93 protein-coding genes, 2 pseudogenes and 1 riboswitch are annotated in these 110,562 nt (G+C 67.8%); of the genes and pseudogenes, 24 read left to right on the top strand and 71 right to left on the bottom strand.

Annotated features, from left to right (window positions below; translation table 11 throughout):
* Positions 1-138: 138 nt before the first annotated feature.
* The gene (gene mgtE, locus G4G00_RS16005; RefSeq protein ID WP_108754562.1) at positions 139-1,509 is read right to left on the bottom strand and encodes a magnesium transporter; all 1,371 of its coding nucleotides are present in this window, start codon (positions 1,507-1,509) and stop codon (positions 139-141) included.
* 346 nt (positions 1,510-1,855) lie between these two features.
* Between mgtE and G4G00_RS16000 the strand changes: the two genes are divergently transcribed.
* Positions 1,856-3,631, top strand: coding sequence for a monovalent cation:proton antiporter-2 (CPA2) family protein (locus tag G4G00_RS16000; protein ID WP_164274968.1), 1,776 nt, complete (start codon positions 1,856-1,858; stop codon positions 3,629-3,631).
* 84 nt (positions 3,632-3,715) lie between these two features.
* Here the strand turns inward: G4G00_RS16000 and G4G00_RS15995 are convergent, their stop codons facing one another.
* The 26 genes from G4G00_RS15995 to G4G00_RS15870 all read right to left on the bottom strand — a co-directional run bounded on the left by G4G00_RS15995 (position 3,716) and on the right by G4G00_RS15870 (position 28,440).
* Positions 3,716-7,054: an ankyrin repeat domain-containing protein gene (locus G4G00_RS15995; RefSeq protein WP_164274965.1), complete on the bottom strand. Its 3,339-nt coding sequence runs from the start codon at positions 7,052-7,054 to the stop codon at positions 3,716-3,718.
* Positions 7,047-7,307, bottom strand: a complete 261-nt coding sequence (locus G4G00_RS15990; RefSeq protein WP_108754565.1) for a YcgL domain-containing protein — start codon at positions 7,305-7,307, stop codon at positions 7,047-7,049. The genes G4G00_RS15995 and G4G00_RS15990 overlap by 8 nt, the downstream gene beginning before the upstream one ends.
* A gap of 160 nt (positions 7,308-7,467) precedes the next feature.
* Positions 7,468-7,908, bottom strand: a complete 441-nt coding sequence (locus G4G00_RS15985; protein WP_108754566.1) for an excinuclease ATPase subunit — start codon at positions 7,906-7,908, stop codon at positions 7,468-7,470.
* Positions 7,909-7,944: 36 nt separating this feature from the next.
* Positions 7,945-9,183 carry a beta-ketoacyl-ACP synthase gene (locus tag G4G00_RS15980; RefSeq protein ID WP_164274962.1) on the bottom strand — a complete coding sequence of 413 codons (1,239 nt, stop codon included), beginning with the start codon at positions 9,181-9,183 and terminating at the stop codon, positions 7,945-7,947.
* Positions 9,183-9,914 carry a 3-ketoacyl-ACP reductase FabG2 gene (locus G4G00_RS15975; RefSeq protein WP_108754568.1) on the bottom strand — a complete coding sequence of 244 codons (732 nt, stop codon included), beginning with the start codon at positions 9,912-9,914 and terminating at the stop codon, positions 9,183-9,185. The genes G4G00_RS15980 and G4G00_RS15975 overlap by 1 nt, the downstream gene beginning before the upstream one ends.
* On the bottom strand, positions 9,911-10,318 hold the full coding sequence (locus G4G00_RS15970; RefSeq protein WP_108754897.1) for a hypothetical protein: 408 nt from the start codon (positions 10,316-10,318) through the stop codon (positions 9,911-9,913). The genes G4G00_RS15975 and G4G00_RS15970 overlap by 4 nt, the downstream gene beginning before the upstream one ends.
* A 47-nt stretch (positions 10,319-10,365) precedes the next feature.
* Positions 10,366-11,550, bottom strand: coding sequence for a beta-ketoacyl-[acyl-carrier-protein] synthase family protein (locus tag G4G00_RS15965; protein ID WP_108754569.1), 1,185 nt, complete (start codon positions 11,548-11,550; stop codon positions 10,366-10,368).
* Entirely contained in the window at positions 11,547-12,104 is a 558-nt protein-coding gene (locus tag G4G00_RS15960) for a DUF3261 domain-containing protein (protein WP_164274960.1), read from the bottom strand. Before G4G00_RS15960 ends, G4G00_RS15965 begins: the two co-directional genes overlap by 4 nt.
* Complete coding sequence (locus G4G00_RS15955) at positions 12,092-13,342, bottom strand: NAD(P)/FAD-dependent oxidoreductase (protein ID WP_108754571.1); 1,251 nt, start codon at positions 13,340-13,342, stop codon at positions 12,092-12,094. The genes G4G00_RS15960 and G4G00_RS15955 overlap by 13 nt, the downstream gene beginning before the upstream one ends.
* A 56-nt stretch (positions 13,343-13,398) precedes the next feature.
* Entirely contained in the window at positions 13,399-15,753 is a 2,355-nt protein-coding gene (locus G4G00_RS15950) for an MMPL family transporter (protein WP_205515565.1), read from the bottom strand.
* Positions 15,746-16,375, bottom strand: a complete 630-nt coding sequence (locus G4G00_RS15945) for an outer membrane lipoprotein carrier protein LolA (RefSeq protein ID WP_108751319.1) — start codon at positions 16,373-16,375, stop codon at positions 15,746-15,748. Before G4G00_RS15945 ends, G4G00_RS15950 begins: the two co-directional genes overlap by 8 nt.
* On the bottom strand, positions 16,372-16,803 hold the full coding sequence (locus G4G00_RS15940; protein ID WP_108751320.1) for an acyl-CoA thioesterase: 432 nt from the start codon (positions 16,801-16,803) through the stop codon (positions 16,372-16,374). Before G4G00_RS15940 ends, G4G00_RS15945 begins: the two co-directional genes overlap by 4 nt.
* Positions 16,790-18,340 (bottom strand): aromatic amino acid ammonia-lyase, encoded by a 1,551-nt coding sequence (locus tag G4G00_RS15935; RefSeq protein ID WP_108763216.1) that lies wholly within the window; start codon positions 18,338-18,340, stop codon positions 16,790-16,792. Before G4G00_RS15935 ends, G4G00_RS15940 begins: the two co-directional genes overlap by 14 nt.
* Entirely contained in the window at positions 18,330-19,271 is a 942-nt protein-coding gene (locus G4G00_RS15930) for an acyltransferase (protein WP_108754575.1), read from the bottom strand. The genes G4G00_RS15935 and G4G00_RS15930 overlap by 11 nt, the downstream gene beginning before the upstream one ends.
* A 1-nt stretch (position 19,272) precedes the next feature.
* A complete protein-coding gene (locus G4G00_RS15925; protein WP_108754576.1) occupies positions 19,273-20,043 on the bottom strand; it encodes a glycosyltransferase family 2 protein in 771 nt (256 codons plus the stop codon).
* Complete coding sequence (locus tag G4G00_RS15920) at positions 20,033-21,715, bottom strand: AMP-binding protein (protein ID WP_164274954.1); 1,683 nt, start codon at positions 21,713-21,715, stop codon at positions 20,033-20,035. The genes G4G00_RS15925 and G4G00_RS15920 overlap by 11 nt, the downstream gene beginning before the upstream one ends.
* Positions 21,708-22,259: a hypothetical protein gene (locus G4G00_RS15915; RefSeq protein WP_108754899.1), complete on the bottom strand. Its 552-nt coding sequence runs from the start codon at positions 22,257-22,259 to the stop codon at positions 21,708-21,710. Before G4G00_RS15915 ends, G4G00_RS15920 begins: the two co-directional genes overlap by 8 nt.
* Positions 22,260-22,281: 22 nt before the next feature.
* Entirely contained in the window at positions 22,282-22,539 is a 258-nt protein-coding gene (locus tag G4G00_RS15910) for an acyl carrier protein (RefSeq protein WP_108751324.1), read from the bottom strand.
* Positions 22,540-22,554: 15 nt separating this feature from the next.
* Positions 22,555-22,812 carry a phosphopantetheine-binding protein gene (locus tag G4G00_RS15905; RefSeq protein WP_005411610.1) on the bottom strand — a complete coding sequence of 86 codons (258 nt, stop codon included), beginning with the start codon at positions 22,810-22,812 and terminating at the stop codon, positions 22,555-22,557.
* Positions 22,799-23,596 (bottom strand): lysophospholipid acyltransferase family protein, encoded by a 798-nt coding sequence (locus G4G00_RS15900; RefSeq protein WP_108754577.1) that lies wholly within the window; start codon positions 23,594-23,596, stop codon positions 22,799-22,801. The genes G4G00_RS15905 and G4G00_RS15900 overlap by 14 nt, the downstream gene beginning before the upstream one ends.
* Positions 23,589-24,332 carry a beta-ketoacyl synthase chain length factor gene (locus tag G4G00_RS15895; protein WP_108754578.1) on the bottom strand — a complete coding sequence of 248 codons (744 nt, stop codon included), beginning with the start codon at positions 24,330-24,332 and terminating at the stop codon, positions 23,589-23,591. Before G4G00_RS15895 ends, G4G00_RS15900 begins: the two co-directional genes overlap by 8 nt.
* Positions 24,333-24,548: 216 nt before the next feature.
* Entirely contained in the window at positions 24,549-25,562 is a 1,014-nt protein-coding gene (cydB, locus tag G4G00_RS15890; protein ID WP_164274951.1) for a cytochrome d ubiquinol oxidase subunit II, read from the bottom strand.
* Between the two features lies 1 nt (position 25,563).
* Entirely contained in the window at positions 25,564-26,961 is a 1,398-nt protein-coding gene (locus tag G4G00_RS15885) for a cytochrome ubiquinol oxidase subunit I (RefSeq protein ID WP_164274949.1), read from the bottom strand.
* 262 nt (positions 26,962-27,223) lie between these two features.
* Positions 27,224-27,433, bottom strand: a complete 210-nt coding sequence (locus G4G00_RS15880; protein ID WP_164274945.1) for a hypothetical protein — start codon at positions 27,431-27,433, stop codon at positions 27,224-27,226.
* On the bottom strand, positions 27,430-28,074 hold the full coding sequence (locus tag G4G00_RS15875) for a sigma-70 family RNA polymerase sigma factor (protein ID WP_108754582.1): 645 nt from the start codon (positions 28,072-28,074) through the stop codon (positions 27,430-27,432). The genes G4G00_RS15880 and G4G00_RS15875 overlap by 4 nt, the downstream gene beginning before the upstream one ends.
* 36 nt (positions 28,075-28,110) lie before the next feature.
* Complete coding sequence (locus tag G4G00_RS15870; protein ID WP_108754583.1) at positions 28,111-28,440, bottom strand: hypothetical protein; 330 nt, start codon at positions 28,438-28,440, stop codon at positions 28,111-28,113.
* A gap of 167 nt (positions 28,441-28,607) precedes the next feature.
* Between G4G00_RS15870 and G4G00_RS15865 the strand changes: the two genes are divergently transcribed.
* Genes G4G00_RS15865 through hemF form a run of 4 tightly spaced genes read left to right on the top strand, consistent with a single transcriptional unit; the run spans position 28,608 to position 32,916 of the window.
* Positions 28,608-30,974 (top strand): S9 family peptidase, encoded by a 2,367-nt coding sequence (locus G4G00_RS15865; RefSeq protein ID WP_108754585.1) that lies wholly within the window; start codon positions 28,608-28,610, stop codon positions 30,972-30,974.
* On the top strand, positions 30,971-31,390 hold the full coding sequence (locus G4G00_RS15860) for an NUDIX domain-containing protein (protein ID WP_164274942.1): 420 nt from the start codon (positions 30,971-30,973) through the stop codon (positions 31,388-31,390). The genes G4G00_RS15865 and G4G00_RS15860 overlap by 4 nt, the downstream gene beginning before the upstream one ends.
* 34 nt (positions 31,391-31,424) lie before the next feature.
* Positions 31,425-31,988: a hypothetical protein gene (locus G4G00_RS15855; RefSeq protein WP_164274939.1), complete on the top strand. Its 564-nt coding sequence runs from the start codon at positions 31,425-31,427 to the stop codon at positions 31,986-31,988.
* 31 nt (positions 31,989-32,019) lie between these two features.
* Positions 32,020-32,916, top strand: coding sequence for an oxygen-dependent coproporphyrinogen oxidase (gene hemF / locus G4G00_RS15850; RefSeq protein ID WP_164274936.1), 897 nt, complete (start codon positions 32,020-32,022; stop codon positions 32,914-32,916).
* Between the two features lie 580 nt (positions 32,917-33,496).
* Here hemF and G4G00_RS15845 read toward each other — a convergent pair.
* On the bottom strand, positions 33,497-33,982 hold the full coding sequence (locus G4G00_RS15845) for a YetF domain-containing protein (protein ID WP_164274933.1): 486 nt from the start codon (positions 33,980-33,982) through the stop codon (positions 33,497-33,499).
* Between the two features lie 316 nt (positions 33,983-34,298).
* A complete protein-coding gene (polA, locus tag G4G00_RS15840; RefSeq protein WP_164274930.1) occupies positions 34,299-37,073 on the bottom strand; it encodes a DNA polymerase I in 2,775 nt (924 codons plus the stop codon).
* Between the two features lie 86 nt (positions 37,074-37,159).
* Here polA and G4G00_RS15835 point away from each other — a divergent pair, with 86 nt between their 5' ends.
* Complete coding sequence (locus tag G4G00_RS15835; protein ID WP_108751337.1) at positions 37,160-37,444, top strand: DUF2782 domain-containing protein; 285 nt, start codon at positions 37,160-37,162, stop codon at positions 37,442-37,444.
* Positions 37,445-37,573: 129 nt separating this feature from the next.
* Here G4G00_RS15835 and G4G00_RS15830 read toward each other — a convergent pair whose 3' ends face one another.
* The 4 genes from G4G00_RS15830 to G4G00_RS15815 all read right to left on the bottom strand — a co-directional run bounded on the left by G4G00_RS15830 (position 37,574) and on the right by G4G00_RS15815 (position 42,502).
* Entirely contained in the window at positions 37,574-38,020 is a 447-nt protein-coding gene (locus G4G00_RS15830; protein ID WP_108754591.1) for a universal stress protein, read from the bottom strand.
* Between the two features lie 131 nt (positions 38,021-38,151).
* On the bottom strand, positions 38,152-39,168 hold the full coding sequence (gene rtcA, locus G4G00_RS15825) for an RNA 3'-terminal phosphate cyclase (protein WP_164274927.1): 1,017 nt from the start codon (positions 39,166-39,168) through the stop codon (positions 38,152-38,154).
* A 57-nt stretch (positions 39,169-39,225) separates the two neighbouring features.
* Positions 39,226-40,452 carry an RtcB family protein gene (locus tag G4G00_RS15820; protein ID WP_108754593.1) on the bottom strand — a complete coding sequence of 409 codons (1,227 nt, stop codon included), beginning with the start codon at positions 40,450-40,452 and terminating at the stop codon, positions 39,226-39,228.
* A 502-nt stretch (positions 40,453-40,954) separates the two neighbouring features.
* Complete coding sequence (locus G4G00_RS15815) at positions 40,955-42,502, bottom strand: VWA domain-containing protein (protein WP_164274924.1); 1,548 nt, start codon at positions 42,500-42,502, stop codon at positions 40,955-40,957.
* A 187-nt stretch (positions 42,503-42,689) separates the two neighbouring features.
* Here G4G00_RS15815 and rtcR point away from each other — a divergent pair, with 187 nt between their 5' ends.
* Positions 42,690-44,285 (top strand): RNA repair transcriptional activator RtcR, encoded by a 1,596-nt coding sequence (rtcR, locus tag G4G00_RS15810; protein ID WP_164274921.1) that lies wholly within the window; start codon positions 42,690-42,692, stop codon positions 44,283-44,285.
* Between the two features lie 73 nt (positions 44,286-44,358).
* Positions 44,359-44,505, top strand: coding sequence for a hypothetical protein (locus G4G00_RS15805; RefSeq protein WP_159094026.1), 147 nt, complete (start codon positions 44,359-44,361; stop codon positions 44,503-44,505).
* Between the two features lie 80 nt (positions 44,506-44,585).
* Here the strand turns inward: G4G00_RS15805 and G4G00_RS15800 are convergent, their stop codons facing one another.
* Entirely contained in the window at positions 44,586-45,140 is a 555-nt protein-coding gene (locus G4G00_RS15800) for a hypothetical protein (protein WP_164274919.1), read from the bottom strand.
* Between the two features lie 99 nt (positions 45,141-45,239).
* Between G4G00_RS15800 and G4G00_RS15795 the strand changes: the two genes are divergently transcribed.
* Complete coding sequence (locus G4G00_RS15795; protein WP_240336171.1) at positions 45,240-45,905, top strand: hypothetical protein; 666 nt, start codon at positions 45,240-45,242, stop codon at positions 45,903-45,905.
* 86 nt (positions 45,906-45,991) lie between these two features.
* Here G4G00_RS15795 and G4G00_RS15790 read toward each other — a convergent pair whose 3' ends face one another.
* From G4G00_RS15790 to rpmB, 6 genes are all read right to left on the bottom strand, one after another.
* On the bottom strand, positions 45,992-46,318 hold the full coding sequence (locus G4G00_RS15790) for a low molecular weight protein tyrosine phosphatase family protein (RefSeq protein ID WP_108754598.1): 327 nt from the start codon (positions 46,316-46,318) through the stop codon (positions 45,992-45,994).
* 158 nt (positions 46,319-46,476) lie between these two features.
* The gene (uvrD, locus tag G4G00_RS15785) at positions 46,477-48,669 is read right to left on the bottom strand and encodes a DNA helicase II (RefSeq protein WP_108754599.1); all 2,193 of its coding nucleotides are present in this window, start codon (positions 48,667-48,669) and stop codon (positions 46,477-46,479) included.
* 9 nt (positions 48,670-48,678) lie between these two features.
* Positions 48,679-50,100 (bottom strand): FAD/NAD(P)-binding protein, encoded by a 1,422-nt coding sequence (locus tag G4G00_RS15780; protein ID WP_164274914.1) that lies wholly within the window; start codon positions 50,098-50,100, stop codon positions 48,679-48,681.
* Between the two features lie 30 nt (positions 50,101-50,130).
* Positions 50,131-51,549 carry a cardiolipin synthase gene (gene cls, locus G4G00_RS15775; protein ID WP_108757539.1) on the bottom strand — a complete coding sequence of 473 codons (1,419 nt, stop codon included), beginning with the start codon at positions 51,547-51,549 and terminating at the stop codon, positions 50,131-50,133.
* A gap of 272 nt (positions 51,550-51,821) precedes the next feature.
* Entirely contained in the window at positions 51,822-51,989 is a 168-nt protein-coding gene (gene rpmG, locus G4G00_RS15770; protein ID WP_170272460.1) for a 50S ribosomal protein L33, read from the bottom strand.
* A 10-nt stretch (positions 51,990-51,999) separates the two neighbouring features.
* Positions 52,000-52,236, bottom strand: a complete 237-nt coding sequence (gene rpmB / locus G4G00_RS15765) for a 50S ribosomal protein L28 (protein ID WP_005411638.1) — start codon at positions 52,234-52,236, stop codon at positions 52,000-52,002.
* Positions 52,237-52,518: 282 nt separating this feature from the next.
* On the opposite strand from rpmB, the gene G4G00_RS15760 reads away from it, so the two are divergent.
* Together G4G00_RS15760 and G4G00_RS15755 are read left to right on the top strand one after the other, a co-directional pair.
* A complete protein-coding gene (locus G4G00_RS15760; RefSeq protein WP_108754602.1) occupies positions 52,519-53,757 on the top strand; it encodes a glycosyltransferase in 1,239 nt (412 codons plus the stop codon).
* 165 nt (positions 53,758-53,922) lie between these two features.
* Positions 53,923-54,771 (top strand): hypothetical protein, encoded by an 849-nt coding sequence (locus G4G00_RS15755; protein ID WP_164274911.1) that lies wholly within the window; start codon positions 53,923-53,925, stop codon positions 54,769-54,771.
* Positions 54,772-54,860: 89 nt separating this feature from the next.
* On the opposite strand, the gene dnaQ is transcribed toward G4G00_RS15755, so the two are convergent.
* Positions 54,861-55,370, bottom strand: coding sequence for a DNA polymerase III subunit epsilon (gene dnaQ, locus G4G00_RS15750; RefSeq protein WP_108754603.1), 510 nt, complete (start codon positions 55,368-55,370; stop codon positions 54,861-54,863).
* Between the two features lie 146 nt (positions 55,371-55,516).
* Complete coding sequence (locus tag G4G00_RS15745) at positions 55,517-56,410, bottom strand: LysR family transcriptional regulator (protein ID WP_164274909.1); 894 nt, start codon at positions 56,408-56,410, stop codon at positions 55,517-55,519.
* 109 nt (positions 56,411-56,519) lie between these two features.
* On the opposite strand from G4G00_RS15745, the gene G4G00_RS15740 reads away from it, so the two are divergent.
* Positions 56,520-56,918, top strand: a complete 399-nt coding sequence (locus tag G4G00_RS15740; RefSeq protein WP_164274906.1) for a RidA family protein — start codon at positions 56,520-56,522, stop codon at positions 56,916-56,918.
* Between the two features lie 6 nt (positions 56,919-56,924).
* On the opposite strand, the gene G4G00_RS15735 is transcribed toward G4G00_RS15740, so the two are convergent.
* From G4G00_RS15735 to G4G00_RS15670, 14 genes and pseudogenes are all read right to left on the bottom strand, one after another.
* Entirely contained in the window at positions 56,925-57,611 is a 687-nt protein-coding gene (locus G4G00_RS15735; RefSeq protein WP_108754606.1) for a hypothetical protein, read from the bottom strand.
* Between the two features lie 166 nt (positions 57,612-57,777).
* Positions 57,778-60,945: a CusA/CzcA family heavy metal efflux RND transporter gene (locus G4G00_RS15730; RefSeq protein ID WP_164274970.1), complete on the bottom strand. Its 3,168-nt coding sequence runs from the start codon at positions 60,943-60,945 to the stop codon at positions 57,778-57,780.
* A gap of 19 nt (positions 60,946-60,964) precedes the next feature.
* Positions 60,965-61,777: pseudogene (locus tag G4G00_RS15725) on the bottom strand (efflux RND transporter periplasmic adaptor subunit); the annotation flags it as partial.
* 155 nt (positions 61,778-61,932) lie between these two features.
* Complete coding sequence (locus tag G4G00_RS15720) at positions 61,933-63,204, bottom strand: TolC family protein (RefSeq protein ID WP_108754609.1); 1,272 nt, start codon at positions 63,202-63,204, stop codon at positions 61,933-61,935.
* A 58-nt stretch (positions 63,205-63,262) separates the two neighbouring features.
* Positions 63,263-63,640 (bottom strand): hypothetical protein, encoded by a 378-nt coding sequence (locus G4G00_RS15715; RefSeq protein ID WP_164274900.1) that lies wholly within the window; start codon positions 63,638-63,640, stop codon positions 63,263-63,265.
* 76 nt (positions 63,641-63,716) lie between these two features.
* Entirely contained in the window at positions 63,717-65,489 is a 1,773-nt protein-coding gene (locus G4G00_RS15710; RefSeq protein WP_164274896.1) for a DUF885 family protein, read from the bottom strand.
* Between the two features lie 266 nt (positions 65,490-65,755).
* A complete protein-coding gene (locus tag G4G00_RS15705; RefSeq protein ID WP_108754612.1) occupies positions 65,756-66,097 on the bottom strand; it encodes a lipid-A-disaccharide synthase N-terminal domain-containing protein in 342 nt (113 codons plus the stop codon).
* Positions 66,097-66,819, bottom strand: a complete 723-nt coding sequence (locus G4G00_RS15700; RefSeq protein ID WP_108754613.1) for a glycosyltransferase family 2 protein — start codon at positions 66,817-66,819, stop codon at positions 66,097-66,099. The genes G4G00_RS15705 and G4G00_RS15700 overlap by 1 nt, the downstream gene beginning before the upstream one ends.
* A gap of 90 nt (positions 66,820-66,909) precedes the next feature.
* Positions 66,910-67,875 carry an NAD-dependent epimerase/dehydratase family protein gene (locus G4G00_RS15695; RefSeq protein ID WP_108754614.1) on the bottom strand — a complete coding sequence of 322 codons (966 nt, stop codon included), beginning with the start codon at positions 67,873-67,875 and terminating at the stop codon, positions 66,910-66,912.
* Positions 67,876-67,924: 49 nt separating this feature from the next.
* Positions 67,925-68,650 carry a suppressor of fused domain protein gene (locus G4G00_RS15690; protein WP_108772473.1) on the bottom strand — a complete coding sequence of 242 codons (726 nt, stop codon included), beginning with the start codon at positions 68,648-68,650 and terminating at the stop codon, positions 67,925-67,927.
* 70 nt (positions 68,651-68,720) lie between these two features.
* Complete coding sequence (locus tag G4G00_RS15685; protein WP_108751359.1) at positions 68,721-69,641, bottom strand: ParB/RepB/Spo0J family partition protein; 921 nt, start codon at positions 69,639-69,641, stop codon at positions 68,721-68,723.
* Positions 69,641-70,438 carry a ParA family protein gene (locus G4G00_RS15680; protein WP_108754616.1) on the bottom strand — a complete coding sequence of 266 codons (798 nt, stop codon included), beginning with the start codon at positions 70,436-70,438 and terminating at the stop codon, positions 69,641-69,643. The genes G4G00_RS15685 and G4G00_RS15680 overlap by 1 nt, the downstream gene beginning before the upstream one ends.
* Before the next feature lie 113 nt (positions 70,439-70,551).
* Entirely contained in the window at positions 70,552-71,190 is a 639-nt protein-coding gene (rsmG, locus tag G4G00_RS15675; RefSeq protein ID WP_108754900.1) for a 16S rRNA (guanine(527)-N(7))-methyltransferase RsmG, read from the bottom strand.
* A gap of 52 nt (positions 71,191-71,242) precedes the next feature.
* Positions 71,243-71,842 (bottom strand): 4'-phosphopantetheinyl transferase superfamily protein, encoded by a 600-nt coding sequence (locus G4G00_RS15670; RefSeq protein WP_108754617.1) that lies wholly within the window; start codon positions 71,840-71,842, stop codon positions 71,243-71,245.
* 84 nt (positions 71,843-71,926) lie between these two features.
* Here G4G00_RS15670 and G4G00_RS15665 point away from each other — a divergent pair, with 84 nt between their 5' ends.
* Positions 71,927-72,178, top strand: a complete 252-nt coding sequence (locus tag G4G00_RS15665; RefSeq protein ID WP_108754901.1) for a GlsB/YeaQ/YmgE family stress response membrane protein — start codon at positions 71,927-71,929, stop codon at positions 72,176-72,178.
* A gap of 79 nt (positions 72,179-72,257) precedes the next feature.
* Here G4G00_RS15665 and xth read toward each other — a convergent pair whose 3' ends face one another.
* The 3 genes from xth to G4G00_RS15650 all read right to left on the bottom strand — a co-directional run bounded on the left by xth (position 72,258) and on the right by G4G00_RS15650 (position 75,358).
* Entirely contained in the window at positions 72,258-73,025 is a 768-nt protein-coding gene (gene xth, locus G4G00_RS15660; protein WP_164274893.1) for an exodeoxyribonuclease III, read from the bottom strand.
* Between the two features lie 109 nt (positions 73,026-73,134).
* On the bottom strand, positions 73,135-74,544 hold the full coding sequence (locus tag G4G00_RS15655; protein WP_108754619.1) for a coniferyl aldehyde dehydrogenase: 1,410 nt from the start codon (positions 74,542-74,544) through the stop codon (positions 73,135-73,137).
* Positions 74,545-74,764: 220 nt separating this feature from the next.
* Entirely contained in the window at positions 74,765-75,358 is a 594-nt protein-coding gene (locus tag G4G00_RS15650; RefSeq protein ID WP_159094028.1) for a hypothetical protein, read from the bottom strand.
* Positions 75,359-75,928: 570 nt separating this feature from the next.
* On the opposite strand from G4G00_RS15650, the gene G4G00_RS15645 reads away from it, so the two are divergent.
* Positions 75,929-76,774, top strand: coding sequence for a hypothetical protein (locus G4G00_RS15645; RefSeq protein WP_159094029.1), 846 nt, complete (start codon positions 75,929-75,931; stop codon positions 76,772-76,774).
* Between the two features lie 50 nt (positions 76,775-76,824).
* On the top strand, positions 76,825-77,463 hold the full coding sequence (locus G4G00_RS15640) for a hypothetical protein (RefSeq protein ID WP_159094030.1): 639 nt from the start codon (positions 76,825-76,827) through the stop codon (positions 77,461-77,463).
* A 157-nt stretch (positions 77,464-77,620) separates the two neighbouring features.
* On the opposite strand, the gene G4G00_RS15635 is transcribed toward G4G00_RS15640, so the two are convergent.
* Together G4G00_RS15635 and G4G00_RS15630 are read right to left on the bottom strand one after the other, a co-directional pair.
* Positions 77,621-79,285 (bottom strand): MFS transporter, encoded by a 1,665-nt coding sequence (locus G4G00_RS15635; RefSeq protein WP_108754622.1) that lies wholly within the window; start codon positions 79,283-79,285, stop codon positions 77,621-77,623.
* A gap of 145 nt (positions 79,286-79,430) precedes the next feature.
* Positions 79,431-80,852: a DcaP family trimeric outer membrane transporter gene (locus G4G00_RS15630; protein WP_108754623.1), complete on the bottom strand. Its 1,422-nt coding sequence runs from the start codon at positions 80,850-80,852 to the stop codon at positions 79,431-79,433.
* A gap of 244 nt (positions 80,853-81,096) precedes the next feature.
* Here G4G00_RS15630 and acs point away from each other — a divergent pair, with 244 nt between their 5' ends.
* The 3 genes from acs (at position 81,097) to G4G00_RS15615 (ending at position 84,767) form a co-directional block, all read left to right on the top strand.
* Positions 81,097-83,040 (top strand): acetate--CoA ligase, encoded by a 1,944-nt coding sequence (gene acs, locus G4G00_RS15625; RefSeq protein ID WP_108754624.1) that lies wholly within the window; start codon positions 81,097-81,099, stop codon positions 83,038-83,040.
* Between the two features lie 139 nt (positions 83,041-83,179).
* Positions 83,180-83,845, top strand: a complete 666-nt coding sequence (locus tag G4G00_RS15620; RefSeq protein WP_006477308.1) for a response regulator transcription factor — start codon at positions 83,180-83,182, stop codon at positions 83,843-83,845.
* Positions 83,846-84,012: 167 nt separating this feature from the next.
* A riboswitch (yybP-ykoY riboswitch) is annotated at positions 84,013-84,102 on the top strand.
* Positions 84,103-84,191: 89 nt separating this feature from the next.
* Positions 84,192-84,767 carry a manganese efflux pump MntP family protein gene (locus G4G00_RS15615; protein ID WP_108754625.1) on the top strand — a complete coding sequence of 192 codons (576 nt, stop codon included), beginning with the start codon at positions 84,192-84,194 and terminating at the stop codon, positions 84,765-84,767.
* A gap of 87 nt (positions 84,768-84,854) precedes the next feature.
* Here the strand turns inward: G4G00_RS15615 and G4G00_RS15610 are convergent, their stop codons facing one another.
* From G4G00_RS15610 to glyQ, 6 genes are all read right to left on the bottom strand, one after another.
* A complete protein-coding gene (locus tag G4G00_RS15610; protein ID WP_108754626.1) occupies positions 84,855-88,310 on the bottom strand; it encodes a PAS domain-containing hybrid sensor histidine kinase/response regulator in 3,456 nt (1,151 codons plus the stop codon).
* A 135-nt stretch (positions 88,311-88,445) separates the two neighbouring features.
* Complete coding sequence (locus tag G4G00_RS15605; protein ID WP_164274890.1) at positions 88,446-90,593, bottom strand: S46 family peptidase; 2,148 nt, start codon at positions 90,591-90,593, stop codon at positions 88,446-88,448.
* Positions 90,594-90,734: 141 nt separating this feature from the next.
* Entirely contained in the window at positions 90,735-94,604 is a 3,870-nt protein-coding gene (locus tag G4G00_RS15600; protein ID WP_164274887.1) for a translocation/assembly module TamB domain-containing protein, read from the bottom strand.
* The gene (locus G4G00_RS15595) at positions 94,601-96,397 is read right to left on the bottom strand and encodes an autotransporter assembly complex family protein (protein WP_108754629.1); all 1,797 of its coding nucleotides are present in this window, start codon (positions 96,395-96,397) and stop codon (positions 94,601-94,603) included. The genes G4G00_RS15600 and G4G00_RS15595 overlap by 4 nt, the downstream gene beginning before the upstream one ends.
* Positions 96,398-96,573: 176 nt before the next feature.
* Entirely contained in the window at positions 96,574-98,649 is a 2,076-nt protein-coding gene (glyS, locus tag G4G00_RS15590; protein ID WP_164274884.1) for a glycine--tRNA ligase subunit beta, read from the bottom strand.
* A gap of 71 nt (positions 98,650-98,720) precedes the next feature.
* Positions 98,721-99,632 (bottom strand): glycine--tRNA ligase subunit alpha, encoded by a 912-nt coding sequence (gene glyQ / locus G4G00_RS15585; protein ID WP_049430272.1) that lies wholly within the window; start codon positions 99,630-99,632, stop codon positions 98,721-98,723.
* An 83-nt stretch (positions 99,633-99,715) separates the two neighbouring features.
* Between glyQ and G4G00_RS15580 the strand changes: the two are divergent.
* From G4G00_RS15580 to G4G00_RS15570, 3 genes and pseudogenes are all read left to right on the top strand, one after another.
* A pseudogene (locus G4G00_RS15580) lies at positions 99,716-101,565 on the top strand (GspE/PulE family protein).
* Positions 101,537-102,283, top strand: a complete 747-nt coding sequence (locus G4G00_RS15575; protein WP_108763257.1) for a glutamine amidotransferase — start codon at positions 101,537-101,539, stop codon at positions 102,281-102,283. The pseudogene G4G00_RS15580 and the gene G4G00_RS15575 overlap by 29 nt, the downstream one beginning before the upstream one ends.
* Before the next feature lie 51 nt (positions 102,284-102,334).
* Complete coding sequence (locus G4G00_RS15570; protein WP_108754902.1) at positions 102,335-103,246, top strand: BPSS1780 family membrane protein; 912 nt, start codon at positions 102,335-102,337, stop codon at positions 103,244-103,246.
* Positions 103,247-103,326: 80 nt separating this feature from the next.
* On the opposite strand, the gene tatC is transcribed toward G4G00_RS15570, so the two are convergent.
* The 4 genes from tatC to G4G00_RS15550 form a co-directional block, all read right to left on the bottom strand.
* Positions 103,327-104,076 (bottom strand): twin-arginine translocase subunit TatC, encoded by a 750-nt coding sequence (gene tatC / locus G4G00_RS15565; RefSeq protein WP_108754634.1) that lies wholly within the window; start codon positions 104,074-104,076, stop codon positions 103,327-103,329.
* Complete coding sequence (tatB, locus tag G4G00_RS15560) at positions 104,073-104,507, bottom strand: Sec-independent protein translocase protein TatB (RefSeq protein WP_108754635.1); 435 nt, start codon at positions 104,505-104,507, stop codon at positions 104,073-104,075. Before tatB ends, tatC begins: the two co-directional genes overlap by 4 nt.
* A 15-nt stretch (positions 104,508-104,522) precedes the next feature.
* The gene (gene tatA, locus G4G00_RS15555; RefSeq protein ID WP_108751385.1) at positions 104,523-104,750 is read right to left on the bottom strand and encodes a Sec-independent protein translocase subunit TatA; all 228 of its coding nucleotides are present in this window, start codon (positions 104,748-104,750) and stop codon (positions 104,523-104,525) included.
* A gap of 74 nt (positions 104,751-104,824) precedes the next feature.
* Positions 104,825-105,709 (bottom strand): YSC84-related protein, encoded by an 885-nt coding sequence (locus G4G00_RS15550; protein WP_108754636.1) that lies wholly within the window; start codon positions 105,707-105,709, stop codon positions 104,825-104,827.
* A 162-nt stretch (positions 105,710-105,871) separates the two neighbouring features.
* Between G4G00_RS15550 and hemH the strand changes: the two genes are divergently transcribed.
* The 3 genes from hemH to G4G00_RS15535 all read left to right on the top strand — a co-directional run bounded on the left by hemH (position 105,872) and on the right by G4G00_RS15535 (position 110,075).
* The gene (gene hemH / locus G4G00_RS15545) at positions 105,872-106,834 is read left to right on the top strand and encodes a ferrochelatase (RefSeq protein ID WP_108754903.1); all 963 of its coding nucleotides are present in this window, start codon (positions 105,872-105,874) and stop codon (positions 106,832-106,834) included.
* Positions 106,831-107,685 carry an alpha/beta hydrolase gene (locus G4G00_RS15540; RefSeq protein ID WP_164274881.1) on the top strand — a complete coding sequence of 285 codons (855 nt, stop codon included), beginning with the start codon at positions 106,831-106,833 and terminating at the stop codon, positions 107,683-107,685. Before hemH ends, G4G00_RS15540 begins: the two co-directional genes overlap by 4 nt.
* Before the next feature lie 287 nt (positions 107,686-107,972).
* Entirely contained in the window at positions 107,973-110,075 is a 2,103-nt protein-coding gene (locus G4G00_RS15535; RefSeq protein ID WP_164274878.1) for a methyl-accepting chemotaxis protein, read from the top strand.
* Positions 110,076-110,562 lie beyond the last annotated feature (487 nt).

Here is a 110,562-nt window from a genome sequence, read left to right as displayed (position 1 = left end):
GCGTGCCCACCAAGGTGGGCACCTACCAGAGCACGCGGCGCGCGTTGGTGAAGGGGTCGGATCCCTTTCCGCAGGAAAGGGCTCTGACCCCGGGCGTGACCGTGGCTTGCCCACCAAGGTGGGCACCTACCAGAGCACCTACAGCAGGGTGCCGTGCAGGATCATCGCGGCGATGCTGAAGTAGATGACCAGGCCGGTTACATCCACCAGGGTGGCCACGAACGGGGCCGAGGCGCTGGCCGGGTCGAAACCCAGGCGCTTGAGGATGAAGGGCAGCATGGAACCGGACAGCGAACCGAAGGTGACGATGCCCACCAGCGCCGCACCGATGGTGATGGCCAGCAGCACCCAGTGCTCGCCGTAGTCGTGCAGGCCACCCAGCTGCCAGATGACGATGCGCACGATGGCCAGGCAGCCCAGGATCGCGCCCAGCACCATGCCGGTGGGCACTTCGCGCAGGGCCACCTTCCACCAGTCACTCAGACGCAGTTCGCGCAGGGCCAGGCTGCGGATCAGCAGCGAGGTGGCCTGGGAACCGGAATTGCCACCGGAACTCATGATGAGTGGAATGAACAGGGTCAGCACCACCGCGCGCGCCAGTTCATCCTCGTAATGCTGCATGGCGCTGGCGGTCAGCATTTCGCCCAGGAACAGCACGCTGAGCCAGCCGGCGCGCTTGCGCAGCATCTCGAAGAAGCCGATCTGCATGTACGGCTTGTCCAGCGCTTCCATGCCGCCGAACTTGTGCGCGTCCTCGGTCGACTCTTCAATCAGGGCGTCCAGCACGTCATCGACGGTGACGATGCCCAGCAGGTGCTGCTGCGCATCGACCACTGGAATGGCCAGCAGGTCGTGGCGGCGGATCAGCCGCGCTACTTCTTCCTGGTCCAGCAGGGCATCGACGGTGACCGGCGGGTTGACCTGGGCTACGTCCAGGATCGATTCCTCCGGCAGGCCGGTGATCAGCCGGCGCATGGTCACCACCTGCTGCAGCTGCTGGCTGGCCGGGTCCAGCACGTAGATGGCGTACACGGTTTCGCGGGTGCGCTCGACCTGGCGGATGTGCTGCAGGGTCTGGGCCACGGTCCAGCTGGCCGGCACCGCCACGAATTCGGTGGTCATCAGCGCGCCAGCCGTGTTCGGCGGGTAGCTGAGCAGGGTCTGGATGGCCTGGCGGGCTTCGCTGCCGAGCAGCGGAATCAGCCGGGCACGCTCGTCCTCGTCCAGCTCGTGCACGATGTCGGTGGCACGGTCGTCGGCCATCAGGCCCAGCAGCGCGGCGGCACGCGCCGGCGGCAGCGCCGCCACCAGTTCACCGCTGCGGTGCAGTTCCGGTGCTTCCAGCATCTTCACCGCGCGCGGCAGCGGCAGTGCCGCCAGCGTGTCAGCGGCGCGCTCAAGTTCCAGGGTGTTGAGGAATTCCACCGCGTCGGCGGTGTTGTAGTCGGCCAGGGGGGCGGCCAGTGCGGCGGCATCGGCCACCGGACGCAGCAATTGCTTCTGGTTCATGGATCTGCCTTTCGTGGGTGCGACCTCGCGCAACGCCAACGCAGGCAGACCGTCCCGATGTCAGGCGGTTGCCATGGCTGGCGTCGAACGAGGTCGACTTCTACTGTCGCTGGACATGGGTTGGGGACTCCGGATGGGTGTACTGCCGCAAGACACCGGCAGCGGCGGGCAGTCTGGACCTGCCCACTGCCGCGGTCAACCCCGGTTCCGGCGCTGGCCGGTTGCCGGTTGCGGTGCCGTTGTCGTTCGTGCACGGGCAGGCGCGCATAATGCGCGCAGGGCACTCCTCCGCCCTTCCCCCAACCGAACGGACGCGCCCCGGCCACTGCGATGACCAGGTATTCCCATGCATAGCGGTGGTCTGGAACTGGCACTGGTGCTGCTGCTGGCCGCGGTGATCGCCGTGCCGGTGTTCAAGAAGTTCGGCTTCGGCGCGGTGCTGGGCTACCTGGCTGCCGGCGTGGTGCTGGGCCCGGACGGGCTGGGCTTCGTGCAGGATGCCGACCGGATCCTGGGCGCGGCCGAGATCGGCGTGGTGATGCTGCTGTTCGTGATCGGGCTGGAACTGTCACCCTCGCGCCTGAAGGTGATGCGGCGCTCGGTGTTCGGTGCCGGTGCGGCCCAGGTGGCCGTGTCCGGCCTGCTGCTGGGCGGGCTGTTGCTGCTGGACCATTTCCAGTGGAAGAGCGCGCTGGTGGTGGGCATCGCGCTGGCCCTGTCGTCCACGGCGGTGGGCCTGCAGCTGCTGTCCGAACACAAGGCGCTGAACAGCGATCACGGGCGGCTGGGGTTTGCGATCCTGCTGTTCCAGGACCTGATCGCCATTCCGCTGCTGGCCGCCATTCCGCTGCTGGGCGGGGCGCGCAACCAGACCCTGCGCTGGGAAGATGTGGCAGTGGCGCTGGGTGCGCTGGCGGTGGTGATCCTGTGCGGGCGCCCGGTGCTGCGGCGGGTGTTTGGCGTCATCGCGCGCACGCGCAGCCCCGAAGTGTTCACCGCCACCGCCCTGCTGGTGGTGCTGGGCACCGCCTGGTTCATGCAGGAAGCCGGGCTGAGCCCCAGCCTGGGCGCGTTCCTGGCCGGCGTACTGCTGTCCGATTCGGAATTCCGCCATGAACTGGAAGCGCAGATCGAGCCGTTCAAGGGCCTGCTGCTGGGGTTGTTCTTCATTGCCGTGGGCATGGGCATCGACCTGGACCGCATTGCCGCCGAGCCCTGGCTGATCGCCACCGGCGTGGGCGTGCTGCTGCTGGTGAAGTTCAGCGTGCTGTATGCGATCGGCCGGGTTGCCCGACTGACAGCGCGGCAGTCGCTGCTGCTGGGCAGTGTGCTGTGGCTGGGCGGCGAGTTCGCCTTCGTGGTGTTCAACGAGGCGCAGCGCGCGCACCTGCTGGGCAATGCCAACCACGACCGGCTGGTGGCGGTGGTCGGCCTGTCGATGGCCATCACCCCGCTGTTGATGATCGCGCTGTTGAAGCTGTTGGGACGCGAGCGCGTGGCGCCGCGTGATGCCGCGCCGGCCGACAAGGTGGCGCCGGACAACCAGCCCAAGGTGCTGATTGCCGGCATGGGCCGCTTCGGCCAGGTGATCGCGCGCCTGCTGACCGCGCAGAAGGTGCCGTTCGTGGCGCTGGAGGCGAACCCGGACACCGTGGCCGACCTGCGCCGCTTCGGCAACCAGCTGTACTACGGCGACCCGACCCGGCCGGAAATGCTGCGCGCGGCCGGTGGCGAGCGCATCGATGTGTTCGTGATCACCGTGGACGACCCGGAAACCAACCTGCGCGCGGTGCGCATGGTGCGCCGCCTGTATCCGGAAGCGAAGGTGCTGGCGCGTGCGCGCAACCGCCAGCATGCGTGGCGCTTGATGGACATGTCGGCCGAGCCGTTCCGCGAAGTGTTCGGCACCAGCCTGGAGATGAGCGGCCGCGTGCTGACCGCGCTGGGTGTGGCGCCCGATGTGGCCGAGCGCCATGTGCAGCGCTTCCGCGAGCACGACGAACAGCTGCTGCGTGACCAGTACCTGGTGTACGACGACGAAGCTGCGGTGATCCAGACCTCGCGCGATGCCCGCAACGACCTGATGCACCTGTTCGAAGCCGACGCCGAGCGCGACAAGTAGATCCACGCCATGCGTGGATGAGCGTGCATGACGCCATGCTGGGGTCAGAGCCCTTTCCTGCGGAAAGGGATCCGACCCCGCGCTTCAGCCGTTGTCGCGCAGGAAGCGGGCCATGGAGGACACGCCGGGGACGCGCGGCTCGAATTCGCCGGCCACGTCGATGAAGCCGCGCATGACCGCGATCTCGCGCGGGCTGCGGTTCAAGCTGTCGCGTGCTTCCGGGTCGGCGCCGGCGCGCAGCAGGCGCTGCACCAGCAGCGGCAGGCCGTGCAGGGCGGCCAGATGCAGCGGGCCGAAGCCACGCGGATCGCGCACGTCCAGGCTCACCTCTTCATCCAGCAGGCGCTCCACCGCGGCCATCACCACCTGTTCGTCGCAGGCCGTACCCGGCTCGGCGCGCGCGCCCAGCAGCAGCAGCAACGGCGTGACCGAACCGGCAGCGGCCTGGTCCGGCTCGGCACCGGCCAGCAGCAGGGTGTCCAGCAGCGCCAGCAGGCGCGAACGGTCGCGCGCACTGAAACCGTACAGCGCTGCGCAGTGCAGCGGACCCAACTGCTGGGCGTCGCCGGCATGCACGTCGGCGCCGGCGGTCAGCAGGCGCGCCACGATGTCCGGCAGACCCAGCGCCGAGGCCAGCATCAGTACGGTTACGCCGCCGGGCAGGCGGTGTTCCAGCTGCGCACCGGCATCGAGCAGGGCCGACACGATATCCACCTGGCGCATGCTGACGGCCGCCGACAACGGCGTGGCACCACTGGCTGCGCCGTGCTGCGGATCGGCGCCACGGGCCAGCAGCAGATCGACCACCGCCAGGTGGCCGCCACCGGCCGCGCGCAGCAGGGCCGTGCAGCCCTGCGCATCCACCGCATCGATGGCAAAACCGAGATCGTTCAGGCGACGCACGGCATCGACGTCGCCGGCCATGGCGGCGGCCGGCAGATCGCTCTCGCGCAGCGTGCGGCGCGGCAGCGGCCACACCCGCCAGTCCAGCCAATCGGCCAGGTCGCGACGGCCGATCGACAGCGCCACGCCCAAGGGGGTCTGGCCGTCGGCGGCGCGCGCTTCGGGCGATGCACCGTGCTGCACCAGCAGCTTCAATGCGCCTTCGCGGGCCAGGGCGGTAGCCAGGTGCAGGGCGGTCATGCCGTGGCTGTCGCGCGCTTCGCGGTCCACGCCGGTGTTCAGCAGGGCCTGCTGCAGGCGCAGCCAGCCCAGGCGCACGGCCAACGACAACGGCGGATCACCTGCAGGCGAAGGCGCGAACGGATCGGCGCCGCGTTCCAGCAGTTCCAGCGACAGTTGTTCCAGGCCACGGGCGGCCTGGTCGTGCTGTGCGCAGGCGGCCAGGAAGCGCGCCAGGCCACCCCGGCCGGCCGGTGACAGGCCACGCTGCAGCATCACCTGCAGCGCCGGCACGGCATCGATGCCACGCGCCAGCAGGGCGAACATCGGGGTGTCGGCGCAGGCATCGCGCACGTACGGGTCGGCGCCATGGCCCAGCAGCCAGTCCACTGCGCGCGGTTCCAGGGCCAGTTCCGGGTCCAGCAGCAGGCTGCCCAGTTCTTCGGGCTGGCACAGCCTGGCCAGGGCGGCCATGCCATCGGTATTGCCGAAGCCCAGCGCTTCGCGCAGCAGGGTCAGCGGCGGGCGGTCCGGCAGCAGGCCGCTGGCGGTGGCGGCATCGCCACGTTCGGCCAGGCCATCGCTGACGGCCGCTGGCAGCGGATAGCTGGGATCGAGCAGGGCCACGATCGCCCAGCGCCCGGCTTCGGCGGCGTAATCGACGGCGCGCCGGCCCAAGGGATCGCTGGCATCGGCGGCGATGCCCAGGTCCACCAGGCGCTTGACCAGCAGCGGCGACACATCGTCGGCCATGGCGGCCAGCAGCACCGCGTTGCGGCCTTCGCCATCGACGGCGGTCAGGTCGGGCTTGTGCGGCAGCAGGTGTTCGATCACCGCTGCGCGGCCGGCACGGGCTGCTTCCAGCCACGGGGTGCGGCCCAGCGCGTCGCGGGCTTCCAGGTTGGCACCGGCGCCCAGCAGCACGCCGATGATGTCCACGTGGCCGGCCAGCGCGGCGTCGTGCAGCGCACTGCGGCGCTGGCGATCACGCGCATCGGCACGGGCCTTGTGCTTCAGCAGCAGCTGCACGCCGGCCGGGTCATCATCTTCGGTTGCCGCTGCGGCCAGCAGCACCGGGGTGCCCTCGGCCGGTTCGGTACGCGCGCCGCGCTCCAGCAGGAAGCGTGCAAGGCGCCAGTTGCCGACCTGGCAGGCCACCGCCAGCGGCGACCAGCCTTCATGGTTCAGCGCGTCCACTTCGGCAGCGGCATCGCGCAGCAGCGCGGCCACGCCGGGGTCGGAACTGCGTGCGGCATGGTGCAGCGGGGTGTTGCCATCGCTGTCGGTGGCGCGCGAATCGGCACCGTTGGCCAGCAGGGTCATCACCGCTTCGGGGCGGCCATGCCAACTGTCGCGGGTGGCGGCCAGCAACGGGGTCATGCCGCGGTGCGGAGCGTTCACGTCGACGCCGCGGCCGATCAGTTCACGCAGCAGGCGCAGGTCCGGCAGCACCGCCGCCAGCACGGCCAGGCTGCGCTGGTCGCGCCAGCTCGAATCGGGCAGCGCGTGCGCGTCGGCACCGGCCTGCAGCAACTGCAGCGCGCGGTCGACACGGCCGTGGCGGGCCGCTTCGAACAGCGACGGGGTGAGTTCCTGCGGCGCCATGGCTTCCAGCGGGGTGCTGTCGGCCACGGCAGTGAACAGGGGTGCCGCGTCGTCGCTGGCGGTGTCCAGCACACGGCTGCGCAGTGCCACCAGCGGTGCCGGCTGCACCTTCTGCAGCAGCAGGTGCAGCGGCGGCGACAGCAGCAGCACGGCCAGCGCGGCCGGCCAGCGTGCGCCTTCGGGCAGCAGCTCGGGCCAGGCCGGCAACACCACCAGCGCGGCCAGCGCCACCACGATCGCGGCCACGCCCAGGCCACGCCAGGCGCTCAGATCGCGCCCGGCCAGTGCCTGCCAATGCGGGCCCAGGCCACCATCCAGACGTTCGACATCGTTCCACAGCGGCCAGGTACGCCAGGCCGCCAGCAACGCGGCGCTGACCAGCACGCTCAGGCCAAGCACGGCGGCCAGGCTGCCGCTGTCGCGCAGCGCCGCCAGCGGCCAGGCCAACAGCAGAGCCAGCAGCAGCGGCGCGGCGAACCACAGCGCCAGCAGCGCCGGCACGTCCTGGCGCAGGGTCTGCTGCAGCGGCAGCAGCGCACGGCTGCGCCGCCACCACGACACACCCAGCGCGAACGCCGGCTGCGCCAAGGCGGCCAGCAGCGCGCCCGGCAGGCCACCCAGGGCCGAACCCAGCGCCAGCACGGCGCCCAGCCCGAAGGCTGCAGTCAGGGCGCGCGAACGGGACAGCTCAGTCATAGTGGCGCGGCATCAGGCTGGCCACCGACGGCGGCACCTGCAGGTAGAAACCACGTTCGGTCAGTTCGCTGCGGACCTTGGCCGGATCGGCCTGGGCCAGGCGGCGCGAGGCATCCAGCGCGATATCCAGCACGAAGGTGAGCGCGCCCAGCGACGCTGCCAGCGGCGCAGGCAGCGCACTGAAGTCATCACGACGGGCGAGATAGACGTAGGTGTCCGGCTTTTTTTGGCTTTTATAGACGTAGGCGTGCATGTCCGCGGGACGATAACCCGGGAAGAGCCATGATTGTGTCGGAAAGCCGGGGGCGGGGAAAGCCGTCACGCGACGATGGCGGCGCGATCGACGGCGTTTCCCCACCGGGGTTCAGCAATGTGGCGGCGGCGTTCAGCCAGCACCGGGCGCTGCGCGGGCCTTACTTGACCTTCGCGTAGGTGCCCTTCAGCGCCACGCCTGCCAGGATCGTGCCGGCATAGCATTCGTAGTTGGTGGCGCTCTTGAACTCGTTCTTCTTGTAGTAGCTGACGATGTCGACCACGGCGTTGGCGCCGCGCGACTTGGCGCCATCCTGCAGCGCGCGCAGCGCCGACAGGGCCACCCAGCGGCAGGCTTCTTCGTCGCTCTTGTTGGCGGCGTTGGTCTTCTTGTTGGTCACGTCCTCGCCCAGGCGCTGCTGCACGCTGACCGGCTGGCCGGCCAGGTAGAAGCGGACGCTGCCATCGATGCCGGCATCTTTGGCGGCCTGCGAATTGACCAGGTCACGCAGGGACTGCTCGACGCGGGTGTCGCGGGCCGAGGCGGTGGAGGACAGGGCCAGCAGCGCAGTGGCGGCGGCGATCAGCAGGGTGCGGCGCATCGGAACATCTCCTTGTTGGGGTGCGGGTACAGCGGGTCACTCGCTCCAGCGGCGGAACACCAGCGAGGTGTTGATGCCGCCGAAGGCGAAATTGTTGCTCATTACGTACTCGGCCTGCAGTTCACGGCCCTGGCCGGTGATGAAATCGAGCTGGCCACAGCGCGGATCGACCTCGCCCAGGTTCAGGGTGGGCGCGAACCAGCCGACGCGCATCATCTCGATGCTCATCCAGGCCTCGAACGCGCCGCAGGCGCCCAGCATGTGGCCGACGTAGCTTTTCAGCGAACTGATCGGCACGGCGTTGCCGAATACCTGCGCGGTGGCCTGGGTTTCGGCGATGTCACCGTGGTCGGTGGCGGTGCCATGGGCATTCACGTAATCGATCTGCGACGGCTCCAGGCCGGCGTCTTCCAGAGCCAGGCGCATGGCCTGGGCCATGGTGTCGGCGCTGGGCTGGGTGACGTGCTGGCCATCGCTGTTGGTGCCGTAACCCACGATCTCGGCCAGGATGGTGGCACCGCGCGCCTGCGCGTGCTCCAGGTCTTCCAGGATGAGCGTGCAGGCGCCCTCGCCCAGCACCAGGCCATCGCGGCCGGCATCGAACGGGCGCGGGGTGGTCTGCGGCGCATCGTTGCGGGTGCTGGTGGCGAACAGGGTGTCGAACACCGCCGCGGCGGTGGCGTCCAGCTGTTCGGCACCGCCGGCCACCATCACCGTCTGCTTGCCACTGCGGATCGCCTCGTAGCCGGCGCCCACGCCCTGGCTGCCCGACGTGCAGGCGCTGGAGGTGGTGTAGACGCGGCCGGACAGGCCGAAGAACACGCCGATGTTCACCGGCGCGGTGTGGCTCATCATCTTCAGGTAGGTGGTGGCACTGATGCCATCGGTGGTGAATTCATGCAGCATGCGGCCGAATTCACCGGTGGCTTCATGGCTGCCCGACGACGACCCGTATGCCACGCCGGCACGGCCGCTGCGCAGCACCGGGTGCTCGTACAGACCCGCTTCGCGCAGCGCCACTTCGGTGGCGCGCACCGACATGATGGCGACCTTGCCCATCGAACGGGTGGTCTTGCGGTTGTAGTTCGGCGGCAGGTCGTAATCCTGCGCGGGCGCGGCCAGCTTGGTGTTCAGGCCGGCATAGACATCCCATTCGGGCATGCTGCGCACCGCATTGCGGCAGCTGCGCAGATGCGCCTGGATGGTCGGCCAGTCGTGGCCAAGCGGGCTGATGGCGGCGGCACCGGTCACCACGACGCGACGATCGGCGGCCATCAGATCATGCCCCCGTTCACCGAAATGACCTGGCGGGTGATGTACCCGGCCGGCTCGGACAGCAGGAAGGCCACGGTGGCGGCCACTTCGTCCGGGCGGCCGACGCGGCCGGCGGGAATCAGCTTCAATGCGTGTTCGACCACTTCTTCATTCAGCATGTCGGTCTCGATCAGGCCCGGGGCCACGCAGTTCACGGTGATCTGGCGGCTGGCCAGTTCCAGCGCCAGTGCCTTGGTGGCGCCGATGATGCCGGCCTTGGCCGCGCTGTAGTTGACCTGGCCGCGGTTGCCGGCCACGCCGGATACCGACGACAGGGTGACGATGCGGCCCGGCTTGCGACGGCGCACCATCGGCATGATCAGCGGGTGCAGCACGTTGTAGAAGCCGTCCAGGTTGGTGTGGATGACCTGGTCCCAATCGTCTTCGGACAGCGCCGGGAAGGCGCCGTCACGGGCGATGCCGGCATTGCAGACCACCCCGTAGTAGGCGCCGTGCGCTTCCACGTCGGCTTCCAGCGCCGCACGCGCGGCAGCCCGGTCGGCCACATCGAAGGCCAGCACGCGGGCCTGTTGGCCAAGCGCCTGGATTTCCGCAGCCACGGCCTGCGCTTCTTCAACGCGGCTGCGGCAATGCACCACCACGTCGAAGCCATCGCGCGCGATACGCAGCGCGATGGCCCGGCCGATACCCCGGCTGGCGCCGGTCACCAGCACACTCCGATTCCCTGTCATGCCTGTCCACTCTCCAGATAGGCCATCGAGTCGGCCGGTTCGAACACCGACACGTTGGCAACTGCCCATTCTTCGTCGCCCGCCAGGATGCAGCAGGCGAACATTCCCAGCCCATTGTCGCCCAACAGCTCGCAGCGCGCCTGTACGCGCAGACAGGTGCCGCTGGGGAAGCTGCTGCGGTGGCTGCTGTAGCGGCGGCTGCCGAGCAGGAAGCCCAGCTGCGGCGGGCGCCCGGCGGTGCGTGCGCGGCACCCCGCCCACGCGGCAATGGCCTGGGCCATGTATTCGATGCCCACCCAGGCCGGAATGCCGCCGTCTTCGACGAACAAGCCCGTCTCGGGCACGACCAGCTCGGCCTCGATGCCGTCATCGTCCCAGTGCACGATGCGCTCCAGCAGGCACATGTCCTGGCGGTGCGGCACCACCTCTTCAATGGCGTACAACGGCCGGCTCACAGGCGCTCCAGCGCCAGCACGGCGTTGCTGCCACCGAAGGCGAATGAGTTGCTGAGGGCGCGCCGCGGCGCCTGCGCCGTGCGCGTACCGGGTGCCACCAGCGGCAGCGCCGGCAGCGCCGGGTCGGCCACGCCGTCCCACCAGTGCGGCGGCAGCTGCTGCTGCGGGTTGTCGGCCAGCACGATCCAGCACAGCGCGGCTTCGATCGCGCCGGACGCGCCCAGCGTGTGCCCGGTCAGCGGCTTGGTGGAACTGGCCGGCACGGTGGTGCCCAGCACCTGCGCAACCGCCTGGCTTTCCATGGCGTCGTTGTGGCCGGTGGCGGTGCCGTGCAGGTTCACGTAGTCCACCTCCTGCGCGGCCCAGCCGGCACGCTGCAAGGCCTGCTGCAGCGCGTCGATGGCACCCAGGCCCTGCGGATCGGGTGCGGACATGTGGTGCGCATCGGCCGATTCACCCCAGCCGGCCAACCGCACGCCGCCCGGCTCGCGGGTCAGCAGGAACAGTGCGGCGCCTTCGCCGATGTTGATGCCACTGCGGTGCTGCGAGAACGGATTGCAGCGCTGCGGCGATACCGATTCCAGTGCGCTGAAACCCGCGACGGTGAAACGGCACAGCGAATCGGCGCCACCGGCGATGACGGCGTCGACAACACCGGTGCGCAGCATGCGTGCGGCCGACATCAGTGCCTTGGCGCTGGACGAACAGGCGGTGGACAGCGTCCATGCCGGGCCCTGCGCGCCACTGCGCTGGCGCACGAACTGGGCGGCGGTGCCCATTTCCTGCTGTGCGTAATCGAAACCTTCGGGCCAGTGGCCCTGCTCGGCGCGGGTGCGCAGCGCCTGTTCGGATTCACCGATGCCCGAGGTGCTGGTGCCCAGCACCACCGCCACGCGCGATGCGCCATAGCGGGCAATGGCCGCGGCAACCGACGGCGCGATCTGTGCCAGCGCCACGTCCAGCAGCGTATTGTTGCGGCCGCGCAGGGCGACCGGCAGATCGTCCAGCGCCGGCAGCGGCGTGCGCACTTCACCCAGCGCCAGGGTCTGCCCCGGCAGCAGCGTGTGGTTGTCGCTGAGCCCACCGGGGGCGTCGGCGAACAGCGCGGCGGCCACCTCGGCGCGGCCCGCGCCCAGCGCGCAGACCACGCCCAGGTCGTTCAGGAAAATCGGTGCGGTCATTCGTGCTGCCCGGCCATGTCGATCGATTCAATGCGCAGGGCGTAGCCCTCGGCGCGGTTGTCCAGTTCCACGCTGCCATCAGCGCGGCGCTGCAGCTGCAGCCACACCGTGCCGTCGCGTAAGAGCGTGCGCTGCTGGCCGTCGTCGGCCACCTGCCAACCCGGCGGCAATGCCGCGGCAATCGCGGCGGTCGGCCACAGCGCGAACTGCAGATCGTCCAGCACGCGCTCGGCACGCACCTGCGGCGGCAGCCACGGCGCGCGCTGCTGGGTCAGGTTCTGGCCATCCCATTGCAGGCGCACGCCGGTCTGGCCCATGGCCTGCACCGCCAACTGCACCTGATGGGCATCGGCTTCCAGCAGCGCGTCCAGGTCGCGCTCGTGGCTGCCGAAACGGAAATGCAACTGCTGCTGCAGCGCCAGCGGGGCCGGCAGACTGGCCGGCGGCAGGCGCAGCGGCGGCAGTTCGACCAGGGGCCGCGGCATGCGGCTGGCACAGGCGGCCAGCAGCACGCACAGCAGCACGGCCGTGAAACGGACGATCAGGCGCTGCACAGTTCCTCCAGCACACGCATGCGGCGGCCGCTGTCATCGGCCACGTACGGGTTCTTGGTATCCCACGCATAGCCGGCCAGGATGGAGCTGATCATGTCGCGCACGGCAGGCTGCTGCTCGGGGTGGTAGATGATTTTCTGGAAACCGCCCTGGTACCAGGCTTCGACGAAGCGGCGGAAGGTCTTCACGCCCGCGCGCAGCGGAATGGAGAACTCCGCTTCCCAATCGACGGTTTCACCGGCGTAGCGGCGCTTCAGGCATTCGCTGGCCAGCTGCGCCGACTTGAAGGCGATGGTGACGCCGGAGGAGAACACCGGATCGAGGAACTCGCCGGCATTGCCCAGCAACGCGTAACCCGGGCCCCACAGCGAACTGACATTGGCCGAATAGCCGGTGATGCGGCGCACCGGCAGCACCGCCCATTCGGCGTTGGCCAGCAGGCGGGTCAGGTTCGGGTCTTCGCCCACGATGGCCTGCAGCTTCTGCAGATCGTCGCCTTCATAGCGTTCGAAGAACGACGGTTCGGCCACCACACCCAGCGAGCAGCAGCCGTTGGAGAACGGAATGGTCCAGTACCAGACGTCGATGTGCTCGGGGTGGGTGGTGATCAGGATCTTGTTGCGGTCGAAATCGGCCTCGGCCGGAATGTTGTCGCGCACGTGGCAGAAGATCGCCCCGCGCACCGGGAAGTTCGACGGCGATTCCAGGTCCAGCAGGCGCGGCAGCAGGCGTGCGAAGCCGGAGGCATCGAGGATGAAGTCTGCCTGGATGCGGTACTCGCTGCCGTCGGGACGGCGCACGCTGACCACCGGCTGTTCGCCCGGCTCGACCGCCAGCACTTCATCGCCGAAGCGCAGCGTGGTGCCCATGCGCTCGGCGCCGCGCGCCAGCACGTTGTCGAAGTCGGCGCGCTGCACCTGGTAGGTGGTGCCCCAGCCCGGCGAGAATTTCTGGCGGAAATCGAAGGCGGTACGCGCTTCGCCGTGCACGAAGGCCGCACCGTTCTTGTACTGGAAGCCCGCTTCCACCACGTCCTGCAGCAGGCCAGCCGCTTCGATGTATTCCATGCTCTGCGGCAGCAGGCTTTCGCCGATGGAGAAGCGCGGGAACTGCTGACGCTCCAGCATCAGCACCTGGCGCCCCTGCTGGCGCAGCATCGCGGCGGCCACCGAACCGGCAGGACCGGCACCGATGATCAGGATTTCAGTACGTTCGACAGCATCCACAGCAGTGTTCATCGGTGCGTCCTTGTTGCTCGATCAGGTGGGAAGAAGGGAATACGGCGGTGCCGGCGTCATGCCGGCGGCAGGTCGTGCGGCGGTGGCCGGAACAGCGGCGAAATCAGCCAGACCAGGCCGATGCCGAACAGCAGGGTGAGCCCGAACGCGCGCAGCGCCGGGGTCTGCGACAGGCCGAGCAGGCCGAACGACAGCCAGGTGCTGGCCGCGCCCACGCACACCGCCAGCCAGGCACTGGCATCGCCGCGGTGCTCGATCAGGAAGATGCCGTAGTCGATGCCCATGCCCAGCAGCAGCATCAGCGCCAGCACGTTGAACAGCTGCAGCGGCTGCCCGAACAGGCCCAGCAGGCCCAGGGTGAGCGCACCGGCTATCAGGGTGGGTGCGAATACCCGCCACGCCTGGCGGCGGTAGCGCAGCCACAGCGCACCGAACACCAGCGCGATGCCGACCAGCAGCAGGCCGCCCATCAGCTTGCGGTAGTGGCCCAGCAGCTTGGAGAAATCGGCGGTGCGATCGACCCAGCGCACGCCGGGCAGGCCTTCGGCCGCGCCCTGCAGGGTGGCCAGCGCATCGGCACGCGACAGGTCGTCCACCATCACCACGCTGACCTTCTGCCCGCCCACGCTGCCCACCCACAGGTGGCGGAACGGCTTGGATGCTGGCGATGCCAGGAATGCCTGCGCGGTCAGCGGACCGGCAGCGAAATCCGGGCGCGGCAGCGGTTCGCCCACCGCTTCGCCCACCGCCGACAACACGCCCGGTTCGACCTTCGCCGTCAGCGCGGCATCGGCCTGCTGGCGCGCCGGCGACGGCAGCCAATCGCTGATCGCACGGTAGCCACCGATGCGCTTGTCGTGGGCCAGCACGCGCAGGCGCTCGGTCAGCGCTTCTTCGCGCTGCAGCAGCTGTGCGTCATCTTCGCCCTGCACCAGGTAGAACTGCGCCGGGCTGGGCATGCCCAGCAACTGGCTCAGGCGGATCTGTTCGGCCATCAGCGCCGGCGGCGACGACTGCAGGCTGCGCAGATCGTCGTTGCTCTGCAGACGCGCGATGCCGATGGCCGACAGCGCCAGTGCGGCCACGATGAACAGCGTGACCGGGCGCGTGCCATGCAGGCGCGGGAAGCGCTCCAGGGTGTTGCCCAGCCACTGCGAGAAACGCGTCTGGCGGATGTCACCGCCGTCCAGCCACGGGAACCAGAAGATCACCGTCAGGAACGCGGCGGCCAGTCCCACCACCGAGAACAGCGCCATCTGCCGCAGGCCGGGGAACGGGGCCAGGCCCAGTGCCAGGTAGGCCAGCGCGCTGGTCAGCAGGGCCAGCCACAGGCCGGGCAGCAGGTGCCGCAACAGCTTCCAGCGGCGGTCCGCCGGTTCGGCCTGGCGCGAGGCGAACCAGTGGATGCCGTAGTCCTCGGCCACGCCCACCAGCGATGCACCGAACACCAGGGTCAGCACGTGTACCTTGCCGAACACCAGCACGGTGACCGCCAGCGCCACGCCACAGCCGATCAGCAACGAGGCGGCCACCAGCAGGATCGGGCGCAGCGAACGGAACGCCAGCCAGACCAGCAGCAGCACGGCGGCCAGCGACCCCCAGCCGATGGTGTTGATTTCCTGGTTGGCCTGCACGGCCGCGGCTTCGGCATGCAACGGCACGCCGGCATGCAGGATCTCCAGATCCGGTGCAGCCGCCTTGGCGGCTTGGCCGGCACGTTCCAGCAGGCCATCGATATGACGTTCGCCATCGAGCTGGAACGCCGAGCCCGGCGTATCGAACTGCAGCGCTGCCCAATGCTTGCCTTCGGCTTCCAGCAGGCCGTCATCGCCCAGGCGCAGGCCCGAGCCCTGTGCCTGCTGCTGCCACCACTGCGGCCACAGCGACAACGGGTCCTGCCGCCACTCGGTCAGCCGCGGTGCGCCCATCGGCCCATACAGCGCGCCCAAGGCCTGTTCGGCCAGCGCGCCCGGTTCGGCCTGCTGCAACTGTTCGCGCTGGCTTGGGGTCAGCAGTCGGTCGCGGTACGGCGCGTAGAACGCGCGCGCTTCATCGAACCAACCTTCGATCGAGCCACTGGGGACCAGCAGCTCGCTGTCGGCATCGCCGGCCATCGCCTTGGCGAAGGCGGCCTGCGCGCGCTTGGCGGCGGCGCCATCGGTACTGCCCAGCAGCACCACCACCTGGCGCGAGCTGCCATCGGCAATGCGCCGGGTGACATCACTCAACAGGCGATCGTGTGCATCCTGCGGCAACAGCGCCAGGATGTCGGTGTCGATCCGCGACTGTTCGCTCCACAGCCGCCACTGCTGCACGCCCAGCACCAGCAGCACCAGCAGCCAGGCAATGCCCAGCCAGTGCCACCAGCGGCGCAGGCGGTCCGCTCCGTTCGCGCTTCCCAGATCAGTCAAAGCGGCGCGCCTCGTCGGCATTCAGCGTGGCCGGTGCTTCGCTCAACGCGCTGAACTGGATCTGCGTGCGGTCCTTGTTGGCCTCCACGATCTGCACCTGGCGCACGTAGCGGTCGCCCTGCAGGGTCAGCGATTCGAAGGCCTTGGCCAGCATCGCCGACTTCGGGGTCAGCTTCAGCGTCCAGCCCTGCCCTTCGCGGCTGGCCTGCACGTTGAACTGGCTGGACAGCGCCTGCACGTCACCGCTCATCAGCGCGAACATGATCGCGTTCACCGAGCGCATGGCCGGCTGCTGCCGCGCATCCAGTTCGACCCGGGTGCTGCCGTCGCGCTGGCGGCTGAGGATGCGGTCGGCGGTGACCACCACTTCCGAGGGGAAGGGCTTGAGCGTGGTCCAGATGACGCCGTGCTGGCGCGCGACCACGAACTGGCCCTGCGAACGCAGCGGGTTCTTGAAGCCGCTGACCTGCTTTTCCTGGGTGAACTGGCCACGCAGTACGTCCGGCCGCGCCACCGCCTGGGTGATCGCATCCACCGCCGGGTCGGCGGCCTGGGCCAGCGGCGCAGCGGCCAGCAGCAGCGCGCACAGCAGCGCGCGCGGAACGGTGAACAGGGTCTTCATGGTGCAGGCACTCCCAGGCGCTGCCACAGCACCGGCGGGCACTGGTACAGCATTTCCTTGCTGGCCGCGTCCACCGCGACCTGGATGGTCATTGCACGGGTCAAGCGCTGGCCGCTGCCCGCATCGAAGATTTCGTACTCGATCTTCAGCCGGTTCTCCCATTCCACGATGCGCGCCACGATGCGCAACGGCTGGTTGAACAACAGCGGGCGCACGTACTTCACCCGCGCATCGACCACCGGCCACAGGTAGCCCGATTCGAGCATCTGCGGGTAGTCGTAGTCGTAGCGGCCGAGCAGCGCGCAGCGCGCGATCTCGAAATATTTGAAGTAGTTGCCGTGCCAGACCACGTTCATCGGATCGCAGTCATGGAAGGCAGGGGTCAGGGTGATTTCCCCGACCAGTTCCGTGTGTTCATTCACCGGCATACAGTTCCCAGCGTTGCGCGCGGATCTCCACCAGCAGTTCCCGCAGTTCGCGATCCAGCGCGCGGTCTTCTTCGACCAGGGCGATGCGCTGCCCCAGGTCGGCATACATGTCGGCCAGACTGCCATGCAGCTGCGCGTTCAGGCCAACCCGTTCGCGCAGGGCCAGGCCCTGGCGGGCGGCGATCAGCATGGCCGCCACCACCTGCTCGGTCAGTTCGATCACGCGCAGGCAGTCGCGCGCGGCGATGGTGCCCATGCTGACCTTGTCCTGGTTGTGGCATTCGGTGGAACGCGAGAACACGCTGGCCGGCATGGTCTGCTTCAGGGCTTCGGCGGTCCACGCCGACACGCTGATCTGCAGCGCCTTCAGGCCATGGTTGATGGCCGCGCGCGGGCCGGTGGCCGCCGACAGGTTGGCCGGCAGGCCGTGGTTGTAGCGGGCGTCGACCACCAGCGCCAGCTGCCGGTCCAGCAGGTCGGCCACGTTGGCCACGGTGTTCTTCAGCGTATCCATCGCCAGCGCGATGTGGCCGCCGTAGAAATGACCGCCATGCAGGATGCGCTCGCCGTCGGCATCGATCAGCGGGTTGTCGTTGGCGCTGTTCAGTTCGGTTTCGATCAGCTGGCGCAGGAACGGCAGGCTGTCTTCCAGCACACCGATCACGTGCGGCGCGCAGCGCAGCGAATAGCGGTCCTGCAGGCGCTGTTCGTTGCGCGGCGGGCGCTCGCTGTGCAGGTCGCTGCGCAGGCGCGCGGCAATGCGGCCCTGGCCGGGGTGCGGCTTGGCGGCGAACAGGGTTTCATCGAAGTGGTGCGCGTTGCCGTCGCTGGACAACACGTTGAAGGCGGTCAGTCGCGTGGCCATGCGGGCCAGGTAGTCGGCGCGCTGCCAGGCCAGGCAGGCCAGGCCGGTCATCACCGCGGTGCCGTTCATGATCGCCAGGCCTTCCTTCGGGCGCAGCTTCAGCGGGGTCATGCCGATCTTCGCCAGCACCGGACCGGCCGCCTGTACCTGGCCTTCGAACAGCACCTCGCGCTCGCCACACAGCACGGCGGCCACGTACGAAAGCGGGGTCAGGTCACCACTGGCGCCGACCGAGCCTTCGGCCGGGATCAGCGGCAGTACGTCGTGCTGCAGCAGGGTGGCCAGGCCTTCCAGCAGCGGCACGCTGACGCCGGACATGCCGCGCACCAGCGAGGCCAAGCGCGCAGCCAGCACGGCACGCGTTTCCGCCGGGTCCAGGTAACGGCCCAGGCCACAGCCGTGGTAGGTGTACAGGTGGTGCGGCAGCTCGGCCACCAGCGCCGGCGGAATGTTCACCGTGCACGAATCACCGTAGCCGGTGGTCACGCCGTAGATCACCCCGTCCTCGCGCAGCAGGCGGTCGAGGAAATCGGCGCCGCGCTGGATATGTGCGCGGAACGCGGGCGCTTCGCTCAGCGCGGCCTCGCACTGGCGCTGGGCCAGCGCCACCACGTCTTCAATGGTCAGCGGTGCATCACCGAAACGGCATACGGGTACGGCGTCAGTCGTCATGGGGGGCCTGATCCCAGAAGGGGAAGAAATTGAACCAGTCCAACGGGGACTGGATGACCTGGAGTTCCAGCCAGCGCGCGAAGCGCTGCGCCTGTTCGGCCAGGGCGGCATCACGCGAACCGCGCGGCAGCACCACGCGTTCGGCGAACTGTTCAAACGCCACGCGATAGCCATCGCCATCGTGCAGGCAGGACATGGTGTAGACCGGGCAGGCCAGCGCAGAGGCCAGCACATAGGCACCGATCGGGAACGGCGCGCGGTGGCCCAGGAAATCGGCCATCACGCTGCGCCCGCCCTGCACCGGCACACGATCACCGACGATGGCCACGAAGCCACCGGAAGCGACCTTGTCGGCCAGCAGCATCGCCGTGGCTGGGCCCATTTCGGTCACCTGCACCAGTTCCACCGCGGCCAGCGGGTCCAGCCGCTGCAGCAGGCGGTTGAAGCGCTGCGCATGGGCGGTGTGGACCAGCACGGTAATGCGGAAGCCGGGCACCTGTTCGGCCAGCACCTGGCACAGTTCCAGGCAGCCGATATGCGCGGTCAGGATCAGGCCGCCTTCGCGGCGCGCGATCTTGCCCAGCACCAGGTCGCGCTGCAGGTGGATGCGTTCGGGCGGGTAGCGCCCGCCCAGGCCCAGCAGCTTGTCCAGCAGGGTATCGGCGAAGCTGAAGAAGTGGCGCAGGCTGTCGCGCCAGGTGGGCGCATGGCCCAGCGCGCCGCTGTGCGCCTGCAGCCGCTGCAGGTACTGCATCGACGCCTGGCGGCCGACACGGTTGCCCAGCCAGTGGCAGGCCACCACCGGCCACACGCACAGGTGGAACGGCCAGCGCCCGAACCAGCGGTGCACCCAGCACAGGAACAGCACACCGGCCACCGAGGTGGATTCGCCGATGTCGGCCCAATGCGGTGCGTCCTGCGTGCGCGCCATGTCAGCCCTGGCCCCGCAGGCGGCGCCACAGCAGGCGCGGCGCGCGCGGCAGCATGCCGAAGAACAGGCGCGTGTGCATGCGGCTGATGCGCACGTTGTCGCGCCACACATCGAAGTGCGACACGCCATCGGCCGGATAGGTCACGCGCGTGGCCAGGTGCTCTACCGGCACCTGCCGCCAGTACAGGCGGACCATGATTTCCGTATCGAAATCCATGCGCCGGCCGATGGTTTCCTGGCCGACCAGGGCCAGCACCGGTGGCAGCGGATAGACCCGGAAGCCACACATGGTGTCGCGCAGGTGCAGCGACAGCGTGTTGATCCAGACCCAGATATGGGTGGCGTAGCGACCGTACAGGCGCGCCTTGGGCACGCTGGCATCGTAGGCGGGAATGCCGCAGATCACCGCCTGCGGGCGGGCCCGGGCAGCGGCGATGAAGCGCGGCAGATCGCCGGTGTCATGCTGGCCGTCGGCATCGATCTGCAGCACATGGCTGTAGCCGCGCCGGGCCGCTTCGGCAAAACCGGCCAGCATGGCGCCGCCCTTGCCCTGGTTCTGGTCCAGCCGCAGCAGATCGACGCCAGGCTGCGTGGACAACGCGCGCAGCACGGCCGCGCACGCAGGCGATGATCCATCGTCCACCAGCAGGCACGGCAGGCCCGCGGCCTGCACGCCCTGCACCACGGCGCCGATGGCGTGTTCGTGGTCGTACACGGGAATGACCACCAGCGGCGCGAAGGCGCCCCCGGTCGGCGCCGGCTCAGTGCGCATCGGTCAGGATCACCTTGCCGCTGGCATGCACGCCGTGCAGGGAGGTGTAGCGGAAAGTCAGCACGCCGCGCGGCGCATCCCAGTCCAGCTGCAGGGTCAGCTCATCGCCGGGCCGCGCCACCTTCTGGAACTTCACCACATCCATGCGCACGAAGCCGCCTGGCAGATCGAAGGCCTGGCGGCCGAAGCGCACCGCCCAATCCAGCTGGGCCACGCCGGGCAGGATCGCCGCCTGCGGGAAGTGGCCCTGGAACGCGCGCAGCGCCGGGGCCAGGGTCATGCGCAGGGTCGCGCTGGCGTCGCCGCGCTGGTCCCACTGCGGCACCGGCAGCAACGGCTGGAACAATGCCGCCAGCGCGGCCTGGGTCACCTTGCCCTGGGCATTGATCGGCAGTGCCTGCACCAGCCGCCAGCGGCGCGGGCGGGTCACCGCATCATGGCCCTGCGCCAGGCGGGCGCCCAGCCGCTGGCCCAGCGCGCGACGTGCGGCATCACCGGCCTCGGCCAGCGCCGGATCGGCGGGCACCACCACGGCGGCCAGTTGTTCACGGTGCCCTTGCAGCACCAGCACGCGCGCGTCCTCCACTTCGGGGTCTTCGCGCAGGGCGCGTTCCAGCGCGTCCAGGGAAACCCGGCGCTCTTCGATCTTGACGATGCGGTCGGCGCGCCCCAGCAGACGGAAGCGGCCATCGGCCAGGGCTTCCACCCGATCCTGGGTCCGCCACCAGTCGGCGCTTTCCAGGTGCGCCGAGGCCACGGCCAGGCAACCCTCTTCAATGCGCCACTGCACGCCCGGCAGCGGCTGCCACGGCGGCATGTCGGTATCCCAGCGGCGCCAGGCGATGCCGCCGGTCTCGCTGCTGCCATACACCTCGGTGGGTGCCACGCCCAGCCAGCCGCGCACCTGTCGTGCGGCGTCTTCGGGCAGCGGGCCGCCGGAAGAAAACACTGCGCGCAGGCGCCCATGCAGGCTGGCCCAGTCCAGTTGTTCGGGCAGGCGCTTGAGGTGCGCCGGGGTCGCCACCAGCACGCTGTCGGCCGCGGCCAGGGTCGCCACCAGATCTTCATGGAAGAACCGCCGCGGCTGCACCGGCCGCCCCGCCGCCAGCGGCCATAGCACGCGGAACAGCAGGCCGTAGATATGCTGGTGGGACACGGTGCCGTGCACCTGTGCGCCCTCCACCTGCGCACCGAAGGCCGCCTGCAGCGCATCGACCTCGCGCGCCAGCTGGTCCATGCGCTTGCTGATCGCACTGGGCTGGCCGGTGCTGCCGGAGGTGAACACGCACAGCTCGCAGGCGCGCTCATCCAGCGCGTGCAGCGCGCCATCGGTGGGAGCAGCGGGAACCAGCGGCCGGTAATTGGCCGAGACGTCGCCGGCAAAGCCTGCGACCTGCGGCTGCAGCGCCTGCAGGGTGGCCGGCAGGTTGTCGGCGGCCAGGAACACGCGCTTGCCGGCATGCCATGCGCCGAACAGGGCCGCGGCGAAGGCGATGGCATCGTCGAAATACAGCGCCCAGTCGCGGCCATCGGCTGCGGCGAAGGCATCACGCCAGGCCACCACGCGCTGGCGCAGCGCGCTGTGGTCCAGCGCCACTTCGCCACACAGACCGACCGGGCGACCCGGCTGCGCGGTGACCATCAGGCGGTCCAGGGCGATCCAGTCAGCCATGCGCATGTGCCGCCTTCACCCGCCGCCGCACCAGCCATTCACCTGCAAACAACACGCCCATCATCACGTACGCCAACAGTCCGTTGTAGAGCATCCAGACCCGATCCGACGCGTACAGCGCGGTGAGCAGGGCCAGGCCTCCGTTGAAAACAAAAAAGCCGCACCACACCTGGGTGACGCGACGGGTATAGACCACCGCGAACGGTGGCAGGTCCGGTTCCTGCAGGCGCGCCAGGCGCTCCACCAGCGGCGGGCCGAAGCGCAGGCTGGTGGCGAACACGCACAGCATCACCACGTTCACCAGCGCCGGGTACAGCTTCAGCGGCAGCGCCTGGTTGAGGAGGGTGGCCAGCGCGGCCAGCAGGCCGGCACCGGCGGCGGCGGCCCACCACAGCGGTTGCCGGGTGGTCAGCGCGCGCAGCAGGGCCAGGCCGAACAGCAGCAGCGACAGCCAGCGTGGCTCGAAGCGGCCCATCGCGGCGTACACCAGCACGGGGTAGGCCAGCGAAAGCGCTGCCACCACGACCACGCGTGCCCGAGCCATGGCCGTGCCGTCTGCGCTGCGGTCAGGCGGCAGCCTGACCAGGCAGCAGGCCATGCACGACATCAACGATGTCCTGCACGGTGCGCACGGCCTTGAAGGCTTCCGGCTGAAGATTGCGACCCAGCAGCGGCTTCAGCTGCACGATCAGGTCGACCGCATCGATGCTGTCGATGTCCAGGTCGTCATACAGGCGCGCCTCCGGGGTGATCCGGGCCGGCTCGATCTCGAAGCTGTCGGTCAAGATGCGGACGATGCGCTCGAAAAGTTCATTCTTGGTCATGGCTGTTCCTGCGCCTTACGACTGGCGGGCGGCGACGAACTCGCCGAGCGCGCGCACGCTGGAGAAATGGCGACGGGTTTCTTCAGAGTCGGCCGAGAGGCTGACACCGTACTTCTTCTGCAGCGCCAGGCCCAGTTCCAGCGCATCGATCGAATCGAGGCCCAGGCCTTCAACGAACAGCGGCGCGGTCGGATCGATGTCCTCCGGCGTGATGTCCTCCAGTGACAGCGAGGAAATGATCAATTCCTTGATCTCGTGCTCAAGTGCTTGCACGGGTCGGATCTCCAGACAGGTCGAAATAACGAGTGAGGTGGTCGGTGACGCGACGGGCCGCCAAGGCATCCCCCCTCGGCGAGTCATCTTCGGCCAGGAACGGCGCGATCGCGATATCTTCGCCGATCTGCAGCTGAACGTGAAAACGACGTGAGGGCACACGATACCACTTCTGGCCCTTGGTCAGCGTGGGTGGGGTGCAGGTAATGCGCACCGGGGTGATGTCCAGCCGGCCGCGCACGGCGATGTTGGCCGCGCCGCGCTGCAGGCGCAGCGGCTGGCCCTGCACGGTGCGGGTGCCTTCGGGGAAGATGACCAGGGTGCCGCCGGCATGCACGGCTGCCACGCAGTCATCCACCAGCCCGGCGCCATCGTCGTTGGCGATGTAGCCGGCGGCGCGTACCGGGCCGCGCATGAACGGGTTGCAGGCCACGGCCCGCTTCACCACGCAGTCGGCATTGGGCAGCAGCGCGATCAGGCAGACCACGTCGATCAGCGTGGGGTGGTTGGCCAGCACCAGCAGGCCGTCGCGCTGCAGGCGCTCGCGCCCTTCCACCTGCAGGGTCATCACCCCCAGCCGGCACATCAGCCAGACATGGCTGGCAAACGCGCCCTGCACCACCCGCCGCGCACGCCGCCGCCGCGCCACCGGGTCGCGCATCAGCAGCAGCAGGGGCATCACTAACACGCCCAGCAGCAGCCCGCCCACGCCGAAGGCAGCAAAGCTCAGGCCGGTGCCGAACACCCGCCAGGCGTGATCGAGGCGGCGCAGCGCCTCAGACACGGCGGCTCCAGCACCAGCGCTGGCCCTGGCTGACGTGCTCCAGGCCGGCGTCCTGGCCGAGCAGGAAGCGGTGCAGGTCCAGCGCATGCGGCAGCAGGCCCGGGGCGGTCTGCGGCTCATCTTCGGCCGCCTGCCAGGCCAGGCGCAGGCCGGTATCGGCCGCGTCGACCGGTGCCAGACGCCAGCACCAGGCGAAGAACGGGTCGGGTTCGTCGGCGAATTCCGCGTAAACGTCGGGCAACGGCGATTCGTAGACCACGATGCGCACTTCCGGCGCACCATCAGCCAGCAGCCCCACCGCTTCCAGGCAGGCCGCTTCCACGGTGGCCTGGCCGGCGGCCAGCGCCAGGTAGTTGCCGCGGTGGCCGCGGGCGATGGAATACAGCGCGGCGATGGCGTTGTGCACCGACAACCCGAAGCCGGTGGGCGACAGCGGCTCGTTGGCCGCCAGCGAGCCCAGCAGTTCCATGGAACGGGCCACATCGCCATGGCGGCTGGCGAACACCAGCGGCACCTGGCTGTCGGCGCCCTGCCCGTCTTCGCACCAGCAGGCGGTCTGGATGGCCATGCGGCCCAGGCGCTCGATGCGGCGCCGCTGCATGGCGGGAATTTCGGCCAGCGCAGGCGTGCCCTCGCCCTGCGGCAGGAACGGCGTGCGGGCCCAGTCCATCCATTGGCTGCGTTCGGTCAGCCCGGGTGCCCAGGCAGCCCAGTCGACTACGGAAAATTCAATCATTACCGGTGATGTGTGGATGGGCAAACAATAGGCACGAGCCATTTACGGCGACGCGCGGCGGCCCCCCATTCCTGCAGCCGTGCGTCCGTCCAGGACGTCGCCGGCAGCCCCCCTGGCGGCCGGAAAGGAGCGCACGCTAGCACGTCCGGCGCAGGGAATACATGTTTCACAAACCCCAACGGGCAGCGGTCACCGTCCGCTGCCGTGGGTCACGCCTCAGTGGTAACCGGCGCCGGCGTGCACCTTGCCGCGGAACACCCGGTACGACCATGCGGTATAGCCCAGGATGACCGGCAGCAGCATGACCAGCCCGACCAGGCTGAAGCCCAGCGACGAGGCCGGGGCCGCGGCCTGCCACAGGGTCATCGACGGCGGCAGCAGGTAGGGCCACATGCCCAGCACCAGACCGGCGAAGCCGAGCACGAACAGGCCCAGGCTGAGCAGGAACGGCGGCAGGTCGCGGCGCGGGTGGGTGGCACTGCGCCACAGCGCGGCCGCCACCGCCAGGGTCAGCAGCGGTACCGGCGACAGCCACCAGAAGTTGCCGTCGCTGAACCAGCGGTCCATCAGCCGCGAGTGCAGGAACGGCAGCCAGCTGCTGACCAGGCCCATCGCCACGATCACCGCCGCCACCAGCGGCCGGGTCAGCTGCCGCGCCAATGCCTGCACGCGCCCTTCGGTCTTCAGGATCAGCCAGGTGCTGCCCAGCAGCGCGTAGCCGGCCACCAGCGCGGCACCGGTCAGCATCGCGAACGGGCTGAACCAGACGAACGCCCCACCGCTGAAGCGACCATCCAGCAGCGGAATGCCCTGCACCAGGGTGCCCAGGATCACGCCTTGGGCGAAGGTCGCCAGCAGCGAGCCCAGGCCGAAGGCCACGCTCCACAGCCGCCGCGAACGGTGCGCCTTGAAGCGGAATTCGAAGGCCACGCCACGGAACACCAGCGCCACCACCAGCAGCAGCACCGGCAGATACAGCGCCGACAGCAGCACCGCATAGGCCTTGGGGAACGCGGCCAGCAGGCCGGCACCGCCCAGCACCAGCCAGGTCTCGTTGCCGTCCCAGATGGGCGCAGCGGTGTTCATCATCAGGTCCAGTTGCTCTTCATCCTCGGCGAACGGGGCCAGGATGCCGATGCCGAGCACGAAGCCATCCAGCACCACATACATCAGCACGCCGAAGCCGATCACCGCGAACCATGCCACCGGCAGCCAGGTCATCAGGTCCATCTCAGCGCTCCTCCAGCGGTTCATCGGCGGCCGACAGCGGACGCGCCGGGGTGTGGCTGCCATGGTCCAGCGACGGCCCGTGGTCATGGGGCTGGGGGCCATGGCGCAGGATCTTCACCAGGTACCAGATGCCCCAGCCGAACACGAAGGCATAGCCGACCACGTAGACCGCCAGCGAAAACGCAGTCATCCACGCACTCTGCGGTCCCACTGCATCGGCGGTGCGCAGCACGCCGTAGACCACCCAGGGCTGGCGGCCCATCTCGGTCACGAACCAACCGGACACCAGCGCGATGAAGCCGCTGGGCAGCATCCAGTTCCAGCCGCGCAGCAGCCACGGCGAATCCAGCAGCTTCTTCCGCCACAGCTGGAAGGCCGACACCCAGGCCAGCAGCAGCATCAGCGTGCCCAGCCCAACCATGATGCGGAAGGCGAAGAACACCGGCGTCACCGGCGGCCGCTCGCTGGCCGGCACCGAGGTCAGCGGATCGAAGGTGCCATCCAGCGAATGGGTCAGGATCACGCTGCCCAGCTTGGGAATGGCCACCTCGAAATCGTTGCGCTGCTCTTTCTCGTTGGGCAGGGCGAACACCACCAGCGGCACGCCCTCGCCTTCCTTGCTTTCGTGCCAGTGCGCTTCCACCGCGGCGATCTTCATCGGCTGGTGCTTCAGCGTGTTCAGGCCATGCATGTCGCCAACGAAGGTCTGCACCGGCACGGTCAGCGCGGCGAAGGCCACGGCAGCAATCACCATGCGCCGGCCCGCTTCGACGTGCGTACCCTTGCGCAGGTACCAGGCGCCCACCCCACCAATCACGAAACAGGTGGTGATGAACGAGCCCAGCGCCATGTGCGCCAAGCGGTAGGGGAAGGACGGGTTGAACACCACCTGCCACCAGTCCACCGGGTGCACGATGCCGTTGATCATTTCGTAGCCGGCCGGCGTGTGCAGCCAGCTGTTGGACGACAGGATCCAGAAGGTGGAGAACAGCGTGCCCAGCGCCACCATGCAGGTGGACAGGAAGTGCAGGCGCGGCGAGACCCGGCCCCAGCCGAACATCATCACGCCCAGGAAGCTGGCTTCCAGGAAGAAGGCGGTCAGCACTTCATAGGTCAGCAGCGGGCCGATCACGGTGCCGGCCACTTCGCTCAATCGCGGCCAGTTGGTGCCGAACTGGAAGGCCATGACGATGCCGCTGACCACGCCCATGCCGAAGGACACGGCGAAGATCTTCTGCCAGAAGAAGTAGAGATCGCGCCAGATGGGCAACTTCGTGCGCAGCCAGCGCCACTCAACGAAGGCCAGCCAGCTGGCGGTACCGATGGTGAAGGCGGGGAACAGCACATGGAAACTGATGACGAATCCGAACTGGATCCGCGACAACAACAACGCGTCCAAGGGACGCCTCCTGCCGGGTACGGGTGGGATACCGGACCACTTTAGGAAGATATCGCCGCGCTGGGATGCGACGCGGTGTCGCGCTGCTTCACTGTGTCGCAGGGGGCAGACGCCGCCGGCGCCCTGCTCTGGTGGGTGCCAACCGACCCGCCCTGGTAGGTGCCAACTCCCCCGCTCTGGTAGGTGCCAACCTTGGTTGGCACATCGCAAATCGCCGACCAAGGTCGGCCGCTACCAGAAGCGATTGCAGCCGGCGGGGGCTTCACCGCCAGAAATACCAAACGCCGGCGGCCAGCAGCGCACACACCAGCAGCACCTGCACCACCACGTAGCCCACGCCGCTGTCGCGGGTTTCCGCCTGCAGCCGCCGCTGCAGCGCCTCGCTCACGTCGGGCGTCGCTGCTTCCTGCTCGCGCAGCGCCTGCGATAGCGCGCGCGCATCGGCATCGCGAGGATCGTTGGCATGGCTCACAGCAGCTCTCCGGCGGTGGCGCGTCGGGTCAGCTCCTGCTTCAGGGTCTGCCGTGCGCGGAACAGATGGCTCTTGATGGTACCGCGTGGCAACCCGGTTACCTGCTCGATCTCGGCCAGGTCGAAATCCTCCAGGTAGTGCAGGCCCATGATCAGGCGCTGCGGCGGGGTGAGACGATCCAGCGCGGCTCCCAGCTGGCGGCCGGCCTGAAGCGCCTCGCTCAGCTCGGCCGGGCCCGGCCCTTCGTCGCCGATGCCCAGTTCCTCGGGCACCTCCACCGCCACCATCCACTGCATTTCCAGCCGGCGGCGGCGCAGGTGCTGCAGCGCCGTCGTATAGGCCACCCGCGAAACCCAGGTGCGCAGCGAGGATTCGAAGCGGAACCGGTGCAGCTGGCGGAACACCGCCAGGAAAGTTTCCTGCAGCAGGTCGGCCACCTGGTCACGGTCGCCGACCATGCGTCCGATCACGTGCGCGCAGGTGCGCTGGTGGGCCTGCACCAACTGCGCGAACGCCGGCTGCGAACCATCGATGATCGCCCGCACCAGCGCGCGGTCGTCGTCAGCTTCCGGTAGAGGCGCTGCGGGGACGTCGCGGCGACGCCCCCGCAATGCAGCCAGTGCTCCGCCCAGCAGGCTCATGCGCGGGGCGCCCCCTGTGCCCGTGGCATGCCGGCCTCAGCCCTTGCGCAGGGCAGGACGGGTGAAGTGCCAGGCCAGCAGCTGGCCCAGCCCGGCACTGCCGGCCAGCGCCGCAGCCGCGCCAAAGGTCAGCTCGCGCGCCCCCATCGCCTCCAGCAGGCCCATGGCCACGGCAAGGCTGACCAGGCTGATGCCCCAGCGCAGCGCGCCCTGGCGGCGGCGCTCTTCTTCCAGCACCGCCAGCGAACGGATCACCTCCTCCGGCACGTGGGGGGCAACCAGCTTGCTGCGGGCGCGGGCATCGGCCAGGGCATGGATCGCATAGGCGATGCAGATGAAGAGGGTGATCGGAATGAGTTCCTGCATGGTCGGGCTCCTGTTCGGTGGATGATGCGGGTTCAGGAGATTGGATGCGCAGGACCGGCGACCGGTTGCACGGCTTTGCCGATCCCGCTGCCATGACCTGTGGCCCCCTCCCCCGGCGCGGACGGCTGCTACCCTTGCCCGGTTTCCTCTTCTGGTGCCGTCCGCCCATGTCCCGAGTGCTGCCCCTGTCCCTTCTGCTGTCGGCCATCCTGGCCGCACCGGCCGCGCATGCCGCGCCCACGCCGATCACCATCGAACAGGCCATGGCCGACCCGGACTGGATCGGTCCGCCGGTGGAAAAGGCCTGGTGGTCGTGGAACAGCCAGCAGGTGGAATACCAGCTCAAGCGCAATGGCAGCCCGGTGCGCGACACCTTCCGCCAGCCGCTGGCCGGTGGCGCCGCCGCGCAGGTGGCCGATGACCAGCGCGGCAGCCTGGACGTGGCCGATCCGGTCTACGACCGTACCCGCAGCCGCAGCGCCTTCGTGCGCAATGGCGATGTGTTCGTGCGCGACCTGCGCAGCGGCGCGCTGACCCAGCTGACCCGCAGCAACGAGCGTGCCACCGGGGTGAACTTCGCCGCCGACAACGGCGTGATCTGGCGCGTGGGCCAGAACTGGTTCCACTGGACCGCCGCCAGCGGCGTGCAGCAGGTGGCCAGCCTGAAGGCCGACAAGGACCCGGCCAGCAAGCCCAAGGATGACCTGCTGCGCGACCAGCAGCTGCGCACCCTGGAAACCCTGCGCCGCGACCGTGACCAGCGCGAAGCGCTGAAGGACCAGGACCAGCGCTGGCGCCAGGCCGACCCGACCCGCGCGGCCGCACCGATCTACCTGGGCGCCGACGTGGAGATCGTCGACAGCCTGCTGTCGCCGGACCTGGGCCACCTGATCGTGGCCACCAAGGCCAAGGATTTCGACGACGGCCGCACCAGCAAGATGCCGCTGTACGTGACCGAATCGGGCTATGAGGAAACCGAAGACACCCGCACCCGCGTCGGCCGCAACGGCTTTGAACCGCACACCCTGTGGTTCGTGGACGTGCGCACCGGCAAGGCGCAGAAGCTGTCGCTGTCGGGCCTGCCGGGCATCGGCACCGACCCGCTGGCCGAGCTGCGCCGCAAGGCCGGCAAGGACGCGCTGAAGGGCGACCGCAGCGTGCAGGTAATGAGCGACTTCATGGGCGGCGGCATGCGCTGGAGCGCCGACGGCCAGCAGGCGGCGGTGATGCTGCGCGCCAACGACAACAAGGACCGCTGGATCGTCAGCGTGGGCAACGATGGCCGCGTGCAGAACCGCCACCGGCTGACCGACAACGCCTGGATCAACTGGGGCTTCAACGATTTCGGCTGGATGGCCGACGGCCGCACGCTGTGGCTGCTTTCGGAAGAATCGGGCTACTCGCACCTGTATACCCAGGCCGGCACGGCCAAGCCGCAGGCGCTGACCGGCGGCAAGTGGGAAACCTCCGCGCCGGTGCTGTCGGCCGACGGCAAGGGCTTCTACTTCCTGTGCAACCAGCAGGCCCCGCACGACTACGAAGTCTGCGCGGTCGACACCGGCAGCCGCCAGGTGCGCGAACTGACCAGCCTGAACGGCGTGGAAGACTTCTCGCTGTCGCCGGACGGCCAGCAGCTGCTGGTGCGCTATTCCGGCGCCTACCTGCCGCCGCAGCTGGCGGTGCTGCCGTCCTCGGGTGGCCAGGCCCGCGTGCTGACCGACACCCGCACCGCCGAATACAAGGCGCGTGAGTGGGTGCAGCCGAAGCTGGTGGCGGTGCCGTCCAAGCACGGCGCCGGCGTGGTCTGGGCCAAGTACTACGAACCCGAGCACAAGGAACCGGGCAAGAAATACCCGATCGTGATGTTCGTGCACGGCGCCGGCTACCTGCAGAACGTGCACCAGCGCTACCCGGCCTATTTCCGCGAGCAGATGTTCCACAACCTGCTGGTGGAAAAGGGCTACATCGTGCTGGATATGGACTACCGCGGCAGCGAGGGCTACGGCCGCGACTGGCGCACGGCCATCTACCGCAACATGGGCCACCCGGAACTGGAAGACTACAAGGACGGCCTGGACTGGCTGGTGGACACCCAGCAGGGTGACCGCGACCATGCCGGCATCTACGGCGGTTCCTACGGCGGCTTCATGACCTTCATGGCGCTGTTCCGTTCGCCGGGCACGTTCAAGGCCGGCGCCGCGCTGCGCCCGGTGGTGGACTGGAACAACTACAACCACGCCTACACCAGCAACATCCTGAACACCCCGGACATCGACCCGGAGGCGTACCGCACGTCCTCGCCCATCGAGTACGCGCAGAACCTGCAGGACAACCTGCTGATCGCCCACGGCATGATGGATGACAACGTGTTCTTCCAGGATTCGGTGCACCTGACCCAGCGCCTGATCGAGCTGCACAAGGACAACTGGTCCATCGCGCCGTACCCGCTGGAGCGCCACGGCTATACCCGTGCCGATTCCTGGCTGGACCAGTACAAGCGCATCCTCAAGCTGTTCGAGCAGAACCTGAAGTGAGCGACGCCGCGGCCACGATCCAGATCGTGGCCGCGGTCATCCTGGATGACCGCGGCCGGGCGCTGGTGGTGCGCAAGCACGGCGCCCAGCGCTTCATCCAGCCCGGTGGCAAGCCCGAGCCCGGCGAAGCGGCGCTGACCGCGCTGGCGCGCGAGCTGCACGAGGAACTGGGCGTGCAGCTGCAGCGTGATTCGGCCATCGCGCTGGGCCGCTTCCAGGACTGGGCGGTGAACGAACCCGGCCACCGGGTGCAGGCAGATGCCTGGTGGGTACAGGTGGCGGGAACGCCCCGCGCGCAGGCCGAAATTGCCGAACTGGCCTGGGTGCCGCTGCAGCCGCCGCACGGCCTGCCCTTGGCACCCTTGAGTGAACACCATATCCTGCCGGCGGTCGCCGCCCTGGCGACGGCCCGCTGACCTGGCGGGCGCCATCGCAGCGCAAGGACACCGGATGTCTTCCTCCATTCCCGATCTTCCCTCGCCGGCCGCGGCCCCCCTCAACACGTGGGTGAAACCGCTGGCGCAGGGCTCGTTCTGGCTGTGTCTGCTGATGGTGGTCTACTTCCTGGGCCAGGCCGTGGTGGCGGCCGTGTTGGCGCCGACCGCGCTCTGGCAGGCGCTGGTGAAGCTGGCCTGGGAAAACCAGCTGGATGGCAGCCTGCTGTGGATGCTCGCGCACCCGGTGGCGACGTCCCTGATCGCTGCGCTGCTGTGCCTGGGCTCCACCGTGGCCAGCTGGGGCCTGTGGCGCGAGCGCCGCTGGGGCCTGTGGGCCTTCGTGTGGGCGCTGGGCCTGAGCGCACTGGCCAACTTCGTCATCACCTGGTGGCTGGATGCGGTGATGCTGCAGTTCATCGGGCTGGCCACCCACGATGCCGAGCTGCAGCAGCAGCTGCAGGTGCAGCGCCTGCTGATGACGCTCACGCTGCTGGGCACCTCGGTGCTGTTCGCCGGCCTGCAGGGCTGGCTGGGCTGGCGCCTGCTGCGGCCGGACATCCGCGCGCGCTTCCGCTGAACAGAGCGGTCGCTGCGGTAAAGTACGCGGCATGAACGAATTCGAGCGCGTACGCGCCTACCTGACCGACCTGCAGGACCGCATCTGTGCGGCCATTGAAGCCGCCGATGGCAGCGCGCGCTTCCAGGAAGACCTGTGGCAGCGCGCCGAGGGCGGTGGCGGGCGTACCCGCGTGCTGCGCGACGGCGCGGTGTTCGAACAGGCCGGCATCGGCTTTTCCGATGTCTGCGGCAGCCGCCTGCCGCCGTCGGCGTCGGCCAACCGGCCGGAGCTGGCGGGCGCATCGTGGCGCGCCACGGGCGTGTCGCTGGTGTTCCATCCGCTGAACCCGCACGTGCCCACCACCCACGCCAACGTGCGCTTCTTCCAGGCACAGCGCGACGGCGAAGTGGTGGCCAGCTGGTTCGGCGGCGGCTTCGACCTGACCCCGTTCTATCCGCAGGACGAGGACGTGCAGCACTGGCATGGGGTGGCCCGCGACCTGTGCGCCCCGTTCGGTGAAGAACGCTACGCCGCCCACAAGCGCTGGTGCGACGAGTACTTCTTCCTGCGCCACCGCAACGAAACGCGCGGCGTGGGCGGGCTGTTCTTCGACGACCTGCACGGCGATTTCGAACGCGATTTCGACTACCTGCGCGCGGTGGGCGATGGCTTCCTGCAGGCTTACCTGCCGATCGTGCAGCGGCGCAAGGATGCCGCCTACGGTGAACGCGAGCGCGAGTTCCAGCTGTACCGTCGCGGCCGCTATGTGGAATTCAACCTCGTCTACGACCGCGGCACCCTGTTCGGGCTGCAGAGCGGCGGCCGCAGCGAAAGCATCCTGATGAGCCTGCCGCCGCGCGTGCGCTGGGAATACGGGTTCAGCCCCGAAGCCGGCAGCGCCGAGGCGCGCCTGACCGATTACCTGGTGCCGCGCGACTGGGTGTAACGCAACGCCGCGATGCCCGTAGCGTCGAGCTTGCTCGACTGCTTTTCGCATGGCGCCAACCGCAGTCGAGCAAGCTCGACTCTACCGGAGCGGGGCTTGCGGTCGGGACCGCGCGACTGGGTGTAACGCCACGCCGCAATGCCCGTAGAGTCGAGCTTGCTCGACTGCTTTTCGCATGGCGCCAAACGCAGTCGAGCAAGCTCGACTCTACCGGAGCGGAGCTTGCGGTCGGGACCGCGCGACTGGGTGTAACGCAACGCCGCGATGCCCGTAGAGTCGAGCTTGCTCGACTGCTTTTCGCATGGCGCCAACCGCAGTCGAGCAAGCTCGACTCTACCGGAGCGGGGCTTGCGGTCGGGACCGCGCGACTGGGTGTACGCCATGCCGCGATGCCCGTAGCGTCGAGCTTGCTCGACTGCTTTTCGCATGGCGCCAACCGCAGTCGAGCAAGCTCGACTCTACCGGAGCGGGACGCACGGTCGAGTGCGTTCGACATTGCGGGCGCGGGCCCCATGGTCGAGCACGCGCGATGTTGCGAGGGCGGGGCGCAGGGTCGAGCGCGTTCAACATCGCGCGGCTATCACGCGGCCGTCTTCTGCCGTGGAATGATGGTCATGTGGCCGTTGTTCTCCAGCAGCGCCAGGGCCACTTCTTCCACGCCCAGGCAGCCCTGCTGGCGCAGCGCGGCTTCCACGTCGGCGCGGGTCACCTGTTCACGGCGCAGCACGCCGTCGAACCAGCGCCCATCGCGCCCGATCACCACCGGCTCGCCTTCGATCACCCGCTCCATGCGCCGGCTGCGCGTGGTCAGCCAGCCCACGGCGTAGTTCAGCAGGATCAGCGTGGCCGCCAGCAGCAGGCCACCGCCCAGTGACGTATCACTGCCCAGCAAGGCATTCTGTACAGCGTTGCCCAGCAGCACGATCAGCAGCACGTCGAACGGGGTGATCTGCCCCAGCGCGCGCTTGCCTCCCAGCCGCACCATGCCCAGCACCACGGTGTAGACCACCACCGCGCGCAGGATGAATTCCCACCACGGCATGGCCAGTGCGAACAGGTCGTGCATTGCCGGTTCCCCTACGGAGCGATGGCCCAGCGTGGCGCAGCAGGGCACAAATAAAAAGCCCCGCTGACCAGGGGGAGGTCAACGGGGCCGGGGAACGGGCGCTTGGGGAGGAGCCCCCGTTCCGAGATCTGCTCCAGGGGATGGGAGAGATCCACAACAGGCGTTGCGCCTGTCGAGGGTTATAGAAGCACTCCGAACACTAACGGTTCGTGAAGGGCGCCCATTTAATCGTGCGCCCCTCCAGAAACATTCATCTTCGAGTCAGAAAATCCCCTGAAATGAATGAATTCACGTCGTTAATGGCCCGAAATGCGACTCAGTGCGCTTCGTCCCAGTTGCTGCCAATGCCGGTATCGACCACCAGTGGCACCCGCAACTGTGCCGCTTGCGACATGTGTTCGACCACGTGCTTACGCAATTCCTCTGTGAAACCGGCCGCGCTTTCGAACACAAGTTCATCGTGCACCTGCAGGATCATCCGCGCCGGTGCCCCGCTGTCGCGCAGCCACTGGTCCACGGACACCATCGCCCGCTTGATGATGTCTGCCGCCGTGCCCTGCATGGGGGCGTTGATGGCCGCTCGTTCGGCGCCGGCGCGCAGGCCCTGGTTGCGGGCGTTGATGTCGTTCAGGTACAGGCGGCGGCCGAACAGGGTTTCCACATAGCCCTGCTCGCGCGCCTGCTGGCGCATGCGTTCCATGAAGTCACGCACGCCCGGGTAGCGGCTGAAGTACAGCGCCACGTAGTCCTGCGCCTGGCCGCGGTCGATGCCCAGGTTGCGGGCCAGGCCGAACGCGCTCATGCCGTACATCAGGCCGAAGTTGATGGCCTTGGCGGCGCGGCGCTCGTTGGGCGTCACCTCGTCCAGCGCGCGGCCGAACACTTCGGCGGCGGTGGCACGGTGCACGTCGGCGCCCTGCTCGAAGGCGCGCACCAGGCCCGGGTCTTCGGACAGGTGGGCCATGATCCGCAGCTCGATCTGCGAATAGTCGGCCGCCAGCAGCTGGCAGCCGTCCGGGGCGACGAAGGCGCGGCGGATGCGGCGGCCATCGTCGGTGCGGATCGGAATGTTCTGCAGGTTCGGGTCCGACGAGGACAGGCGGCCGGTGGCGGCACCGGACTGGTGGTAGCTGGTGTGTACGCGGCCGGTGTCCGGGTTCACCATCTCCGGCAGCTTGTCGGTGTAGGTGCTGCGCAGCTTGGCCAGGCCACGGTATTCCAGGATCACCCGCGGCAGCTCGTGCTGGTCGGCAATGGCCTCCAGTGCTTCCTCGTTCGTGCTGGGCTGGCCCTTGGGGGTCTTCACCACCGCCGGCAGCTTCAGCTCGTCGAACAGCACGGCCTGCAGCTGCTTGGGCGAATCCAGGTTGAAGCTGCGGCCGGCCAGTTCGGTGGCCTTCTGCTGCGCGGCCAGCATGCGCGAGGACAGGTCCTGGCTCTGCCGGCGCAGTTCGGCGGTGTCGATGTGCACGCCGTTGGCTTCGATGGTGGTCAGCACCGGCACCAGCGGCATCTCGATGCTGCGGTACACGCTGTCCAGGCTCGGCTCGGCCAGCAGCTGCGGGCGCAGCGCGTGGTGCAGGCGCAAGGTGATGTCGGCGTCCTCGGCCGCGTAGCGGCTGGCTTCGTCGATACCCACCTGCGAGAACGGAATCTGCTTGGCGCCCTTGCCGGCCACATCCTCGAACTTGATGGTGTTGTAGCCCAGGTAGCGCAGGGCCAGCGAATCCATGTCGTGGCGGGTGGCCGTGGAATTGAGCACGAAGCTCTCAAGCATGGTGTCGTCGTGGTAACCCTGCACCTCCACGCCGTGGCGGCGCAGCACGTGCAGGTCGTACTTGCCATGCTGGCCCAGCTTCTTCTTCGCCGGGTCCTGCAGCAGCGGGCGCAGCGCGTCCAGCACCTGCTGCAGCGGCAGCTGTGCCGGCGCCCCGGGGTAGTCGTGGCCGACCGGAATGTAGGCGGCCTTGCCCGGCTCCACCGCCAGGCTGATGCCGACCAGGCGCGCACGCATCGCGTCCAGCGCATCGGTTTCGGTGTCGAAGCTGATCAGCTCGGCCTGCTGCAGGCGCTGCACCCAGGCCTGCAACTGTTCGTCGGTCAGCACGGTTTCGTACTCGCCCGGTGCGGCCAGCGCCGGGTCCAGTTCACCCGCCGCTGGCGCTTCGGCGCTGCCGCGGGCGAAACCGGCGGCGGTGCCGCGCAGGCTGGGGGTGGCTTCGCTGGCGGCGGTCGGGGCCGGCAGCGGCGCACCCAGCTCCTTCAGCGCCTGGGTGAAGCCGTAGCGCGCGTAGAGCTCGGTCAGCACCGGCACGTCCTGCTCGCGCAGCGCCAGCGTGGACGGGCTCGCCTCCAGCTCCACGTCGGTGCGGATGGTCACCAGATCGCGGTTCAGCGGCAGGCGGTCCAGCGCCGCGCGCAGGTTTTCGCCGATCTTGCCCTTCATGGTCGGGGCGGCGGCCATTACCCCGTCCAGCGTCTGGTATTCGGCCAGCCACTTGGCCGCGGTCTTCGGGCCGCACTTCTCCACACCCGGCACGTTGTCCACGGTGTCGCCCATCAGCGCCAGCAGGTCGATGATCTGGTCGGCACGCACGCCGAACTTGTCCATGACGGCCGCATCCGAATCCATGCGGCTGCCGGTCATGGTGTTCACCAGTTCGATGCCCGGGCGCACCAGCTGGGCGAAATCCTTGTCGCCGGTGGAAATGGTCACCTTCAGGTCCTGCGCCACGCCCTGCAGGGCCAGCGTGCCGATCACATCGTCGGCCTCCACGCCGGGAATGCGCAGGATGCTGATGCCCAGCGCTTCGACGATGCGACACATCGGTTCCACCTGGCTGCGCAGGTCGTCGGGCATGGGCGGGCGATTGGCCTTGTACTGGTCGTACAGGTCATCGCGGAAGGTCTTGCCTGGCGCATCCACCACGAAGGCGACGTAGGCCGGGCGCTCCTTCAGTGTGGACCGCAGCATGTTGACCACGCCGAACAGCGCGCCGGTGGGTTCACCCTGTGCATTGGACAGGGGCGGCAGCGCGTGGAACGCGCGGTACAGGTAACTGGACCCGTCGATCAGGACTAATCTGCTCATGCGGCGATTCTACGCGCCCACGCCTGCACGGCGGCGACACGGTGATGGGGCATAATCAAGACCCGTTCCAGGCAAAGGCCCTGCCGATGAAGACCCTGATGCTGGCGTCCGTGCTCCTGCTTGCTGGCTGCGCCAGCATGGGCGGTGCCGGCGCTCCCCCGGTGGACGTGAAGGGGGCCGAAGTGTCCAGCCGCACCATGGACAACGGCGATACCATCGAGGAGTACCGCGTGTCCGGCCAGCTGCGCATGGTCAAGGTCACCCCGTCGCGGGGCGCACCGTTCTACATGTATGACCGGAACGGCGACGGCCGCATGGACAACGACAAGGATGGCGTGTCGCCGGTGTATTGGAAGCTGTACAGCTGGTGATGCAGTGCGGGGTCGGATCCCTTTCCGCAGGAAAGGGCTCTGACCCCATCAAGGCCGAACGCCACAAAAGATGACGCCGGTACGCATCCTGCGCACCGGCGTCGGTCCCCTCCCCGGGAACGCGTGAATTCAGCGGATGACCAGCACCGGCAGCGAGCTGCGCGCCAGCACTTCGGCGGTCTGGCTGCCCAGCAGCACGCGGGTCACCCCACGGCGGCCGTGCGAGGTCATCACGATCAGATCGCTGTTGCGATCAGCGGCGGTTTCGATGATGCCGTCGGCCGCGTAACGGTCCAGCACATGCACCGGGTTGGCCTTGATGCCCTGTTCGGCGGCCTTGGCCAGCGCCGGCTGCAGCACCTTCTGTGCCCCTTCCTCGCGGTCGGCCTTGTACTCGGGGCTGTTCATGTAGCCCACGCTCCAGCCCATGGCGTCGTACATGCCGACCGCCCACGGCTCGGACACCGTCACGATATCGACCTCGGCGTTGAGGTCCTTGGCCAGCTCCAGGCCCTTGGCCAGGCCCTTGTCGGCCAGCTCGGAACCGTCGGTGGCGATCAGGATGCGTGTGTACATGGTGGGGCTCCGTGGCGATCTGCCGAATGGGAACACCACCATTACACAGCCGATGTGCACGCCGTGCCTTGAGCAGGATCAATGCGCGGGGTTGACGCCCGCCGGGCATGGCCCGGCGAGCCCCAGGATGCCTACGCCTCGACGGTCACCCGCCAGGCCCCCTCGTGCGGCTGCCAGTCGAATTCCACCGGCAGGAACTTCTCGATCAGCCGGGCGTTGCTGGCCAGGTGATCGCTGATGACGTGGGTGGTGAAGGCGCCGCCGCCGGCCAGGGCCATCGGCAGCAGCAGCTGGTCGGACAGGTATTCACCCACGTAGGCGTTGCCCTGCAGGTACTGCTGCACGCGTGCGGACAGGCGAGCGCCCACCTGTTCGGCACTCACCCCGCGCTCGCCGTGGCCATCGAACACTTCCACGTGGCTGCCATGCTGCACGCGCACCAGGGCGACATTGCCCGGGCCCAAGGCCGGGCGGATCGACTGCACGTGACGCGGGTGCGGATCGACGCCCAGGGTGTCGGCCAGCACCTGCAGCTCGCGCAGGCCGATGCTGCTGGACAAGCCGGACATCAGCACCTGCGCCTGCATCGATTCCAGGGCCGGCCGCTGCTCCAGCAGCGGTGCCTGCAACGCGGCGCACGGCTGCACCTGCACTTCAATCACGCCGCCGCCGGCCGGGTGGAAGCCATGCTGCAGCAACTGCATTTGGGCCTGCACGCCCATGCGACCCAGTGACGGCAGGTAGCTGTCAGCGATGAAATCGGCGCTGGGCGCCAGCGGGTTGTGGGTGCCACCTTCCAGCCGCAGGCGCGACGGCTGCTGCGCACGCCACAACGCCGGCAGCACGGTCTGCAGCACCAGCGTGGCCGAACCGGCACTGCCGGTTGCGAAGTGGTAGTCGCCAGCGCTCACCACGCCGGGCTCGAAGCGCAGCGAGGTGGCACCCAGCGCAGCACCATGCGTGCAGGCGTTGCTCACCCGTGCAGCGGCATTCACCGCGGTCAGGTGCTGGCGCATCAGCCCCGGCTTGCGCCGGATCGCGCGGATGTTCTGCAGGGTGAAGCCAATGCCGGTGCACAGGCTCAGGGTCAGGGCCGAGCGCAGCAGCTGCCCGCCGCCCTGCCCGCCATCAAGTTCAATCATATCCATGTGTAGGTTCCTCCATCCTGCCGCGCGCGGCGCAGTGTACGCCGCGCGCGGCCCGCTTCATCCCTTCACGCACACCACCTGGCGCAGCGTGTGCACGATCTCGACCAGATCGCGCTGGGCTTCCATCACCGCCTCGATCGGCTTGTAGGCCGCCGGCGATTCATCCACCACCTCCGCATCCTTGCGGCATTCCACGTGCGCGGTGGCCTTGGCGTGCTCGTCCACGGTAATCAGCTTGCGCGCCTGGGTGCGGCTCATCACGCGGCCGGCGCCGTGGCTGCAGCTGTGGAAGCTGTCCTCGTTGCCCAGCCCGCGCACGATGAAACTCTTGGCGCCCATGCTGCCCGGAATGATGCCCAGCTCGCCCTTGCGTGCACTGACCGCACCCTTGCGGGTCAGCATCACCTCCTTGCCGAAGTGGGTCTCGCGGTTCACGTAGTTGTGGTGGCAGTTCACCGCTTCGGCCTGGGCCTCGAACGGCTTGCTGATGACCATGCGCACGGCGGCCACCACGTTGCGCATCATCACCTCGCGGTTCATGCGTGCGAAACGCTGTGCCCACTCCACGGCGAACACGTAGTCGCCGTAGTGCTGGCTGCCCTCGGGCAGGTACGCCAGGTCCTGGTCGGGCAGGTTGATCATCCAGCGGCGCATTTCCTGCTTGGCCAGTTCGATGAAGTAGGTGCCGATGGCATTGCCGACGCCACGCGAGCCGGAGTGCAGCATGAACCACACGCGCTGGTCCTGGTCCAGGCACACTTCCACGAAGTGGTTGCCGGTACCCAGGGTGCCCAGGTGCTTGAGGTTGTTGGTGTTCTTCAGGCGCGGGTGGCGCTCGCAGATCAGCGCGAAGTCATCCACCAGCTGCTTCCAGCCTTCGATGGCCAGCTCCGGCGGCGTATCCCAGCTGCCCTTGTCACGGCCACCACGGGTCACGCTGCGGCCATGCGGCACCGCTCGTTCGATCGCGCTGCGCACGGCCGACAGATTGTCCGGCAGGTCGCTGGCATCGAGCGTGGTGCGCACGGCCATCATGCCGCAGCCGATATCCACGCCCACCGCGGCGGGAATGATAGCCCCCACGGTCGGTACCACCGAACCCACGGTTGCCCCCTTGCCAAGGTGCACGTCGGGCATCACCGCAATCCACTTGTGGATGAACGGCAGGCGCGCGATGTTCTGCAGCTGTTCGCGTGCCTGGTCTTCCAGCGGCACCCCGCGCGTCCACAGCTTGATGGGTGCAGCGCCGGGCTGCTGGATCACGTCATGGTTCATCGTGGTCATGGTGATGTTTCCTTTCATCCAATACAAAAACAAAGAAGGTGCGGTGACAAAGGTGGCCGAACGCACCACCTGCCGCGTTGCCGTGGCAGGTGGCCGGGACTTGAACCCGACCCCGAAGGGTTTCCGATGTAGTTCGGCCGGCATTCCCCGCGCAACGAAAGCAAAGGTGCCGGCAGCACGACGAGGGGTGGAGGAACATCCTGCTCTACCACTGAGCTACCGCTGCGTTGCCACAGCGGGCGGGGCTCGAACCCGCGACCCGGAGCTTAGAAGGCTGTAGTTCCTCCGGCATTCGCAGTGCCGGCGTTGAAACAGGTGCGGTGACAAAAGGAGTGGAACATCTCTTTCCCCACACCCGGCAGGAAAGGCGGGATTTGAACCCGACCCCGAAGGGACAACCAATGTAGTTCCACCAGCATTCACCGCGAAAACTCGAATTCCGGGTCCCTGCCCGGCTGGCCCTATTGCCAGCCGGGCGGTCCCTGGCGACATCCTTGCCGCCTTACAACGTCATGTCCTGGATGCACTGCACCCAGCCACTGCCATCGGCCGGTGCCTGCGCGTACTGGCCCAGCAGATCGAACACGGCATCGCTGAAGCCGCCGATGTGCAGCACGTCTTCGCGCTGCACGGTCTGGCTGCTGGCCACCGGCTGCAGGTCGATGCAGACCAGGCGCGCCTGCGGGCAACGCTGCTTCAGCACCTCCCACGCCCGCATCGTGGCCGTCGCACCGCCCTGGCGGGTGTCGCGCCAGCTCTCGTTGTCCGACACCAGCACCACCAGGTCGACCTGCGCGCAGCGACGGTTGAGGTCTTCCAGCGGTGCGCTGACCGAGGTGCCGCCGCCGTTGATCGCCAACTGCGCGGCCAGGGTCATCACGCTGTCGCGCGGGTTCAACCGCACCGGCCGCACCTGGGTGTCGAACGGCAGCACCGTGGCCTGCGGCTGACCGCGCAGCACACAAGCCGCGATCAAGGCCGCCACGTCCACACAGCGCACCGACGTACTGGCGCCCTTGCGGTAGCCGGTCAGCGGCCACTGCATGGACCCGGACACGTCCACCGCGACCACCACCCGCCCCGGCAGCACCGGTACCGATGCCGTGGCGATCTCCATGGCATCCTGCAGTGCATCCAGGATCGGCAACGGCAGGCCCTTGCCGGCGTGGAACGCCATCAGCAACTGGTACGGCAGCACCCGCGAACGACGTACCTGCTGCGGGTCACGCAGCCGCGCGGCAATCAGGTCCACCATCGCCGCATCGTCGAACACGCCGTTGCGGGCGAACGTGTTGAGGTTCATCCGCATCGACTGCCACGACGCGCTGCGCGCCAGCGCCGACCACTGCGCCGCATCCAGCGGCAGCGTGCTGAAGTACTGGAACGGCAGCGCCGGCGGCAGTCCCTGCGGGTCACGCTTGAACGCTTCGTAGGCCTGCACCAGCGCCGGCAGCTGCGCCGCGTCATACGGACGACCGACAACCCAGGCATACAGCGCCTTGCGCTCGGCATCGACCGGCTTCGGGTGCACCATGCGGATCAGATCCGCCAGCGACGGCTGCTGGCCGATGGCTGCACGCACCAGCGTTTCCACCGGGGCCTGCTGGATCCACTCACGCACCAGACGCTTGGGCAGCGAGCCCAGCGAACGGCGCCCGACCTGGCCGCTGCGCATGATCTGCACGAAGGTGCGCAGCTGGCGACCGTTGTCGATCACCCGCGGGAACACCTGGGCGAACACCGCGGCATCGCGCAGGCTGAGCACCGCCAGCAGCAGCGCCGGCATGTCCTTCATATGCGCCACCTGGCGGGCATACACCGCGGTGCGCGCCACGAAGTTCGGCTCGACCTGCGCGGTCAGCGCCAGCACCTGCCGCAGCTGCGCGTCGGCGTTGCTGTAGAAGGTGTTGTTGAGGCAGCCGGTGGCCGCATACAGGGCCAGCGCAGCACGCGGGTCGCGGCGGTAGGCCAGGCCACCGGCTTCATTGACGGTGGTGGCCGGCGGCAGCGCCGGGGCACGCATGTTGGAGAAGAGCGTCAGGTTGGCCATCGTGGTGTCCTCGGCGGGAACTGCCCGCGTCGTGTCTTGCCTGGAATAGAGCAATGGCCGTGCCAACTTTTGATCGACTTGATCAAGACGTTGTTTTTACTGCGTTTTTACTGGTTTCAAACAAGAATCGCCGACGCGGCACTCGAAGAATGTATATAGTTGCAGCGCGTCTTTTATAGGAATGGATATGTCACGGCGACAGGTCGTCTTCGGCATGCTCGGCACCCAGCTCGACGCGGGCGAAGGACCGGGCCGGTGGCAGAAATGGCGGCCGACGGTATCGCTGGGCATGCACGAGGATTTCCTGCCCGACCGGGTTGAACTGCTGCTGGACGAACGCCGCTACGCCAAGCTGGCGCGGGTGGTGTGCGACGACCTGGCACAGGCCGCGCCGGGCCTGCAGGTGCGCCGGCACGACACCTACCTGGCCGATCCCTGGGAGTTCGAAGGGGTCTACGCCACCCTGCACGACTTCCTGGCCGGCTACCCGTTCCAGCCGGAGGAGGAGGACTACTACGTCCACATCACCACCGGCACGCACGTGGCGCAGATCTGCTGGTTCCTGCTCACCGAGAGCCGGCACTTCCCCGGTCGCCTGCTGCAGACCTCGCCGCCGCGCAAGCAGGATGGCGCGGCCGGCAGCTACGCCGTCATCGACCTGGACCTGTCGCGCTACGACCATATCGCCCAGCGCTTCGCCCAGCAGCAACTGCAGGATCGCGACCTGTTGAAGAGCGGCATCGCCACCCGCAACGCCGCCTTCAACGCGATGATCGAGCAGATTGAAACGGTGGCCACGCGTTCGCGCGCACCGATGCTGCTGATGGGCCCCACCGGTGCCGGCAAGAGCCAGCTGGCCAAGCGCGTGTTCGAACTGAAGAAGCTCAAGCACCAGTTGCCCGGCCGCTTCGTTGAAGTGAACTGCGCCACGCTGCGCGGCGACGGTGCGATGAGCACACTGTTCGGCCATACCAAGGGCGCCTACACCGGTGCATCGTCGGACCGCGCCGGCCTGCTGCGTTCGGCGCACCAGGGCCTGCTGTTCCTGGATGAAATCGGCGAACTGGGCCTGGACGAACAGGCTATGCTGCTGCGTGCGCTGGAGGAGAAACGCTTCCTGCCGGTAGGCAGCGATCGCGAAGTGGAAAGCGAATTCCAGCTGATTGCCGGCACCAACCGCGACCTGCAGCAATCGGTGCTGGAAGGCCGCTTCCGCGAAGACCTGCTGGCACGCCTGAACCTGTGGACCTACCACCTGCCGGGCCTGGCCCAGCGCAGCGAGGACATCGAGCCGAACATCGAGTTCGAGCTGGAGCGCTGGTCACAGCAGCAGCACGCGCGGGTGCGCTTCAACGTGGAAGCACGTGCGCGCTATCTGGCCTTCGCTACCAGCGCCGAGGCGGCCTGGCGCGGCAACTTCCGCGACCTGGGCGCATCGATCATGCGCCTGGCCACCCTGGCCACGGCCGGGCGTATCCAGACCGAGGGCGTGGACGAGGAGATTGCCCGCCTGCGGCGGCAGTGGCGCGGCGGCGAAGCACCCTCACCGCTGCAGGCGCTGCTGGGCGAGGCAGCCGACCAGCTGGACCGCTTCGACCGCGTGCAGCTGGAAGAAGTGGTACGGGTCTGCGCACGCTCAAAGTCGCTATCCGCCGCCGGCCGCGAGCTGTTCGCGGTATCACGCACCCAGCGCGCCAGTACCAACGACGCCGACCGCCTGCGCAAGTACCTGGCGAAGTTCGGCCTGGACTGGGAGCAGGTGCGCAGCCCCGGTTCTGCGTAGCGTCGAGCTTGCTCGACGAAGGGCCCCGGTACATGCTGGCCGCGCAGCATCCATCGCTTTCAAGGAGATCGCCATGCACGAACGCAAACCAGAACCCGCCGCCGTCCCACGCACACTTGTATGGGTTGTCATCGGCGTTTTCGCCGTGCTTTACGGCGGCTATCAGGTCGGCAAGGAACTGGCCCTGCGCGACAATGCCAAGCAGGCGGCGGGCCAGTAGCGTCGAGCTTGCTCGACTGCTTTCTGTGATCGGAAGCATCGTGCCAACCAAGGTTGGCACCTACCGGTAAACGTCTACGCTCAGGCGATCTGCACGATGCGCGCGTTCTGGCACAGCGGGTAGCTGGCGACGAACTCGGCAATGGCTGCCTGCATCGCGGCAAACGACTGGCCATACATGTACAGCGCGGTTTCGGTCGGGCCCTGCCACCAGCTGCAGATTTCGCCCAGGCCATCGATGCGCTCGGACAGCTGCTCGAACACATGGTTCGAATCGCACTGCTCGTACACCTCGTCCGGCAGGTTCAGACCGTCCAGGTAGATGCCCAGCCCCTCGGTGACGCCAAAGCTGCGATCGGCCTCGCCTGCGCCCTGCACCTTGGAACCCTTCGGTGCGCCCAGCTGTTCCAGCAGGTCAACCAGTTTGGGCACGCCGGCTGCGTCGTTCAGCGCGATTTCGATATCGCCGTACTCCACTTCCCCCACGTCGGAGATCGCGGTGCCGCCGCCGGTGATCTCACCGATGCCGGCCGCCTGCAGCAGCGCATCCAGCGGGTCCTCGAACAGCTCGTGGCGGTGCTCGGGCTGCAACTTGGCGTTCAAGGTCACGGTAACGTGCAGCGTGGATTCGGTCATGGCGGCGTTCCTGGAAGATGTCACCGCCCATTGTAGAGTCGAGCTCGCTCGACTGCTGCTTCGGCGAGGCCTCCCCCGGGACCCGTCGGCCACGCGATAATGCGCGGTACAGAAACATCATTCCAACAGGGGGAATTCATGAAGTCGATCATTGCAGCCACACTGCTGCTGGTGCTCACGGGCTGCGGCATCCGCACCGAAGTCGTGCGCGTGAACGTGCCTGACATCCGGGTCAATCCCGAGCAGGGCCCGGTGGTCGTCGTCGCGCCGGTGCGCGATGGGCGCACGACGTACTTCCCGCAGGTGGCGGCTGCGGAGCGCCCGCAGAGCATCGGTGGCGTCATCCGCGGCAACAATGGCGTGCTGGTGTCCCTTGAGTCGTCCACCGCCCCGGACAAGGCGCGCGAGATCATGATCCAGGCCCTGCGCAACATGGGCTACCGCACGACAGACCAGTGCACTGGTACCTGCACGGAACTGGAAGCAACCTTGACCGATTTCTCGGTGAAGATGCCGATGAACTTCTGGCGTGCCGCATCTTCAACCCAGCAGATGCTGGCCGACATAGCGGTCGATGTGACCGCCCGCAAGGACGGTCAGGCCCGGACCTTCACGGCCACCGGCCACGGCGCCAACATTTTCCAGATCGTCTCGCGCGAGAACTGGGAGATCGCGTTGGAGCGCGCGGTGAGGAACTTCACCAGCAGCCTGCAGCAGTCGATGTCCGAGCAGGATGCCGCGACGGGCTCGAAGGCGCAGGACTGAGGCGCCCGATCCGTAGAGTCGAGCTTGCTTGACTGCTCTTCGTAGGGGCAGTCGAGCAAGCTCGACTCTACGGGACGTTCCCACGCTCAGCGCAGGAACTGTGGCACCTTGCGCTTCAGCAGTTCCACCAGCACCGGGTCCATGTAGTCGTAGTCGTCGGGGATATCCAGGCAGATCACCCGCTTGCCGTTCAGCCATGCCTTGTAGCGGCTGGACAGCCGGTTGCGGTGCGCCTTTTCCATCACGAACACCAGGTCGGCCCACTGCAGCAGCTCGGGGCTGAGCACTTCCTCGGCGTCGGCCAGCAAGCCCGCCGAGGCGGTTTCGATGCCGGGCCAATCGGCGAACACCTGCTCGGCCGTGGGGCTGCGCAGGCGGTTCTGGCTGCAGAGGAAGAGCACGTTGCGGGTCATGGGATTCTGCCGTTGTAGAGTCGAGCTTGCTCGACTGCTTTTTGTAGAGTCGAGCTTGCTCGACTGAACGCGCAGAGCAGTCGAGCAAGCTCGACTCTACAGGAGCTCGAAGACCGGGTCAGAGCCCTCCCGCGGGAGGGATCTGACCCCGACGGTAATCAGATCACCGTCAGGTTGGCGTAGGCCATCACCAGCCACTTGCTGCCGGCATCGGCGAATTCGACCTGCACGCGGGCGTGCGCGCCGCTGCCTTCGTAGTCGGTCACCATGCCTTCGCCGAACTTGGGATGGGTGACCAGGGCCCCCAGCTTCAGCGGCGGCGCCTCGATCGAGGCGTGGCCCATCACCCGGCTGCTGCCCAGCGAGGCCGGGCGTGAGACCTGCACCTTCGGGCGCACCTCGTGCAGCAGCTCGCGCGGAATCTCGCGCAGGAAGCGCGAGGGCAGGCTGTAGTTGTCCTGGCCGTGGATGCGCCGCGATTCGGCGTAGCACAGCACCAGCTTCTGCCGTGCACGGGTAATGCCCACGTAAGCCAGGCGGCGCTCTTCTTCCAGCCGCCCGCTTTCTTCCAGTGAGCGCGCACTCGGGAACAGGCCGTCTTCCATCCCGGCCAGGAACACCAGCGGGAATTCCAGGCCCTTGGCCGAGTGCAGGGTCATCAGCTGCACGCCCTCCTCGCCCGCCTGCGCCTGGCCCTCACCGGCCTCCAGCGCGGCGTAGGCCAGGAAGGCGACCAGCTCATCCATCTCCTCGCCCACTTCCTCGATGTCATCGGCACGGCGCACGAAGCGCGAGGCCACCGACACCAGTTCGTCCAGGTTGTCGGTGCGCGATTCCGAATCCAGCGAGTTGCGGCTTTCCTTGCTCCAGTGCTCGCGCAGCTGCGAGCGCGACAGGATGTGGTCCACGCGCTCGGCCAGGGTCATGTGCAGGGTCTGTGCCTGCAGCTCGTTCACCAGCACCAGGAAGCCGGCCAGCGCGTTGCGTGCGCGTGCGGCCAGCGCACTGCCCTGGGTGACCAGCATGGTGGCTTCCCACAGCGACAGGCCCTGCGCACGCGCTTCGCGGCGCACTTCGTCCAGCGTGCGTTCGCCAATGCCACGGGTGGGCGTGTTCACCGCGCGCTCGAAGGCGGCATCGTCGTTGCGGTTGGACAGCAGGCGCAGGTAGGCCAGCGCGTCCTTGATTTCGGCGCGCTCGAAGAAGCGCATGCCGCCGTACACGCGGTACGGCACCTGTTCGCTCAACAGTGCTTCTTCCAGCGCGCGCGACTGCGCGTTGCTGCGGTAGAGCACGGCCACTTCGGTGTAGCTGCCACCATCGCGCACCCACTGGCGGGCACGTTCGACGATGTAACGCGCCTCGTCCATTTCGTTGTACGCGGCGTACAGATCGATCGGCTCGCCATCGCCACTGTCGGTCCACAGTTCCTTGCCGATGCGATCCGGGTTGTGTGCGATCACCGCGTTGGCGGCGCCCAGGATATTGGCGGTGGAACGGTAGTTCTGTTCCAGGCGGATGGTCTGCGCGCCGGGGAAATCGCGCAGGAAGCCCTGCACGTTCTCGACCTTGGCGCCGCGCCAGCCGTAGATGGCCTGGTCATCGTCACCGACCACGAACACGTGGCCTTCGTGGCCGGCCAGCACGCGCACGAAGGCGTACTGGATGGCATTGGTATCCTGGAACTCATCCACCAGGATTTCGCGGAAGCGGGCGCGATAGTGGGCCAGCAGGGCCGGGTTGTCGCGCAGCAGTTCGTGCGCGCGCAGCAGCAGTTCGGCGAAGTCGACCAGGCCGGCGCGGTCGCAGCGCGCCTGGTATTCGATGTAGGCCTGGCGCATGGTTTCCAGCCACGCATCGTGCGGCTCGGGCTGGATGTGCTGCGGGCGGCGCCCCTCGTCCTTCTGCTCGTTGATCCACCACGCAATCTGCTTGGGCGGATGCTTGCTGTCGTCGATTTCCAGCGCCTGCACCACGCGCTTGACCAGCCGCAGCTGGTCGTCCGAATCCATCACCTGGAAGCCTTCGGGCAGCTTGGCGTCCTGCCAGTGCAGGCGCAGCAGGCGGTTGGCCAGGCCGTGGAAGGTGCCGATCCACATGCCGCGGCTGCCGTTGGGCAGCTGCGCGTCGATGCGGTGGCGCATTTCACCGGCCGCCTTGTTTGTGAAGGTGACCGCGAAAATGCCGTGGGTGGGCACGCCGAAGACTTCATGCAGCCAGGCGATGCGGTGGGTAAGCACGCGGGTCTTGCCCGAGCCGGCGCCGGCCAGCACCAGGTGGTGGCCAGGGGGAGCAGAGACGGCGTCGCGCTGGGCCGGGTTCAGGCCATCAAGCAGGTGGGAGACATCCATGCCCCCATTTTACGGCATCGCGGTCGCGTGCCCTGCGACCACCTGCGCGGCCAATGCCTGTGCCTGCTGACGGAGTTCAGGCACGGCCAGGCTTTCCCACAGGCTGCCGATGCGCAGGCTGCCGAGCACGCCCAGCCGCGGCTGCGGCCGGCCCTGCGCGTCGTGCAGGCGATCGCCGGGCACGCCGCTGTCCAGGCCCAGCCCATGCGGTCCCGGCCGTGCCACGCCATCGGCCAGCAGCTGCTGCAGCAACGGGTTGCGCAGGGCGCTGGCACGGGTTTCCACGCCGGTGGCATTGATGATGCCGGCCACCGCCCAGGCCTGGTCAGCACCGTCAGCGCTGCGCCCGCTCAGCAGCAGGGCGTCGTCCTGCTGGCGCACCTGCTGCAACCGTGCGCGGTGGATCTGCAGCTGGCCACTGGCCTGCAGCGCCTGCAGCTGCGCATCGATGCCTTCGGCAATGCGATGACGATGCACGTCCCAGTAGCGCACCACATGGCGCAGGAAGCGACGCTGGTCGGCTGCATCCAGGCTGCACCACAGGGCCTGCCCGTGGGCGCGGATGCGGTCCATCACGCCCTGCCACGGCTGCCCGGCGGCCTGCAGTTCACCGGCGTGCTGGCGCAGTGCGCGCAGCCGCTGGCGCAGGGTAAGCGGCAGCAGGCTGGCGGGATCGAAGCTCGGCAGCGCGCCATGGTCGTGCGGCAGCGGCAGCAGGCCATGACGGGAAATGACATGCAGCGGACCGCTATGGCCGGCAGCCACCAGGGCCAGCACGGTATCGGCCATGCTCAGGCCCGAGCCGACGATGGCCAATGCCTGCGTACCGGCCAGGGTCCGCACGCCGTCGTAATCCCAGGCTTCGACCACCGCATCGGCCGTCAATGCGTCGGCGCCGGGCACGGGCAGCGGGCGCATGCTGTTGCCGGTGGCCAGCACCGCCTGCGCGGCGCGCAGCACCTGCCCATCGCCCAGCTGCAACTGGCAGCCGTGTGCATCCACCTGCAGGGCCAGCACCGGCTGGGCGATGACCTGCACCTGCGCCGGGCTGGCCGCAGCGGCCTGCTGCAGGCGCTGCTGCAGGTAGCTGGCGAAATAATGGCGGCAGACATAGCGCTCGCCCAGCACATCGCGTGCTTCACCCGGGTAGGCGTTGGCCGCTTCCAGGTAATCGAGGAAATCGCCGGGCTGTTCCGGGAATGCGCTCATCTTTGCCGCCGGCACGTTCAGCAGGTGCTCCGGCCACGGTGTGGAGTAGGCAATGCCCTGTGCCGGCTGCGAGGCCGGCTCGAACAGCGTGATGCACAGCGGCTGCCGGGCCTGCTGCAGCACGTGGAGGGCCACCAGTACGCCGGCGGCGCCGCCACCGATGATCGCCAGGTCCGCTTCAGCGGTTCGCGCGGAATCAGTCATGCGGGGATTGTAGGCCATGGCTGGCGTGACCCGCGCCAACGCGCCCGTCTACATCAGCGCATCGGCCAGCCGTGCGATGCCTTCACGGCTGCGCCGCCACGCCGGCCGCTGCCGCCACTGCTCCAGGTCCAGCAGCGTCGACTGCCGCAGGTAGTCGTCTTCGATCGCGCACAGTTGCTTCACCAGCGGGCGGTCGTAGCAGATCAGGCCGATCTCGGCATTCAGCGCGAACGAACGGATATCCATGTTGATCGAGCCCAGCACCGCGATGTCTTCGTCCACGCTCATGTGCTTGGCGTGCAGGAATTGTGGCTCGTACAGCGCGATCTGCACGCCACAGCGCAGCAGTTCGTCGTAGTACGCCTCCTGCGCCCAGGACGTCAGCCGCTGGTTGTTGCTGGCCGACAGGATCAACTGCACCTGCACGCCCGACAGCGCGGCGATGCGCAGCGCGCTCAGGGTCGCCTCGTCGGGCACGAAGTACGGGGTCACCATCACCAGTCGCCGCCGTGCCAGGTGGATGAGCGCGGCCACGGCATCGCGCGCATTGCTGTACGGGTAGGCCGGGCCGCTGGGCAGCAGCTGGGTGGCGATGTCGTCGCTGCACACCGGTACGTTGGCGATCACCTCCAGGCGCTGCCCGGTTTCCATGTACCAGTCACTGGCGAACACCGCTTCCAGATGCGCCACCGCCGGGCCGCGCACGCGCGCCACCAGTTCACGGTTGGGATGGCCGGGCACGAACTGCGGGCCGGCCAGGTTCTGCGAACCCACGTAGGCCACTTCGTTGTCGATCACCGCGATCTTGCGGTGGTTGCGCAGGTCCATGCGGCCGCTGCGGCGCCAGCGCAGGCCGCCCGGCAGCATCGCGCGCACTTCCACATCGCGTGCCTGCAGTCGCTTGCGGTAGGCGCGCAGGCCGCGCTTGGCACCGACGGCATCAAGCAGCACGCGGCACTGCACGCCACGCGCGGCGGCACGCTGCAGGGCTTCGACGATGGCCTCGCCCACGGCGTCATCGAACATCAGGTAGTACAGCAGGTGCACGCGGTCTTCGGCCTGGTCGATATCGGCAATCAGGCTGTGCAGCGACTCGTCGTAGTCGGTCAGCAGATCGACGGCGTTGCCGTGCACCGGCATGAAGTCGCCCTGGCGCTGCACCAGCGGCACGATCTCGGCAGTGGCGGTGTCGGGCTGCGGCACCCAGCGCAGGCGCCGCTGCAGCGCCTGCTCTTCGCGGATGACCAACGAAGCCTCGGCCTGGCGGCGGATGCGTTCGCGCGACAGCCAGGGGTGGCCGAACAGCAGGTACAACGGCAGGCCCAGCAGGGGCACGAAGCCGACCAGCAGCAGCCAGCTGCGTGCGGCCCCCGGCGTGGTGCGGGTAGGAATCCAGCACAGCGCGACCAGGCGGATGAGCCAGTCGATCAACAGCAGGTAGGAGCCCAGCAGCCACTCGAACAGCATCGCGTCGCCCGTCGGGAGGTGTGCAGCCATTCTGCCCAGCAGGGTGTGTAGAGTCGAGCCATGCTCGACTGCATGGAAGCATGTGCCAACCAAGGTTGGCACCTACCGGGCGGGGTGAGCGTGCCAACCAAGGTTGGCACCTACCAGGCGGGGTAAGCGTGCCAACCAAGGTTGGCACCTACCAGGCGGGGTACGCACCTGCCGGGCGCCGGGCATGAAAAAACCCGCCACAAGGGCGGGTTTTTCCGGAGGCGATCAGCAACCCTTGCGGATTACTTGATCTTGCCTTCCTTGTACGGGACGTGCTTGCGCACGACCGGATCGTACTTGGAGAATTCCATCTTCCCCGGGGTGTTCTTCTTGTTCTTGTCGGTCGTGTAGAAGTGACCGGTACCGGCGGTCGAAATCATACGGACCTTATCGCGCTTGCCTGCCATGATCGTCTACTCCTCAGACCTTTTCGCCGCGCGCACGCAGCTCAGCCAGAACGGAATCGATGCCGTTCTTGTCGATGGTGCGCAGTGCATGCGCGGAAACACGAAGCTTCACCCAGCGGTTTTCGCTGGCAACCCAGAAGCGGCGCTCGTGCAGGTTGGGCAGGAAACGACGACGGGTCTTGTTGTTGGCGTGCGAGACGTTGTTACCCGTCTGCACTCGCTTGCCGGAAACCTGGCATACGCGGGACATTGCGCACCTCGATAGTTAATTGTGTCAGCCCGTAGCCCGGGAGACGGCGGCCTCGGTGGTTGCCCACCACACGTCAAGAGAATCAAAGGGTTACGCTGGCGTTGGGCGGCCGGGGACGTGCTCCCGGGGGTGCCGCCCGGCACGAAACCGGACACAGCGAGCCGCGCATTATGCAGGCTTTCAATCACTTGCGCAAGTTGTCCACAGGGCAAAGGCTGAACGTGGCACGCCGTGTTCATGCCGGGTCTGACCATACTGGCGGCCCCTCCCGCGAGCCCTTCCATGCGACTGCTGGCCCTGACCTATGGCACCGAAGGCGACACCCGGCCGCTGGTGATGCTGTGCCACGGGCTGCGCCAGGCGGGCCATGAGGTGATGCTGCTGGCCGAACAGGGCACGCTGGGCAGCGCACGCGACCTGGGCGTGCCGCACGCGGCGCTGGAGGGCGACATTCACGACGAGGTGGTGGCCCTGGTGGCACGCGGCAACAACCTGGCTGCCGCCTCGCGCGGTCTGGGGCGGATGTCCGGCCGCCACGTGCCGGCCTGGATGGCGCAGGCCGATGCGGCCGCCGCAGGCTGCGACGCCATACTGACGGGGGGTCTGGCCGCCCTGGTGGGCTTGAGCGTGGCCGAACGGCACGACCTGCCAGCCATCGGCACCGGCATGATTCCGCTCACCCCGACGCGGGTCTTTGCATCCCCCTTCCTGCCGCCGCTGCCGCTGCCCGGGTTCCTGCGCCGGGCCAGCTACGGGCTGGTCAACCAGGCGGTGTGGCGCACGTTCCGCAAGCCGATCAACGTGGCGCGCGCCGCACTGGGGCAAGCCCCGCGCCGCACGCTGTGGACCGGCCTGCCAATGCTGTACGGCATTTCCCCGCAACTGCTGCCGCCGCCGCCGGACTGGCCGGCCGACCACGTGGTGTGCGGGCAATGGCGGATGCCGGAGCAACCGTGGTTGCCGCCGCCAGACCTGCAGGCCTTCCTCGATGCCGGTCCGCCACCGGTGTACCTGGGCTTCGGCAGCATGACCGGCTTCGACCGCGAGCGTGTGTTGCCGGCGCTGCTGCACGCGTTGGCACCGCGACGCGTGCTGCTGTTTCCGGGCTGGGCGGGCCTGCCTGCAGGCGACCTGCCGGCGAACGTGTTCGTCGTTGGCCCGACACCGCATGAAGCGTTGTTCCCGCGCTGCGCGCTGGCCATCCATCACGGTGGCAGTGGCACCACGCATTCGGCCTGCCGCGCGGGTATTCCCTCACTGGTGATGCCCTTCGCTGCCGATCAGTTCTTCTGGGCGCGGCGCCTGCAGGCGCTCGGTGTTGCGCCAGCACCGCTGTCGCCGAAGCGCTTGCATGCGGCCACGCTGGCGACGGCCATCGCGTTCGCCGAAGACCCGGAAACGCGCGCACGTGCCGCTGCACTGGGTGCAGCGATGGCCAGCGAAGATGGCGTGGCCACCGCCGTCGCCGCGATTGACGGAAATCGACCTTACCCCCCGCCTGACGTTGCTGTAGAACGTTGAAAGGGCTCTGCCAGCCCCCTTGCCCAGCCTATGAAATGCCGGGGTGAACACAGCACACGGAAAGCTGGCGGACAAAAAAAACCCCGGACCCATCACTCACGTGAAGCATGTGAGGAGAGGAGCTTGCCGGGGTATGCGCTGCCGATGCTAGGGGAAGATCACACCGTGTTCAAGAGTCCGCATTGGGCATCGCTCATTGATGTGAAGATCGCTGACGGGTTGGTAGCAGCAGTGTCATCGACCAGATTGGCACCCTACGGATTGCCAGCTGCGCCCGCCGCCGCAGTTGTGATCGATCCCGTCAACCAAGCACCCGGTGGCGCGCTGGGCTCGGCGCTGGCCGGCGCTCTGAAGATCCACCAAGCATCCGCCACTGTCGCCCAGCCTCAGCAGGTGGCATCGGTAGCCCACTCATACGGAAATATGGGCATTGAGGCCGTAGCAAGGCACGCCAGAAACATGCTTCTGTGCGAGGCCCTGTATCCAGTGCTTCATATGCTGGAGGTGGTGATGCGCAACAGCATTCACAACGCTTTCAGCCGCCACTTCGGGGCGCGCGATTGGTATGCGCAGGCCTGGCTCAATGCGAACCATGCACGTATGGTCCTGGAGGCAAAAGCAACGCTCTCCAAGCGCAACAAGCCCCATGATCCGGATCGAATCGTTGCAGAACTCGGGTTCGGCTTCTGGTGCGGGATGTTTCACTTCGCCTATGAACATGGAGGACGGGCAGCGTGCCCTGCCCTCCTCGGCACGGTTCTACCTGGCGTTCCCAAATCCTGGAGAACCAGAGCAAAGGTTCAACGTCGGGTCGAAGGCGCGCGCGCTCTGCGGAATCGCGTTTTCCACCATGAACCCATCACCTTCCATCAGGATCTGCGTGATAGACACCGACACTTGGTGGAAGTGCTTGGCTGGTTCTCACCCGAGGCGCGGCAACACATAGAACATGTCTGCAGGTTCAATCGCGTGCATGACGACAACTTGTGCTTGCACTGCCCTGCAGAGGCGTAGCGTCAGGCACACGGGTGTCGTCACGGCCTCCCGATGGGGTTGGATCCCGCCTCGACAGACGCGGGCTCTGACCCCTGCTGCAGGCCAACTCAACGCAGGTGCGGAATCACCTGGGCCAGCAGATGTGCATCCTTCAGCGCGCCGTGCAGGCCGCGCTCGCCGGGAATGCCCAGGCGTTGCAGCAGGTCATCCAGCTTGTTGGGCTGCCCCGGCCAGCGCTGCTGGGCGATCTTCAGGCTGCAGGTCACGCGGCAATGGTGGGCCAGGGCCACCGTGTGGCCGGCCAGGCGAAGTTCATGGTCCAGGAAGCCGACGTCGAACGTGGCGTTATGGGCCACCAGTTCACTGCCACGCAGAAATTCAAGCAGTTCGACCGCCTTGTTGGAGAACAACGGCTTGCCGACCAGCATGGCGTCGCTGATGCCGTGCACACGTTGTGCGAAAGGGTCCACGCGACGCTGTGGCTGCAGGAACGTGTGGAACTGGCGACCCGTGATTCGTCCGTCAATCATTTCCACCGCACCGATTTCGATGATGCGATGGCCCTGCTTGTGCGACAGGCCGGTGGTTTCGGTGTCCAGTGCAACGATACGACTCATGTGGCAATCCATTTCCTTTGTGGCGTGCCGGAAATGGTCGCACGAACGTTGACGCCATCGACCTAGGAACAGTTGCAAAACTTTGCGGTCGGGAGGCTGTAGCGCCGAGCAGAAGCGGTCGAGCAACGCTCGACGCTACAAAGGCATTACCCCAGCACCTCCACCACCCAATCGATGAACACCCGCAGGCGCTGGCTCATGTGCCGGTTCGGCGGGAACATCACGTGCATCGGCATGGCCGGCAGCTGCCAGTCCTGCAGCACCGGCTGCAGTTCGCCGCGGGCCACGTGCGGCTGCGCCATGTAGCTGGGCAGGGCGACCACGCCCAGTCCGGCCACAGCGGCCGCCAGGTAGGCGTTGCCATCATCGAAGCCCACCGTGTAACGGCCCTGCACCTCGATGCGCTCATCGCCACGGCGGGCGCTGAACACCCGCGCGCGACCGCTGCGCGGGCTGAGGAAGCCGACCACGTGATGGTCCGGTCCTTCCAGCGCGCGCGGGTGGTCGGGCGCGCCGAAGCGTTGCAGGTAGGCAGCGCTGGCGTAGAAGCCGAGCGGCAGGCTGGCCAGCGGCCGTGCAACCAGCGCCGGGTCGGCCGGCGTGCCACCGCGTATCACGCAGTCCACGTTGTCGGCGATGACATCCACTTCGCGATCGCTCACCCCGATGTCCAGCTGGATCTCCGGGTAGCGTGCATGGAAATCCGCCAGCGCCGGCACCAGCCGCAGCCGTGCATAGGGGCCGGGCACATCGATGCGCAGGCGCCCGCGCGGCTGGCTGGCGGCCTCGCCCAAGCCGCCTTCCACCGCCTCCAGTTCGGCCAGCAGGCGGGCGATACGCGGGTAGTACGCCGCGCCGTCGGCGGTGGTGCTGACGCGCCGGGTGGTGCGGTTGAGCAGGCGCAGGCGCAGGTGCGCTTCCAGCTGCTGCACCAGCTGGGTGACCGTGGTGCGGCTGACCTGCAGGGTGTGCGCGGCGCGGGTGAAGCTGCCGGTTTCCATCACCCGGGCGAAGGCCCGCATTGCCTCGAAACGGTCCATGGGCGGCCCGCAATTGTTTGGGATCGACAATCAATCTAGGCCGATTATCGCGGTTTATCCAGACAGCCTTGGCGAGGAGGATGGCCCTCTCTCCCACGGGATAGCCCCCATGTCACAGCGTGATGTCGTGTTCCCCGCCGGTCGCCAGGCCCTCTACGAGCGCAACCGCTACTCGCCGGCCATCCGCTCCAACGGCTTCCTGTTCGTCTCCGGCCAGGTCGGCAGCCGCGAAGACGGCTCGCGCGAGCCGGACTTCGAAACCCAGGTGCGCCGCGCCTTCGACAACCTCAATGCGGTGCTGGCAGCCGCCGGCTGCACGTTCGACGATGTGATCGACGTAACCGTGTTTCTGGTCGATCCGGAAAAGAATTTCGAGAAGGCCTGGGCGATCGTGCCCGAGTACTGGGGCCAGGCGCCGCACCCGACCCTGACCGGCATCGGCGTGACTTGGCTGTACGGGTTCCAGTTCGAGATCAAGGTGATTGCGAAGCTGCCCGCACCCAAGTAGTACGAATCACTCTGCGGCAAATTCCAGTGTGCGGCGCCAACGCAAAGGTTTCGTCGCACGCGCCGGGTCGGGGCCGAACCGGTTCAACCAGCCCGCGGCCAATGCACGCGCGCGCAGGCGTTCGCCAACACCTTCGGCCATTTCAACTTCAACGTGGGTCACTCTGCCTTCTGCATCCACGTCCGTTGCCCAGACCAACTTGCCCACCCATTCGGCCGCCGGAACGGACGGATCGTAGTTTGGGCGACCCGCAACGTAGGGTCCGTCGTGCCCAAGGTAAAGCGGGGAGTCCTCCAGGCGGTGATCGACGCGAACGTCTGCTCTGCCGGTGCGGCCGTCGCCAAGCGTGGCATCCACCGTCCACATGCCGGCTGCCCCTGCGGTGCCGATGTCCGCAGGGAAACACGTCTTCCGGCCACGGAAACCGGCATGCCTTACGTGCGAGATGCGAACGCCCTTGGCATCACGAATGGTGAGCTCCAGCCCGCCCACATCGGCGTCCTCTCCACCGGCGGCAACGCAGATGCGGTGGTCATGCTGGCCATCGGCAACGAACTGGTAGGCCACCGACCGTGCGATCGCATCTGCGGGCGTCGGCGCCCACAGCAACTCCACGTAGACATCCCCGGCGGCGAATGCAGCCGGACTGGCCAGGACCAGCAGCAGACCGGCTGCGGCAGCGCGTGCAGTCATCGTTCCATCCTTGGTGGCGATTCCCGATCCTCACCGATGGTGCACGGCGGCGCAACCAGGCAGTGGTGTCGGCGCAATTACCTGCGGCAGGGGTCGGCAGCCAGCGGAAGCCGCTGGAGGGGATGGGGTCAGAGCCCTTCCTGCGGAAGGGATCTGACCCCTCCGGTCAGGGCTCGCGGCGGTGCAGCCAGCGGTACAGCACGGGCAGCACCAGCAGGGTCAGCAGCGTGGACGAGACGATGCCACCGATCACCACGGTGGCCAGGGGCCGTTGCACTTCCGATCCCGCACCGACATTGAAGGCCATCGGCACGAAGCCCAGCGAAGCGACGAGGGCGGTCATCAGCACCGGGCGCAGACGCCCCAGCGCGCCTTCGCGCACCGCATCCAGCAGGGGCAGACCCTGTTCGCGCAGGTGGCGCACGAAGCTGATCATCACCAGCCCGTTGAGCACCGCCACGCCCGACAACGCAATGAAGCCCACGCCGGCCGAGATCGACAGCGGCAAGCCACGCAACACCAGCGCCAGGACGCCGCCGGTCAGGGCCAGCGGCACGCCGCTGAACACGATGGCCGCATCACGCACCGATCCGAACGCCCAGAACAGCAGCACGAAGATCAGCAGCAGCGTGACCGGCACCACCACGGCCAGGCGCTGGCTGGCCGAAATCAGCTGCTGGAAGCTGCCGCCGTAGTCGATCCAGTAGCCGGCCGGCAGTTCCACCCTGCCCTGCACCGCCTGCTGCAGGTCCGCCACGAAACTGCCCAGGTCACGATCGCGCACGTTGGCGGTGACCACGATGCGGCGCTTGCCGTTGTCGCGGTTGATCTGGTTCGGCCCTTCGCTGGTTTCGATGCGGGCCAGTTCACGCAGCGGCACGGTGCGCGGTGCACCGCTGCCCGCGGCCACGCCCCGGCTCAGTTCATCGCCGTTGTCGCTGGCCAGCGCCGGTTCCAGCGAAATGGGCAGGTCGGCCAAGGCGGCCGGGTCCTGGCGCAGGGCTTCGGGCAGGCGCACCACGATGTCGAAGCGGCGGTCACCTTCGAACAGCTGCCCGGCCACCTGCCCACCCACGGCGGTGGCCACGGTGGACTGCACCTGGCCCGGGTTCAAGCCATACCCGGCCAGCCGCTGCCGATCCGGCAGCACGGTCAGCAGCGGCAGGCCGGTGGTCTCTTCCAGCCGCACATCGGCCGCACCCGCTACCGCTGCGACCACGCGCTGCAGGCGCTGGCCGACGTTGCGCAGGGTGTCCAGGTCATCGCCGTACAGCATCACCGCCACATCGGCACGCACGCCGGAAATCAGCTCGTTCATGCGCATCTGGATCGGCTGGGTGAACTCGTAGTTGTTGCCGGGCAGCGATTCCACCGTGCGTTCCAGCTCGGCCAGCAGCGTGGCGCGCGACTTGCGCGGGTCGGGCCACTGGCTGCGGGGCTTCATCATGATGAAGGTGTCGGCCACCGAGGGCGGCATCGGGTCGGACGCCACTTCCGGCGTGCCGATCTTGGAAAACACCTTGGCCACTTCCGGCACCTGCAGCAGGCGGCGTTCAATCTGCACCTGCATCTGCACCGACTGCGCCAGGCTGGTGCCGGGAATGCGCATGGCATGCATGGCCACATCGCCTTCGTCCAGGCTGGGCACGAATTCGCTGCCCAGCCGCGTGGCCAGGGCACCGCAGACCAGCACCAGCACCAGGGCGCCCACGGCGACCCAGCGGCCGCGGCGCAGGGTGAACGCCAACAGCGGCTGGTAGCGCCGCCGCAGCCAGGCCATCAGGCGGTTCTCCTGTTCCTGCACGCGGCCACCGAGGAACAGCGCGATGGCGGCCGGCACGAAGGTCAAGCACAGCAGCATGGCGCCGGTCAGCGCCAGCACCACCGTGATCGCCATCGGGTGGAACATTTTTCCTTCCACGCCGGTGAGCGCGAAGATCGGCAGGTACACCGCGGTGATGATGCCCAGGCCGAACAGGCTGGGGCGGATCACTTCGGCGGTGGCGCTGGCGGTTTCGGCAAAGCGTTCGGCCACGGTCATGTCGCGGCCCAGCGCGTGCTGGCGTTCGCCGAAGCGGCGCAGGCAGTTCTCGATGATGATGACCGCGCCATCGACGATCAGGCCGAAGTCGAGCGCGCCCAGGCTCATCAGGTTGGCCGACACGCCGCCACGGGCCATGCCGGTGAGGGTGAACAGCATGGCCAGCGGAATGACCGCCGCGGTGATCAACGCGGCACGCACGTTGCCCAGCAGCAGAAACAGCACCACGATCACCAGCAGCGCACCTTCCAGCAGGTTGCGCGCCACGGTCTGGATGGTGCGGTCGACCAGCGCGGTGCGGTCGTAGCTGGCGGTAACGGTCACCCCCGCGGGCAGGCTGGCCTGCGCCTGCTGCAGGCGAGCGGCCGCGGCCTGCGCGACCTCGCGACTGTTGGCACCGACCAGCATCACCACGGTGCCCATCACTACTTCGTGGCCATTCTGGGTGGCCGCGCCGCTGCGCAGTTCCGGGCCGTCGGCCACGCTGGCCACGTCGTGCACGTGGATCGGCACGCCTTCGCGGCGGTCCAGCACGATGTTGCCGATCTCCTGCAGATCGGCCACCTGGCCGGGAATGCGCACCAGGAACTGCTGGCCATTGCGTTCGATGTAGCCGGCACCGACGTTCTGGTTGTTGGCCTGCACGGCTTCGGCCACGTCGTCCAGGCTGAAGCCCAGCGCGCGCAGTCGCGCCGGATCCGGGGTGATGTGCACCTGGCGCTGGAAACCACCGATGGTGTTGACCTCGGTCACGCCCGGCACGTTGCGCAGCTGCGGGCGGATCACCCAGTCCTGCAGCGTGCGCAGATCGGTGGCGGTGTAGGCCGTGCCGTCGGGCTTGCGTGCCTTGGGATCGGCGTCGATGGTGTACATGAAGATCTCGCCCAGGCCGGTGGCAATCGGCCCCAGCTGCGGGTCCAGCCCGGCCGGAATCTGCGAGCGCACCTGCTGCAGGCGTTCGGCCACCTGCTGGCGGGCGAAATACAGGTCGGTGCCGTCCTTGAACACCACGGTGACCTGCGAAAGGCCGTAGCGCGACAGCGAACGCACGTGGTCCAGCTTCGGCAGGCCGGCCATCGCCGTTTCCACCGCGTAGGTGATGCGCTGTTCGCTTTCCAGCGGCGAATAGCCGGGCGCGGCGGTGTTCACCTGCACCTGCACGTTGGTGATGTCCGGGGTGGCGTCGATCGGCAGCCGGGTGAAACTCCAGATGCCGACCGCCACCAGCACCAGGGTCAGGCCCAGCATCAGCCAGCGGCGCTGGATGGCTGAGGCGATGATGCGTTCCAGCAGCCCGTGGCGGGCGTTGGGGTCAGTGCTCATGGCTGGCACCCGCCTTGCCGATGTCGGCCTTCACGGTGTAGCTCTGCTGCACCACCACCTGCTCGCCGGCACGCAGCCCGGCACTGACCGCCACCTGCTGCGCATCGCGTGCGCCCAGGGTGACCGGTCGCGCGGTATAGGTGTCGCCCTCGCGCACGAACACCACGTCCTTGCCGTCCAGGGTCTGCAACGCGCTGAGCGGCACCACGATACCGGCCGGCGTGCTGGCCACCACGATGCGCGCGCGCACCGCCGCACCTGGCCGCCACAGGCGATCGGCATTGTCCACGCTGGCGCGCGCCACGGTGCTCTGGCTGGCGGTGGCGGTGCCGGGCAGCACGCGTTCCAGCGTGGTGATCTGGCTGACGCCGTCGGTCATGCGGGTGACGGTAACCGGTACGCCGGCGGTGATGTGCTGGGTATCGGCACCGAAGATGTGCAGGTCCACCCACAGCTGCGACAGATCGCCTATCTCGAACAGCACCTGGCCCTCGCCCGCCATGGCGCCCACCTGCACCTGCCGCGACAGCACCACGCCGCTGATCGGCGCGGCCACGCTGTAGGTGGTCAGGCTGAGGTTGCTGTCGATGCTGGCCAGCGGCTGGCCGGCGCGCACGCGGTCGCCCACGTTCGCGCGCAGCGCGCGCACCGGGCCCGGGAAGCGTGCGGTGACCTGTGCGCTGCGCCCGTCGACCGGGGCCAGCAGGCCCTGCACGTCGTGTTCGTCGGCAATGGTGCCGGGGCCCGCTGCGGCGCTGACGATGCCCGCCTCGGCCGCCTGCGCGGCGGTGATGGTAGTGCGCTCGGGCGCATCGTCGGCATGCGCGGCTTCGCCTTCGGCGTGATCGTGGTCATCGTCCGCAGGCGACGCGGCCTGCGGGCCGCCGTTGCCACACGCGCTCAGCGCGGCCAGCAGCGCGGCCACGGTGGCCAGGCGGATCAGGGAGGTGACAGCCTTCATGGCAGGGTTCCTTCAGCAGAGGCGGCCAGCAGCGGTTGTCCGCTCAGGCGCTGGATTTCGATCAGGGCGGACTGTGCCGACAGCGCGGCATCCAACTGGCGCTGCCGCGCTTCAATGCGCATGGCCTGCAGCTGGGCCCATTCCAGGTAGCTGATGGCACCGGCGCGCCATGCGGTTTCGGCGGCCTTTTCGGCCTTCTGCAGTTGCGGCAGCACGTCGCGCTGCATGCGCTGCACCTCCAGCCGGGCGGTTTCGTAGCGGCCGTGCGCCTCGGCCAGGGTGGCGTACAGCTGCAACGCGCGGGCCTCGCGCTCGACTGCGCTCAGGGCCAGTTCGGCTTCTGCGGCGCGGATCTCCGGCGCCGCACGGCGCGCACTGCCCAGCGCCATGCTGAAGCCGGCCAGCAAGGCGCTGTCGCCGCTGTCACGCATGTGGCGCACGCCCAGCTGCCAGGACAAATCACTGCGCTGCTGGCTGCGCGCCAACTGCAGTTGCGCTTCGCGCACGCGCGCTTCGGTGGCGATCACCGCCAGTTCCGGCGTGCGCTGCAGCAGCTGCGCCAGTTGCTGGAAGTCCTGCAGCGCGGGCAGCTGCAAGGGGTCGCCGGTGATGGCGTCGAAATCCACTTCGCGCGCGTTCCACAGCGCCGCCAGCGCCATGCGCGCGGCGCGTGCCGCCTGCAGGCTGCGGTCGCGGTCCAGTTCGGCCTGGGCCAGTGCCGCCTGCGCGGTCAGCAGCGTGGATGCTGGCGAGGCACCGGCCTGAAGGCGCAAACGTGCGGCGGCCACCGCGCGACGGCGCTGCTCGATATCGTCCACGGCGATGCGGCGCTGCTGTTCGGCCGCGCTGATGGCCAGGTAGCGGCGCGCGGTTTCGGCCAGCAGATCCAGGCGGGTGATCTCGCGCTGCGGGGCCAGCGCGTCCAGGTTGGCCTGGGCCACGGCACGACGCGCGTCCAGCTTGCCGCCGCGTTCCAGCACGCCGGCCAGGGTGACGGTGGCTTCGGCGGCATCGAAGCCGCGGGTGCTGCCGGTGCCCAGCACGTTCTCCAGCTCCACGCCGAGCACCAGCGCGGGGGTGAGGGCGGCGCCGTCCAGGCGGGCTTCGGCGGCCTGGCGCTGCAGGGTGGGCAGGCGCAGGTCGGGATGGGTACGGGCGACACGGTCGACGGCCGCGTCCAGGGTCAGGGGGTCAAGCGACGACGGCGCCTGCGCATGCACGCACGGCGCGATCGCCAGGGCCGCGACAGCGGCCAGGCGGATCCACATGGGAATACTCCGGAAATCTCAGGACAGGATCGGAAGCCCGCGCGCGGCGGGCGATGGATCAGGCCTGGATCGGAGGACGCAGCAGCGATTCCAGCGGCGCGGCACGGCCGTCGGTGTCGATCGTGGTCGGCGCGACCGCCGACGGCGGCGGTGGCAGTTCCCAGCTGGCCAATGCGAACGGCAAGACGCCGCCCTGGCCGTGACAGTGCCCGCAATGCACCAGCGCGTGCAGCAGGCGAGCGCTGGTGTCGTCCGGGTCGTGCCCGGCATCGAGCCCGGCGGCATCGTGCGGCGCCGCCGGATGGTCCAGATGCGACATCTCGTGCAGCTCGCCCAGTGCCGACGCCGTGGCGCCGCCCACGCTGCCGATCGCCACCACCACCAGCATCAGCAGGCGGAGCAGGAACGACGGGCGGCGGCGCACGAAGCGGATCATGCCGGGAGGGTAGCGGGCGTTGCAGCCGTTACACAATCGCAGCCGCTCGCCGGGCATGGCCCGGCGGCGTGACCGGTCAGGCCTTCCGGCGTTCGGCGATATACGCCTGGATCTGCCGTTCCAGCACCGGCAGCGGCACCGAACCCTGCTTCAGCACGGCATCGTGGAAGCCCTTGATGTCGAACTTGTCGCCCAGCTCCTTCTCGGCCTGGGCACGCAGGCGCACGATGGCGATCTCACCCAGCTTGTAGCTCAGCGCCTGGCCGGGCCAGGAAATGTAGCGATCCACTTCGGTGGTCACTTCGTGCTCGCTCAGCGCGGTGTGGTCGCGCAGGTAGGCCAGCGCCTGGTCGCGCGTCCAGCCCTTGCTGTGCACGCCGGTGTCGATCACCAGGCGCGCGGCGCGCCACATTTCGTAGGTCAGGCGCCCGAAATCCTCGTAGGGGGTTTCGTAGATGCCCATTTCCACGCCCAGCTTCTCGCAGTACAGCGCCCAGCCTTCGCCGTAGGCCGAGATGTAGGCATTGCGGCGGAACTCGGGCTGTTCGCCCTGCTCGGCCGCCAGCGCGCCCTGCAGGGCGTGGCCCGGGTCGGATTCGTGCAGGGTGAGCGCCGGCAGGTTGTACAGCGGGCGCGACAGCAGATCGTAGGTGTTCACCCAGTAGGTGCCCATGCCACCGCGACCCGCGGTCCAGAACGGAGCGATATCCGGCGGCACCGGCACGATGGTGAAGCGGGCGCGCGGCAGGGTCATGAACTTGCCGATCTGGCCGTCGGCACGCTTGGAGATCCACGCAGCGCGCGACAGCAGCTCTTCCGGCGTCTTGGCATAGAACTGCGGGTCGGTGCGCAGGAAAGTGAGGAAGTCGGCGAAGCTGCCCTTGAACTCCACCTGCTTGATGATGGCGTTCATTTCCTGCTGGATGCGGGCCACTTCTTCCAGGCCGATCCGGTGGATCTGGTCGGGCGACAGATCCAGCGTGGTGTACTCGTGGATCTGCTGCTTGTAGTACGCCTTGCCGCCCGGCATCGCTTCGGCGGCCAGGGTGGTGCGGGCCTGCGGCACGTATTCGTTCACGAAGAAGGTGCGCAGCTGCTGGAACGCCGGCACCACCTTGCCGCCGATCGCCGCCACTGCCTGCTCGCGCAGCGCGGCCTGTTCGGCGGCCGGAATGCTGTTGGGCAGTTTCTTGAACGGTGCGTACAGCGGCGACTGGGTCGGGTCCTTCAGTTCGGCCACGGTGGCGATGGACACTTCGCGGCCATCAAGCACCGCGCGCGGCACGCTGAAGCCGCGCTTCAGGCCGGCGCGCATGTTGTCGGTCTGCTGGCCGAAGTAGCGCGGCACATCGTTCAGGCGGGCGATGTAGTTGCGGTAGTCCTGCGCGGTCTTCATCTCGCGCCGGGCCATGAAGGACAGGTTGGACCAGAACGAGGAATCGGAATTGAACGGCATTTCGTAGCCGCGCAGGCGGGTTTCCTCGGCCAGGTTGAACACCTGGTCGCGATAGATCGCGTAGTTCACCTGGTTGGCCGCGCTGAGCGTGGCCGGGTCGATCTTCTTCAGGTCGGCCAGGGTCTGGTCCCAGACCTTCAGCCGGCCCTGCTGGGCGGCGGCGCCGACATCGGGCAGGCGGGTGGCATTGGCCGGTGCATCGCCGTCTTCGCTGGCTTCACCACCGCCGTCCTGGCGCCACTTCCATTCTTTCTCGTAGATCGCGCGGAACGCCGCGTCGGCGGGCGATTCGGCGGCCATGCTGGCCGGTGCAGCGCCAGCGGGCGGCGCGGCCAGGGCAGCGGCCGGCGAGGCCAGGGCGATCAGCAGGGCAACGGCAAGACGGGTTTTCACAAGCACAGGTTCCCGGGAAGGCAGACCCCGATGATCGCACCGCCAGCCCCGTGCAGGCATGGGACGAAGGTCCTGCCTGCAACGCAGGCAGGACCTGGGCACCGGCCGCAGGCTGGGGCCCGAGCGCCGAAGGCGCGTGGTAGAGCCGACTGGGTAGAGCCGACTGTTAGTCGGCTACCCCTCCGCCACAGATGGCAAGGCCCGCGCTTCGCGCGAAAGTCGACTGACAGTCGACTCTACCCACCGCAGGCGCGGCCCCCCGGCCCTCAATGGCCGGCTTTGTCGCGCTTCCAGCCGCGGTGCTTGATGTCCAGGTGCAGGCTGTACAGCGCGGTGAACGCCGGGAACAGATTCTGCAGCACGCCCACCGAATCCTGCTTGGCCGAGAACAGAAAGTAGCTGAGCGTCATCAGGCTGCCGACCACGCTCATGTACCAGAACAAGCGCGGGATGACCGGCTTGCCCGCCCGCTTGGAGGCCACGAACTGCACCAGCCAGCGGCCACCGAACATCAGCGCGCCGGTGTAGCCGATCAGCTTCCAGCCGGTCACGTGCAGGCCGGTCCAGTACAGCCAGGTCAGCGGTTGGTCCAGCCAGTGCAGCTCCATCAACGCTCCTCCACCGCAGTGCGCTTGCTGCGGGTGATCAGCCACGCCACGCCGCGCAGGTCGCGGATGCCGACCAGCGCGCGGCCCAGGTTGTTGTACTTGGAAACCCCGGCGGTGCGATGGCGATGGTTCACCGGCACGCTGGTGGTCTTCCAGCCGGCCCGCTGCATCAGCGCCGGCAGGTAGCGGTGCATGTGGTCGAAGTACGGCAGGTCGAGGAAGGCGGCGCGTTCGAACAGCTTGATGCCGCAGCCGGTATCGGGGGTGTCGTCGCGCAGCATGCGCGCACGGATTGCATTGGCCCAGCGGCTGGCCCAGCGCTTGCTGCCGCTGTCCTGGCGGTTCACCCGCCAGCCGGCGAACAGCTTTACCTGCGCATCGGCGGCGGCGCGGGCAGCCAGCAGCTTGGGAATATCGGCCGGATCGTTCTGGCCATCACCATCGAGGGTGGCGATCCACGGCGCGCGCGCGTGCTTGACCCCGGTGCGCACGGCGGTGCTCTGTCCGCTCTGGCTGACATGGTGCAGCACCCGCAGTTCCGGGGTGGTGGCCTTCAGACCCTGCAGCACGGCCAGGGTGTCGTCGCGCGAATGGTCGTCGATGTAGACGATCTCGAACGGCAGATGGCCGCGCAGGGCGGCGGTGATCTCGGCCACCAGCGGGGCGACATTGTCGCGCTCGTTGAACACCGGAACGACAACGGAAAGCTCAGGTTGGCTCATGGGGCACTCGGCCAAGAGGGAAACAAAGACCGCGCATTGTCCGCAGCCGAGGTTATCCGAAGATGAACCCGGCTGCGTGAGGAGCCTTCCTCAGGCGCGATCGCCAAAGTACTCGCGGCACCACTGCACCACCGGCGGCAGCCCCTGTTCGATCGGGGTGACCGCGTCGAAGCCGAATGCGTCATGGGCGCGCCGGGTGTCGGCCATGGTGCGCACCATGTCGCCGGGCTGCATGGGCTTGTAGACCTTCTGCGCCGGGCGCCCGGCCGCCTGTTCGATCACACCGATGAAGCGCTCCAGCTCGACCGGGGTGTGGTTGCCCAGGTTGAACACGCGGTGCGGCACCGGCTCGGTGGACGGGTGCGCGAGGGCGCCGAGGATACCGGCCACGATGTCGGAAACATGTGTGAAGTCGCGCTGCATGCGCCCTTCGTTGAACACATCGATGGGGCGGCCGGCCAGCACTGCGCGGGAGAACAGCAGCGGCGCCATGTCCGGGCGGCCCCACGGGCCATACACGGTGAAGAAGCGCAGGCCGGTGGCATGCAGGCCATACAGCTGGGCATAGGTGTAGGCCATCAGCTCGTTGGCGGCCTTGGTGGCCGCGTACAGCGAGCGCGGCTGGTCCACGCGCTGGTCTTCGGAGAACGGCGGCGTGGCCGAATCACCGTACACCGAGCTGCTGGAGGCGTACACCAGGTGCTGCACGCCCCGGTGGCGGCACAGTTCCAGCATGTTGACGAAGCCGGTCAGGTTGCTGTCGACGTAGGCGTGCGGGTTTTCCAGCGAATAGCGCACGCCGGCCTGCGCGGCCAGGTGGATCACCGCACTGGGCTGCACTTCGTCGAACAGCGCGGCCAGGCCTTCGCGGTCGGTCAGGTCCAGCGTGCGCAGGTCCAGCGTGGGGCACAGCGCGGCCACGCGGTCGCGCTTGATCTGCGGGTCGTAGTAATCGTTGAAGTTGTCCAGGCCGACCACGGCCTGGCCCTGCTCCAGCAGGGCGCGGGCGGTGTAGGCACCGATGAAGCCGGCAGCGCCGGTGAGCAGGAGGGTCATGGCGGGGGCTCTACGCGCAGGAATGCAGCACAGATGTTACCCGCCTGGCTCAGGACAGGCCCAGCCGTGGCCGCGCCACGTTGAAGCGGCCGGTGTCGATGCGGTCGTCGATGCCCTTGGCCTGCAGGCGTTCGAGCAGTTCATCGGCCCCTTCCTGCAGCTTCAACGCCATCTCTTCGGGGTACAGCGGCAGCACCGCGCGGAAGGCGATCGTGCGGCCATCATCGTCCAGCAGTTCGCCAAAGGCCGGCGGCACCGTAGCCGGATACACCACCATGGCGCCGTCGAACCGCACGTCAGCCGCGTAGGGTTCGGCCGGATTGCCATGCGGCACGGTGTGCCCGGGTGCCAGCCAGGTGTCATACAGATGCGGCAGGCGTGCCAGCGTCTGCAGCAGGCGCACCGGCCAGTAGAAACGCTCGTCCTGCAGCGATTGCGCATCCAGCGGCCAGTGGGCCGGCAGGGTCAGCATCAGTTCGGCGAAATGCGGAACATCCACGCCCGGCGGCAGGTTCATCGGCAGATCGCTCATGCCCGAGGTGACCAGCTGCAGCCAGGGACGGTCGGCGGTGGGCGGCACCACATGCACCAGCACGCGCACCGTATCGGGCAGCGCATCGTCGAACGCGCCCGCGACCGGCCCCAGGTGGCGCTCGATATAGGCACGGATCTGCGCCGTGTGCGGTTGGCCCTGTGCAGGCGAATGCACGGTGTCGCGGCGGTGCAGGTGCATGCGGCTGCCACCGGGGCTGACATCGTCGAAGTCATTGCTCATGCACGGTTCCCTGTCAGGCCCCGGGGCACGGCGCAGGCGCGCCGTGCGCGGGGCAGAAACCCGGCCGGGCTCAGCCCTGGCGCGTACGCAGCTTTTCCAGCACGCCGTCCAGGGTATCCAGGTCGGTGTAGTGGATGATCAGCTTGCCCTTGCCGCCGCGGCCATGGTTGATGGCCACCTTGGTGCCCAGCGATTCGGACAGTTCGGTTTCCAGCGACGCGATATCGGCCTGCTGCACCTTCGGCGTGGCCACCGGGCGGTTGCTGGGCACCTTGCCGGCGGCGAAGGCCTGCGCGCGGCGCTCGACCTCGCGCACCGACCAACCTTCGTCGGCCGCTTCCTGGGCCAGTTTGCCGGCCAGTTCCGGGGCCAGGGTCAGCAGCGCGCGGGCGTGGCCCATTTCCAGACGGCGGGTTTCCAGCAGCAGGCGGATCGCCACCGGCAGTTCCAGCAGGCGCAGCAGGTTGGACACCGCAGCGCGCGAGCGGCCCACCGCTTCGGCGGCCTCGGCGTGGGTCAGGGTGAATTCGCTGATGAGCCGCTGCAGCGCTTCGGCTTCTTCCAGCGGGTTCAGGTCTTCGCGCTGGATGTTCTCGATCAGCGCCATCGCGATGACGGTGCGGTCTTCCAGCTCGCGCACCACCACCGGCACTTCGTCCAGCCCGGCCAGCTGCGAAGCGCGCCAGCGGCGTTCGCCGGCCACGATTTCGTAGTTGCCGGCCGGCAGCTGGCGCACCAGGATCGGCTGGATCACGCCCTGCGACTTGATCGAATCGGCCAGCTCGGAGAGCTTGCCTTCGTCCATCTCGCGGCGCGGCTGGTACTTGCCCGGCTGCAGCTGGCCCACGGCCAGCTTGCGCAGCACTTCACCCGGCAGCGGCTCGATGACAGCAGTGGTGGCCTGCACCTGGCTGACCGCGCCCTTCGGACCCAGCAGGGCGTCCAGGCCGCGGCCGAGGCCTCGCTTCTTGGCTGCAGGCTTGCTGGTCATCAGGCGGTCTCCACGGCCTTGGCGGCCTTGTTGCGTTCGTTGTTGCGACGGATGATCTCGCCGGCCAGGCCCAGGTAGGCCACGCCACCGCGCGAGGCACGGTCGTAGCCGACGATGCTCTGGCCATGGCTGGGGGCTTCGGCCAGGCGCACGTTGCGCGGCACGATGGTGCGGAACACGCGATCACCGAAGTGTTCGGTCAGTTCGGCCGACACCGCGTTGGCCAGGTTGTTGCGCACGTCGAACATGGTGCGCAGCACGCCTTCGATCTCCAGCGCCGGGTTCAGGTTGGCACGCAGCGCTTCGATGGTTTCCACCAGCGCGCTCAGGCCTTCCAGTGCGTAGTACTCGCACTGCATCGGCACGATCACCGAATCGGCGGCGGCCAGTGCGTTCAGCGTGAGCAGCGACAGCGCCGGCGGGCAGTCGATCAGGATGTAGTCGTACTCATCGCGGATCGGCGCCAGCGCGCGCTTCAGGCGCTGCTCGCGCGCTTCCTGTGCCATCAGCTGGATCTCGGCCGCGGTCAGGTCGATGTTGCCCGGCAGCAGGTCGTAGCCTTCGGCGGTGGCCACGCGCACATCGGCGGCGTTGGCTTCACCCAGCAGCAGATCGTAGGTGGAGGCGACCAGTTCGCGCTTGTCCACGCCGCTGCCCATGGTCGCATTGCCCTGCGAATCGAGATCGACCAGCAGCACCCGCTTGGGTGCGTTGGCCAGGGAAGCGGCCAGGTTGACGGCGGTCGTGGTCTTGCCGACGCCACCCTTCTGGTTGGCGATGGCGATGATGCGGGCCATGCAGGTGTGCCTCGTCGACGGATGGTTGGGACCGGTCATTATGCGTACAACCGGCCCCGGGCGGAAATCGTGGATCGCCAACCCGTTGTTGCACAAGGGGTCGACGAGCGGGTTCAAGGGCCGGTAACGGTGACCAGATGGCGTTCGCCGGCCAGGCCGGGCACGCTCAGCGGGGTCACCTCGCGCACCTGCCAGCCCGCCGGCAGTGCGGCGATCTCGTCATGCGGGTAGACCCCCTTCATGGCCAGCAGCACGCCGCCGGGGCGCAGCAGGTGCCCGCCCACGCGGACGATGCCGGCCAGGGTGTCCATGGCGCGCGCGGTCAGCTGGTCGTAGGCGCCGGCCTCGTCCAGCGCCTCGGCGCGCGACTCGGCCACGCGGGCATTGGCCAGGCCCAGCTGGCGCACGGCTTCGCGCATGAAGCGCGCCTTCTTGCCGTTGCTTTCCACCAGGGTGACCTGCAGGCCCGGGCAGGCGATGGCCAGCGGGATGCCGGGCAGGCCGGGGCCGGTGCCCAGGTCGGCCAGGCTGCCATCGGCCACGAACGGCTGCATGGCCAGCGAATCGAGCAGGTGGCGGGTGACCATCTCCTGCGGGTCGCGGATGGCGGTCAGGTTGTAGGTGCCGTTCCAGCGGTGCAGCAGGGCCAGGTAGCGCAGCAGCGGCGGCGCCAAGTCGGCCGCCAGGCCCATGCTGGCCAGGCCCTGTTCCAGCGTGGCAACCACGCCGGCGGGAAGATCATGTTCGCTCATGCCGCCATTATCGCCGGTTTTGCCCGCCGGTTCGCCGCTTCGGTGCGCGGCATCAATCGGCATGCCAGGCCAATGCGGCGCGGAACTGGCCGCTGGCCTGCCATTCGTGCAGGTGCCAGCGCTCGGCCTGGCCCAGTTCGGCGTCGCAGGCCAGCAGGTGCAGCGCGCCATCGCGGCCGGGGGCCAGGCGCAGGCGGTGCAGGCCGAAGGAAATGCCCTGCCCGTGCGCCTTCAGGATCGCCTCCTTGGCGCACCAGACGCGGAAGAACCAGTGTTCGCGCTCGGCCACGGACAACCCTTCCAGCCAGGCCACCTCGTCGGGGTGGAAGAAGCGCTGCACGATTTCCAGCAGCCGCGGGCGTGGGCGCAGCAGTTCCAGGTCCACCCCCAGGCGCACGCCCTCGCCCAGCGCCACCAGCAGCACCTCGCCGCTGTGGCTCCAGCCGGTGCCGTAGTGGGCCAGCGCACCGGCCAGCTCGGGCCGACCCTTGTCATCGCGCACCAGCGGCAACGCCTCCGGTTCGACCCCCAGCGCCTGCGCCAGCACCTGCCGCGCCTGCGGCTCGCCCCGCTGGCCGGGCACATGCGGGCGCCGCCAGACGGTCACCGGGCCGAACCGCCAGGGGCCGTCCAGGGTGGCCGGCAGGCTCATCCGCACGCCCCCGTCACGGGATTGCACGACGGGTTCACGGCGCTGCGCGTCAACTGGCTGCGTTCCCTTCCGGAGGTCACGTACATGGGCATCATCATCTGGTTGATCGTGGGCGGCGTGGTGGGCTGGCTGGCCAGCATCATCATGCGACGCGACGCCCAGCAGGGCATCATCCTCAACATCGTGGTCGGCATCGTCGGCGCGTTGATCGCCGGCTGGTTGTTCGGCGGCGGCATCAACGAAGCGATTACGATCCGCACGTTCCTGTTCTCGCTGATCGGCGCGGTGATCCTGCTGGCCATCGTCAACCTGTTCACCCGCAAGAGCATACGGTGATCCGAGGGGTAGCGCCGGGCAATGCCCGGCGTCTCCCTGCCGCCGCTTCGCTCGCCGGGCATGGCCCGGCGCTACCGCTTCAACCCAATTCCACCCATGCCGGGGCATGGTCGCTGGGGCGTTCCCAGGTACGCGGCTCGCGGTCGATGCCCGAGGCCACCGCACTGCCCTTCAGCGCATCGGACACCAGGGTCAGGTCGATGCGCAGGCCCAGGTTGCGGCGGAAGCCGGCCGCACGGTAATCCCACCAGCTGAACACACCGGCCTCGTCGTTGTGCAGGCGGAAGCCATCGTGCAGGCCCAGCTGCAGCAGCTTGCTCAGCGCGCCGCGCTCGGCGGTGGAGGTGAGGATGTGGTTTTCGTTCCACACCTCCGGGTCGTGCACGTCGCGCGCGTCCGGGGCGATGTTGAAGTCGCCCATCACGATCAGCTTCGGGTGGCGCTGCAGCTCCTGCGCGATCCAGGCATGCACGGCTTCCAGCCAGCGCAGCTTGTAGTCGTACTTGTCGGTGCCGATGTCCTGGCCGTTGACCACGTACAGGTTGATCACCCGCAGATCACCGAAGGTGCCGGCGATGACGCGCTTCTGCTCGTCCTCGAAGCCGGGAATGCCGATCTGCACGTCCTGCGCCGGCTCACGCGACAGCAGGGCCACGCCGTTGTAGGTCTTCTGGCCAGCGAACACGCTGCGGTAGCCGGCGGCGATCAGCGCCGCTTCGGGGAACTTGTGGTCCTCCAGCTTGGTTTCCTGGATACCGACGATGTCCGGGCCGAAATCCTTGAGCCACTGCTCCAGGTGCGGCAGGCGGACATTGAGCGAATTGACGTTCCACGAGGCGATTTTCATGGGGGCATTCTACCCGGCCCTGCTTTGGTAGGCGCCAAACCCGCGTGCCAACCAAGGTTGGCACCTACCGGAACGCGGCCCCGTCAGTAGAGCCACGCCATGCGTGGCTTCACCGCAACAACACCTTCAACAACCCCGCAATCTTCGAATACGGCGGCCGCAGCCGGTCACTGGCCGCCCAGCGTGACTGCCACAGCACCGGCAGCAGCTTGCTCATGGCATCGAACCCGGCCCGGCCGTGGTACGCGCCCATGCCGCTGGCCCCCACCCCGCCAAACGGCAGGCCGTCGGCGGCGAAATGCAGCAGCGTGTCATTCACCGTCACCCCGCCGGCCACCACCTGGTCGAGGATGCGCTCCACCGTCGCGCGGTCCTGGCTGAAGGGGTACAGCGCCAGCGGGCGGTCACGCGACACCACGTCGGCCAGCGCCGCATCCAGGTCCGGGTAGGCCCGCACCGGCAGGATCGGGCCGAAGATCTCCTCGCGCATCAGGTCCAAGTCATCCGGCGGGTCCAGCACCACCGTGGGCACCAGCAGGCGCTCGCGGTCGGCGCGCGCGGCATCCACCTGGGCCAACGCAATGACCGGCACGCCGCGTTCGCGGGCCTGCGCCAGATAGCCCTGCAGGCGCTGGTACTGCCCCTCGTTGATGATGCGCGTGTAGTCGTCGGCATCGGCGAAATCCCCGTAACGCGCACGCACCTGCTGCTGCAGCGCCTGCACGAACTCGCGCTGGCGCAGGGTATCAATCAGCACGTAATCGGGCGCGATACAGGTCTGCCCGGCATTGAACCACTTGCCGGTGGCCAGCCGCGCGGCGGCTTTCTCAAGCGGGAAATCGCGGCAGACAATGGCCGGCGACTTTCCGCCCAACTCCAGGGTAAGCGGCACCAGATGCTCGGCCGCCGCCGCCATCACCTTGCGGCCGACGGCCGTTGAGCCGGTGAACACCAGGTGGTCCAGCGCCAGCGAGGAGACGGCCGCGGCCACGTCCGCACCACCCTGCACCACCGCCACGCGATCGGGCGGAAACACGCTGGCCAGCAGATCGGCCAGGAACGCGCTGGTGCGCGGCGTGTGTTCGGACGGTTTAAGCAGCACGTGGTTGCCCGCCGCGATGGCCGTGGCCAGCGGCACCAAGGCCAGAGTGACCGGGTAGTTCCAGGGCGAAATCACCCCGACCACGCCCAGCGGCGTCGGCCGCAGCTGTGCGCGCGCCGGCCACAGCTTCCAGCCGGCCGATGCCCGCTGCGGCTTGGACCAGCGCCGCAGGTGCCGGCGCAGATGGTTGATGGCCGACAGCACGCTCATGCCATCGGCCAGTTTCGATTCAACGTGGGCGCGGTGGCCGAAGTCCTCGGCAATGGCCTGGGCCATTTCATCCATGCGGGTCTGCAGCGCCTCGCGCAGGCGGCGCAGGTCGGCGTCGCGCTGGTCAAGCGAAGGGCGCTGGGCCTGCCAGGCGCTGCGCAGGGTATGCAGGATGGCGGGAAGGTCGGCTGGGGCGTTGGTGGTCATGGGCCGACTATACGAGCTACGGCGGTCATCGCCGCATGACAGGGGTCTGGAATCAACGGGGTCGGGTCGACTGGGTAGAGTCGACTGTTAGTCGACTGCTCCTGGCGCTATATCTGATTACCCCCGCGCTACGCACGATAGTCGACTCTACCCCGCTTCGCTTCTACCACTCCCTCAAGCAGAAAGGCGATGGTTCGAACCGTGGACTCTTCTTCGTTCCCTACTCAGGCACAGACTCCAGCCGCCAATCACGCAGGAGCTCGACCTCTCTCGCGATCGGACCTGCCTCTGCCCACGGAACGTCCGGCGATACTTCGTCCGCCGCCGGAATCCTCTGCAAAGGAGTACCCGTTTTTCCCGTGAAAAAATGGGGCATGAAGCAATACGGTGCATCTCCACTGTGACTGGGTATCTTCACCAACGTTGCAAATACCGCATTCAATGGCATCTTCGGCTTGTCGCCTGAGCACCAAGGATGCGAGGTAAAAGTATCCGGCACCTGTGCGCCAATCCGCTTGAACTCCGCGACGCTGGACACCTTGCCCAGAGAGAAGCGGCGTACCCGCGCCTCATCGTCCTCCAGTCCCGTCTCGATCAACCAACCCCAATTGTCATGCGCCGTACCGCCGTAGTCGCAGGTTACCAGTGTTACGTTTGGTGCTGCGTTGTTCCAGGACAGCCAGACCTTGTTCGTTCCGCACGCCGCTTTGATCAGGGGTGATCTTTTTTCGATCTGAACGTTGCCCTGACGCTTTGAGCTGATGACCGCCTTCACAACCTGGCGGTCGCTGGCTAATCCGGCCGGATCCTGCATCCTCCATGTCCACTCTACGGGCAGATGACGCCGTGACTCCAAGGGGTTCAGTCCCACCCCAAAGTAGTAATCACCGCGGAAATAGAATGCTGAGCAGGTAGCTTGCCACCCGGAGCCACAAGCAACCTCCGGATAGTCCGGATAAGCCGGCCAAGGACGAAGGTCATCTGCGTGCAGCGGTACCCATCCTGCATCAAGCAGCATCCTGCGTACCTGTGTGTACTCCATACCTTCTCGCACGCCAGTCACCCTATCGGCTTCTGCACGCTTCGCGGGGGGTGCGGGTGTGTCCGCCACCACAACGGACACCGCAACTAGAAGAAAGCCGAACATTATCTACTCTGGTGGGATCGCTTCTTCATACTATTCGGCGTGTGGACGCTTCGTCCGGCCCAGGGCAGTTCGCGCCACGCATTGTCGGATTCAACCAGGATTTCCCTCGTACTCCTTGCCAATTGCGTCAACTCGCGGCCTCATACAGGGAAGCCTGCAGCTTCGTACTTGTTTCATTGCCGATCAGCTTTACGTCCCTCAAGGTGAGCACCCGCCTGCCATGGTCATCGAGATGATGTGCAGGTTTCTGCATTTTTGGCTGGCTCCGCGATCTTTCTTGGAACGCAGGAATCATTCAACGTTGCACAATCTGTACAGTGGCTTCCAGCGCATGCAATCCGACTTGACCAGCAACCTGAAGTTCGCGAGATGATGGTGGCGCTAGCGATGGCCGCAGTGCTGTCTCTGTCTTCAGCGTCGAATGCACCTCTGCCGCCCAATGCCCATTTCGCGCTGGATGCAGAGCGCGAGTATTTCCCGATGGTGGGCGACAACCTTGCTTCGCTTGTGGGCGAGTTGGACGGTGAGTCCCCCTCCGGCGCCTCCATCAAGCGGGTGCTGGCCACGTTAGAGCAGCGACTGAATCGCACCTCATGCAAGCCAGAAAGCCCAGACACTACGCAGTCGCAGCCACGCGAAGTCATCTGCAACGTACCTGATGTAGAGCGCATATTTCCCTACTACGCAGACCTGCGGCAGGCAGAAACACCGGCGGAACATGATCGGCACGGCCGTCGCTTCCTCGACGCTTATGCGACATTGCTCAAGGATGCGGCGGATGTCGCCATCACTCGACCAAGCGAGGATGAGGCGGTGGATGGCTTGTTACATGTGCTATTCCCGTTCGAGGCCTGGGACGTGAGACTGGACATGCCACGCCCTGGCGGGCACTTCCCGTTTGTTCCTGTGTGCAACCTCGTTGTCGCTCGCGCTGCGCGCTGCCCAGGAGCCGACCAGTTGCGTAGAGAGATCGGGCAGGCAGGCGATGGGAGTGAACAGCGCTTGTTCTGCCTCAAGGAGTTCTCGAGGCGAAAGCTGGCGGAGGAAGGTGAGTGCCCCGAAATGGCCATCACAAACCCCTGATACCCATCGCATGCTCGCGCCTGCAAATGACGGTTTCCTGGAGAATGAACTTGTTGAGCTTGATCTTGGCAGTGCTCGCAACACTGGCTTCAACAGAGGATGCGAAGGCTGACGGCGGAAAATCGGTAAACGCTGGCAGCAACATCACACTCCGATACGACGGTGAGCAGAACGGTCGCTACCGGAACGTGTCAGTGATGAAGCACGGCAAGCTGGTGCGCCGCATGACACTGGGCGAGCGCTCTTACTTCCTGTTCGAGTACGACCCCGATCCGGCGACGTCTCCTGACGGCCGGTATGTGCTCGTCTCTGATGTGGAATCCGGAGAGGTTGGCATGCCGGATGGGCGCGGTTCTCTGCATGAAAGGCAGTATTGCGGTTTCATCGACACACAAAGCGGCTGCCTGCTGGCGCGACAGACCGGGCAATTCTGTGGAGGGCAATTCAATGACGCTGGCGCCTGGGTATCTCCTGCCCCTCCTGACCTGACCCTTGCGGATGGGCGCCCTACCGCAGAGGACTATGCCTCAGGCCGCCTGAGTTCCTCGGATGCACCGGATGGCTCCCTCGACAATCTGCTTCGCTGTGACCCGCCAGGACCAGGCAACTGGCACCACTACAGGAAGCTGATCGATGCAGGGACATTTGAGGTCACGCCTTTGGAGAGAGACGCGCTGTATGGGGGGTAGAGTCGACTGTCAGTCGACTGTCGCGCGCAGCGCGGGGTTTTCAGCGGTACCGCCAAGAGCAGTCGACCAACGGTCGACTCTACCCCAGCCGCATTCCCACAAACAGAAAGGCCGCGGTCTGCACCACGGCCTTTCCTTCATCCGATGAACATCATGCTTACTTGGTGATATCCACGTCCTTGGTCTCCCGCAGGAACAGGCCGCCGATCACCACCGACATCAGCGCGATGATGATGGGGTACCACAGGCCGTAGTACAGGTTGCCGGTACCGGCCACCAGTGCGAACGAAATGGCCGGCAGGAAGCCACCGAACCAGCCGTTGCCGATGTGGTACGGCAGCGACATCGAGGTGTAGCGGATGCGGGTCGGGAACAGTTCCACCAGGTAGGCGGCGATCGGGCCGTAGACCATGGTCACGTACAGCACCAGCAGCCACAGCATGAAGATCGTGCCGGCGTAGTTGATGCGCGAACCATCGGCCTTGGCCGGGTAGCCGGCGGTGGTCAGCGCGCCCTTCAGTTCGGCACCGAAGGCATCGGCCTTGGCCTTGCCTTCTTCCTTGGTCAGGCCGGCGGCCTCATACGAGGTCACGCTGGCCGTGCCCACGTTCACCATGGCCAGCGAACCGGCTGCGGCGGGCTGCACGTCGTAGGGCACGCCCGCCTTGGTCAGCGCGGCGGTGGCCACGTCGCAGGAGCTGGTGAACTTGCGCAGGCCGACCGGATCGAACTGGAACGAGCAGGTGTTGGGATCGGCAACCACCAGGGCCGGCGAGCTGCTGCGGGCTTCTTCGATGGCCGGGTTGGCGAAGTGGGTCAGGCCCTTGAAGATCGGGATGTAGGTGACGGCGGCCAGCAGGCAGCCGGCCAGGATGATCTTCTTGCGGCCGATACGGTCGGACAGCCAGCCGAAGAAGATGAAGAACGGCACGCCCAGCGCCAGCGCGGCGGCAATCAGCAGGTAAGAGGTGGTGGCATCGACCTTCAGCATGCTGCTCAGGAAGAACAGCGCGTAGAACTGGCCGCCGTACCAGACCACGGCCTGGCCGGCCGCGGCACCCAGCAGCACCAGCAGCATCAGCTTCAGGTTGCCGCCCTTCAGGCTGTCACGGAACGGGGTCTTGGAACCCTTGCCTTCGGACTTCATCTGCTGGAACAGCGGCGATTCGCTCAGCTGCAGGCGGATCCACACCGAAACGCCCAGCAGCAGGATCGACACCAGGAACGGAATGCGCCAGCCCCAGGCTTCGAAGGCTTCGTTGCCCAGGAAGTAGCGGCAGGCCAGGATGATCAGCAGCGACATGAACAGACCCAGCGTGGCGGTGCACTGGATGAAGCTGGTGTACAGGCCGCGCTTGTCGTCCGGCGCGTGCTCGGCCACGTAGGTGGCGGCACCGCCGTATTCACCGCCCATGGCCAGGCCCTGGGCCAGGCGCAGGATGATCAGGATCACCGGTGCGGCGAAGCCGATCGAGGCGTAGTTGGGCAGCACGCCGACCAGGAAGGTCGAGATGCCCATGATCAGGATGGTGACCAGGAAGGTGTACTTGCGGCCGATGCGGTCGCCGAGGCTGCCGAAGAAGGCCGCGCCGAACGGTCGCACGAAGAAGCCGGCGGCGAAGGCCAGCAGGGCGAAGATCATGCCGGTGGTTTCATTCACACCACTGAAGAACTGCTTGGCGATGATCGCGGCCAGGGAGCCGTACAGGAAGAAGTCATACCACTCGAAGACCGTGCCGAGGCTCGATGCGAAGATGACCTTCTTGTGGCCTTTGGTCAGGCTGCCCGCGGCGTTATGCGCGGTGCTGGGTGTACTGGACATGAGACGTTTTCCCCTTTGTAGGTGCCGACCGAGGGTCGGCACTCAATCTCGGTACGTGCCAACCAAGGTCGGCACCGTTTTCTGGTAGGTGCCGACCTTGGTCGGCCCCCAATCTCGGTAGGTGCCGACCTTGGTCGGCACGCTGTTAGAAGCTGTATTTCGTGGTGAACTGCACGCGGTTGATATCGCCCTTGCGCCCGTCTTCGATCTCGCGCACGCCGTACATGTACTCGGCACCGATATCGACCTTGGGCATCGGCGTGTAGAAGATGTTGCCGCGGATGCTCTGCACGCTCTTGGTCACCAGCGGGCCCAGGCTGCCATCGTTGTCGTAGTCACTGCGCGCGTAGATCAGGTTGGTGCGCAGCTTCGGGGTGAACGCATGCCGCCAGCCCACGTAGCCGGCAAGCACGCCGGTCGGGTTCAGTTCGTCACGTGCCACGTCGTAAGCGGTATCGGCGGTCACACCCAGACCGATGTAACGGGCAATGCCTTCACCACCGGTCAGCTGGTAATGCAGCGAATCGTTGCCGCCCATCACCCACTTGCCGCCCACGGTCAGGCCGCCGCCCACCTTGTCTGCCTTGGCCCCGGTGGCCTGGTTGTCGACCTTCAACTGGCGCACGATGCCACCCACGCCGAAGGTGCCCCAGTCGCCCTTCCAGCCATAGCGCAGGGTCAGATCGGGCAGGCTGCCGCGGTCGGAGTTGGCGCTGGCGTTGGTCCAGGCCCCGGTCACCGGGTTGCGGGTGCCGGTCAGGGTGGTGGTTTCCGGGTTTTCCAGCGCCACGCTGAAGCCGCCGTTGGTGTAACGCACCTGCGCCTGCCTCACGAAGATCACACCGTCGGTGGGACCGACGAAATCGACCGCTTCAGGCAGCGCTGCGGCGTCCATGAAGTTGGACCAGGTCTGGCCGGCCAGCCAGTTGTTCCAGTACATGTACGCATGGCGCAGGGTCACGCCGTAGGTGTTGGTGGCGGTCTGGTTGCCCAGCGAGTTGCCGAAGAAATCCATCTCGAACAGCGCGCCGGACTTGTTGCCCGATTCGCTGACGTTGTCGATGCCGATGTTGAAGCGCGAGAACTTGGCGTGGGCGTTGTAGTCCACGTCCGAGCGCTTGCCGCTGCCGCCGGCGCCGGCCACCGGGGTCTGGCCCGGCAGGTACAGCGCGCGGCCGGTGGCATCGTCGGCCAACTGGCCATCGCCGGTCTGGGTGGCCAGGAAGTCGGCCTTGATGAAGCCGCCGATCTTGACCGTGGTGCCCGGCGCCGCGCCGGGGGTGATGGTGGTGACCTGGATCGGCTGCTTGCCCGCCGGCACGGCCGGCTTCTGCTCGGCCTGCACGGTGCGGACTTCGGTGACCGCCTGCTGGGTCTGCACGATCTGGGTCTGTTGCTGCTGCTGCGACGACAGCAGCGCCTGGACCTGGCGTTCCAGCTCGGCAACGCGCGCTTCCAGTGCCTTCTCTTTGGCGGTTTCTGCAAACGCCATGCCCGGTGCGACCAGGGCAACCAGCAAGCAGGCCGCCAAAGGTTTGCGCACGGCTTTCAACGTACGGTGGCTCATGTTGCCCTCTCTCCCAAGTGGCAAGGTGATGCCGCGCGTGGGGCACGGTCGAGCCGAGACTGCGGGCGGTTTATGTATAGCGGTATTCGCCATTGGTCGAAGCCGGGCTGCTACGGGCCGGTCTTTCGACCAAGGTCTAAGCGCGGCGATAACGCGGGCGGGGGTGGATGGGGCAAACTGAGGGGGAACGGCCGCTGCGATGCTGCGGACGCACATGAAAAGTCAACGTGCAAGTGAGGGTGCCATGGCTGATATCTACCCCGTCGATCCGCAGTTCGCCGCCAAGGCACGCATCGACAAGAAGTCCTACGAACAGCAGTACCAGGCGTCGGTGTCCGATCCGGATGCCTTCTGGGGGAAGGCCGCGCAGCGGCTGGACTGGATGCGTGCGCCGACCAAGATCCGCAACGTCAGCTACGACCTGGCGGATTTCCACATCAAGTGGTTCGAAGATGGCGAGCTCAACGCCAGCGTGAACTGCCTGGATCGCCAGCTCGAAACGCGCGGCGACAAGACCGCGTTGCTGTTCGAGCCGGACAGCCCGGATGCACCGGCCCAGCACGTGACCTATCGCGAGCTGTACGAGCGCACCTGCCGCCTGGGCAATGCGCTGCGCAACCTGGGCGTCAAGAAGGGTGACCGGGTCACCATCTACCTGCCGATGATCGTCGATGCTGCGGTGGCCATGCTGGCGTGCGCGCGCATCGGTGCGATCCACTCGGTGGTGTTCGGTGGCTTCGCCCCGAACTCGATTGCCGACCGGGTGAGCGATTGCCAGAGCAAGCTGATCATCACCGCCGACGAAGGCCTGCGCGGCGGCCGCAAGGTACCGCTGAAGGCCAACGTGGATGCCGCGCTGAAGCTGCCGGGCACCAACACGGTGGAAACCGTGCTGGTGGTGCGCCACACCGGCGGTGCGGTGGACATGCAGGCCCCGCGCGACCGCTGGTTCCATGACGTGGTGGACAGCCAGCCGTCCACCTGCGAACCGGAGCGCATGAACGCGGAAGATCCGCTGTTCATCCTTTACACCTCCGGTTCCACCGGCAAGCCCAAGGGCGTGCTGCACACCACCGGCGGCTACCTGCTGTACGCGGCCTACACCCATGAAGCGGTGTTCGACCTGCGCGAGGACGACATCTACTGGTGCACCGCCGACGTCGGCTGGGTCACCGGCCACAGCTACATCGTGTACGGCCCGCTGGCCAACGGCGCAACCTCGCTGATGTTCGAAGGCGTGCCGAACTACCCGGACACCTCGCGCTTCTGGAACGTGATCGACAAGCACAAGGTGTCGATCTTCTACACCGCCCCCACCGCCATCCGTGCGCTGATGCGCGAGGGCGAGGAGCCGGTGAAGAAGACCTCGCGCGCCTCGCTGCGCCTGCTTGGCAGTGTTGGCGAACCGATCAATCCGGAAGCCTGGCGCTGGTACTACGAGGTGGTGGGTGACAGCCGTTGCCCGATCGTCGATACCTGGTGGCAGACCGAAACCGGCGGCATCCTGATTTCGCCGCTGGCCGGCGCGATGGATCTGAAGCCGGGTTCGGCCACCCTGCCCTTCTTCGGCGTACAGCCGGCGCTGGTCAATGCCGATGGCGAGATCCAGGACGGCCCGACCGAGGGCAACCTGATCATCCGTGATTCCTGGCCGGGCCAGATGCGCACGGTGTATGGCGACCACCAGCGCTTCATCGATACGTATTTCCGCACCTATCCGGGCAGCTATTTCACCGGCGACGGCTGCCGCCGCGACGAGGACGGCTACTACTGGATCACCGGCCGCGTGGACGATGTGATCAACGTGTCCGGCCATCGCATCGGCACCGCCGAAGTGGAAAGCGCGCTGGTCTCGCACCCGAAGGTGGCCGAGGCGGCCGTGGTCGGCTTCCCGCACGACGTGAAGGGCCAGGGTATCTATGCCTATGTGACCCTGGTGGCCGAAGAGGCCCCCAGCGACGAGCTGCAGAAAGAGCTGGTCGCCTGGGTGCGCAAGGAAATCGGCCCCATCGCTACGCCGGACCACCTGCAGTGGGCGCCGGGCCTGCCGAAGACGCGCTCGGGCAAGATCATGCGCCGTATCCTGCGCAAGATCGCCGAGAATGCACCTGACCAGCTTGGCGACACCTCGACCCTGGCCGATCCGTCGGTCGTGGCCTCGCTGGTGGACGAGCGCAAGGTGCGCTGATGCATCACCCGGGGTCGGATCCCTTTCCGCAAGGAAAGGGCTCTGACCCCAGCAGATTCCGGCCTCCACGGGGTCAGAGCCCGTCCCTGACGGAACGGGATCTGACCCCGAACAGTTTCCCCCACGGTTCCCCCCGACCATGACCACCCTTCTGATTGCCGATGACCACCCCCTGTTCCGCGAAGCCCTGCGCGGGGCGGTGCAGCGGGTCATCCCCGGCGTGCAGTTGTTCGAGGCCGACAGCGTGGAAGCGCTGTACGCGCTGGCCGACCAGCACAACGATGCCGACCTGGTCCTGATGGACCTGAACATGCCCGGTGCGCAGGGCTTCAATGCGCTCGTACACATGCGGTCGCTGCACCCGCACCTGCCGGTGGTGGTGGTCTCTGCGCGCGAAGAAGCCACGGTAATGCGCCGAGCGCTGGACCACGGCGCGCTGGGCTTCATTCCCAAGTCGGCCGACTCGGACACCATCGGCCATGCGCTGGGCACCATCCTGGATGGCGAAACCTGGGCGCCGCCGGAAGCGCACAACGTGCCGCCCACTGGCAGCGAGGAACGCGAAGTCGGCCAGCGCCTGCGCGAGCTGACCCCGCAGCAGTTCCGCGTGCTGCAGATGCTCGGCGCCGGTCGCTTGAACAAGCAGATCGCCTACGACCTCAATGTTTCCGAAGCGACCATCAAGGCGCACGTGACCGCGATCCTGCGCAAGCTGGGGGTGACCAACCGCACCCAGGCCGTGCTGATGGCCGGCAAGCTGGCCATCGACGACGACGCCATCGTGCTGCCGCCGGAAGAAGACTGACCCTCGCCGGGCATGGCCCGGCGCTACCTTGACCACCTTGGTGGGTGCCAAGCTTGCTTGGCACGCTTCTGCTTCGCCTCGATATAGCCTTCGCTATACAAACCAGCCCTGCCTGCGCGTTTGCCTGGAAATGCGCCACGCGCGGATCGCGGTGCTAAGCTTCGCGTCCCCTTGGGGAGTAGCCGGATTCCTTCGCAGGAATCGTCCACGTCAACATACTCGGCCAGTGCGCCGTGGCGTGGACAACCATGATGGTTGGCGAGACCAGCGGCCCGCGTGCGCAATCTCAGGTTGGGCGCGAACGCGAGCCGTGCGTCCGTCCTTGCCCGACCTTCGGTTGCCGCCCATGTCTCCTGTTTCGATCCTCCTGATCGGCTTTGCCATGTCCACCGATGCCTTCGCTGCGGCGATCGGCAAGGGTGCGGCCATGCGCAAGCCGGTGTTCCGCGATGCACTACGCGCCGGCATCATCTTCGGTGTCATCGAGGCGATCACGCCCATCATCGGCTGGCTGCTCGGCCGCGCCGCCCTGCAGTACGTGGAAGCCTTCGACCACTGGATCGCGTTCGGCCTGCTGGCCGCACTCGGCATCCATATGATCTACAACGGCGTGCGCCCGGACAGCGGTGAAGAAGAGGAAGACCCCTCGCAGCATCACGGTTTCTGGAAGCTGGCACTGACCGGTTTCGCCACCAGCATCGACGCGATGGCCGTGGGCATCGGCCTGGCCTTCATGGACGTGCATATCGGCGTGATGGCGGCCGTGATCGGCCTGTGCACGCTGACCATGGTCACCGCCGGCATCATGCTCGGCCGTGTGCTGGGCAGCATGGTCGGCAAGCGCGCCGAGATCATCGGGGGCGTGATCCTGATCATCATCGGTTCGACGATCCTGTACGAGCACCTGCACGGCGCCGCGTGACGGGTTGGTTACCGTGGCTGCCGGGCATGCAATCCCGCATCGTGCCAACCAAGGTTGGCACCTACCGGATCCACGCATGGCGTGGATCTACGGTGACGTTCCTGCGTCGCGCAATGCGCCCAGGAAGGCGCGCAGCGAGGCGGGCTTGATCGGCTTGGTCAGCACGCGGTAGCCGCGTTCGCGCGCCATCCGCTTCAATTCGTCACGACCATCGGCGGTCAGCAATGCGCCCGGCAGCGGGTAGCCCGCGGCCTCGCGCAGCGCCACCAGCGCATCCAGGCCATCCATGCGGTCATGCAGGTGGTAATCCACCAGCATCACCTGCGGTCGCTCGGCAATCCGTTCCAGTGCCTGGTCCACGGTGGAGGCGGTGATCACCTGCACCTGCCAACGGCCCAGCAGCGCGCGCATGCCGTCCAGGATCTCCTCATCGTTGTCCACGCACAGCACGCGCAGGCCGGCCAGCGAATCGCTGCGCACCGCCGGTGCGGCTGCAGCCACGACAGCGGCCGGCTCGGTGTAGCCCGGCAACGGTGCCACCCGCGGCAGGATGATCGAGAACATCGAGCCACTGCCGACCCGGCTGCGGGCGTTCAAACGGTGGTCCAGCAGGCGCGAGATGCGCTGGCAGATCGACAGGCCCAGGCCCAGCCCCTGTTCGCCCCAGTCGAAGGGCTGCTGGTAGCGGTGGAATTCGTCGAAGATCTGCCGCATGTGGTGCTCGGGAATACCTGGTCCGGTATCCCACACCTGCAGTTCCACTTCGTCGCCGCGCTGGCGCACGGCCAGCACGATGCGGCCCTGGCGGGTGTAGCGCAGGGCATTGGCCAGGAAGTTCTGCAGCACGCGCCGCAGCAGGCGACGGTCGCTGCGCACCCAGGTGGTGCGCGCGAACAGGTCCAGGCGCAGGCCACGGCCCGCAGCCACCGGGGTGTACTGCGCGGCCAGCTCGCGCATCAGCGCGCTCACGTCGAACTCGCCGATGACCGGGTGCAGGCCACCGGCATCCAGCCGCGACACGTCCAGCAGGCCATCCAGCAGTTCTTCGGCCGCGCGCAGCGACGCATCCACGCGTTCGGCCAGGTGCTTCTGCTCATCGCTCACGTGGTCGCTGTCACGCAGCGCCGAGGCGAACAGGCGCGCCGCGTTCAATGGCTGCAGCACGTCGTGGCTGATCGCCGCCAGGAAGCGCGTCTTCGACTGCTGCGCCACCTCGGCTTCATGCGAGCGCTCGGCCACGCGCTGCTCCAGCGTCTCGTTGGCTTCCAGCAGCGCTTTTTCCGCGTGCTTGTAATCGGTGATGTCGTTGTAGCTGGTCACGTAACCGCCGCCGGGCAGCGCCTGGCCACGCATCTCGATCACCTTGCCATCGCTGCGGGTGCGCTCGAACACGTGCGGCGAACCGGCGCGCATGTAGCCGATGCGGCGGTTGATCTGCACTTCGATATCGCCTTCGCCCAGCTCGCCGCGTTCGGCGTTGTAGCGGATCAGGTCGGCGACCGGGCGGCCGACGTAGAGCATGCCGTCGGGATAGCCGAACATGTCCTGGTAACGGCGGTTCCAGGCGGTCAGGCGCATGTCCGGGTCGACCACGCTGACGCCGGCGCTGATGTTTTCCAGCGTGGTGGACAGGATCTCGCGGTTGAAGCGCAGCTCCTGCCCGGCTTCATCCAGCACCGCCACCACTTCGCCCAGGTCCATGCCCGAACCACGCAGCAGGCTGGTCAGCAGCAGGCGTGCGGAGGCGGCACCGATGGATGCAGCCAGCAGACGTTCGGTGAACTGCACCCACGGCCGGTCGGCCGGTGCCGAGGACTGCAGTTCGCGACCCAGCGACTGCGCCTGTTCGAAGAACGAGCGCTGCGCATGGCGCTCGCCCACCACCCGCGCGGCCAGCGCCAGCAGGTCGCCCACGTGCACGTGGCCGGGCCAGCCACCGGCGACCGACGGCCGTTCCGCGTAGGGGTCCAGGAAGGGGGCCGCACGCAGGCGCTCGTCCACGCCGGGGCGCCAGCGCGCGGACACCAGCATCATCGTCGCCGCGTTCACCAGCAGCGACCAGAACGTGCCGTGGGTGAGCGGGTCCCAGCCGGTCATGCCGAACAACTGCTGCGGGCGCAGCCAGTCGATACCGAACGGGCCGTGCTGCACCCACGCCGCATCCACCCAGCCGGCCAAGGTCATCGCCGGCAGCAGCAGGGTGTACAGCCAGGTGGCAAAGCCCAGCAGCATGCCGGCTTCCACGCCACGGCGGCTGGCGCCACGCCAGTACAGACCGCCAATCAACCCCGGCGCGAACTGCGCCACCGCTGCGAACGCCATCAGGCCGTAGGACGCCAGGGTGCTGTCGTTGCTGCTGCTGCGGTAGTAGCTGTACGCCATCAACGCCAGCAGCAGGATCGCCAAACGGCGGATCCACAGCACGCGCGAGGCCACGTCGGCCGCTTCCTGGTGGTCGCCACTGCGGCGCAGCAGCACCGGCATCACCAGGTCGTTGCTGACCATGGTGGCCAGCGCGATGGACGAGACGATGACCATGCCGGTGGCCGCCGAGAAACCGCCGACGTAGGCGATCAGGGCCAGCGCATTGCGCCCTTCGGCCAGCGGCAGGGCCAGCACCATGGCATCGTCGGCCACGCTGCCGCCGGTGCCGAACAGGCTGACGCCGGCGGTAGCGATCGGCAGCACCATGGCCGAGATCAGCACCAGGTAGCCGCCGAACATCCAGCGCGCACGGCGCACGTCGCGCACGTCGCCGCACTCCACCACCGCTACATGGAACTGGCGCGGCAGGCAGATGATGGCCAGGAAACTGAGCAGGGTCTGCGAAATGAAGCCCACCGGCGGCAACCCGGTGAACAGCGTATGCACCGAAGCGACCACCGCCTCGCTGCGATCACTCAGCCACAGGTAGGCGAACACGCCCACCGCCAGCATCGCGCACAGCTTGATGACCGATTCAAAGGCAATGGCCAGCATCATGCCGTGATGGTGCTCGGTGGCATCGACCTGGCGGGTACCGAACAGGGTGGCGAACAGGGCCATCAACAGCGCCACGTACAGCGCCGGGTCGGTGAAGAAGCCGGTGGGCCCGCTGTTGCCGGTCAGCACCTGCAGGCTCATGGCCACGGCCTTGTACTGCAGGGCCAGGTACGGAACGATGCCGATCAGGGCGATGATCGCCACCAGCGCGGCCAGCCGCCGCGAGCGGCCGAAGCGCGAGGAGATGAAATCGGCGATGGACACCACGTTCTGGCTGCGTGCGATCAGCGCCAGCCGCTCGATGATGCGCCAGCCGAACAGCAGCAGCAGCAACGGGCCGATGTAGATCGGCAGGTAACCCACGCCGTTGCGCACGGCGGTGCCCACGGCACCGTAGAAGGTCCACGACGAACAGTAGACGGCCAGCGCCAGGCTGTAGACCACCGGCCGCAGCCACGGGCGGTCGGGATACATGGGCCGTCGGTCACCCCACCACGCCACGCCGAACAGCAGCGCGGCATAGGCAACCGAGACCAGCAGCAGGATCCAGCTGGAGACCACGCGTGCGTTTCCGTCAGAGGAACCCGCAGTGTAGGCCAGGCGTGGCCAGGTGTACGGGCTCGTTGGGGGCAACCACCCCCACCAAGGTGGGGGACTACGCGGTGCGGGCCGCGACCGTTGGTCGTGGCCGGCTTCTTACTGGGCCGGCACGCCCATTTCCTTCAGCAGCTCCGGCGCCGGGTAGACCTTGGCCAGCAGCCAGCGCAGGTAGCGCATGTCCACGTGCACCGCACGCTTGTAGCGCGGGTCGAACCACCAGCTGGCGCTGACCGATTCCCAGTTGCTGTCGAAGTTCAGGCCGATCAGTTCGCCCTTGGCATTGAGCACCGGCGAACCGGAATTGCCGCCGGTGGTGTCCAGGTTGGTCAGGAAGTTGACCGTCTGGGTCTTCAGCGCCGGGTCGGCGGTGCTGCCGAAATCGCCCTTGGCGATGGCCGCCAGCAGCGGCTTGGGCGCGTCGAAGGGATAGGCGTTGGTGTTCTTTTCGACGATGCCGGCCACGGTGGTCACCGGCGAATAGGTCACGCCATCACGCGGGTGCAGCGCCTCGACCTTGCCGTAGCTGATGCGCAGGGTGCGGTTGGCATCGGGGTAGACGGCGCGGCCCTGCTTGGCACGCCAGGCGAACAGCGCCTGCATGTAGGCCGGGCGCAGGCGCAGCTGTTCGCCCTCGCGGGTCTTGCTTTCGTTCTCGATGCGCAGCTGCGCGGCCACCAGCGGTCCGGCCACGGCAATCAGCGGGTCGGCGGCAAGGGCCTTGCCTTCGCGGGCGGCGGCGAAGCGGCTCAGGCGCTGTGCCTCGTCACCCAGCTGGGTGCTGGCGTACAGGGTATCCAGGGCCTTGGCCAGCTGTTCGGGGGTACGCCCGAAGGCGGTATCGAACTCGGCCACGCGCTGCGCGTCCGGCAGCTGCTGGTAGCGGGTCAGCAGGCTGCCCAGCAGGGCCTTCTCGACCTCGGGTGCGTAGCGGCGCTGCACCTGCTTGAGCACGCCCTCGATCATCGCCTGGTCGCGCTGCTGGAAGCCGGTCTCGCGCTGCGCATCGGGCTTGGCCGATTCAATGCGCAGGCGCTCCAGCAGCAGCGCCGAACGCAGCAGCTGGGTCTGCAGGGCCATCTGGTCCAGTAGCAGGTCGCGCTCGCCCACCGCCGCACCCTGCGACAGGTTGGTCAGCAGCGCCTTGATATCGCCCTGGTAGCGGCGGTCGGTGGCGGCCAGCATGGCCGACTCGTCGGCGGCGCGCTGGGCCTTGGCGTCGCTGCGCAGCAGGCCTTCCAGCTCGCCGGCGGCGCGCTTGCGGTTGTTCTTCAGCGACTGAAGCTGCGAGGCGTAGCGGGTACGCGCCTGCGCATCCTTGGCCGTGGCCGCTTCGATCGTGTCGATCATCTGCTGGAACACCGATACCCGGCGCGGCAGCACGGTGTCGATCTGGCCAGCGAATTCGGCCGCCGTGCGGTGGCGGTAGGTGATGCCCGGGTAGCCGGCCAGCATCGCGTAGTCGCCTTCCTTGGGGCCTTCCAGCGACATCTGCAGGTGTGCCGGCGCCTGGTAGGGCACGTTGTCCTTGCTGTACGGGGCCGGCTTGCCGTCCTTGCCCACGTAGGCACGCAGCAGGGTGAAATCGCCGGTGTGGCGCGGCCACATGAAGTTGTCGATCTCATCGCCGTAATTGCCGATCGCACGCGGCGGCGCGTAGACCAGGCGCACGTCGCTCAGTTCCAGCTGGGCGATGCGGTAGAAATCGGTGCCGTAGTACATGTTGGCCACCGAGCAGCGCACGTTGCCGGTCTTCTCGCACTCGGCCACGATCTGCTTGCTGGCCGCATCCACCGCGTCGAAGTACGCACGGCCGGTCTTGCCACGGGCCTGGGCCAGCACCTGGTCGGTCACCTTGTCGAAGCCGACGGTCACCAGGACGCGGAAATCCGGGTTGGCCGGGCGCTCATCGGCGCGGCCCTGGGCGATGAAGCCGTTGTCGATCAGGTTGTGCTCGGGCGAGCTGTTGTACTGGATCACGCCCATCGCCACGTGGTGGTTGGTCAGCAGCAGGCCATCGGCCGACACGAACGAACCGGTGCCACCGCCGGCACGCACCACGGCGCTCAGCGGCGGCGCGGTCACGTTGGCCAGGTCGGCCGGATCGCCCTTGAAACCGGCCGCCTGCAGCGGCTTGGCCAGGTCGGGCAGCTGGGTCGGCATCCACATGCCTTCATCGGCGTGGGCACCGGCGGCCAGGGTCAGGCCCAAGGCCAGGGCGGCAGGAAGGGTTTTGCGGGCAGACATCGGCACTCCGGCAATACAGAACAGCCGGGGACCATAGCCGCTGGGGCAGGCCGGGGCAACGGCCGATGGTTGGGTGGCGGCGTTGCACCCGGGGTCAGAGCCCTTTCGTTGAAAGGGATCTGACCCCGGCATGGCGTGGCTCTACTTCTCGCGGCGCCAGTTCAGCGAGCCGCGGTTTTCCACCGTGCTCGATTCCACTTCCACGTCGAAGCCGCGGCTGAGCAGGTACTTCAGGGTCAGCACCGACCCGCTGCCGACCATCGATACGCCGTAGCCCACGTACAGCTTGGGCGAAATGTACTTGCCAAAACCAATCACCGAACCGCCCAGCGCGCGCGACTGGCTGACCCCGGCATCATCCAGGCCCAGCTTGGCGCCCAGCTGCGAGGCCAGCAGGCCGCTGCCGGCCGACAGCGCGGCCGAGGCGGCGGTGACCTGCTGGGTCTGGTCGCTGCTGGCATTGGTCAGACTGCGACCGAGCACCAGATAAGCCAGCGCCTCGGACTGCGACATGGCCGGATCGGACCAGACATCGGCACGGGGTTGCTGGGCGCGCCCGGTCACATCGATGCCCGCGGTGACATCGCCAATGCGGCGCTCGGCGCGGATGTTGATGCGCGGGTCGGACACCGCGTTGTAGTTCCAGTTGAGGTTGCCGCGGGTGATGGTCAGGTCCTGGCCATAGGCCTTGTAGCGGCCACTGACTTCCAGGCCGCCGTTGGCGGTCATCTCGCGGCCCGGCCGCGCCCACACCTGCATCTTGCCGGTCAGCGCGCCCTTCAGGCCGAACCCGGTCATCTTCACCTTGTCGCCCAGGCTGACCGTCAGGTCCATGTCCAGCGGCGAGGTGCGCGATTCCTCCGGGTCGGCCGGGTCCAGCACCACCACGTCTTCGGACACCGACGTGCCGCGGTCCAGGCGTTCCAGATCGATGTCGGCCTCGGGCACGTGCACGGTGCCGCGCAGTTCCATCGCGGCCTTGGCCAGGGTGAAATCGAGGTTCGGGTTGGCAATGATGCGCAGTTCGCTGGTGTTGGACACCAGCACGTTTTCGCCATGGATCTTCAGCTGCAGCGGCTGGGCATCGCCGAACCAGGACAGACCGCCGTCCACGTACAGGGTGCCCTGCCCCGAATTGGCCTGCGCGGTGATCTTGGCCGAGCCATCGGGCTGGGCGACGAAGCTGCCCTTGCCCTGGTCGAGGGTCAGGCCCAGCGCCGGGAATTCACCCTTGAAGTTGCTCAGCTGCGCGTCACCGCCCAGCGATGGCTGGCCACGCGTGCCGCGCAGGCTCACGTGGCCTTCGATCAGGCCGGTGGGGCGCACGATGTCCGGCGAGAAAAGCTCCAGCCAGTACAGCCGCGACATGTTCATGTACAGCTCGCCGTTCAACGGCGCGCTGGCTTCCCAGCCGGTCTGGAATTTCGCATCGACGAAGCCGTTGCCCTGGAAGCCCAGGCCCAGGTAGCCCTTGATGCTGGCCGGGGTCATGTCCAGCTTCACCGAGAACTGGTCGTAGCGTGCCAGTTCACTGCGGTTGGCATTGGCGCCGGTGCCGGTGTTGCGGTTCTCGCCCAGGCGCACGCCGCCTTCCGGCGAACGCACTTCCACGTGGCCCTCCCAGGCGTTGCCGCGCGGGCGGATCTGCGCATCCAGGGTCAGTTCGCCACGCAGGTAGATGCGGCGCCCCGACTGCGGCGGCAGCCACGGCTGCACCAGCGACAGCGGCAAGGCATCGCCGCGCACCACCAACCCTTCGCGCGGCCAGTTGGCCTGCGCGCACAGGGCGCCGCCGGTGGCCGCGGCCAGGCAGGTGTCGGCCAGCGTGTAGGTGCCGCCGTTCACCGCGAAGGCGGCCGGTGCACGCAACGCCCAGGCATCGCCCTTCACCGGCGCGATGCGCAGGGTGGACAGTTCACCGCGCCATTGCGCGCCCTGCTGGCGCACGCTGCCCTGCAGGTCGATCGCGCCCAGTTCGTTGTGGGTCTGCGCGCTCAGGCGCAGGTTGGACACGCTGCCCTGCGCGTCGACGGCCAGGCGTTCCAGCAGCATGCCGGCGTTGACCTGTTGGCCCTGGATCGACAGGCGGCCGGCGTCGCCGCGCCACGGCAGGTTGCCCTGGATGCTCAGGCTCTGCGCGCCGTAGCCGTCCCAGTTGATGTTGTTGCCCACCAGATCGGCACGGATGTCCGGCGCGTCGCGCGGACCGGTCACCTGCACCTGGCCGCGCAGGCCGCCATCGGCGCCCGGCAACAGATCGCTCAACTGCAGCGGCTCGAAGCGCGCATCGATATCCAGGCGGTCGCCCACCTTGCCCTTGGCGGTGACCCGGCTGCTGCCGATCGCCAGCGCCAGTTCACCCTGGCCCTGCGCGCCCTGCAGCGCGAACTTGCCCTTGGCATCCACGTTGCGCTGGCGCAGGGTGCCCTTCAGTGCTGGCAGATCGACGGTCGCTTCCAGGGTGGGCGCCGTACCTGCGGCGGCGCTGGCCGGCGGCGGCACCTGGCGGCCCTTCGAGGCAAGGTTGCCCGAAAGCCGACCATCCCAACCCGGCAGGAAGTAGCCCGGATCGAAATCCTTAAGGCTGGCCTTGGCATCCCAGTCCAGCTGCGGTGCCCAGGCCACCTGGCCTTCCACCTGCAACTGGCCACCGGGGGTCTGCGCCACCAGTTCGCGGATCGAAGCGGACTGGTCGTTGCCGCGTACATCGAAGCGCAGGTCGGCACGCTTCTGCTCGCGCTCGATCTGCGCACGGCCAATGGCCGCCCACGCCTTCAGCGTACCGGCCAGGCCGAAGCGCGCTTCCTGCAGGGTGACCGGCACCGGCGCACTGCCGGCGGTGTTCGGATCGGGCTCGGGCACCCAGGTCAGGTTCCGCGCAATCACCGAGAAATTCAGGGTCTGCTGGTCCGGGTTGCTGAAATCGGCGGTGCCCTGCAGGCGCGCTTCACCGCCCAGGCCCTTCACCACCAGCGGCGACACCTTCAGCACCTGGTTTTGCAGCGACACCACCGACGGCGCCAGCTCCACTTCCTGCGCCCCCTGCTTCAGCTTCCCGTTCAGGTTGGCCTGGCCGCCCTTGCCGGCGGCGGTGAAATCCAGCGACAGCGGAGCGATGGCCGATGCGGCCAGCGCCGGCGACAGCAGCGCCAGATCCAGCTCATCGCTGCGCACGCTGGCGCTCCACGTCGGATCGGTGCGGCCATCGAACACCAGCATGGCCCGCAACGGCTTGGGCGCGCGGCCGGCCACGCCCACTTCCATGTGCGCCAGGTTGCCGCGTGCAACCAGGCCCAGGGTGGCCGCGGTGCGACCGCGCGGGGCCGGCAGCACGGCGGTCACGGTCACGTCGGTGTCGTAATCCTTGGCCGGAATGTAGCGCCCCTGGGCAGTGAAATCGCCCATGTCGCTGTCCACCACCAATTGCCGGGCCTGGAATTCGCCGTTGGCGATCTCGATGCCGCCGCGCACGCGGGCGATGTCGATCAGCGGCTCATTGGCCTGGGTGATGCGGAAGCCGTCGATGGCGATCACATCGGCCTGGATGGCCAGCGGCATCTCGATCTGCGGCAGCGAATCGGGCCACGACGGCATCTCGAACGGCTCATCGCTCTTGGCCAGGTTCAAGGTCGCGTTGGTCAGCTCCAGCCGGTCCAGCAGCAGCTTGCGGCCCAGCAGAGGGCGCAGGTCCGGTTCCAGGTGCGCACGCTCGGCGTGGAAATGGATGTCGTCGTAGCGGAAATCGACGTTGTACAGGGTCAGCGGGCCGGCGACCGGGCCATCCACCTTGTCCCAGGTGAAGCTGGCGCCCACCGGCAGCCGCGCGACCACCTGCGCCAGCAGCACGTCGCGGCCGGCCACGGTCTGCAGCAGCCAGTAGACCGCCAGCAGGGCCAGCAGCACCAGGCCCAGCACGCCCACGCCCGACCAGGCCCAGAAACGGCGACGACGGTAGAAACGCACGCGCGGTGGCGGGCTGCCCGCAGGTGGATTCGGCGTGGGCGCGCTCACAGGTCCGCTCCGATGTTCAGGTACAGCTGGAACTGCGAATCCGGATTGTTCAGGCCGTGCGCGATATCCACGCGCACCGGGCCCACCGGCGATTTCCAGCGCACGCCGAAGCCGACGCCGGTGTGCAGGTCAATGGTGTTGTCGAATGCACTGCCGGTGTCGACAAATACCGCCGCGCCCCACGGGCCGCCGTTGAAATAGTGCTCGTACTCGGCCGAGCCGATCACCAGGTTCTTCGCACCCAGCGCGTACTTGTCCGGCGCCGGCGTGCGGGGGCCGACTTCGCGGAACGCATAGCCGCGGATGCTGCGGTCGCCACCGGCGAAGAAGCGCAGGCTGGGCGGCATGGCCACCAGGTCGCTGGTCCAGGTGGTGCCGCCTTCGCCGCGCAGGATCAGGCGGTTGCTTTCACCGATGGGGATGTACCAGCGCAGCAGCAGGTTGGCCTGCACGAAACTGGTGTCCGAGCCGGCCCCCTCCACGCCGCCGCGCAGGGTGGCGCTGCCACTCACGCCGCTGCGCGGGAACAGTTCATCGTCCACGTTCACGTAGTCGGCCACCAGCTGCGGGTAGACCAGCGTGGAGGTGTTGTACACCGCATCGGTGAACTCGGTGCCCGAGGCGTAGCGCCAGCGCTCGCGCAGCGCGTTGATCGAGGCGATGGCCGTCCAGTGTTCGTTGATCTCGCCACTGCGGCTGGCGATCAGCTTGAAGTTGCGCAGATCGATGTAGTCGGTCTGCTCGTCATAGGCGCTGGCGGTCAGTCCATACCAGCCATCCAGCCACTTGAACGCCGGCACACGGTAGGTGCTGACCAGGCTCTTGCGCTTCTGCGCATAGTCCAGCTGGGTGTTCATCTTGTGGCCGCGGCTGTTCAGGAACCGCCGCTCCACGCCGCCGCGCACACCGGCGCCACTTTCACTGCCGTAGCTCAGACCAGCGGTGTAGATGGTGCGCTTGGCGCGGGTCAGCTTCACGTCGATCGGCACTTCGCCGTTGTCGTCGGCCTGGTCCGGCCGCGGCTGGATGTCGATCACGCTGAAGTAGTCCAGCTTGGTCAGCGATTCGCGCAGGCGGTCCAGCTTGCCTTCGTGGAAGTAGCTGCCCTGTTCCCAGTACACCAGCGGGTCGAACAGCTTGTCGACGAAGTAATCCTGCTCGAAGCGCACCGGTCCCATGTTGTAGCGGCGGCCGCTGTCCCAGGTGAGGTCGATGTCGGCGGCGTTCTCGGCGCGGGTGATCTGCACCTGGCGCTGGGTGTAGTCGGCATCGAAGTAGCCGCGCTCGGCCAGGCGCCGGGTCACGGTGATCTTGCTGGCTTCGTACTGGGTATGTTCGAAGCGCTGGCCCTTGCGCGGCTTGAACGCGGCCAGGTCATCCTGCAGGTACTGGTCGTAGGTGGCCGGGCCGGTGATGTCGATGTGCTCGCGGCGCACGGTTACCGGCGGGCCCTTTTCCACGTGGATCACCACCCGCAGGTGTTCGTCCTGGCGTGGCGCCTCCACGGTGATCACCGGGTTGTAGTAACCAAAGGGCTCCAGTGCCTGGCGGGTCTGCCGCTCGGCCTGCGACAGCAGGTATTCCAGGCGCGATTCGCCCTGTTCCTTGCCGATGGTTTCATAGAGCGACAGCGAGACCTCGATGTTCTCGATCATCTCGGCGTCGTCGCCCTTGTCCAATCCCTTGATTTCCACCTTGTCGATGGTGCCGCGCGCGTGGGCGGACGAGGCCACGGCGAAGGACAGGAGCACCAGGGGCAGGGCGTAGTTCTTTGGCTGCATGCGGCACAGCATACCGACCGCGCGTGACGATGCGAAATGCAGCGCGCGAATCGGGATCGGTTGTTAAGTGGCAGTCAAAATGCGCGCCTTTGTGCGCATCATCGGCACGATAACGACAACGCCGGGCATGGCCCGGCGCTACCTGTTCCAGTAGATCCACGCCATGCGTGGATGGGGGGCGGCCCCGGTCAGCTCGACAGATGCTCGATCGCCGCGACCTTGCCCAGGCGCTCGCCCAGCAGGGTCAGCAGCGCCAGGCGGTTGCCACGCAGGGCCGGGTCTTCGGCATTGACCATCACGCCATCGAAGAAGGCATCGACCTGCGGGCGCAGGCGGGCCAGGCGCGCCAGCACGGCCACGTAATCCTTGTGGTGCAGGCTGGCGCTGGTGTCGTCGATGGCCGCGGTCACGGCCTCGGCCAGCGCGCGCTCGGCGTCTTCCTGCAGCAGCGACGCGTCGATCTGGCCCGGGATGTCGCCTTCGGCCTTGCGGAGGATGTTGCGGATGCGCTTGTTGGCCGCGGCCAGCGCCTCGGCTTCCGGCAGCGCGGCAAACGTGCCGATTGCGTCAAGGCGGCGGTCGAAGTCATACAGCGAGGCCGGCTTCAGTTCGGCCACGGCGTTGAAGTGGGTGGCCGGCACGCCCTTGTCGCTGTAATAGCCCTTCAGGCGGTCCAGGATGAAGTCGTACAGCTCACCCACGTCGGCCTGCACGTTGCGCGCGGCCAGGCCGGCGTTGGCGCTGGCCAGCAGCGCGCGCAGGTCCAGCTCGAAGCCGCTTTCGATGATGGTGCGGGCCAGGCCCAGCGCGTTGCGGCGCAGGGCGAACGGGTCCTTGTTGCCGGTCGGCTTCAGGCCTGCGGCGAAACCGCCGGCCAGCGTATCCACGCGCTCGGCAATGGCCAGCACCTTGCCCAGCGGCGACAGCGCGATGTCATCGCCACCGAAGCGCGGCTGGTAGGCCTCGTCGATGGCCAGCGCCACCTCCGGCGATTCGCCACCGGCCACCGCGTAGTGGCGGCCGGCAATGCCCTGCAGTTCCGGGAATTCATTGACCATGCGCGACTGCAGGTCGTTCTTGGCCAGCTGCGCGGCGCGCTTGGCCAGCAGCGCCTCGGCGCCCACCTGCGGCGCAATCACCTCGGCCAGGGCCACCACGCGTGCCACCTTGTCGGCCACGCTGCCCAGCTTGGCCTGGTAGGTCACCGTCTTCAGGCCCTCGCCCATCGCTTCCAGGCCTTGCTTCAGGTCTTCGTCGAAGAAGAACTTGGCATCGGCGAAGCGCGGGCGGATCACGCGCTCGTAGCCCTTGGCCACTTCGGCCACGTCCTTCGATTCGATGTTGGCGATGCCGATGAACTTCTCGGTCAGCTTGCCGCTGTCATCCAGCACCGGGAAGAACTTCTGGTTGATCTCCATGGTCTCGATCAGCGCTTCCTGCGGCACCGCCAGGAACGCGCGCTCGAAGCTGCACAGCACCGCCGACGGCCACTCGACCAGGTTCACCACCTGCTCCAGGTTGTCTTCGGTGATGCGCGCACTGCCGCCGGCAGTACCCGCAGCGGTCTCGACCTCAGCCACGATGCGCTCGCGGCGCTCGGCCGGGTCGACCAGCACCTTGGCCGCGCGCAGCGATTCCACGTAATCCTGCGGCTGGCTCAGCCACACGGTCTTGTCGTGGTGGAAGCGATGGCCGCGGCTCATGCGGTCGGCCTTCAGGCCGAACAGTTCGGCCTCGACCACATCGGTACCGTGCAGCAGCACCAGCCAGTGTGCCGGGCGAGCGAAGCCCCACTCGTGGTCACCCCAGCGCATCGGCTTGGGAATGGGCATGGCCGCAATCGCCTCGCGCAGCACCTCCGGCAGCAGCGCGGCAGTGCGCGCACCCGGGTTCACCGCACGGTGCACGAAGCGTTCGCCCTTGTTGTCGGTGGTCTTTTCCAGCGCGGTCCAGTCGATACCGGCCTTGGCCGCGAAGCCCTGCAGGGCCTTGGTCGGCTGGCCTTCGGCATCCAGCGCGATGTTCAGGTACGGGCCCAGCACTTCACTGCGCTGTTCCGGCTGTTCCAGGCCCACGCCGGGCAGCAGCACGGCCAGGCGGCGCGGGGTGGACAGCGGGCGGGCATCGCCCAGTTCCAGTTCGACACCGCGCTTGCGCAGGCCATCGACAACGCCGTCGAAGAAGGCCTGGGCCAGGCCCGGCAGCGCCTTCACGGGCAGCTCTTCGGTGCCCAGTTCGATCAGCAGGGGGGACAGTTGGCTCATCGTTTCAATCCTGTGGTGGGGGCGCAGCGCGCAACGCGTCCGGCGCCCGGAAGTAGTGGAAAGCGCGGCCCTCAGGCCTTCTTCGCGCCCGGGAAGCCCAGCTTCTCGCGCTGCTCGTAGTAGGCCTTGGCCACCGCCTGGGCCAGCGCGCGCACGCGCAGGATGTAGCGCTGGCGTTCGGTCACGCTGATCGCGCGGCGCGCATCCAGCAGGTTGAAGGTGTGGCTGGCCTTCATCACCTGCTCGTAGGCCGGCAGCGGCAGGTTCACTTCCACCAGCTTCTGCGCCTCGCGCTCGCACGCATCGAAGCGGTGGAACAGTTCTTCCACGTCGGCGTATTCGAAGTTGTAGGTGCTCTGCTCCACCTCGTTCTGGTGGTAGACATCGCCATAGGTCACCGGCTGGCCGTCCGGGCCGTAGGTCCAGACCAGGTCGTAGACGTTGTCGCAGTTCTGCAGGTACATGCACAGGCGCTCGAGACCATAGGTGATCTCGCCCAGCACCGGGCGGCATTCCAGGCCACCGGCCTGCTGGAAGTAGGTGAACTGGGTCACCTCCATGCCGTTGAGCCAGACTTCCCAGCCCAGGCCCCAGGCCCCCAGGGTCGGCGATTCCCAGTTGTCTTCCACGAAACGCAGGTCATGCACCAGCGGGTCGATGCCCAGCGCCTTCAGCGAATCCAGGTACAGCTGCTGGATGTTGTCCGGCGCCGGCTTCATCGCCACCTGGTACTGGTAGTAGCGCTGCAGGCGGTTCGGGTTCTCGCCGTAGCGGCCATCGGTGGGGCGGCGCGAGGGCTGCACGTAGGCCGCGTTCCAGCCTTCCGGGCCGATCGCACGCAGGAAAGTGGCCGGGTGGAACGTACCGGCGCCCACCTCCAGGTCGAGCGGCTGGATGAGCACGCAGCCCTGCTGGGCCCAGAACTGGTTCAGGGTCTGGATCAGGCCCTGGAAGGTGATCGGTACGGTCGGGGTCGCGGACATGCGGACGATTCTTGGCCGGCTGAGGGGTGCGCTAGTATAACGGCCGACCTGCGGGGCATTCCGTACCCGGGAGGAGCAGGCAGATGGATCACCGGCTGCCGGTGGGGAGTTCGGGTGATTCGGCCGCGGTACCGCTGCCGCCAGGGCGGCTGCAGTTCGAGCAGGTGGCCGCCGCCGTGCTGGCCGATGGCCTGGTCGCGCCACAGGACCGCGAGCGCGTGCGCTTTTCCGCACAGGGCGCGCGCAATGCCAGCGAAGTGCATCCGCTGGTGCTGCTGTCGAACCTGAAACTGGCGGCCAGCAGCGGCGGCGAACTGAGCCTGGAACGGCTGACCGAATGGCTGGCCCAGCGTAGCGGCTGCCGCTACCTGCGCATCGACCCGACCCGGGTGGACGTGGCCAGCGTGACCGCCGTGGCCTCGCACGCCTATGCGCGCCGCCATCGCTTCCTGCCACTGGCAGTGGACAGCGAACGGGTGCTGGTGGCCACCAGCGAACCGTTGGCGCAGGAATGGCGCCGCGACCTGCAGCACCTGACCCGGCGCCAGATCGAACTGGCGGTGGTCAACCCGCTGGACCTGCACCGCTACACCATGGAGTTCTTCGGCGTGACCCGCTCGGTGCGCGGCGCCCGCGGCGACGTGCGCGGCGAAGCCAACGCCACCCTGCCCAGCTTCGAGCAGCTGGTGGAGCTGGGCCGCACCGGCGACGTCAACGCCGACGACCAGCACATCGTGCACATCGTCGATTGGCTGCTGCAGTACGCCTACGAACAGCGCGCTTCGGACATCCACCTGGAACCGCGCCGCGAGATGGGGCGCATGCGCTTCCGCATCGATGGCGTGCTGCACAAGGTGTTCGAGGTGCCGCCGGCGGTGATGACCGCCGTGGTCAGCCGCATCAAGGTGCTGGGGCGCATGGACCTGGCCGAGCGCCGGCGCCCGCAGGACGGCCGCATCAAGACCCGCTCGCCGGGCGGGCGCGAAGTCGAAATGCGCCTGTCGACCATGCCCACCGCCTTCGGCGAGAAGTGCGTGATGCGCATCTTCGACCCCGATGCGGCCTTCAAGAGCATCGACCAGCTCGGCTTCAGCCCGCAGGAAGCGGCCGGCTGGAACGCGCTGGTGGAGCGCCCGCACGGCATCGTGCTGGTCACCGGGCCGACCGGTTCGGGCAAGACCACCACCCTGTATTCCACCCTGAAGCGGCTGGCCACGCCGGACGTGAACGTGTGCACGGTGGAAGACCCGATCGAGATGATCGCCGCCGAGTTCAACCAGATGCAGGTGCAGACCAACATCGATCTGGATTTCGCCGCGGGCGTGCGCACCCTGCTGCGGCAGGACCCGGACATCATCATGATCGGCGAGATCCGCGACCTGGAAACCGCGCAGATGGCGGTGCAGGCCTCGCTCACCGGCCATCTGGTGCTGTCCACCCTGCACACCAACGATGCGCCCTCGGCCATCACCCGGCTGCTCGACATCGGCGTGCCGCACTACCTGCTGGCCTCCACCCTTAACGGCATCCTGGCCCAGCGCCTGGTGCGCACGCTGTGCCCGCACTGCAAGCAGCCGCACACGCTGGGACCGGCCGATTGGGCGGTGCTGGCTGATAGCCATGCAGCATATCCAGATGCCGCCACGCCCTGTCGGCCGGTCGGTTGCCTGGAGTGCCGGCGCACCGGTTTCCTTGGCCGCATCGGGCTGTATGAGTTGCTGCCATTGGGTTCGCGGCTGCGCGGGCTGATCCGCGCGGACATGGATCTGGCCGGTTTCAGCCGGGCCGCGCGTGCTGAAGGATTGCGAACCCTGCGCCAGGCTGGGCTTGAAAAGCTGGGCTTGAAAAGGTGGCGCAGGGGCTGACTACAATCGAGGAAGTCCTGTCAGTCCTGCCGCCCCCGGATGAATCCAGCGCCCTTCCTGATCCTTGAAACCGGCCGCCCGGTGCCGACCCTGCGCCGCTACGGGCGTTTTCCGCACTGGATCCGCGTGGCCGCCGGCCTGGACGAACGGCAGACCGTGGTGGTCGATGTCGAACACGGTGCCGCCCTGCCCGACGCACGTGGCTTCGCCGGCGTGCTGGTCAGCGGTTCGGCCGCCTACGTGACCGACCGTGCCGAATGGAGCGAGCGCAGCGCGGCCTGGCTGCGTGCGGCCGCGCATGATGGCGTGCCGGTGTTCGGCATCTGCTACGGCCACCAGCTGCTGGCCCATGCACTGGGCGGGGAAGTGGCCTACAACCCGGCCGGGCGCGAATCGGGCACGATCGAACTGGAGCTGGACCCGGCCGCCGCCGAGGACCCGTTGTTCAGTGGGCTGCCGCGCCATTTCGCCGCCCACGCCACCCACCTGCAGACCGTGCTGCGTGCGCCGGAAGGTGCCGCCGTGCTGGCCCGCTCGCCGCTGGATGGCTGCCATGCCTTCCGCTGGGGCCGGCAGGCCTGGGGCGTGCAGTTCCATCCCGAATTCGCCACCCACCACATGCGCGGCTACGTGCGCGCCCGCGCCGACTGCATCGGCCGCCACGGCGGCTGCGCACGCAGCGTGGAACGGGCGGTCAGCGCGGCACCGCTGGCGCGCCAGCTGCTGCGCCGTTTCGTGCGCCAGGCCCGGCTGTCTTCAGCCCAGCCGGTGGCAAAACAGGGATAATCGGCGGCACGGGCCCCGGCCCGGCCCCCTTACTGTCCTTCCCGGATGTCCATGAAAGAGATTCGCAAGCTGCCGGCTTCGGCGGGCGCCCAGTGGTTGCTGGATACGTTCTCCCTGTACCGGCGTGCGCCGCTGCAGCTGGCCCGGATCGGCCTGACCTGGATGCTGGTCAGCTGGGTGGTCACCCTGCTGTCCACGCTCATTCCTGGCGCGGCGGGGCTGGCGGTGCAGCTGATGACCCTGGCCATCTCGCCCATCATGTTCGGCGGCATGCTGTACGCCGTGGGCGAGATCGACGAAGGCCGCCCGGGCCTGGCCACGCACCTGCTGCAGCCGATCCGCGACCACCGTGTCAGCCACCTGCTGGTGCCGCTGGCGATCCAGGTGCTGGCGGTGCTGCTGCTGGGCGTGCTGCTGTACCTGATGATCGGCCGCGAGGGCTTTGCCGCCTTCAGCGAGGTCATGAAGCGGATGGAAGAGATCGGCCAGAGCGGGCAGCAGATCAGCCCCGATGATGCCGCCGCCCTGGTGGCCAACCTGCCGGCCAAGCGCATCGCGCTGTGGCTGCTGCTGGTGTTCATCACCGCCATCGGCCTGACCCTGGCCATGTTCACCCAGCCGGCGCTGGTGGTGTTCGACAAGCAGAGCGGCATGCACGCGCTGCGCCTGAGCCTGCAGGGCTGCGTGGAAAACCTGGGGGCGATGGTGGTGTTCGCGCTGCTGGGCGTGATCGCGTTGTTCTGCGGCTACATCGCCTTCGTCATCGTCATCCAGCTGGCCATGCTGATCGGCGGCCCGCTGGCTGCCGCGTTCATCGCCCAGCTGGTGCTGACCACCGTGCTGATGCCGCTGTACGTAGGCGCCGTGTACGCGGCCTGGAAGCAGATGTTCGTGCACCGTGGCAGCCGCGCGGTACCGCCGATCCCGGCCACGCCGCCGGCCAACGACGTCTTCCACGCCTGACCTGCACCGCAGTAGATCCACGCCATGCGTGGATGAAGCGGATCAATGAAGAGCGCCGGGCAATGCCCGGCGTTCGCGCATCAGGCGGCCGGTTTCTTCGCCACCGACGACGGCACCAGCCAGCGTGCGGCGTGAATGCCCAGTTCGTACAGCAGGCACATGGGAATGGCCAGCATCAGCTGTGACACGACGTCCGGCGGGGTCAGCACGGCGGCCACCACGAAGATGCCGACGATCGCGTAGCCGCGGCCTTCCTTGAACTGCTGCGGCGTCACCCAGCCCAGCAGCACCAGGATCACCATCGCCACCGGCAGTTCGAAGCTGCCGCCGAAGGCGAAGAAGATCGCCAGCACGAAATCCAGGTAGGCATTCGCATCGGGGGTGAGCGCGATCACTTCCGGGCTGAAGGTGGTCAGGAAGTGGAACACCGCCGGCAGCACCAGGAAGTAGGCGAACGCGCAGCCGGTGTAGAACAGCAGCACCGACGACACCAGCAGCGGCACCGCCAGGCGCTTTTCGCGGGCGTACAGGCCGGGCGCCACGAACGCCCACAGCTGGTACAGCAGCCAGGGCACGGCCACGAACAGGGCCACGAAGAAGGTCAGCTTCAACGGCGCGAAGAACGCACCGGCCGGATTGGTGGCGATCATCGTCTGCCCGTTCGGCAGCTGCGATACCAGCGGATGCGCCAGCGCGGTGTACAGCTTCTGGGTAAACGGCAACAAGCCCAACAGCACCACGCCCAGGCCCAGCAGCGCACGCACCAGGCGCGCGCGCAGTTCAACCAGATGCTCGACCAGCGAGCTTTCGCCGAAGTCCTGTTCGCTCATGGCTGGCGCTCCGGCGGTGTGGCCGGCGTCGCGGCGGCGTCTGTCGCGGGCGTGGCATTGGCCGGGGTTGCCGACGTATCCAGCAGATGCGGCGGGGTCTGCGCTGCGGCCGGTGTCGGCGCCCGCACTTCGTCGGCCAGCGCATCGCCGTGCTGCTGCGCCTGCGTGGCTTCGCGGCGCACCGCTTCACCACTGGCGCGCAACTGGCTTTCGGTGTCCTGCATGCTCTGCCGCACGTCCTGCATCTGCCGCTTGATCTCCTCGGCGTGCAGTTCGCGTTCCAGCTCCTGCTTCACCGAATCCCACTGATTGCGCGCACGGCGCACCCACAGGCCGGCGAAGCGGGCCGCCTTGGGCAGGCGCTCGGGACCGAGCACCACCAGGGCGACCACGGCAATCACCAGCAGTTCGCTGAAGCCAATATCAAACACCGTGACCGCTCCGGATCAACGCGGGGTGCGGTCGTGCTCGTCCTGCGCGGTGCGCGAGGCGTCCTGGCTGCGCGATTCGTCGCCCAGCTGCGCGGCGGGCTTGTCCTCGTCACGCATGCCCTTCTTGAATTCCTTCACCGCCGAGCCGAGATCCTTGGCGCCGCTGGTCAGGCGCTTGGTGCCGAACACCAGCAGTACGATGGCCAGTACGACCAACCAGTGCCAGATGCTGAAACTGCCCATAAGTCGCTCGTTACGTTAGTGATCAGGCTGTCGAGCATAGCGCACCGGCCGTAAGCCGGCGCGCGTGACGAAAGTCAGTTGCCGCCCAGCGTCTCGGTGCGGATTTCACCGTCGCCCACCGGCTGGAAGCCCTGCTGCTGCGGCGGCGGGTTCTGCGGCACGTTCTGCAGCGGCGCGGTGGTCGCTTCGGCCGGCGGCGCCTGAACAGGCGCAGGCTGGCTGCTCTGCGGCGGCGGCGGTGCGCTGGCAGTGGCGCCATTGCCGTTGCGGTTGTTGCGCGCGGCGTAGGTCGCCTCTTCCAGACGGTCGCGGAAGGCGACCACGTCCATCGACGGCGCGCCCACCGCGCGCCCTTCGAAGATCATGCGCGGGGTGGTGTTGCTGCCGTAGGCATCCAGGTTGGCGGCATCATCGATCTGCAGCACCGCGCCATCCAGGGCCACGCCGGCGAACAGGCCGCGCGCGCGCGACCACGACCAGATTTCCGCCTTCAGCTGGCCGTCGGTGGCGGCGGCCGCGTTGCGCCCTACCGGGCCCGCAGCCACGCCGGCATCGGCGCCCAGGGTGAACTTGCCGTTGACCAGATTGTCCAGGCTGCGGTCGTTGCGGAACACCAGCACCACGTCGGACGACTGCACACCGGCCTGGAAGCCGATGCTGCCGCCGGTCAGCTTGATGAATACCGGGTTCGACCAGGCGCCGTTGGGCATGCGCACCGACATCAGGCCGTGGCCGCGGCGGCCACCGATGACCAGACCGGCCTTGATCGTGTCGGGAATGACGATGACCGCGCGGCCTTCGTCCAGCAGTTTGTCCGGAATTCCCTGCTCGGGGATTTCCTGGATTTCAGCCAGCACACGCACCGCGTTGCGGGCGCGCTGGTCTTCCTGCGGTCCGGCCATGGCCTGGCTGGAAAGCAGGCTGGCGGCGATCAGCAGGGCTTGGATCGGGCGACGCATGGCAGGCTCCAGAAGTCAGTCCATAGGAAGATATAGCAAGTGACTGAAATTAGTAGTGTTGCGATGAATCGCCAATGAGCGCGCGCCGTGATCGGCAGTCGCAATCGGCACGATGCGCAGAAGCGATGCCGGCGGCACATCGGATCGGCGACAATGGTGCCCATGCTCGACGCACCCGATACCGCCGTGCTGGCGGTCAACCTAGGCACGCCCGAGACGCCGACGGCCCCCGCCGTACGCCGTTACCTGGCTGAATTCCTGTCCGACCCCCGCGTGGTCTCCATTCCGGCGCTGCTGTGGCAGCCGCTGCTGCGCGGGCTCATCCTGCCGCTGCGCAGCAGCCGTTCGGCCGCCAAGTACGCCCAGGTGTGGCTGCCCGAGGGCTCCCCGCTGATGGTCTACACCCGCCAGCTGGCGCAGGCCATGCAGGCCGAGCTGCCGCAGCTGCGCGTGCGCCACGCCATGCGCTACGGTGAGCCGGCGCTGGCCCGCGAACTGGACCGCCTGGTCAGCGAGGGCGTGCGCCGCATCGCGGTGCTGCCGCTGTACCCGCAGTACTCGACCACCACCACCGCCTCGGTGGAAGACCGGGTGGCCGACTGGCAGCGCCGCAACCCCGGCGTGCATATCAGCCTGGTGCAGGACTACGCCATCGACCCGCAATGGGTGGCCGCGGTCGCCGCGTCCATCCGCGCCTACTGGGACACGCATGGCCGCGGGCAGATGCTGATGTTTTCCTTCCACGGCATTCCGCAGCGACTGGCCGACGCCGGCGACCCGTATCCGCAGCGCTGCGAAGCCAGCGCCGCCGCCATTGCCGCCGCCCTGGGTCTGGGCGCGGACGACTGGCAGCTGGGCTACCAGTCGCGCTTCGGTCGCGAACGCTGGCTGCAGCCCTACGCCGAACCGCGCCTGTGGGAACTGGCCGAGGCCGGGGTGAAGAAGATCGATGTGGTCTGCCCGGGGTTCGCCACCGATTGCCTGGAAACCTTGGAAGAGGTGGCCATGGGCTTTACCGAAACCCTGGCCGAGCGTGGCGCGCAGATGCGCTACATCCCCTGCCTGAACGCCAGCGTCGACCACGCCCGCGCCCTGGCCCGGCTGGCCACGGCTGCTCTGGCATGAGCCTGCAACCGTTCGAACTGCACGTGGCCGGCGCGCGCGTGGCCGGCCTGCGCCAGGCAGGCCCCGGCCCCCGCGTGCTGGCCCTGCATGGCTGGCTGGACAATGCGGCCAGCTTCGTCCCGCTGGCCGCACACCTGCCGCAGCTGGATCTGGTGGCCATCGATCTGCCAGGTCACGGCCACAGTGCGCACCTGCCGCCCGGCGCGCCCTACACCACCCCAGCCGCAATCACCCACGTGCTGGACGTGGCCGATGCGCTGGGCTGGGATCGCTTCACCCTGATCGGCCACTCCATGGGCGCCGGCATCGCCAGCCTGACCGCAGCCGTGAGCGAACGCGTGCAGCGCCTGGTGGCCATCGAGGCGCTGGGTGGACTGCGCGGACCGGAAGAAGAAACCGCCGAACGCCTGCGCGACCATGTGCGGGCCAGCCGTGCGCTGGCGCGCAAGCAGTTGCGGGTGTTCGCCGACCTGGCTGCGCCGGTGCGTGCGCGCATGATGGCCAACCAGCTCAGCGAGGGCTGCGCGCGCCTGCTGGTGGAGCGTGGCGTGGAAGCAGTGGAAGGCGGCTATCGCTGGTGCAGCGATCCGCGCCTGATGCTGCCCACCGCCATCCGCCTCAGCGAAGGGCAGATCGACAACCTGCTGCAGGCCATTGCCTGCCCCACCCAGGTGATCTACGCCACGCCGGCGCAGTCGTACTACCCCGAACCGATGCGCAGCGAGCGCCTGCAGCACCTGCGCGACGGACGCCTGGCCGTATTCGCCGGCAACCATCACCTGCACATGGAACACCCCGCGCAGATCGCCGCGGTCATCAACGCCTTCCTCGGCGAGCCCAACGCCGGCTGACCCGCTGCATGCCGTTGCGCTTCACTGCGCGTAGCAGCGGCCGATAGAACAGCTGCGGGCCTTCTCGCCCGCGCTCCGCCTGCCCACCCGGGCCGGCGGCCTGTCCGGGTTCTGCAAGGAAGCACGCATGTCTGCACTGCTGCACCGTCATCCACAGGATGTGGCCACGGTGTTTCTGTTCCGCGCCACCTGTGGCGCCGCCTCCCCCTTTCCTGCCCTGCCGTGACCACGCATGTACGCGTGCCGCGCGGCAGGGTCGTTGCTGTTCGTTGAACCAGGAGTTGCCGATGTCTGCCGTACCCCCACCCCAGCGCGGTCATAACACCGCCCGCCCCCCATATCTGCAGGCGCTGGCGCGCCGCGCCGATCATCGCGTGCTGCTGCTCAGTGCCACCCTGGTCGTGACCGGCGTGGCCCTGGCGTGGCGCGGTTCACCGTTGCTGGCCACGATCATCGCGGCGGCGTGGCTGCCGTCGCTGCTGTTGGCCACCCGCTTTGCAGGCCAGCCGATCGCGCGCAACGGGCTGGCGGTGCTGCTATCCATGCAGCTGGCTGCCGTGTGTGCATCCATCGGTGTAGCCCCGGCGTTACCGCAGTGCGTGCTGCTGGCGTGCCTGCTGGCCTACCGCGACCGGGGCCCGCTGTGGTCGGCCGGTGCGGTGGGCACGCTGTGCGCGATGGTGCCTGCACTGCAGGCAGGTGCATGGATCCCGGCACTGGCGCAGGCCGCGCTGGTTGCCGCAGCAGCCGTACTGATGGGCCAGGCCGCACAGCGCCTGCGCCAGCAGACCGAGGCACTGGGGCACGGGCCACGCCGCCTGGCGGCGCTGGCGCGTGACATCGCCACCGGCGCCGACCTTGCCGCGCATGCCAACACGCAGGACTACCTGCCCGGCACCCTGGCTCATGCGCTGGCCGATACCGCGCGCCACGTGCAGGCGCAGCGCAGCCGCGACACGGCCCTGCACGCCGAGAACGCGCAGATCCGCCAGGCACTGGACGCCTCGCGCACGTCGATGATGATCGCCGACAACGATCACGTGATCCGCTACGTGAACCGCTCGGTGGTCGCCCTGCTGCGCAACCAGCAGGCCACGCTGCGCGAAGCCTTCCCGGATTTCGACGCCGAACGATTGGTAGGCACCAGCATTCACCGCTTCCACGCCAACCCCGATCGCATTAGAGCCATCCTCAATGGCCTGCAGGTGGCGCACAACGGCAAGGTCCGCATCGGGCCCGTGCACTTCGCCCAGGTCGTCACCCCCGTCTTCGATGCGCAGGGCACGCGCCTTGGCTTCGCGGTGGAATGGCACGACCGCACCCACGAGCTGCTGCTTGAGAACGCGGTGGCCGACATCGTCAGCGCCGCGGCCGCCGGCGATCTCGACCAGCGTCTGCGTCCTGCGGAAGGCGCCAGCTTCCTGGACGGGCTGACCGGTGGCATCAACCAGTTGCTGGAAACCGTCGGCAGCACGGTCGAAGAGGTGCGGCAGATGCTGGCGGCGCTGGCCCAGGGTGATCTGGACCGGCGCATGCACGGTGACTACCAGGGCGCGTTCGCCGCCATCGCCCGCGACGCCAACGCCACCGCGCAGCAGCTTTCCTCCATGGTCGGCCACATCCAGCAGTGCGCCGCGGCCATCAGCACCGCGGCCAGCGAGATTGCCGCCGGTAACGGCGCACTGTCCGAGCGCAGCGAACGGCAGGCGGCGCATCTGCAGGAAACGGCGGCGTCCATGGAAGAACTCACCGCCACGGTGCGGCAGAACGCCAGCCACGCGCGGCAGGCCAGCGAACTGGCCTCGTCCACCCAGGGCGTGGCCAGCGAAGGGGACCGCGCCATGCAACGCGTGGTGGACACCATGCAGGCGATCGAAGCGGCTTCGCGGCGGATCGGCGACATTACGGGGGTGATCGACGGCATTGCCTTCCAGACCAACATCCTGGCCTTGAACGCGGCCGTGGAAGCCGCACGCGCAGGCGAGCAGGGGCGTGGCTTCGCCGTTGTCGCCAGCGAGGTGCGCGTGCTGGCACAGCGCTCGGCCTCGGCCGCCCACGAGATCAAGGGATTGATCGATGAAGCCGGCCGCGAGGTAGGGGAAGGTGCGCAACTGGTTGCCGACGCCGGGCGGCGCATGCAGGGCATTGTCAGTGGCGTGCAGGATGTCAGCCAGTTGATGCAGGAGATCTCCGGTGCATCGCAGGAGCAGTCCAGCGGCATCGAGCAGATCAACCAGACGGTGGTGCAGATGGACCAGGCCACGCAGCAGAACGCCGCGCTGGTGGAAGAAGCCACGGCCGCGGCCCGCGAACTGCAGGCCCAGGCCGGCGCATTGACCGCCGCCGTGGCGGTGTTCCACCGCGATCGCGAACCGGCGTTGATTGACTGAGGCAAGGCCGAGGGGCGCGCCGCGCGCGCCCCTCGGTAGGTGCCAACCTTGGTTGGCACTGCTTTCCATCCACGCATGGCGTGGATCTACCAGGGTCAGCCTTGGTGGGTGCCAACCTTGGTTGGCACTGCTTTCCATCCACGCATGGCGTGGATCTACCAGGGTCAGCTCTGGTGGGTGCCAACCTTGGTTGGCACTCCATCCACGCATGGCGTGGATATACCGGGGTCAGCTCTGGTGGGTGCCAACCTTGGTTGGCACTCCATCCACGCATGGCGTGGATATACCGGGGTCAGCCCTGGTGGGTGCCAACCTTGGTTGGCACTGCTTTCCATCCACGCATGGCGTGGCTATACCGGGCGCTTCGTTTCGCGCAAAGAAAAAACCCCGCTGCGTGAGCAGCGGGGTTTTGGGTATAAACCCTGGCGATGACCTACTCTCGCATGGCTTGAGCCACACTACCATCGGCGCAGCTGCGTTTCACTTC

It is taken from the genome of Stenotrophomonas sp. B1-1, from assembly GCF_010894375.1.
Classification (GTDB): domain Bacteria; phylum Pseudomonadota; class Gammaproteobacteria; order Xanthomonadales; family Xanthomonadaceae; genus Stenotrophomonas.
This window is presented reverse-complemented; position numbering and strand designations above follow the sequence as displayed.

Bases quoted from the DNA above. Each gene is read 5' to 3' on its own strand.
- mgtE (WP_108754562.1), bottom strand. From the start codon at position 1,509: ATGAACCAGAAGCAATTGCTGCGTCCGGTGGCCGATGCCGCCGCACTG.
- G4G00_RS16000 (WP_164274968.1), top strand. From the start codon at position 1,856: ATGCATAGCGGTGGTCTGGAACTGGCACTGGTGCTGCTGCTGGCCGCG.
- G4G00_RS15995 (WP_164274965.1), bottom strand. From the start codon at position 7,054: ATGACTGAGCTGTCCCGTTCGCGCGCCCTGACTGCAGCCTTCGGGCTG.
- G4G00_RS15990 (WP_108754565.1), bottom strand. From the start codon at position 7,307: ATGCACGCCTACGTCTATAAAAGCCAAAAAAAGCCGGACACCTACGTC.
- G4G00_RS15985 (WP_108754566.1), bottom strand. From the start codon at position 7,908: ATGCGCCGCACCCTGCTGATCGCCGCCGCCACTGCGCTGCTGGCCCTG.
- G4G00_RS15980 (WP_164274962.1), bottom strand. From the start codon at position 9,183: ATGGCCGCCGATCGTCGCGTCGTGGTGACCGGTGCCGCCGCCATCAGC.
- G4G00_RS15975 (WP_108754568.1), bottom strand. From the start codon at position 9,914: ATGACAGGGAATCGGAGTGTGCTGGTGACCGGCGCCAGCCGGGGTATC.
- G4G00_RS15970 (WP_108754897.1), bottom strand. From the start codon at position 10,318: ATGTGCCTGCTGGAGCGCATCGTGCACTGGGACGATGACGGCATCGAG.
- G4G00_RS15965 (WP_108754569.1), bottom strand. From the start codon at position 11,550: ATGACCGCACCGATTTTCCTGAACGACCTGGGCGTGGTCTGCGCGCTG.
- G4G00_RS15955 (WP_108754571.1), bottom strand. From the start codon at position 13,342: ATGAACACTGCTGTGGATGCTGTCGAACGTACTGAAATCCTGATCATC.
- G4G00_RS15945 (WP_108751319.1), bottom strand. From the start codon at position 16,375: ATGAAGACCCTGTTCACCGTTCCGCGCGCGCTGCTGTGCGCGCTGCTG.
- G4G00_RS15940 (WP_108751320.1), bottom strand. From the start codon at position 16,803: ATGCCGGTGAATGAACACACGGAACTGGTCGGGGAAATCACCCTGACC.
- G4G00_RS15935 (WP_108763216.1), bottom strand. From the start codon at position 18,340: ATGACGACTGACGCCGTACCCGTATGCCGTTTCGGTGATGCACCGCTG.
- G4G00_RS15930 (WP_108754575.1), bottom strand. From the start codon at position 19,271: ATGGCGCGCACGCAGGACGCACCGCATTGGGCCGACATCGGCGAATCC.
- G4G00_RS15925 (WP_108754576.1), bottom strand. From the start codon at position 20,043: ATGCGCACTGAGCCGGCGCCGACCGGGGGCGCCTTCGCGCCGCTGGTG.
- G4G00_RS15920 (WP_164274954.1), bottom strand. From the start codon at position 21,715: ATGGCTGACTGGATCGCCCTGGACCGCCTGATGGTCACCGCGCAGCCG.
- G4G00_RS15915 (WP_108754899.1), bottom strand. From the start codon at position 22,259: ATGGCTCGGGCACGCGTGGTCGTGGTGGCAGCGCTTTCGCTGGCCTAC.
- G4G00_RS15910 (WP_108751324.1), bottom strand. From the start codon at position 22,539: ATGACCAAGAATGAACTTTTCGAGCGCATCGTCCGCATCTTGACCGAC.
- G4G00_RS15895 (WP_108754578.1), bottom strand. From the start codon at position 24,332: ATGATTGAATTTTCCGTAGTCGACTGGGCTGCCTGGGCACCCGGGCTG.
- cydB (WP_164274951.1), bottom strand. From the start codon at position 25,562: ATGGACCTGATGACCTGGCTGCCGGTGGCATGGTTCGCGGTGATCGGC.
- G4G00_RS15875 (WP_108754582.1), bottom strand. From the start codon at position 28,074: ATGAGCCTGCTGGGCGGAGCACTGGCTGCATTGCGGGGGCGTCGCCGC.
- G4G00_RS15870 (WP_108754583.1), bottom strand. From the start codon at position 28,440: ATGCAGGAACTCATTCCGATCACCCTCTTCATCTGCATCGCCTATGCG.
- G4G00_RS15865 (WP_108754585.1), top strand. From the start codon at position 28,608: ATGTCCCGAGTGCTGCCCCTGTCCCTTCTGCTGTCGGCCATCCTGGCC.
- G4G00_RS15855 (WP_164274939.1), top strand. From the start codon at position 31,425: ATGTCTTCCTCCATTCCCGATCTTCCCTCGCCGGCCGCGGCCCCCCTC.
- hemF (WP_164274936.1), top strand. From the start codon at position 32,020: ATGAACGAATTCGAGCGCGTACGCGCCTACCTGACCGACCTGCAGGAC.
- G4G00_RS15845 (WP_164274933.1), bottom strand. From the start codon at position 33,982: ATGCACGACCTGTTCGCACTGGCCATGCCGTGGTGGGAATTCATCCTG.
- polA (WP_164274930.1), bottom strand. From the start codon at position 37,073: ATGAGCAGATTAGTCCTGATCGACGGGTCCAGTTACCTGTACCGCGCG.
- G4G00_RS15835 (WP_108751337.1), top strand. From the start codon at position 37,160: ATGAAGACCCTGATGCTGGCGTCCGTGCTCCTGCTTGCTGGCTGCGCC.
- G4G00_RS15830 (WP_108754591.1), bottom strand. From the start codon at position 38,020: ATGTACACACGCATCCTGATCGCCACCGACGGTTCCGAGCTGGCCGAC.
- rtcA (WP_164274927.1), bottom strand. From the start codon at position 39,168: ATGGATATGATTGAACTTGATGGCGGGCAGGGCGGCGGGCAGCTGCTG.
- G4G00_RS15820 (WP_108754593.1), bottom strand. From the start codon at position 40,452: ATGACCACGATGAACCATGACGTGATCCAGCAGCCCGGCGCTGCACCC.
- G4G00_RS15815 (WP_164274924.1), bottom strand. From the start codon at position 42,502: ATGGCCAACCTGACGCTCTTCTCCAACATGCGTGCCCCGGCGCTGCCG.
- rtcR (WP_164274921.1), top strand. From the start codon at position 42,690: ATGTCACGGCGACAGGTCGTCTTCGGCATGCTCGGCACCCAGCTCGAC.
- G4G00_RS15805 (WP_159094026.1), top strand. From the start codon at position 44,359: ATGCACGAACGCAAACCAGAACCCGCCGCCGTCCCACGCACACTTGTA.
- G4G00_RS15800 (WP_164274919.1), bottom strand. From the start codon at position 45,140: ATGACCGAATCCACGCTGCACGTTACCGTGACCTTGAACGCCAAGTTG.
- G4G00_RS15795 (WP_240336171.1), top strand. From the start codon at position 45,240: ATGCGCGGTACAGAAACATCATTCCAACAGGGGGAATTCATGAAGTCG.
- G4G00_RS15790 (WP_108754598.1), bottom strand. From the start codon at position 46,318: ATGACCCGCAACGTGCTCTTCCTCTGCAGCCAGAACCGCCTGCGCAGC.
- uvrD (WP_108754599.1), bottom strand. From the start codon at position 48,669: ATGGATGTCTCCCACCTGCTTGATGGCCTGAACCCGGCCCAGCGCGAC.
- G4G00_RS15780 (WP_164274914.1), bottom strand. From the start codon at position 50,100: ATGGCCTACAATCCCCGCATGACTGATTCCGCGCGAACCGCTGAAGCG.
- cls (WP_108757539.1), bottom strand. From the start codon at position 51,549: ATGCTGTTCGAGTGGCTGCTGGGCTCCTACCTGCTGTTGATCGACTGG.
- rpmB (WP_005411638.1), bottom strand. From the start codon at position 52,236: ATGTCCCGCGTATGCCAGGTTTCCGGCAAGCGAGTGCAGACGGGTAAC.
- G4G00_RS15760 (WP_108754602.1), top strand. From the start codon at position 52,519: ATGCGACTGCTGGCCCTGACCTATGGCACCGAAGGCGACACCCGGCCG.
- dnaQ (WP_108754603.1), bottom strand. From the start codon at position 55,370: ATGAGTCGTATCGTTGCACTGGACACCGAAACCACCGGCCTGTCGCAC.
- G4G00_RS15745 (WP_164274909.1), bottom strand. From the start codon at position 56,410: ATGGACCGTTTCGAGGCAATGCGGGCCTTCGCCCGGGTGATGGAAACC.
- G4G00_RS15740 (WP_164274906.1), top strand. From the start codon at position 56,520: ATGTCACAGCGTGATGTCGTGTTCCCCGCCGGTCGCCAGGCCCTCTAC.
- G4G00_RS15735 (WP_108754606.1), bottom strand. From the start codon at position 57,611: ATGACTGCACGCGCTGCCGCAGCCGGTCTGCTGCTGGTCCTGGCCAGT.
- G4G00_RS15720 (WP_108754609.1), bottom strand. From the start codon at position 63,204: ATGTGGATCCGCCTGGCCGCTGTCGCGGCCCTGGCGATCGCGCCGTGC.
- G4G00_RS15715 (WP_164274900.1), bottom strand. From the start codon at position 63,640: ATGATCCGCTTCGTGCGCCGCCGCCCGTCGTTCCTGCTCCGCCTGCTG.
- G4G00_RS15705 (WP_108754612.1), bottom strand. From the start codon at position 66,097: ATGGAGCTGCACTGGCTGGACCAACCGCTGACCTGGCTGTACTGGACC.
- G4G00_RS15700 (WP_108754613.1), bottom strand. From the start codon at position 66,819: ATGAGCCAACCTGAGCTTTCCGTTGTCGTTCCGGTGTTCAACGAGCGC.
- G4G00_RS15695 (WP_108754614.1), bottom strand. From the start codon at position 67,875: ATGACCCTCCTGCTCACCGGCGCTGCCGGCTTCATCGGTGCCTACACC.
- G4G00_RS15690 (WP_108772473.1), bottom strand. From the start codon at position 68,650: ATGAGCAATGACTTCGACGATGTCAGCCCCGGTGGCAGCCGCATGCAC.
- G4G00_RS15685 (WP_108751359.1), bottom strand. From the start codon at position 69,641: ATGACCAGCAAGCCTGCAGCCAAGAAGCGAGGCCTCGGCCGCGGCCTG.
- G4G00_RS15680 (WP_108754616.1), bottom strand. From the start codon at position 70,438: ATGGCCCGCATCATCGCCATCGCCAACCAGAAGGGTGGCGTCGGCAAG.
- rsmG (WP_108754900.1), bottom strand. From the start codon at position 71,190: ATGAGCGAACATGATCTTCCCGCCGGCGTGGTTGCCACGCTGGAACAG.
- G4G00_RS15670 (WP_108754617.1), bottom strand. From the start codon at position 71,842: ATGAGCCTGCCGGCCACCCTGGACGGCCCCTGGCGGTTCGGCCCGGTG.
- G4G00_RS15665 (WP_108754901.1), top strand. From the start codon at position 71,927: ATGGGCATCATCATCTGGTTGATCGTGGGCGGCGTGGTGGGCTGGCTG.
- xth (WP_164274893.1), bottom strand. From the start codon at position 73,025: ATGAAAATCGCCTCGTGGAACGTCAATTCGCTCAATGTCCGCCTGCCG.
- G4G00_RS15655 (WP_108754619.1), bottom strand. From the start codon at position 74,544: ATGACCACCAACGCCCCAGCCGACCTTCCCGCCATCCTGCATACCCTG.
- G4G00_RS15650 (WP_159094028.1), bottom strand. From the start codon at position 75,358: ATGCAGGATCCGGCCGGATTAGCCAGCGACCGCCAGGTTGTGAAGGCG.
- G4G00_RS15635 (WP_108754622.1), bottom strand. From the start codon at position 79,285: ATGTCCAGTACACCCAGCACCGCGCATAACGCCGCGGGCAGCCTGACC.
- G4G00_RS15630 (WP_108754623.1), bottom strand. From the start codon at position 80,852: ATGAGCCACCGTACGTTGAAAGCCGTGCGCAAACCTTTGGCGGCCTGC.
- acs (WP_108754624.1), top strand. From the start codon at position 81,097: ATGGCTGATATCTACCCCGTCGATCCGCAGTTCGCCGCCAAGGCACGC.
- G4G00_RS15620 (WP_006477308.1), top strand. From the start codon at position 83,180: ATGACCACCCTTCTGATTGCCGATGACCACCCCCTGTTCCGCGAAGCC.
- G4G00_RS15615 (WP_108754625.1), top strand. From the start codon at position 84,192: ATGTCTCCTGTTTCGATCCTCCTGATCGGCTTTGCCATGTCCACCGAT.
- G4G00_RS15605 (WP_164274890.1), bottom strand. From the start codon at position 90,593: ATGTCTGCCCGCAAAACCCTTCCTGCCGCCCTGGCCTTGGGCCTGACC.
- G4G00_RS15595 (WP_108754629.1), bottom strand. From the start codon at position 96,397: ATGCTGTGCCGCATGCAGCCAAAGAACTACGCCCTGCCCCTGGTGCTC.
- glyS (WP_164274884.1), bottom strand. From the start codon at position 98,649: ATGAGCCAACTGTCCCCCCTGCTGATCGAACTGGGCACCGAAGAGCTG.
- glyQ (WP_049430272.1), bottom strand. From the start codon at position 99,632: ATGTCCGCGACCCCGACCGTACCGATCACCTTCCAGGGCCTGATCCAG.
- G4G00_RS15575 (WP_108763257.1), top strand. From the start codon at position 101,537: ATGAATCCAGCGCCCTTCCTGATCCTTGAAACCGGCCGCCCGGTGCCG.
- G4G00_RS15570 (WP_108754902.1), top strand. From the start codon at position 102,335: ATGAAAGAGATTCGCAAGCTGCCGGCTTCGGCGGGCGCCCAGTGGTTG.
- tatC (WP_108754634.1), bottom strand. From the start codon at position 104,076: ATGAGCGAACAGGACTTCGGCGAAAGCTCGCTGGTCGAGCATCTGGTT.
- tatA (WP_108751385.1), bottom strand. From the start codon at position 104,750: ATGGGCAGTTTCAGCATCTGGCACTGGTTGGTCGTACTGGCCATCGTA.
- G4G00_RS15550 (WP_108754636.1), bottom strand. From the start codon at position 105,709: ATGCGTCGCCCGATCCAAGCCCTGCTGATCGCCGCCAGCCTGCTTTCC.
- hemH (WP_108754903.1), top strand. From the start codon at position 105,872: ATGCTCGACGCACCCGATACCGCCGTGCTGGCGGTCAACCTAGGCACG.
- G4G00_RS15540 (WP_164274881.1), top strand. From the start codon at position 106,831: ATGAGCCTGCAACCGTTCGAACTGCACGTGGCCGGCGCGCGCGTGGCC.
- G4G00_RS15535 (WP_164274878.1), top strand. From the start codon at position 107,973: ATGTCTGCCGTACCCCCACCCCAGCGCGGTCATAACACCGCCCGCCCC.